Below are 115,343 nucleotides of genomic sequence, written 5' to 3'. Positions count from 1 at the left end.
CAGGTTGCAGCGGTGCAGTTAATAATTGCAGCCGTGAGCCTTGCTGTTCATCTTGTAACAGCTGTTTTTCTGCTGCGCGATCAGGAAATCCTAATGAGATCCGAAACAAAAACCGATCTAATTGTGACTCAGGTAAGGCACTGGTGCCGGCATGAAATATTGGATTTTGCGTGGCAATAACAAAAAAGGGTGTAGGTAGCGGCCGAGTTTCGCCATCAATAGATACCTGACGCTCTTCCATGGCTTCTAACAAGGCACTTTGTGTTTTCGGGCTGGCGCGGTTAATTTCGTCGGCAAGTAAGACTTGGCTAAAAATTGGTCCCGGTTGAAAATAGAATTGGGCGGAGCGTGTATCGTAGATATTCATACCTAACAAATCGCCTGGTAGCAAATCATTAGTAAATTGTACACGCTTATAGGTTAAGCCCACTGCGTTCGCTAAGGCATGTGCCAGCGTTGTTTTACCCATGCCGGGTAAATCTTCGAGTAACAGGTGTCCCTCTGCTAACAGCGAACACAAGGCTAAGCGGATTTGTAACGGTTTACCTAATATAACGTGGTTTAAATCATGCTCAACGCGGTGCAGTTCCTTTAACAAATAACCCCCTATTACAACGCATAAATCTTAGGTTTGTGGTTCTTGCAGCCAACGTACCAATTCGGTGCGGTTACGACTATGGGTTTTCTTAAAAATGGCCGATACATGCACTTTTACTGTGTTCGCGCTAATTTGTAATTGCTCTGCAATTTCTTTATTTCTGGCACCTTCGGCAATTAGCATACTGATTTTCCGCTCTTGCTCGGTAAGTAACGAGGGCAATTTTATTTGACGATTTGATTGCTCTCGTAATTGAAATAATGCATCTAAGGCGTCAGACATAACGTTACGGCTGTAGTACAATTGGCCTGACATCATGGTTTGCAACGCGCGTTTCACCATCTCTGGCTGCTCATCGTTATAGATTACGCCGCGAAGGCCAGCAAAGATCGCTCTGCTAGGATCAATAAGTTGCCTTTCCGCCCGAAAAACAAAAAGTGGAACCTGTCGGCTTACACTTAACAATTTGGCAGAAAACCCTTTTTTAGCAGAGGATTCACTACTAAACTGATAACCGGCTAACAACCCTTTTTGCTGTCGTATTTGCTCAAAGTTAGCCAACGAGCATTGCTCGACATCGATGCCAGCGGCTTGCGCATATCGACAGGTGCTCAGTTGTGTGGTCTCATCCGTTAGTAGGATGAGACGTGAAAACCTTTCCATAATCTTTACCTTTATCGCAATTAGCGTAACTATATAACGCGGAACCGCATTTTGAAAAGAAAAGTATGACGAAGAAACTACTATTTGTTTGTTTAGGCAACATTTGCCGTTCACCCACTGCACAAGCTGTTATGCAGCATAAAGCTGCTGCCTCAGGACTGGCGCTTGAAGTTGCCTCTGCAGGTACGGCCGCGAGTCACAAGGGGCAGGGACCGGATCCGCGTTCGATACGTGTAGCCAGTCCCTTTGGGTATAGCTTTAAAGGGTTTCATGCCAAACCGGTAAAAAGTACCGATTTTGCGTCTTTCGATATTATTTTGGCGATGGATCGGCAAAATTTGCATGATTTACAGCAACGCTGCCCAGCAGAGCATCAGCATAAGCTGTGCTTATTTATGTCACATCATCCTGCATTTGCACAATGGCCTGACGTACCGGATCCGTATTATGGGGGCAATAAAGGTTTTGATCTTGTTCTGCAGTTAATTGAAGAGGGCTGTGATCATCTTTTGGCGCATCTGAAACGTACAGCTGCCTGAGATATCTGACATTCATTATATGCAAATATGTGCAAAGCAAGGTTAAAAGGTAAACGCAACCAAACCTTAAGAGCATCAAATACTGAAAAAAATGCGGTATAAGCTGCAAGATGCTGATAAAACAAGCAGACTCGGTACCTATGCCGAAAAAGTCAGCCCTGAGGATTGAATTTACGTCCAGAAGGCTATAAGTTTAGCGAGTATTTAACTAATTAATGGGAATAACATCGTGACCACCTGGACGCCACAAAGCTGGCGCAAGCTGCCGATCCAACAGCAACCGCATTATCAGGATCAGCAATTATTAGCGCAAGTCGAACAACAACTACACAAATATCCGCCTTTAGTCTTTGCTCAAGAAACTCGGGATTTGTTTAGTCAACTTGGCCAAGTTGCCGAGGGTAAGGGCTTTTTGCTACAAGGTGGCGATTGTGCCGAAAGTTTTAATGACTTTAACGCTCCCAAAATCCGCGACACCTTTAAAGTACTAATGCAAATGGCGGTCGTGCTTACCTATGCTGGCGGTCTGCCTGTAGTCAAAGTGGCAAGAATGGCAGGGCAGTATGCAAAACCACGTTCCAGTGATTTAGAAACTCTTAATGGTGTTTCTTTACCCAGTTACCGTGGCGATATTGTCAATAGCTTTGAGTTTACCGAGCAAGCAAGACAGCCTGATCCCAATCGCTTAGTTACCGCTTATCATCACTCTGCGGCTACCATGAATCTCTTGCGCGCTTTTGCACAAGGTGGCTTAGCCGATTTACATCAGGTGAGTGCGTGGAACATGGGGTTTGTTGCCTCCAATCCGTTAAAAGAGCGCTATCAAAGTGTTGCGACCCGTATTCAAGAAGCTTTGCGTTTTATGGAAATTTGCGGCATTACCGCGCAAAATTCGCCTTCTATTCGCGAAACACAGCTTTATACTTCGCATGAAGCGTTATTGTTAAATTATGAAGAGGCATTGACTCGGCGTGATTCTCTAACCGGTAAGTGGTATGACTGCTCTGCGCATATGGTTTGGATTGGTGAGCGTACCCGTCAATTAGATCATGCCCACGTAGAGTTTTTCCGAGGCATTCACAATCCCATAGGCGTAAAAGTGGGGCCTGGGATGCAACCAGATGACTTAATCCGGTTAATTGATGCACTAAATCCAGAAAATACGCCAGGTCGTTTAACCCTGATCACTCGAATGGGTGCTGATAAGCTGGCAGATAAGCTCCCCGCATTGGTGCGTCGTGTGAAACAAGAAGGGCGCAAAGTGGTGTGGAGTTCTGATCCCATGCATGGCAATACAGTGAAAGCCAGTAATGATTACAAAACCCGCGATTTTGAAGCTATTCTGCGTGAAATTCGGCATTTCTTTGCTGTACATAAAGCAGAAGGTACGCATGCTGGCGGTATTCATCTTGAAATGACAGGTGAACATGTTACTGAATGTACCGGCGGTGCTTATGGGTTGAGTGAAAATGATCTGTCATCTCGTTACTTTACGCAGTGCGATCCACGTTTAAATGCGGATCAAGTGTTAGAGCTCGCATTTTTAATTGCCGATACGCTAAGTTTAGCGCGAAAGTAATATCCACACATGCGAGTGATACATCATCAAGGTTAAGCCTGATTGAAAATGTGGTGCCGGGTTTTTAGTTATAAAAGCCCGGCTTTTTCATAGTAATACGCCAAAATACACGTCATAAAGTAGCATGAGATCAGTATTTCTGCCGTTTTAACCCTGTGCGCGAGATAATCTTGGCCGAAATTTCTTCTATCGACAGCTGTGTGGAATTAATAAAGGGGATCTGCTCTCGTTGATATAAGCGTTCCACCTCTTTTAGCTCAAGTGCGCATTGCTGTATTGATGCATAGCGACTATTTGGTCTACGCTGCTGCCTAATTTGACTTAAGCGTTCGGCGGTAATGGTTAAGCCAAATAATTTCGGTTGATGTTTCTTTAACTCGCTCGGTAATTGCAAGGTGGTCATATCTTCTTCAACAAAGGGATAATTTGCCGCTTTAATCCCATATTGCAATGCTAAATACAGGCTAGTAGGGGTTTTTCCCGAGCGGCTGACCCCAACCAAAATAATGTCCGCTTGATTAAAGTTCTTCATATTCGCGCCATCATCATTGGCAAGCGCATAATTCACGGCATCAATCCGAAAGTCATAGGTTTTTTCATGCATACTGTGGGTGCGATGTGTTTTGGGTACCGGTGCCATTCCCAATTCGTGTTGAATAGGTTCAACAAAGGTATTTAGAAAATCGTAACACACCCCCTCGCTTTGGCTAATGATCACGCGTAAGGCTTCGTCTACAAAGGTGTGAAACACCAAAGGGCGTAAACCTGTTGTTTTATAACCATCATTTATACGCTGCTTAACCTGTAATGCCATCTCTGCAGTTTCAATAAAGGGTAAGGTAATGTGCTCAAACTGCGCCGGAAACAGCGTTAAAAGCGCATGGCCGAACACTTCTGCAGTAATCGCTGTACCGTCTGATATATAAAATGCTGTGCGCACAAAATCTCCGTATTTCGTAATAAATCTACATGAAAATTAGGGTTTTAAATCTATCACTGCTGAGTGTAAAATCAGGCAAGTTGTAACTCATGCTGTAAGCTTACATGCTCAGCAACAAAAATTGGAGAGAAAGGTGCAAGAATTTATCATTTGGTATCAAGACCTCGGTATGCACGATGTTGATCGCGTTGGCGGTAAAAATGCATCTTTAGGTGAAATGATTAGTAATTTAGCATCGGTTGGGGTGCAAGTGCCAGGTGGCTTTGCCACAACCGCCTATGCCTTTAACCAATTTTTAGAACAAAGCGGCGTGAATGAGCGCATTTATCGCTTACTTGATGGCTTAAATGTTGATGATATAACCGCGCTTGCCGCTGCAGGTAAACAAATTCGGCAATGGGTAATTGATACACCATTTCAACCAGCGCTAGAGCAAGCCATTAAACAGGCTTATCAACAGTTACATCCAAATAGTGCTGAAGATGTGTCCTTTGCGGTGCGTTCTTCGGCCACAGCAGAAGACATGCCTGATGCCTCATTTGCCGGGCAACAAGAAACCTTTTTAAACGTACGCGGCTTTGACGCGGTAATTATTGCGATCAAACATGTGTTTGCCTCGCTGTTTAATGATCGTGCCATTTCATATCGGGTACATCAAGGCTATGATCATCGAGGTGTTGCCTTATCAGCTGGCGTGCAGCGTATGGTGCGCTCCGATTTAGCCGCCTCAGGTGTGATGTTTAGTATTGATACCGAGTCAGGTTTTGATCAAGTGGTCTTTATTACCTCTTCCTATGGCTTGGGTGAAATGGTTGTTCAAGGTGCGGTTAATCCTGATGAGTTTTATGTGTATAAGCCTACGCTAAACGCTGGGCGTCCGGCGGTAGTGAAACGCACGTTAGGCAGCAAGTTGGTGCAAATGGTGTATGCCGCAGAGCAAACCCATGGCAAACAAGTCAAAATAGAAGATGTCCCTGTGACCAAATGCCGACAATTTTCGTTAACGGATGCGGAAATAGAGCAGCTGGCGCACCAAGCGATACTGATAGAACAACACTATGGCCGTCCGATGGACATTGAATGGGCCAAAGACGGTATTGATGGTAAATTGTATATCGTTCAAGCACGACCTGAAACGGTTAAAAGCCGTGAAGATAATGCTGCAATTGAACGTTACCAATTAGCCAGCCGCAGTGAGGTGTTGGTGGAAGGTCGAGCTATCGGTCAACGTATTGGCGCCGGTACCGCCAAAGTGTTAGCCGACATTTCGCAAATGGATCTGATTAAACCGGGCGATGTGTTAGTAACCGATATGACAGATCCCGATTGGGAGCCGATTATGAAGCGCGCGTCTGCGATTGTGACCAATCGTGGTGGCCGTACTTGTCATGCGGCGATTATTGCCAGAGAGTTGGGGATCCCCGCCGTAGTCGGCTGTGGTGATGCAACCAGTGTGATTCAGGATGGGGCAGCGGTTACAGTGTCTTGCGCCGAAGGTGATACGGGCTATGTTTATCAAGGCAAATTAGACTTCACCGTGATCACAACCCAAGTCGATCAGATGCCAGCACTTGATTTAAAGGTGATGATGAATGTTGGTAATCCGGAACGTGCGTTTGCCTTTTCACGCTTACCCCATGCGGGAGTGGGGCTAGCCCGACTAGAGTTTATTATTAATCGTATGATTGGCGTACACCCAAAAGCATTACTCAACTATGCTAGCCAAAGTAGTGATATTAAAGCCACCATTGATGAACTCACCGCAGGCTATGCTGATCCGGTAGAGTTTTATATTGCCAAATTAACAGAGGGTATTGCGACCTTGGCCTGTGCCTTTGCCCCTGAAAAGGTGATTGTGCGGATGTCTGACTTTAAATCTAACGAATACGCTAATTTAGTGGGTGGGCGTCAGTATGAGCCACACGAAGAAAACCCCATGATTGGTTTTAGAGGCGCATCACGTTACTTATCAACCGATTTTCGTGATTGCTTTGCCCTCGAAGTTGAAGCACTGAAGCGGGTGCGTAATGTCATGGGCTTTCATAATATTGAAGTGATGATCCCCTTTGTGCGAACCCTAGATGAAGCCGCTGGCGTTATCGATTTACTGGCGGCACATGGTTTAAAACGGGGCGATAATGGCCTGCGCGTGATTATGATGTGCGAACTGCCTTCAAATGCGTTATTGGCTGCAGAGTTTTTAGAATACTTTGATGGGTTTTCGATTGGTTCAAACGATTTGACGCAACTTACGTTGGGATTAGATCGTGACAGTGGTTTAATCGCCCACCTGTTTGATGAGCGTGATCCAGCGATTAAAAAATTGTTAGAGATGGCGATTAAAACCTGTAAAGCGCAAGGTAAATACATTGGTATTTGTGGGCAAGGTCCGTCGGACCATGAAGATTTTGCCGCATGGCTGATGGCGCAAGGAATAGAGAGCGTTTCGCTAAACCCCGATACGGTTGTTGATACGTGGCTGTATTTGGCGAAAAAGTTTGCTTAAATTGTGCGCAACACAGCTTAAAAAGACCTAACCGCGTCGTTCAAGCTGCACAAGAACATCGAAAATATGTTCTATCAGCGTGGTAGCGCAATACTTATTAAGCGCCAACTATCGCAATAAATCGGGCTAACCCTCTAATGGTTTAGCCCGATTTTTTTAATTGCCCTCTAAAGCTGCTTAATTATTAAACACGTTTTGTTGTTTTCTGCGTGGTTCAGCCTAAATTCTGCTTATAGTACAGAGATGTGGCATAGCTAAATGCCGCCGCTTATGGCAAATTACTCAAGGGAACATAATAGAGACTCGGTGTTATGTCACTGAGCAGAAGAACATTACATCCAGGGGATAGTCATGCAGGAGTTGGTCAATACAATTAACAATTATGTCTGGAGCGAAGCACTTATTTATTTGTGCTTAGGGGCAGGCCTATTTTATTCGATTTTAACGCGCTTTGCGCAGGTTCGGCATTTTAAGGAAATGTGCTCCTTATTGCTAAACAATAGTTCGTCAGATAAAGGTATCTCGTCTTTTCAAGCGTTAGCGGTATCGTTATCGGGTCGGGTTGGGGTAGGTAATATTGCTGGGGTTGCTGCAGCAATCGGCTTTGGTGGTCCAGGTGCCGTTTTCTGGATGTGGGTGGTGGCTTTTTTAGGTGCCAGCACCGCATTTGCAGAATCTACACTGGGTCAAGTGTATAAAGTTGAAGAAAATGGGCAGTATCGTGGTGGCCCAGCCTATTACTTTGAGCGCTGTTTAGGCTGGCGCTGGTTGGGTATTTTATTTGCAGTCTCGGCCATTATTGGCTGTGGTATTTTCTTGCCGGGCGTGCAAGCGAATGCCGTAGGTAATGCCGTCACCCAGATTTTTGGTGATGGTAATATGGTTGTAACCAGTTTTGGTGAAGTAGGTACACATAAACTGGCGGCGCTGGCGGTTATTTCGATTGTATTGGGCTTTATCATCTTTGGCGGTATTCGACGTATTGCTAATTTTACACAAGTTGTCGTGCCCTTTATGGCGTTGGGTTATGTGATTATGGCGCTGATCGTGGTCTTTCTTAACCTAGATAAAGTCCCAGGCGTATTTAGTTTAATTCTTTCTGATGCTTTTACAGCTCAGGCCGGGTTTGGTGCGGCTATCGGCTGGGGGGTAAAGCGGGGAATTTATTCTAACGAAGCAGGACAAGGTACAGGGCCACATGCCGCCGCCGCTGCAGAAGTAGATCACCCGGCGCAGCAAGGCTTAGTACAAGCGTTTTCAGTGTATGTTGATACGCTGTTTGTGTGTACCGCTACAGCTTTAATGATTTTAATTACTCAGCAGTATAATGTTGTGGGCGAGTTACCTGCTGGCCAATTTATTGTACAAAACGTAGCAGCAGATACCGCAATCAGTTCAGCGGCCTTTACCCAATTAGCGTTGAACAGTGTGTTTGGTAATTTTGGACAAATCTTTGTCGGTTTAGCGTTATTTTTCTTCGCGTTTACTACTATTTTGGCTTACTACTACATTACAGAAACCAACGTAACCTATCTAAATCGGGTATTTAAAAACCGCCTGCCTTTAGTGTTATTCAAAGTGATTTTAATGTCTATGGTGGCTTACGGTACGGTCAATGCCTCAGGCTATATTTGGGCTATTGGCGATATCGGTGTTGGCTTAATGGCATGGATTAACGTGTTGGGCATTTTGGTGATCTTCTTTATCCATAAACCTGCTATTTTATGTTTAAAGGATTACGAAGATCAGAAAAAAGCGGGCGGCCCCATTATTTTTGATCCAGTCAAACTGGGTATTAAAAATGCGACCTTTTGGGAAAAACGGTTAGCTAAACAACAAGCAGAAAGCAAGAAAACACCCTAGTTCGTGAGGGATTATTGTTGAGTTGCTCTAAGCCCTGACCTTTGTCGGGGCTTTTTTTAGGTTATGCTTATCGGATATTTTTGCAGCTTTCTAAGGAGGAGTCACCTATGTTTGAACTCTATATAGCTAATAAAAATTATTCATCTTGGTCATTACGCCCTTGGTTGCTGATGCAACACTTGTCGATCCCTTTCATCGAACAATTAGTGACCTTTGCGGATGACGATAGTTTTAGTCGATTTCGCTCTTTTTCGCCCAGTGGTAAGGTTCCCTGTTTGGTACAACACTCAGGACTGGACTCGGAATTAAAGAATACGGTGATCTGGGATTCGTTGGCCATCACCGAATATTTGTATGAGGATTACCCTGCCGTGTGGCCTGCGGATAAAGGTGCGCGCGCATGGGCACGTTGTGCTAGTGCAGAAATACACGCCAATTTTAATGCTTTGCGTACGGTATGTAGTATGAATTGTGGCCTTCGAATTCAACTGCATGCGCAATCGCCGGCCTTGGTACGCGATTTGGCTAGGCTAGATGAATTATTAAATGAGGGATTAACTAAGTTCGGAGGCCCTTTTTTATCAGGGCCCACTTTTACCGCGGTTGATGCTTTTTACGCGCCCGTAGCCTTTCGGTTGCAAAGCTATGGCATTGCGCTTTCAGCAGCGGCTATGCAGTATATCAACTTATTGCTTCGTTTACCGGGCATGCAAACCTGGTATCAACAGGCATTAGCCGAGCCTTGGATCGATCAAGCCCATGATGAGGAAATCGGCCAGTATGGTAACATTACCGCTGATTTACGTCATGGGCTTGCACAGCCAACTTAGTCAACGCCAATAAAACCACCTGTTTGATGCGCCCACAGTTGTGCATAAATACCGCCAGAGGCAATAAGTTCGGCATGCGTACCTTGCTCAACAATATTGCCTTGGTCTAAAACAATTAATCTGTCCATTTGCGCAATGGTTGATAAGCGGTGGGCAATCGCAATTACCGTCTTATTTTCCATTAGTGTGTTTAAGCTGGCTTGAATGGCTGCCTCAACCTCTGAATCGAGCGCGGAGGTTGCTTCATCTAAAATAAGTACAGGGGCATTTTTTAACAGTACGCGTGCAATGGCAATACGCTGCCGTTGACCACCCGATAATTTAACACCGCGTTCGCCAACTTGGGCATCTAGTCCTTTATTACCTTTAAGATCAGTAAGATCTTGAATAAACAAGGTGGCTTCTGCTTGTTCTGCTGCGGTTAACAGTTCTTGTTCCGTGGCATCAGGCTTACCATAACTGATATTATCCCGCACCGAGCGGTGCAACAATGAGGTATCCTGCGTCACCATCGCAATATGCTTACGCAAACTTTCTTGAGTAACCTGGCTGATATCTTGACCATCTATTAAAATTCGGCCTGATTCCACATCATAAAAGCGCAATAACAGATTAACCAACGTCGATTTACCTGCGCCTGAACGACCAACCAGGCCAATTTTTTCACCTGGTTTAATGTCGAGTGATAGCGCGGCGAGCACCGGTGCTTTTTCACTCTCGTTAACCGCCTTACCATAGTTAAAACTGACGGCGTCAAATCGGATAGCGCCCTGTGTTATTTGTAACGCGCTCGCCGCTGGTTTGTCTTGGACCTTTGCCGGCTGTGACAAAGTGGCAATACCATCGGCTACTGTACCGATATTTTCAAACAGGCTACTAACTTCCCACATGATCCATTGTGCCATGCCATTTAAGCGCAGGGCTAAGCTTACCGCGATAGCAATAGCACCGACAGTAATGGCACTTCCCGCCCACAAATACAGCGAGAGAGCTGCAACACTAAATACTAATAAATAGTTTAAGGTTTGTACCGACACACTTAGGCCGGTGGCTAAACGCATTTGCTGATAAACCGGTTTTAAAAACACTTCCATACTGTCGCGGGCATACGCCTCTTCGCGTTGCGTGTATGAAAACAATTTTATCGTATTAATATTGGTATAGCTGTCAACGATACGGCCCGTCATTTCAGAACGTGCATCAGCTTGTGCTGTGGAAACGCGTTTTAAGCGGGGGACAAAATACAATTGTAAGGCGATATAAAAGACTAACCAGATCAGCATTGGGATAATCAGACGCAAATCGGCATCAGCAACAAAATAGAGCATGGCGGAAAAATACACCAACACATACACTAGCACATCTAAGAGCTTCATCACCGTTTCACGTACCGCTAACGATGTTTGCATTACTTTGGTGGCGATGCGGCCGGCAAAATCGTTTTGATAAAAACTCACACTCTGCCGCAGTAAATAACGATGCGCTTGCCAACGTATAGACATGGGGTAATTCCCCAATAGGGTTTGATGTACCAGCGCAGAATGGAAGAGGGTGAGTAATGGTAACAGTACCACCGTGACTAAACCCATCCATATTAAGGTAGAGCGTTCCTCACTAAAAAAACTATCGGGGTTTTTGGTCACCAGCCAATCGACCAATTGGCCCATAAAGCTAAACAGGGACACCTCTAAGATGGCTAATATAGCTGAACTCATTGACATAACAACCAGTGGCCAGCCCATCCCTTTAGTATAATGGCGGCAAAACGCAATCAAGCCAGTGGGGGGCTGTGTTGGCTCGTGTTCTGGAAAAGGGCGGGTTAAACGTTCAAAAAAACCAAGCATTTGAGGTATCCATCTAGTTAAAACAAGCGAGTACAGCGTGTGCAAACTGCAGTAAGCGTTATTGTATCTGATTATTAAGGCGATTGCTGACCATAAAAAAGCACAGTAGATACGGTTAGCAAACGCAGTTGGTTGGGCGAGTTGTCCAAAAGCTTGTATAATGGCGCTATATAAAGTGCGAACTTGGACATCTTTTTACATCGACGCCACGTAAACACATCACAAACTTGAGTTTTACCGGCGTTGCCCCAATTGATTTGGCGCTGTTGTCTTCCTAATCGAGATTATTCATGAGTATTAAATTAGTTACCTCAACGATTTTACCCACGCCTTTTGCTGAATTTCGTTTACATGGGTTTGAAGCGAAAAACGGTAAAGAGCATGTCGCGTTAACACTGGGAGACATAACCACTGACGAGCCTGTTCTGGCCCGTGTGCATTCAGAGTGTTTAACGGGGGATGCCTTATTTAGCCTGCGCTGTGATTGCGGTCCACAATTAGAAGCCGCAATGAAGAAAATCGCTGAGGTGGGACGTGGCGTGATTTTATACTTGCGCCAAGAAGGGCGTGGTATAGGTCTTATTAACAAGATCCGTGCCTATGCTGAGCAAGATAAAGGCTTAGACACGGTGGAAGCCAACGAGATTTTAGGATTTTTGCCAGACCAGCGTGAGTATGATATTGCAGCAGCGATGTTTAACCAGCTTGGGGTAAAACAAGTACGTTTATTAACCAATAATCCACGCAAGCTTAACGCACTGCAAGAGGCGGGGGTTAATGTGGTGGAACGTGTACAACACCGTGTCAAAACCACTGCCCATAGCCATCGCTATCTCGCGACAAAAGCGGCAAAAATGGGACATATGGAGTAATATTACACACTGCTGTCAACAAGAATACCGTGTTAGGCAGCGAAAATTATTAATCTGCTTAGGCAGTATAGACGGCTAACTTTTAGTGATATCCGCTTAATTCCCACTAAAAGTTAGTGTTATACTGCTGGCACTCTACTTATGTGTGGCCTGGAAGTATGATACCAACGCTTAATCCGGAGCTGGCATTAGATGCCAGCGTTATTGCCTTCACCAAAGCCTTAGTCAATGCCGGTTTTACGGGTGATATTGAAACCCAGTATGCCAGTCGTTTAGCGGTCGCCACGGATAACAGTATTTATCAGGCATTACCGCAAGCCGTTTTGCTTCCTCGTAGCACCGATGATCTGGTGATTATGACCTCGTTAGCGCAAACCTCCAGTTTTAATCATCTCAAATTTAGCCCACGCGGTGGAGGAACGGGGACCAATGGTCAAGCGTTAACTGAGCATATTGTGGTCGATTTATCGCGACATATGCGGCAGATTTTAGAGCTTAACGTGCAAGAGCGGTGGGTAAGAGTGCAAGCAGGCGTGATCAAAGATCAGCTTAATGCGTTTTTAAAGCCCTATGGATTTTTCTTCGCACCTGATTTATCAACATCTAATCGGGCGACCATCGGTGGCATGATTAACACTGATGCCTCAGGCCAAGGCTCTTTAGTGTATGGAAAAACCAGTGATCATGTTTTAGCACTTAAAACAGTATTGATTGATGGTAATGTGTTAAATACACACAAAATGTCTACTTTTGAAGCTGAACACCGCGCTGAACTGCCTAACAGCATTGGTCGAATTTATCAGCAAGTGCTTAAAACCTGTCGTGACAATCGTGCGGACATCTTAGAGAAGTTTCCTCGCCTAAACCGTTTCCTTACCGGCTACGATTTAGAACATGTGTTTAATGATGATCTTACTGAATTTGATTTGTCGCGTGTGATCACCGGCTCCGAAGGTTCTTTGGGCTTTGTGGCTGAAGCCAAATTGACTATTACGCCTATCGCTAAGTACAAATGTCTGGTCAATATTCAATACGACAGCTTTGAAAGCGCTTTACGCAATTCACCTTTTTTAGTTGAGGCACAAGCGACGTCGGTAGAGACCATGGATAGTAAGGTTCTCAACTTAGCTCGTACCGATATTATTTGGCATCAGGTAAAAGACTTTATCGCAGATATTCCAGGTAAGACCATGTTGGGTCTAAATATTGTGGAATATAACACCGAAGATGAAGCTGATATTACCGATAAATTAGCCCGATTAACAGCCCGTTTAGATGCGGCTATTACCGCAGAAGAGGCAGGCATTATAGGGTATCAGATAACTTTTGATCCTGCTGCGATCAGCGCTATTTACGCCATGCGTAAAAAATCGGTTGGGTTATTGGGTAACACGCCCGGCCGCCAAAAGCCGTTGGCGTTTGCCGAAGACACTGCCGTACCACCTGAAAATTTAGCCGATTTTATTCTAGAATTTCGGGCGCTGTTAGATAAGCATGGTTTGCATTATGGCATGTTTGGTCACGTCGATGCCGGGGTGCTACACGTTAGGCCAGCATTAGATTTATGCGATCCTGAGCAAGAAAAATTGTTGCGAACCCTCTCAGATGAAGTGGTGGCACTTACCGCAAAATACGGCGGATTAATGTGGGGCGAACATGGTAAAGGCTATCGTAGCGAGTATGGCCCTGCATTTTTTGGTGAATCGCTGTTTACCGAGCTTCGAAAAATTAAAGCCGCGTTTGATCCACGTAATCGAGTCAATCCAGGGAAAATATGCACGCCGCTAGCCAGTGCCGATCGCTTAGTCAGTGTTGATGATCAAAAGCGGGCTTGGTTTGATAGGCAAATTCCCGTAGCCGTGAAAGACAGTTTTGACAGTAGCTTAAATTGTAATGGCAATGGTTTATGTTTTAATTACGAAGAAAGCTCTCCCATGTGCCCCTCAAGTAAGATCACTAAAGATCGGCGTCATAGTCCTAAGGGGCGGGCAGGTTTAATGCGCGAGTGGCTACGGCTTATGCAACTACAAGGTGTGGATGTATTAGCCAGCGAGCAGCAATTAAATGAAAAAGATCAGGGGATCACCGCACTTTGGCAGAAATTACAGAACAGCTGGTCAAAACGTCAGGGAGAGCCTGATTTCTCGCATGAAGTAAAAGAGGCGATGGACGGCTGTTTAGCTTGTAAGGCCTGTGCTGGGCAGTGTCCAGTAAAAGTCGATGTTCCCACGTTTCGTGCGCGATTTTTACAACTCTATCACAGTCGTTATCTGCGTCCGGCTAAAGACTACGTGGTAGCAAATATTGAGCGAACAGCGCCCTTATTAGCCAAAATGCCCAATATGGTGAATTTTTTTCTCAAACGCTCTCTCATTCAAAAAGGCTTAGCGCAAGGTGTTGGCTATGTCGATACCCCTCTATTGTCTGTTCCCACTTTGGCAGAACGAATTCAAGAGCGCTATCGTTTTGATTTAGCTCAATTAACGGCGCTTAGTTCCAGTGAGCGGGCAAACACAGTATTGTTGGTACAGGATCCCTTTACCAGCTTCTATGAAGCCGATTTAGTGGCAGATGCACTCGCACTACTACAAAAATTGGGCTTTAATCCCATTTTATTACCTTTTTTACCCAATGGTAAACCGCAGCATGTGAAAGGATTTTTGCGTGAATTTGCGCAAACGGCCAAAACCGCCGCCGAGTTTTTCAACCAATTACATGCGTTAAATTTACCGTTAATAGGGTTAGATGCGTCACTGGTATTAGTGTATCGGGATGAGTACAACAAAGCCCTTGGCTCACAGCGGGGCGATTTTCATGTGCAGCTTTTCCACGAGTGGTTGCAAGGAAAACCATTACCTACAGTTGCAAACAGCACAGAGTTTGCGTTATTGGCCCATTGTACCGAAAAAACTGCATTGCCGGCGACAGAGAAAGCTTGGCAACAGATTTTTGAGCAGATGGGGCTAGTGTTAAAACCAGTGAGTGTGGGTTGTTGTGGTATGGCGGGAACCTATGGCCATGAAAAGCAGCAATTGGAGAACAGTAAGGCTTTGTTTGAATTAAGTTGGCGTAAACCTGTAGAACACTATGGCAATGCGCGTTTACTGGTTACGGGTTTCTCTTGTCGCAGTCAGGTTAAACGTTTAGTGGGAGATAAACCGCGGCATCCACTACAAGCGTTACTTGCTTTACTCTAGTTTTTAAGAAATTTGCACGTTTAAAAAGCATAGTATTGCTGTAGTAAACAGGCATAAAAATACCCAGCAGAGGCTGGGTATTTTTTTGATGCATACTATGAACGCAACGCTTTCATAGTATGGCGTAGTTAGAAGCGGTAAATGCCTTTAACATAATAGTAGCCGCCATTGATCCCCATGGGTGAGGTTTCAAAATATTTGGCGCCAAGTATGCTGCTAAAGTCTGCAGGTAAACGTTCTGGTTTCGCATCAAACAGGTTTTGCGCGCCCGCAGCAACGGTAAAGCTATCATTTAAGTGATAAGCGACTTCCACATCAAAGGTCACTTTAGCTGAGCCTTGGCCGACTAAACCTGGATCATCTGCATGTACCCCTTGGAAACTGCCATAATAGTTAGTGCGGATAAACATATCCACATCTTGCCATTGTTGATTCCAGCCTAGCGTAGCACGATGATCGGGTAAATCGTTCTCAAGCCGAGATACTTTAAAGGGGCCGGTTACCGCAGTAAATTTTTCTACTTCGGTATCTGTCCAGTTATACGCTAAACTGAACGTGCTACGGCCATCCAGTAAACTGGTGCTGTAGTTTGCCACTAAATCTAGACCGCGAGTAGAGGTATCAAAGTCATTGGTTAAGAACGTAACCTGCGATAACGATTCAACACCTCGAACACCTGCAGCGCGTAACGCATCACGATCGGCTTGGCTTACAGCAAACTCTGCAGACTGACCAATACGATCTTCTACTTCAATTTGGAATAAATCCGCGGTGAAGAAGAAATTGCCGCCACTGTATACTAAGCCTAAAGCAAAGCTCTTTGACTCTTCTGGCGTTAATTCTTTACCGCCTTTCAGTAATGACACTGGGCTAGTGGGTGGCAATAGAGCAATATCAACTAGCTCGCCGCCAATTAACGCTGTGCGTACGTTACGAACGTTAGTTTGACCAACGGTTGGCGCACGGAAGCCTGTACTGTGTGAGGCACGGATAGCCCAATCATCGGTTAAACGATACTGGCCGGTAACTTTGTAGTTAGTGGTATTACCAAAGGTGTCATAATCTTCAAAGCGCAGCGCCGCAGCCATTAACAACTTATCGGTAAACTCTGCTTCTACATCAACATAGGCAGCATAGTTACGACGGGTGTTTAACCCGGCATCATCTGGCTGAAAGCCCGGGAAACCATTTGAGCCGTTGGTTAATTGGCTCACGTAGGGGCCAATTTCCCAAGATGCCACTTCGCCGGCAACAATTTCAAAACTCTCTTCGGTCCATTGTAATCCGCCTGCCACAGCAACATCATTAGCTAGACCAGCATCAACATATTTAACAAAATCGGCACCAAAATTCTTTTCTAATTGAATGTACTTACCTGCTTCAAAATCAGTAGGGGTTTCAGGCCCTAATGAGGCATTTACCGTGTTAATAATTTTGAAGGTGGATTCGTTGCGGCCAACAGAGCCTGAGAAATCATAAAACACGCCTTGGAATAAACCCGACTTAAATTCGCCTTTCGTCCCAGCGGTTAACGAGGTATCTGTAATATTACCGCCAAAGTTTGGGGTAAAACCACCCGGGAACATAGAGAAGAAAGTAAAGCAATTATCAGGCAGGGCGCCTACCGCTGCAGTAATTTCATTATGGTTTAATTTACGGGTACCATCAAATAACGATACATTGGAACAATTTCCTAGTCCGGCAGTATCTACCACTTCTAACGTTGCGCCACCGTCATTAGAAAATACACCACCCCGCGTGTGCGGATTACGATAGTAAAAACCGCCTGTTACATCACGCTCAGAGTAGTTACCAAAAATATAGGCTTCGCGATCATTGCCTAAATCTAGGCCAGCATTGCCGAAAAGTGTAATGTCATCTTTGATTTTCGGTGAACCCCATACTTGCGCAATGGGCGCAACAAAGGGGTTACCTGCATCAATTAATGCCTGTGCATCACCACGTTGGACACTGCGGCTGGTGGCATCAGCATTTTTATATTGCATGCTCAGGTTAACAAAGCCATTGTCGGTTAACGGCATACCTACGTTTGCAGCAATTTCGGTAGAGGTGCCATCGCCAGCATAAAATTCACCTTGTTTAACTTCAATGCTGCCACCATCGGCGGCATCTTTTAAAACAAAGTTAATTACCCCGGCAATAGCGTCAGAGCCGTATTGTGCTGCGGCGCCGTCTCGTAATACTTCAACTTGTTTTAGTGCAATACCTGGGATCACCGAAATATCTGGACCTTGAGCACCATCATTCAAGCCACCGCCTAAAAAGGTGATTACAGATGCACGGTGACGGCGTTTGCCATTTAGTAGAATTAACGTACTGTCAGAGGATAAGCCACGTAAGTTAACCGGACGGATCATGGTGGCGGCATCGCTGATCGGTGTGGTTTGCACATTCAATGACGGCACAGTGGTAGTCAGCATATTCAACATATCGCTGCTGCCACTCTTCATTAATTCATCTCCGCCGATAATATCTACCGGTACTGGCGAGTCGGCGATGGAACGCGGAGCAGAGCGGGTACCTACCACAGCAATTTTTTCAACTTTTGCCTCAGCAGCAGCGTCTTCTTGTGCCATAACCGAGGAGGAATACACGCCGAAGGCTAAACTAGAGGCTAGTGCATATTTAACTGCCCGGCTGACCGGGGTATAGTAGTTCGCTTTTTTCATGGTTTTTCCTGGATAAATTGTTTACATTTTTGTTTTTGACTTTGTTAAGTCTTTTAGTCAACGTGCGGACGTATCGCTATAGTTTTTGACGTCTACTTAACCATATTTTATTCCAAGCCTGCTGTCTATCCTATTTTTAGGGCATTTTAACGCGGATGATGCTTTTTTGAGCAAAACTTAAACGATAAAGGGGACAACCTTTGCCTTCTTCAATACATTCACACGCCATTCAAGACTCCTTGGCGATTTATCCGATTAATCCCACTGATTTTGCTGCTGTTGTGACATTGGCTAATCACGTTCATGGCAACGGCTATTTAACCGAAACTGCTTTAGCAGACATGTTACAACAAGGGATTAAACAGCAATTAGCGGCGTGCTTTTTGGCTAAAATTGCGCAACGTGTCGTGGGGTATCGTATCAGTTTTGCCGCAGGGCAATGGCAACCAGATGAATGGTGCTCACCTTTAGCCTGGCCTGTACGAGTGGAAGACATGGCGTATTTTAAATCGGTGGCCGTACACCCTGTTGTGCAGGGGCAAGGGATAGGTCAAGCCTTGTTACAACATTCAATTCAAGTGTTGCAACAGCAAGGAGCAAAGGCTGGATTGGCGCATTTATGGTGTGAATCGCCCCATAACAGTGCAGTGCGTTATTTCAGTAAGGCCGGAGGGCAATTGATCAATCGACATGAAAATCGCTGGCAGCATTTATCTGCGCAAGGGTATCATTGCCCACGTTGTGGCAAAGTATGTTGTTGTAGCGCTGCAGAAATGGTGTTGCAATTTACGCAATAAATAAGAGAGACAGGGAATACATGAATTTTTGGCCTGAGTTTTTAGTTATCGCGACAGCCCATTTGTTAGCCGTGGCAAGTCCTGGTCCTGATTTTGCGATAGTGCTACGTTATGCTGTGCGTTTTGGTAGAAAAACCGCTATTTACGCCAGTCTTGGGATTGGCTGCGCGATACTATTACATGTTACTTACTCGCTGGTGGGGATTGGAGTGCTGATTAAAACCACTCCGTGGTTATTTCAATTATTAACCTTGCTGGCCGCATTATATTTAATTTATCTTGGGCAGGGGGCGATACGCGCCAAAGCCCCAGCATTAAGCGCGACGGCCGAATTAACCGCAGCACATAGCGAACTTCCGCGTAAACGTTCTGCTTTTATTGCCGGTTTTATTACAAATGGTTTAAATCCAAAAGCCACCTTATTTTTTCTCTCGCTGTTTGCGGTAGTGATATCGGCGCAAACGCCTCTGCTTTATAAAGCGTTTTACGGCGTTTACATGGCTGTGGCCACTGCCGCATGGTTTACGTTATTGTCTTGTTTGTTAACCCAAAGCAAAGTAAGGCAATTTCTGCTGGCAAAAGGGTTTTGGTTTGATCGCTTAATGGGCATATTGCTGTTATTGCTAGCCGGACATTTGTTGTTTAGTAGCTTCTAAAGGATAATGCAAAACAGGATGTTTACTGGTTTTCGCATTGAGTTACTGGTGCCAATCGTTATAATGCGCACCAGTTACATGTGCTGACATAGGTTTATCGGTCAGCCTGTTTCATTCAGGCCATACGTAAGTAAACTTACCAAGGCGTTATAAGAACATTTTGCACTGGATTTACGATCCAGCCGCGCAAGAGGATAAAGTATGTTTGTTGTTGCCGCATTATATAAATTTGTTGACCTACCAGATTATGAATCACTTCGTGAGCCCTTGTATAACCAGATGGTGATGCATAAAGTAAAAGGCACCCTATTACTGGCTGCAGAAGGTATCAATGGCACCATTTCAGGTTCTCGCGCTGGCATCGATGCGGTAAAAGCTTTTTTAGAAGCTGATCAACGTTTTGTTGGTATGAGCTATAAAGAGTCCTTTGCCGATGAACAAGCGTTTTATCGAACCAAAGTAAAACTTAAGAATGAAATTGTGACAATGGGCGTACCGGGCATTGATCCAAAACACATTGTGGGTACCTATGTTAAAGGTGAAGCATGGAATCAGTTAATTAGCGATCCTGACACCCTGTTAATTGATACCCGAAACGATTATGAAGTGGCCATTGGGACCTTTGAAGGGGCAATTAACCCCAATACCACTAATTTTCGTGAGTTTCCACAATGGGCTGCAGACAATCTGGATAAAACAAAGCATAAAAAAGTGGCGATGTTTTGTACCGGTGGGATCCGTTGTGAAAAATCTACTGCTTTTTTAAAAGCACAAGGTTTCGCCGAGGTATATCACTTAGATGGTGGTATTTTAAAATATTTAGAGGAAATGCCAGAAGAACACAGCAAATGGCAAGGTGAATGTTTTGTTTTTGATCAACGTGTTGCGGTTAAACATGGTTTAGCGCAAGGCAGTTATGATCAATGTTACGCTTGTCGCATGCCGCTATCTGTGAGCGATATGGCCTCTGAACATTATGTGAAAGGGTTAAGCTGCCCACATTGTTACGAAACTACCAGCGATGAACAAAAGGCCGCTTTTGCTGAGCGACAACGTCAAGTTGAGCTGGCGAAACAGCGTGGTGAAAAACACATACGTGACGGAAAATTTGAGTAGCCGTAGGATTTTCCCATTAAAACCAGCCTAAAGGCTGGTTTTTTTATGCCTGCGAAGGCTGTGATTATTCTATTTAATCGAATGATTCATCAGCATTATTGCGATTTTAGTTTTAGTTAGTTGCTATATGATGCAGTTCAGACGATGAAAGCGGCTAGCACAAACTAATCTTAACCGCATATGTGTGCATGCGTTTTTATCACGATATTGCCTTAATGAATTATTGGAGAATAGTATGAAAAAATTATTAGTCGCTGCTTCGCTAGCCGCCTTAATGACGTTACCCGCGAAAGCCGCTGAATATGTGATTGACACTGAAGGGGCACACGCCTTTATTCAATTTAAAATTAGTCATTTAGGCTATAGCTGGTTATACGGTCGCTTTAATACTTTTTCGGGGGATTTCAATTATGATGCCAGTAATCTTACGGCATCTAAAATCCAGCTGACTATTGATACCAACAGTGTTGATTCAAATCATACCGAACGCGATAATCATTTGCGTAGTGCGGATTTCTTAAATGTGAGTGTACATCCTACGGCCACGTTTGTTAGCACTAAAATTGTACCAAAAGCAGATGATGCCTTTGATTTACATGGTAATTTAACATTAAATGGCGTTACCAAAGAAGTAGTGATTGCCGCAGAAAAATTAGGTGAGGGTACTGATCCTTGGGGTGGATATCGTGCAGGTTTTGCCGGCACCACCACGTTAGCGCTGAAAGATTTCGCGATAAAAACGGATTTAGGTCCGGCATCTGCCACTGTACAGCTTGATCTTACTGTAGAAGGGATCCGCAAGTAAGTGTCTTACTGATAAAGATAACGACTCTTTATGTTTTTGTCTTTGCGCAGCTGTAGTCAGGCCCTTTGACTACAGCTGGGCTAGTTGATTAGCTAATTCACGCCGCGCATCAATAAAGTCTTGTTCGTCACTTAAATAATTGGCAATTTCAGCATAAAGGCCACGCGCTTTACTTAATTCTCCGTCTCGCACATAAAGTTGAGCTAAGCGTAATTTGGCGCGTGGTAAACGCGTTTGTTGGCTGCCTTCGTAATATTGTAAGTAATTTTCCAGCGCTAGGATCCCTTCTTTTTGGTAACGACCACTAAACACTGCTAACCGACCAATTTGAAACTGTGCACTCTGTTGTTGGCTGGGATCGTTTAATAACGGCAATACCTTCATATACGTTTGTTGCGCAGCTAAGTGCGACCGCTGCTGTAACAATAAAGCGGCCTTGCGCAGTAATAAATCTGTGTTGCTCGGCGTATATTGTAATTGTTGATCAAGCAGTTGCATGGCATCGTTGATCCGATCTTCATTTACCGCAATCGTTACTTGAGCAAGCACACCTTGAATGACATCTATACCACCAAGCTGTAATGCTTGCTGTAACGCCAGTTCTTTGCTCCCGCCGACATTAGCGGGCGCCGTTTGATAAAAACTGACTAGCGCGTGTTGAGCTTGAAAATTGGTCGGTGCAAGGGCAACGGCTTTTTGTAATAACGCCAACGCATCACTGGCGCGTTTACGGGCATTAAACACACTGCCGGTATTAGCGAGCACAAATTTATTCAGCGCTGCTTGCGTAATAATGGCACTGTGTTCGGGATGTTCACGCACAAGTTCATTAAGCAATGTGTTCGCTTCTTCTAAAAATTGCTGTTGGATCAAGGTACGAACTTGTAACAGCATGATGTCGGGATCTTGCCGAGCCGATGGGGTGGCTGCAATATCCGTTAGTAACTGCTGATAACGGGCTTGCTCAAATAATTGTTGCAGCTCAGCAGGCACAGTGGCCGTTGCAGGCAAGCTAATTAGCAGCGAAAATAGCACAGATTTCATCATTTTAAGGCAGTAGTTTTAGATAAATTGATAGGCTAATTTTGCGCGAAATAGTCAAAAATAGCTATGTTATTTAGGAATTTCTATACTGATAGTACTGAGCGGCACACTGCAACAAGGAAGAAATTCACCGCGACGCACAAAGGCGAGTGGCTCCTGTAAATAGCGCACCTCGCCAGAAAGAAGCTTGCAACGGCATGCACCGCAAAAGCCCTCTCGGCAGTGGAAATTAACAGGTTGTTGATGTTGCTCTAAAAATTCGAGCAGATTACGCTGGCCACTGCCGTAGGGAAGTGGCGCTTGCGCATTAATAATGACATCAGGCATTGACGTTACAGATCGAAATCGCCGAATTCATCACTATCAACTTCGTTATCAATTTGCCCCACAAGATAAGAGCTAATTTCAGACTCTTGCGGTGCAACTTGCACGTTATCAGAGACTAACCACGTGTTGATCCACGGAATAGGATTTTGCGTTGTGGCAAAGCGCGGCTTTAATCCTACGGCCTGCATGCGACTGTTAGTAATGTATTCAACATATTGACAGAGAATATCTTTGTTTAAACCAATCATGGAACCGTCTTTGAACAAGTACGCTGCCCAGTCTTTTTCTTGCTCCGCTGCCAACATAAAAATAGCATAGGCTTCGTCTTCACATTCACGTGCAATCTCAGCCATTTCTGGATCGTCATCGCCGCTGGCCATAATGTTTAGAATGTGTTGCGTACCGGTAAGGTGCAATGCTTCATCGCGGGCAATTAGGCGAATAATTTTGGCATTACCTTCCATCAATTCACGCTCAGCAAATGCAAAGCTGCAAGCAAAGCTAACATAAAAGCGGATCGCTTCTAATACGTTAACTGACATAACGCAAAGGTACAGACGCTTTTTTAACTCACGAAGCGTAATTGTTTCTGTTTTGCCATTGATGTTATGCACCCCTTCGCCACAACGCTGATACAAATTAATACCATCAATCAAGGCATCATAGTAACGGGTCACATCTTGCGCACGATCTAAAATTTTCTCGTTCAACATAATGTCGTCAAACACTTTATGCGGTTCCGCACTGATGTTGCGTACAATATGCGTGTAGCTTCTGCTATGAATTGTTTCACTGAACGCCCAGGTTTCAATCCACGTTTCCAGTTCAGGGATTGATACGATCGGTAGCAGTGCCATATTAGGCGAACGGCCCTGCACCGAGTCGAGTAGCGTCTGGTATTTTAAGTTACTTAAAAATATATGTTTTTCATGTTCAGGCAATTGTTGAAAATCAATCCGATCTTTACTGACATCAATTTCTTCAGGACGCCAGAAAAAACTCAATTGTTTTTCAATTAACTTTTCAAAAATGGGGTATTTCTGCTGATCATAGCGAGAAACATTCACAGCGTGACCGAAGAACATGGGCTCTTTAAGTTGATCATTAATGTTGCGATTAAAAGTAGTATACGCCATGGTGTTAAGTGTTCCTGAAAAACATGTTTTAAAGTAATGAGTTATATTTTACACGCACCGCCAGCACAACCATCATCCTCGGCAGCTGCAGCTTTGATATCATCCTGAATATCTGACGCGCCATCACGCGTGTTATGGTAATACATTGTTTTTACGCCTAACTTGTACGCATTTAATAAATCTTTGAGCAATACTTTCATTGGCACTTTACCGCCTTCAAATTTACCCGGATCGTAATTAGTATTCGCCGAGATAGTTTGGTCGATAAATTTTTGCATGATGGCAACTAGGGTTAAATAACCATCGTTCGACGGGATATCCCAAAGCAGCTCATACTGATCTTTCAAGCGTTCGTATTCTGGAACCACTTGCTTTAAGATCCCGTCTTTACTGGCTTTTACGCTTATATGGCCACGTGGCGGCTCAATACCGTTAGTCGCGTTAGAAATTTGCGACGAGGTTTCTGAAGGCATCAATGCCGATAAGGTCGAATTACGTAAACCATATTGCTGGATATCTTTACGTAATTGCTCCCAATTTAGATGCAAAGGTTCCTGACAAACTTTATCTAAATCTTTCTTATAGCTATCGATTGGCAAAATACCTTGTGAATAAGTCGTTTCGTTAAATTTAGGGCAGGGACCACGTTCTTGCGCTAACTTCACGGAGGCTTTTAACAGATAATATTGAATGGCTTCAAAGGTTCTGTGTGTTAAACCATTTGCTGAACCGTCTGAATATTTCACGCCATGCTTCGCAAGGTAATAAGCATAATTAATTACGCCTACACCCAAGGTACGCCGGGCAATAGAGGCGGAGTAGGCTGCTGGGATCGGATAATCCTGATAATCCAGCAAACTGTCTAATGAGCGAACGGCTAACTCGGCAAGCTCTTCTAATTCCTGTAAATCTGTTATGGCGCCTAAGTTAAACGCCGATAAGGTACAAAGCGCAATTTCGCCATCGGGATCGTTGACATGCGATAACGGTTTGGTGGGCAAAGCAATTTCTAAACAAAGATTGCTTTGTCGCACAGGTGCCAGCTCAGGATTAAAGGGGCTATGCGTATTGCAGTGATCTACGTTCTGTAAGTAGATACGCCCGGTGCTGGCCCGTTCCTGCATAAATAATGTGAATAACTCAATAGCTTTGATCCGTTTTTTACGGATTTTGCTATCGGCTTCATATTTTACATAGAGAGATTCAAACCGTTCCTGATTTTCAAAAAAGGCATCATACAATCCGGGCACATCAGAGGGGCTGAACAACGTAATGTAATCATCTTTAATTAAACGTTGATACATTAACCGGTTGAATTGCACCCCATAATCTAGATGCCGTACACGGTTTTCTTCAACGCCACGGTTATTTTTCAATACCAGTAAGGATTCAACTTCTAAGTGCCACAAAGGGTAAAACAGGGTAGCTGCGCCACCACGGACACCACCTTGCGAACAGCTTTTAACAGCAGTTTGAAAGTGTTTGTAAAAAGGAATACAGCCAGTATGGAAGGCTTCACCATTACGGATAGCACTGCCTAAGGCGCGGATACGCCCAGCATTAATCCCAATCCCTGCGCGTTGGCTGACATATTTAACAATGGCGCTAGAGGTCGCGTTAATAGAATCTAAGCTATCGCCACACTCAATCAGTACGCAGGAGCTAAATTGGCGAGTCGGCGTTCGAACGCCTGACATAATCGGCGTGGGTAACGAGATTTTAAATAGCGAAGTCGCATCATAGAAACGGCGAACATAGTCTAAGCGTTGACTCTTGGGATAATTAGCAAATAGGCAAGCCGCCACGAGCATGTAAAGGAACTGCGCACTTTCGTAGATCTCGCCGGTTACTCGGTTTTGTACCAAGTATTTACCTTCTAATTGTTTTACCGCAGCATAGCTAAAATTCAAATCACGGCTGTGATCGATAAAGCCATTTAACTGTTCAATCTCTTCTTGGGTGTAATCGGCTAAAATATGCGCATCATAGCGCTTAGCTTCAACCATTTTCACCACATGTTGATATAAATGTGGCGGCTCAAACTGACCATAGGCTTTTTTACGTAAATGAAACACGGCCAAACGTGCAGCCATATATTGATAATCAGGCGTTTCTTTTGCAATTAAATCGGCTGCCGCTTTAATAATGGTTTCGTGGATATCAGACGATTTAATACCATCATAAAATTGGATATGCGATTTGAGTTCGACCTGTGAAACCGAGACGTTCGTCAAGCCTTCGGCCGCCCAGGTTATGACCCGATGAATTTTATCTAAATCTAGAGGTTCGCGCCGACCATCGCGCTTAGTCACAAAAAGAGTTTGAGTCATCGCTGAAGTGTTCCATTTCTTTTAAAATTTTGATTAACCGTGTGTAGCGCACGGCGAGAAAATACACAGACGTTGCTGACGAATTACACAACATATAGGTGTATTTCAAAAGACGATCACAAGATAGTGTGTATTGAGTGATTTTGCAAGGGACGGAAATGAGCAATTTTACGCGAAGTTGTAATGGGTGAGTAGCCGCTAACCTGTGACATAGTGTGCCGAGTCTCGCCCAATTTAGGCAAGCATTTTTCGACAAAATTTGCGTAAAAAATTATTTGTTCTATAAACGAGCATTTTAAGTCCAATGGGTTATTTGGCCATCCTACGATGGCCAAAACGGGAGACTGTTAACGAGGTTTTCGCGCCACAACAAAATAATTGACGTCTAATCCCGGGCCAAGCTTAAAGCTGTTGTTCAACGGATTAAAATGCAGCCCAATAGCATCAACCAGTGATAAACCTGCTTGTTCAATATCGCGCATCAACACCGAAGGTTTTATAAATTTTGCGTAATCGTGTGTGCCTTTTGGAACCAAGCGTAGCAGATACTCAGCGCCTAAAATGGCAAACAAGTAGGCTTTTGGGGTTTTATTAATAGTCGAGAAAATTAAGGTTGCTCCTGGTGCAGCTAAATCGGCACAAGCTTGAATAACAGATGCCGGATCCGGCACATGTTCTAACATTTCCATACATGTGACAACATCAAAAGCATTGGAATGCTGCAGCGCAAACGCTTCTGCAGTTGCTTGCTGATAGGCTATAGAGAGGCCACTTTCTAGCGCATGTAATTGCGCAACATTTAAGCTTTCCGTAGCCATATCAATAGCGGTTACGTTTGCGCCAGCGCGTGCCATGCTCTCAGCTAATATGCCGCCGCCACAGCCAACATCGATCACGTTACGGCCGAACAGCCCGCCAAGTTGGTCACTTATATACCCGAGGCGGGTGGGATTAAGTAAATGCAAAGGCTTAAATTCGCCTTCAGGATCCCACCATCGGGCAGCAATCTCATTAAATTTGGCAATTTCAGCCTGATCTACATTACTGGGTGTTGTCATTATTTAAACCTTGTTGTTTTTCACTATTATAAAGCCTTGATCTGTTAAGGCAAAGGCGGCAATCTACGCAGCCAGCATAATCAGGCATGGCAAGGCGCTTTTTATGTGGTAGAATCCTGCGTTGTCTCGCGCTAAACAAAGGCAAGAAAAGCGAGTTATCTATCTGATTTAAGGGAAAATAACGTTTTATGACAGATCTGGCCAGAGAAATAGTCCCCATTAATATCGAAGAAGAATTAAAAAATTCTTACCTCGATTACGCGATGAGCGTCATTGTTGGCCGTGCCTTACCCGATGTTCGGGATGGTTTAAAGCCTGTGCACCGTCGTGTGTTGTTTGCCATGAAAGAACTGGGCAACGACTGGAACAAAGCTTATAAAAAATCGGCCCGTGTGGTCGGTGACGTTATCGGTAAATATCACCCACATGGTGATAGTGCGGTATACGATACAATAGTGCGGATGGCTCAGCCTTTTTCACTTCGCTATATGTTAGTAGACGGTCAAGGTAACTTTGGTTCAATTGATGGTGACTCAGCCGCAGCAATGCGTTATACCGAAGTTCGGATGGCTCGAATTGCGCATGAATTACTTGCCGATCTGGATAAAGAAACGGTTGATTTTGTCCCTAACTATGACGGTACAGAATTAATTCCAGCAGTCTTACCAACCAAAGTTCCTAACTTGTTAGTCAATGGTTCTTCGGGTATCGCTGTGGGTATGGCGACCAATATCCCACCTCATAATTTAAATGAGATTATTGATGGCTGCCTTGCGCTTATTGCCAATCCGGATATTGAATTGCATGAACTCATGCAATTTATTCCAGGGCCTGATTTTCCAACCGCAGCCATTATCAACGGTCGTAAAGGGATTGAAGAAGCCTATCGCACGGGCCGCGGCAAAGTGTACATTCGCGCTAAAACCTTTATTGAAACGGATGAAAAAACCGGTCGCGAAGCCATCATCGTTTATGAAATTCCGTATCAAGTAAACAAAGCGCGCTTAATTGAAAAGATTGCTGAATTAGTTAAAGAAAAGCGGATCGAAGGGATCTCTGCACTGCGTGACGAGTCTGACAAAGACGGTATGCGTATTGTGATTGAGCTTAAACGCGGTGAATCAACCGATGTGATGCTAAACCAACTTTATACCAATACGCAGATGCAAACGGTGTTTGGTATTAATATGGTGGCCTTGGCAAACAACCAGCCTAAATTGTTAAGCCTCAAAGAGATGTTAGAATATTTTATTCTACATCGCCGCGAAGTGGTAACACGTCGTACCGTTTATGATTTACGCAAAGCACGTGATCGTGCGCACATCTTAGAAGGCTTAGCGATCGCGCTGGCTAACATTGATGAAATTATTGATTTGATCAAAAACTCAGCCAGCCCTGCGGAAGCAAAAGCCGGATTAGTTGCACGTGGCTGGCAGTTAGGTGATGTGTCTGCCATGTTAGAACGTGCGGGGGAAAACGCCGCGCGTCCTGAATGGTTAGAAGCCCATTTTGGGATCCGTGAAGGCTTATATTTCTTAACCGAGCAACAAGCCCAAGCTATTCTTGATTTACGTTTGCATAAATTAACGGGCTTAGAACACGACAAGATCCTTGCTGAATACAAAGAATTGTTGCAGCTAATTGCTGAGTTACTGCACATTTTGGCCAGTCCAGAACGCTTAATGGAAGTTATTTGCGAAGAATTAGCGGCCGTTAAAGCCCAATATGGTGACGCCCGTCGTACTGAAATCCAGGATAATATGCTGGATATCAACATGGAAGATTTGATCACTGAAGAAGACGTCGTTGTAACCTTATCTCACTTAGGTTATGCCAAATATCAGCCTATTACTGATTATGAAGCGCAACGTCGTGGTGGTCGTGGTAAAGCCGCTACCACGGTAAAAGATGAAGACTTTGTAGACAAGCTGTTGGTTGCAAGCACGCATGACACGATTTTATGTTTCTCAAATCGTGGGCGTATGTACTGGATGAAGGTATATCAATTGCCCTTAGCCAGTCGCACAGCACGTGGTAAACCCATCGTCAACCTTTTACCTTTGGAAGAGGGCGAACGCATCAATGCTATTCTGCCGGTACGTGAGTACGAAGAAGGGAAATATGTGTTTATGGCAACGGCCAATGGCACGGTGAAGAAAACGGCCCTAACTGAATATTCGCGGCCACGGGCTAACGGTATTATTGCTGTTAATTTGAATGAAGGCGATCGGTTAATTGATGTCGGCATTACCGATGGCACCAATGAGATCATGCTGTTCTCTGATGACGGTAAAGTGGTTCGTTTTACCGAAGATCAGGTTCGTGGTATGGGCCGGACAGCTACAGGTGTACGCGGCATTAAGCTAAGAGAAGGCGGTAGTGTTGTTTCACTGATTATTCCTAACGGTGAAGGGGCTATTTTAACTGTTACCGAAAACGGTTATGGTAAACGTACCTCGCTTACTGAGTACCCCGCAAAGAGCCGCGCAACGCAAGGTGTGGTGTCTATTAAAGTATCAGAGCGTAATGGTCTGGTAGTCGGCGCGGTACAAGTCGCTGAAAGTGATGAAATCATGATGATTTCTAACAAAGGAACTTTGGTGCGTACGCGCGTCAAAGAGGTGTCTGAAGTAGGGCGTAACACACAAGGTGTTATTCTGATCCGGACACAAGAAGGTGAAAAAGTGGTTGGCGTTGAACGGATTGATGAAATTCAAGACGAGGAAGCCCTAGCAGCTTTAGCACAAGGTACGCCTCGTACACCGGATGTACAGGACAGCCAATTAGCACAAGATGTCGATGGTGAAGAAGAGTAACCCCTAAAAACGAGCGCTTTGGCGCTCGTTTTGTTTTTAAACAACAATAAAATAACACGAAAAACAAAACCAAGGCCAGTTAGCACCCCTAGAGATATAACAGCAATACTGTAACGCAGTTATCTAACTAAAAAGTGAGAGTAAAAAATGACCACCTATAATTTTTGTGCTGGCCCGGCCATGTTGCCGGTCGCGGTAATGCAACAGGCTCAGCAAGAATTTATTAACTGGCATGGCCAAGGCTGTTCGGTGATGGAAATAAGTCATCGTAGTAAACCTTTTATGACATTAGCCACCGAAGCCGAACAAGATTTACGTGATTTATTGGCAATTCCCGCAAATTATAAAGTGCTCTTTATGCACGGTGGTGGCCGCGGCCAATTTTCTGCCGTGCCCCTTAATTTATTGCAGCCAGGTAAAACCGCTGATTATATAACTTCGGGCGCCTGGTCTTTAGCTGCCGTGGAAGAAGCACAAAAATTTGGTCAGGTGCGTGCCCAAGATATTCGCCTCAAAACCACAGATCAATTACGTGGTTTAGTTAACGTAGCTGATTGGCAGTTACGTGATGATGCTGCCTATGTGCATTGCTGTCCAAATGAGACAGTCGATGGCATAGAGTTCACGGATTTACCTGTAACAGCAGCCCCCATCGTGGCTGATTTATCTTCAACCATTTTATCTAGGCCGATCGATGTGAGTCGCTACGGGGTGATCTATGCCGGCGCACAAAAAAATATTGGCCCGTCAGGCTTAACGCTGGCCATTGTGCGTGAAGATTTATTACCGGCTAAAAACGCTGCCATTCCAGCCGTGCTGGATTATCGGTTAGCAGCAGAGAATGACAGTATGTTTAATACGCCACCCACCTATGCGTGGTATCTGGCTGGATTGGTCTTTAAATGGTTAAAGCAGCAAGGTGGTGTCGCGGCGATGGCAACACGTAATCAAGCGAAGGCCGATACCTTGTATAATTATATCGATAAGAGTGATTTTTATCGAAACGATGTCGATCCACAGTATCGTTCGTGGATGAATGTACCGTTCTTTTTAGCCGATGAAACGTTAAATGATACCTTCGTGAACCAAGCTGAGCAGCATGGCTTGTTGGCACTAAAAGGACATCGGATAGTTGGCGGCATGCGCGCCAGTATCTATAACGCCATGCCGCTTGAAGGTGTTCAAACACTGGTGAGCTTTATGCGCGAATTTGAACGGGTGCACGGATGAAAACATTAACATTAGCCCCCATAAACCACATCGCAGGCGAAGTCCATTTACCCGGCTCGAAGAGTATTTCTAATCGTGTGTTATTGCTAGCTGCACTTGCAGAAGGTACTACGCATATTACCAATTTACTGGATAGCGATGATGTTAAGCATATGCTTAATGCCTTGAGTGCGCTGGGTATTCGCTATGATTTATCAACGTGTCGAACGAAATGTACTGTGCATGGTTTGGGCGGGCTATTTCAGCACACTGAAGAAATTACCTTATTTCTGGGTAATGCGGGTACGGCGATGCGACCGTTAACGGCGGCACTTGCTGCTTCGGATGTGTCGGTAACCCTTACCGGTGAGCCTCGGATGTATGAACGCCCAATTGGCCATTTGGTGGATGCACTTCGGCAATGGCAAGCAGATATCCAGTACCTGGAAAATAAGAGTTTTCCCCCTTTGCGGATTAACGGTAAAGCGCTAGCTGGGGGGCGTATTACTATTGATGGTAGTATCTCCAGTCAATTTTTAACCGCCGTATTAATGATTGCACCTTTGCTGACCAGTGACAGTGAAATTGTGATTGAGGGTGAGCTAGTCTCTAAGCCTTATATTGATATCACTCTGGCGTTAATGTCACGTTTTGGTGTAACGGTTGAAAATCAGCAGTATCAACGGTTTTTGGTTACGGGTAACCAGCGTTATTGCTCGCCTGGACAATGGTTAGTCGAAGGTGATGCCTCGTCAGCGTCTTACTTTTTAGCGGCCGCCGCTATTAAAGGCGGCACCATTAAAGTTACAGGCATTGGTAAACATGCCGTGCAAGGTGATATTCACTTTGCTGATGCTTTGGCTGCTATGGGCGCCCACGTAGAATGGGCTGATGATTATATTGCGGTTACGCGTAACACATTGCGTGGGATCGATCGTGATTATAACGCTATTCCAGATGCAGCGATGACCATAGCCACCACCGCGTTATTTGCTGAAGGCCCCACAGTGATCCGCAATATCTATAATTGGCGCGTTAAGGAAACAGATCGCTTAGCCGCCATGGCGACAGAGCTTAGAAAAGTAGGTGCAGAGGTAGAGGAAGGTCACGATTATATTAAAGTGACGCCCCCCAAAGCGCTGACGCATGCCAGTATCGCGACATATAATGATCATCGAATGGCGATGTGCTTTTCTTTAGTTGCGCTAAGTGATACAGCCGTGACCATTGAAGATCCAGATTGTACTGCAAAAACCTTTCCAAGTTATTTTGATGTTTTCAAAGGGTTAAGTTCATAATCTCCATTTGCTAAGCACACCCTTTGGTTTGTCTTTCAAAACGCGTAACCTTTTCTGTTACGCGTTTTTTTTATGTTGCTAAACGTAGCAACGGTAATTACTTTGCGTATAAGCACAGCAATTGTCATAAAAAGCTGTATAATAAGCGCCATTTTGAAATGTAGACTTATTAGCTTTTACACAGGGGGTAGGATGCCACAATATGCACCAGTCATAACCATCGATGGTCCAGGTGGTTCAGGGAAAGGCACTATCAGCCGTTTACTGGCACAACAACTTGGCTGGCAATTACTTGATAGTGGCGCCATCTATCGTGTGTTAGCCTTAGCGGCGATGCATCATCAGATTGCACCGGCAGACGAAGCCGCATTACAGCCATTAGCCGCGCATTTGGACGTACAATTTGCCAGTGATAGCCAGGGGAATACCTTAGTTACACTTGAAGGCGAAAATGTTAGTCAAACCATTCGTAGTCAAGAAGTGGCTGATATGGCATCAAAAATTGCCTCATTACCCACCGTGCGTGAGGCGCTATTACGCCGACAACGCGCCTTTGCACAAACCCCGGGATTAATTGCAGATGGCCGAGATATGGGTACAGTGGTTTTCCCACACGCAGATGTGAAAATATTCTTAACAGCAGATGCCCAAGAGCGCGCTCAAAGACGCTATTTAGAGTTGAAAGAAAAGGGTTTTGATGTTAATATCGACGACCTTTTGAGCGAGATCCAGACACGTGACGAGCGCGACATGAATCGTGCTACAGCGCCCTTGAAACCGGCGGCTGACGCCTACATGCTGGACTCCACCAATAAACCTATTGAACAAGTGCTGCAAGAGGTGCTGCAATTGGTTAACAGCAAGTTGTCGTTAACTAATTGATGAACCAGGCCAAGGCCGCATTTTGGACAGCCAGTGACAAGGATATTGCTGGTAAATTTAGCAACCCCATAACACATGATGTGAAATGGAGCACTTAACTGAAAAAGTGACTATGACTGAAAATTTTGCACTAATGTTTGAGGAAAGCCTCAAAGTAATCGAAACACGCCCAGGTGCCATTGTTAAAGGTACCGTTGTAGCTATTCTGAAAGACGTTGTAATGGTTGACGCCGGTCTTAAATCAGAAGCGGCTATTCCTGTTGAGCAGTTCAAATCGTTGAACGGCGAGATAGAAGTTAGCGTGGGTGACATCATCGACGTAGCGTTAGATGCTATCGAAGATGGTTTCGGTGAGACCTTATTATCTCGTGAAAAAGCTAAGCGCCATGAAGCCTGGGTACGCCTGGAAAAAGCTTGCGAAGATAAAGTAACCGTTATCGGTGTGATCACTGGTAAAGTTAAAGGTGGCTTCACAGTTGAAGTTGATGGCATTCGTGCTTTCCTGCCTGGTTCATTAGTTGACGTACGTCCTGTACGTGACACTCTGCACTTAGAAAACAAAGAACTTGAGTTCAAAGTTATCAAGCTGGATCAGAAGCGTAACAACGTGGTTGTTTCACGTCGTGCCGTGATTGAATCAGAAAGCAGCCAAGAGCGTGATCAGCTGTTAGAAAACTTAGAAGAAGGCATGGAAGTTAAAGGTATCGTTAAGAACCTGACTGACTACGGTGCATTCGTAGATTTAGGTGGTGTAGACGGTTTACTGCACATCACAGATATGGCTTGGAAACGCGTTAAGCACCCAAGCGAAATCGTTAACGTTGGCGACGAAATTCCAGTAAAAGTACTGAAATTCGACCGCGAGAAGCAACGCGTTTCTTTAGGCCTGAAGCAAATGGGCGAAGATCCGTGGGCAGCTATCGCCTCACGTTACCCAGAAGGTGCGAAAATCACTGGTCGCGTAACTAACCTGACTGATTACGGCTGCTTCGTAGAAATTGAAGAAGGCGTAGAAGGCTTAGTACACGTTTCTGAAATGGACTGGACCAACAAAAACATCCACCCATCTAAAGTTGTTAACTTAGGTGACTCTGTGGAAGTTATGGTTCTGGAAATCGACGAAGAACGTCGTCGTATTTCATTAGGCCTGAAACAGTGTAAAGCTAACCCATGGGAAGAGTTCGCTAAGGGCTTCAACAAGGGTGATCGCGTAAGCGGTAAGATCAAGTCAATCACTGACTTCGGTATCTTCATCGGTTTAGATGGCGGCATCGATGGTCTGGTTCACTTATCTGACATCAGCTGGAACGCCACTGGCGAGGAAGCGGTTCGTGAATTCAAGAAAGGCGACGAAGTACACGCTGTTGTGTTACAAGTTGACCCAGAGCGCGAGCGTATTTCTTTAGGTATCAAACAACTGGATGAAGATCCGTTCAATGGTTACCTTGCTGACAACAAAAAAGGTGCTATCGTTAAAGGTGAAGTAACTGCCGTTGACGCTAAAGGCGCTACTGTAATGTTAGAAGGCGCAGTTGAAGGTTACGTTCGCGTATCTGATATCTCTCGTGAGCGTATCGAAGATGCAACAACTGTACTGAAAGTTGGCGAAGAAGTTGAAGCACGTTTGATGGGTGTGGATCGTAAGAACCGCGTAATCAGCCTGTCAATCAAAGCCAAGTTCGAAGCTGAAGAAAAAGAAGCTATGGATACTATTAACAGCAAACAGCCAGAAGCTGATTTTGGTGTTAATGCCATGGCAGAAGCATTTAAAGCTGCTCAGAAGCAGGATTAATTGCTAATGAAGCAAGGAGCATTTGCTCCTTGCTTTCTCCTACTGCTAGTTTGCCGGAGGGTCTATGACCAAATCTGAATTGATTGAAAAGTTAGCGACAGATTTCCCCCATATTCAGGTCAAGGATGTTGAAGCATCTGTAAAAGAAATTCTTGAACAGATGGCACAATCATTAGCATCTAGTGAACGCATTGAAATCCGTGGTTTTGGTAGTTTTTCTTTGCACTATCGTGCACCGCGTGTGGGTCGTAACCCAAAAACGGGTGACAAAGTTGAGCTAGAAGGTAAACACGTACCTCATTTTAAACCAGGTAAAGAATTACGCGATCGCGTTAAAGACAATAGCTAATGTTTTTGATACTACAGGATCAGACGGAGCTGAGTGTTGCGTAAAATTCTCTTTTTTATGTTTAGCATAATCGTTTTGGTTATAGGTTTTTTACTCGGCTCAACCAATCAGCAGTTAACTGAACTCAATCTATTGGTTGTTAAGCTCTCTTTACGCGTTGTTGATGTTGCCGTTATTTTTTTGATTATAGGGCTTTTACTCGGTTTGATATTGAGTTCGCTTTTTATTTTGCAACGTAAAACGAAACGCTGGCTGACTAAAACTACCGAATCGTCCTAACCGCTATGCCTGAATTGCTATTTCTTTTGCTACCTGTCGCTGCCGCTTATGGTTGGTTTATGGGGCGAAATAGCCTTAAGCATAAAGAGCTCAAGGGTAGGGCAAACGTTACCCGCAATCTGTCTTCAGGCCTAAACTTTTTACTTACTGATCAAGAAGATAAGGCGATAGAGCAATTATTAGAATTGCTTGATATTGAAGCCGCAACGATCGATACCTATCTCGCGCTGGCTAATTTATTTCGACGCAAAGGCGATTGGGATAAAGCCATTCGTATTCATGAAAAATTACATCATCTGAAACTGCCGAAGTTACAAGCCCAGCAAATTCAATTTGAATTGGCTAAAGATTATTATTCTGCGGGCTTATACGATCGTGCTGAGCATTTATTACAACAGATCGTAAGTTCAGAACCATTACGTGAAGCTGTGCTTAAACAGCTGTTCAGTATCTTTATGGCCACACATGAATTAAACAAAGCTGTAGCCTTAGCTAGCGAAGTGGAAAAAACGAATTCCAAATCGTTGCGAATCGCGTTAGCCAATATGCATACGCAAACCTTGCAGCATGAATTACTACAACAACAACTTACAGAGGCAGTGGTTCTGCAGCACCAAGATGCCCTGGCCGCACTTGCAACGCAATACCCACAGGCCGTAAGACCGCGTTTTGAATTAGCCAAATTTACCTTACAACAACATGATGTTGTGACAGCCAAAGAGGCACTATTAGGTATTATCAAGCAAAAACCGCAATGGAGTGCGGATCTGCTGCCATTGCTCATTCAATGTCATATGGAAGCGGATGAGTGGTATCAATTATTAAGCGGTTTAGCGGATAAACAACATAACGTAAGCGCTATATTGTTATTAACCGAGTGGTTGGCAGAGCATCGTTCAGCTCAAGTCGCTGAACAGTATTTGCTAAATACTGTTCGACAGCATCCTAATATACGTTTATTTCAAAAGTTACTGCAATTACGCCAGCAAGAATCGCCACAAGCCGCTGACGTTTTGTCGTCGGTAGAAGAATTGGTGAATGCCTACTTAGCCAGTAAAGTATTATACAGTTGCCGCAGTTGCGGTTTTAAAACCCGTCAACCTTATTGGTTGTGTCCGTCTTGCCAGCAATGGGAAACGGTAGAGCCAATCAGTGGCGTTGACGGCCGTTAGATTTTTTCTGCAAGGATCGAACATGTCTTGTCATACCCCTATTGTCGTAGCGTTAGATTATGAAAACCAAGCTGAAGCCTTAAATTTTATTAGCCAACTTGATCCAAGCCTTTGCCGATTAAAAGTAGGCAAAGAAATGTTTACGCATTTTGGACCTCAGTTCGTCCAAGCATTACAAAAACGGCAATTCGATGTATTTTTAGACCTAAAGTTTCATGATATTCCCAATACCGTTGCTAAAGCGGTAAAAGCGGCCGCTGATTTAGGTGTTTGGATGGTCAATGTACATGCGAGTGGCGGCAGTAGGATGATGGTTGCAGCAAAAGAAGCCTTAATGCCTTTTGGTGACTCAAAACCACATTTAATTGCAGTTACCGTATTAACCAGTATGGAGCAAAGCGATTTACAAGAAATTGGGATTGAAATATCACCCGCTGAGCACGTAATGCGTTTAGCCAGTTTAACCGCTGCGGCAGGTTTAGACGGTGTTGTTTGTTCCGCACAAGAAGCCGAATTGTTAAAAGCACGCTTTGGTCAAGCGTTACGCTTGGTGACACCGGGTATTAGGCTGGAAAACAGTGTCGCTGATGATCAACGCCGAGTCATGACGCCACGAGCAGCAAAATTAGCCGGGGTAGATTACATGGTTATTGGTCGCCCAATTACGAAAGCGGCTGATCCTCTGGCTACACTACAAACCATAGTACAGCAGTTAGTTTAGTCAAACGCTTTGGTGGAATAGGGGAGTTAGCCTGTTTTTTGGGCTAACCTGTTAAGACCATAATGTACTATTTTTATGGTCAAACAGATACTGACCTTCCAAAAACACCGAGCTAAACGCATCGCTAAATAGTATCAAGCGATGCAAAACTGACAGAATATAACACGATCGAAAACGGTCCTGGCTGTTTGTCAGCCAGCATGATACTCAATTGGTTAACATCCGTTAGTTTCAGTTTTGGCAGATTTGACACCCGTCGTCCGCGGAATTGCCCATAAAAAGCCGATAGCGGTACATAATAATGATCACGTTCAGTAACGGTATCAAAGGTGGCTACATAGGCTACGCCGTTAGGAATATAGGGTGTTTTTAAACGAATTTGATAAGATCTACCATCGCCCAAAGCATCAATATATAAACTGCTTAAGGTTGTAACCGCTAATGGACTCGCCAGCGTAAATTCGGCAGAAGCAAAACCGCCATTATTTTCTAAAGAAAGGTTTCCCGAAAAAACGAGACCTTGACGATCTTCAGTAAAATCCACTTGGCCTGCTGAACGGCCGCCCATAACAGTATCATGAATTAATCTAAACTGTCTGAAATGCTCAGGATTGTTAAACGCCAACGCAGTGGTTGTTGGTAATTTTTTTAGCATAGTCATATCCGCTAATAATGAAACGGGAAAAAGCAGTATGAGTCCTAAAACTATACTATTAGGCTGCATTATTGACATGGTATAACTCCAGCGGCCGCGATTTAGACGTTTTACAACATACGGAAACACCACCTGAATAGATCCATCATAGAGAGACCATACAATTAATAACGACGTAAAACATTAGGCGGTATTTAATTTATCGCTTAACCATGGATAAAACGCTGCTTAACACTGCTATCTGATAATCCAGTTGGTTATGTATTTCGTTAATGCTTATAGACAAGCGTATTGTGGTAATAATAATGCAGCAAAACAAAGAATGCGCGTTGTGCGAACGTGTATGTAATCTAACATTTCATCATCTGATCCCACGAAAATTGCATCGAAGAGGTTTTTTCAAAACTCACTATACAAAAATGCAGTTACAAAACGGTGTTATGTTATGCACACTGTGCCATAAAACGGTTCATCGCTTTTATGATGAAATGACGTTAGGAAAAAAACTGAATACCTTGACCAGCCTTAAAGCCGATGAAAAGATTCAAACCCATATCCAATGGGCAAAAAAGCAAAAAACATGATAAACAACTAGCAAACTCAGTACAAAATCGATATTACTATGATGCAGTGCAGTGCAGTGCTGAATGAAAATATTTAGGCGTTTACGAAGGTTTAAATACAGATTGTTTTGATAGCTCATAATGCATATTATGTTAAATTTAATTATTATAAGCAATTGATTTTAATTGGTTTTTCATGATGATTTTCAATTAATTCTGGAATTCCAGCTTAATTGAAAAACTCCCGAATTTTCGTAAGCCTATCTTTACGAAATCAGCTTTATTCTAAATAGTATTTTGTCTAGGAAATTTGATTTATTAATAGGTGTGTTTTTTTGAGAAAAATTCTGTATTCCAGATACGTTCCAAAATTTTATGCAATAGATTTTATTGCTTTGTATTCAAATGATTTTTTATAAATACCAGATATGCATTCTAGTGTTTTGCTGGTAATCTAATATGCCTTGTAGACATATATCAGTAGCTGGCATCAATTTAAACACTCATTCATCTTGAAATGCATTTCGTGAAATCTCACTTATTTTGCGAAGTATATTGATATCCACAGTACCTAAACGAATTGGACTTTGAACCACAAATTCAGCTCGACGAAAGTCTTCGTCATTGCACATGATCTGAATATAACGTTGTAATAACTCAACTGGTGTTGTAGAACGCTTAAGTTGTTTTTTTAAAGCTTCACAAAATTTTGTTATCCGCTCTTCATCGTCATCATCTTCATGCAATTCGCAGTAAATAGCCTGCCCGAGTTGAACAAGCGTCCAGCCCAGCTGTTTTTGCATCGTACTAATTTGCGATTGCAGTTGTTTTACTTGTTCAATGTCCCTTTTTGTCCCTTCAGGCATTTTATTATCACTCCTGTTCACGGCAATAATGCTTTGAACATTTAAATTTAACGTTATCAATGCGTTGATACGCAAAGGAGATATTTATGTCTAAACCTATGACAAAAGCAGCCGCAGCTCGCATTCAATCTGCCACCGCAATAAAAAATGACGGCTTGGTGCCAAAAGGTTCATTCGCCGCAAAAGCTACTAGTGTAGCTGCTAAAAATGCGGCTTCCCGCCCTGCACCACCAAATGGCCCAAGCAAAACCGGAAATCCATCTGGCGGCGGTCGGGTAATAATCCACCGGCAAAGGGCAAATAAATTTAAATATGGCCGGTAAGATCCGGCCTTTTATTTACAGGAATTCAGATTTTTGGCAAACGATTCTAAAAATTTCATAGATTTAATATTAAGATGTTTCTGATTTACTTCAGGTATCGTTTTATCAAGCGCACAAGAGCATTTTTTAATTAACTGAGCTTGTGTTGTCCGATTTATAGACGATCGTTGAGATGTAGAGCAAAAACTAATAATTTCATAAATAGCAGCAGATGGATAACGTTGAGATTCAAAATACTCGCGGTCAATTTTCTGCCCACCCCATGCACCAACAAGTAAAATAGCACCAGATGCAATGAATGATGTTTTGTACTTTCGGTAGGAAAAGCCAGCGAAGCTCTTATAACACTTGTGACAGTGGATATTTTCTGCAAATTCAACTTTGTTCGTGGTATCGCAATGTGGGCAATCTATGTTCATTACTGTTACAATCCTTTTAACTTATAGGTAACTGCAATGTTTCCAAACACTATTGCAGGTTGCCTGCTTTTACTTTAATTCCGTTTATCTCTTACATAAACATCCAATAAGCGGGCACTACCAGACTTTCGCTTATCGATATCAAATAGCTCGGTAGCTTCGTACAACTTGGTGAAAGTAGGATAACCATATGTCCGAGCATCAAAATCTGGATACTGCCGTTTAATCAAGGCTCCGCAGGCTCCCATATTTGCCCAACCATCTTCGTCAGCATTATCTCTGACAGAGTTACGCAAGATATTAATCAACCTGGTATCACAGCAAAGATCGCGTTTTGATCGTTTACCATCTGTTGGCTTGGTTTGAGGCTTAGAGGTAGTTGCTTCTGGCACTTCATCCATTTCAGGCGCTCTTAACACTTCGGTGTGGATAAAATCATCACAGGCATTACGAAAAGCTAATGGGGTTTTATTTTCACCTACACCAAATACATAAATTTGCGACTCTTTAAGTCGGGAGGCTAATTTGGTGAAATCGCTATCGCTTGATACCAGAGCAAAGGCATCAAATTTGTTGGAATAAAGCAAATCCATGGCATCGATAATCATGGCGGCATCAGAGGAGTTTTGCCCTGGGTGTATGAAAACTGCTGAACAGGATTTATCGCTAATTCATTAAGCGTATCTTTCCAATTTTTAAGGTGGGTACTACTCCAATCGCCATAGGCTTTTTTTACGATAATATGCCCATGCTTAGCCAGTTCCGATAACACAGCAGCCAAAACAGAATATTGAGCATTTTCGGCATCAATTAGAACAGCAATTTTTTCTCGGTATGTAAATCTTTCACTTCAACTCCCTGTGAACAAAAATGTCTTCTTAACCTTACGAATGCATATATAACAACAACATTGTAAAACAGCATTAGTTATGCAAAAGCGGTCTTGTTGACTAAATGGTAGTTCACTATAATACGTGAATCTCATCTACCATGCGTAGAAGGAGTTACGGCCCCGTCCCTTTTGGGGGGCGCGGCCAGCCTTAAAACTGGTTATTTTTATACCTTTCCCAACGATTAGTGTATTTCTTCCTTTGATGCTCTCTCTCAACCAAGAATGCCGTCCAAGGTAGTATGTACGTTTCACGTTGTTCTAACACAACTAAATAACCCTCGGCTTCGCACCAAATGTGGATCCTGTTGCCGCTACCTTTTTTGCTCGGCTCTGCCCATATTTTCAGCTCGGCGGCGGTATCGTTTTCAATAATAGGCTTTGGCCACCTGATGCGCTCACAGCGGCGAAGGTCTGCTGTACGATCGGACTCTACGTCACCCTCTGTGATCATGTGCCAAAAGGTGGCCGACTTGCCATCATATTCTGGGTGGCGTTTAAGCCCCAAACGACGACCTCTAAACACCGGTTTGCTATCAACAAAATCAGCCTCAAAAGCTGAATACACTGCGGCGAAGTAGCTGCCCCAATTACCGCGATAATCTTCGAGTAATAACAATGGCGGTAGCCAGCTTATTGCCATCGACTTGCTCCATTGCTTTGCCAGATCATCAAGTTAAATTTATCTTCACGCAGCATGGTGTTAAGCGTTAATTTATAGCCACTGCGTTCTCTTATCCGTTCAATTAAGACGAGCTTGGCAGCATTACCACTAAGATTTCGATGCAAGTAAGACAGCGCACCTATCAATAAGTCGGCCAGTTGCAGCTGTTCAACTTCGTGCGAATGCACCCGCTGTACTCGCTGGATCATTTTACGGGAGAAGTCATAAGCATTTTTGCACAGCACATCATGCAGTTTGCTTACTTTTTCATGGCCTAGTGTATCTTTAATATCAATGTAAACCCGATACTGGCTGCAAGGCTCAAACACCACTTTTAGCAGCGTAAAGTACATTTTATAGTACCAGTCATCATGGCTCTGGCCAAAATCGCTATGGTTTAGCAAGGTTTTGTCTGGCACCACTACGGCACGAAAATGCAGATCGTCATCGTCAAAAAAGTAATCGACCAAATCCATATAAAACGCCTGTTGGCCGCTACTGACTTTTGTCCATTTCACTTCAAAGTCAGCCGCTAACCCATGGCGCTGCTTAATTTCGCGCAAGCGCTTGGCAATTTCGGCGCGCTTATCATCCGGGCACCACACTGCCCCCAGCACCATAGCTTTTTGGCCATCATTTTCCAGATGGCACGATTCATCGCAGTAGAGGTTATACACCGTACTCATGCCACCACCTGCTCAACCAAAGATTCAGCTAAAACAGCTTGAATTTTCTCAAAAGAATTTATTTTCTCAGCTAAAGAATCGCAGATTTGAAGGAGCTCCCTATTAATTAGGGTAATCCTTGATAATGTTCCCGTTGGCGGCAAAGGAATCATCAATTCTGAAATTTTACTAGCCGGTATTTGTTGAATGACTGCACCTGATTTGGAAACGAAAATTTGGTTCTTAAATAGCTCTGAGTCGAAGTAAATCTCTATATAGCGTTCTAAAATTCTGTTCACCAACCTGATTATTAACATTTGCGCATTTATAAAGCCTGTTGAAAAAAACTCACTTGATAAAAATTGGGCGGTTTTCCCGACTGAGCCTCTTAGCAACATTACAAAATCACCATCAGAAAGTTTGCCATTACTTAATTCAGCAAATTTTTCTTCTGTTATGTACCTTAGCTCGTCGCTGTAGGCTAATTTTGCATCTTTAATATCGTATGCACCAAAGAAAGGAATACCATTACTAACAAGATCACTGGAATTTGGATACCTACTACTACGATCACCATTTTCGAAAGATGCGATATCAGCCAACCTACACCACACCCACCCCTCAGGCAGTTCAAAAGGTTTCTCGTCATCACTAATCGGCGGTAGTGGTTTTTGTTTTTTTATTTTACCGGCTTTAACCAAGGCGTCTTTTTCTGCGGCGATGCGTTTTAGCAGTTCGCTGGCGGGTTCGTCGTTGGGATCTTGTTTTACCAGCTTGCCCATTACCGCCAGTTGCAGGATGGTTTGCTTGAGTGCGTCGATGCTGTATTCGGTGGTAAAGAGTGCATCAAAATATGCCGCCAGGCGTTGCCAGTTGCTGGCTAGCTCATCGGCGTTTTGGCTTTGGGTTAAGGTGGCCAGTAAGGCATCAACCAATTGGTTATGGGCGTCAAGTTGGTGGTAGCTTTGCTGTTCCAGTTGATCGCAAAGGGCCATTAGTTCGTCGACTTTTTCTACGATTTTTTGTTGAGCCTCGTGACAAGGTAACGGCAGTAATAACTCTTCCCACTTGCTTCTATTAATAATTGGAGTTGCCGAACCTGACGCCTGATTGATCAGTGCATTCATAAAACTTAATGAGCGCACTGCATAGAGTATGAAATTCGGATTAGTAATTAATGGTCTTAGACTGTTAATTTGCTGATTAAAACAAACTCTAGATTTCAATAAAGTGCTTTTACCGATAGAGCCGCCTATGCAGACAGTCAAAATATCATTTGGAAGACCTTCAGTACTATGAGAAACAGCACCTTCACTCAAAAATTTCTCAGCTTCATTCAATACACCATCTGCTGATATTTGACCAGGCCCAATAAAAGGGATGTCTCCAATGAATAAGTCAGGTCGCGAAGTACTCGGTGTTTTTCCTGTCGCACCTAAACCAAGTTGGCCAAGCCTAGACCATTCCCATCCAATTGGTAATTCATAAGGCTTCTCTTCATCCGTAATCGGCGGCAACGGCTTTTGCTTTTTAAGTTTACCCGTTTTTACCAATGCCTCTTTCTCAGCAGCAATTCGCTTTAACAGCTCGCTGGCCGGCTCATCATTTGGATCTTGTGGCACTAACTTGCCACGCACGGCCAGTTCTAAAATCAGCTCGCGCAGTTTTTTAATACCGGTTAGGTCAATCTTATTATTGCTGCCCCGCCCGCTGGTACTTTTGGTGGTTTGCGCTTGTGTCCAGAGGTCTAAATGCTCGGTAATCAGCTGTTCTACTTGTACGGTCATGCGCTTAACCTCTGCCGCTAGTTGGCGCTAGGGCTTCGGCCAGTATGCTTTTTAGCTGGTCGCGTAGCTGCTGTATTTCCTGCTGCTGTTTGGCGTAGCTGGCTAATAGCTGTTCTGGGTCGTGGCTGATTTGCTCGCCAATATGTGGGTTTTTGCAATCGAGGTTGTAGTTACGCGATTTAATGTCGCTTGCTGACACCTTCCAGGCAAACTCGTTTTCCTCCCGCGCAGCAAAGCCATCGGCTTCGTTGCCCCACCAGGCTTCTTCAACGGCGAATTCTTCAATACGCATCGGGCGGGTTTTGCTGTAATTTTTAACACCCTCTGGGTACTGGTGCTCGTAAAACCAAATGTCTTTGGTTGGCGTGCCTTTGGTAAAAAACAGCAGGTTAGTTTTAATGCCGGTATAGGGGTTAAATACGCCATTGGGCAAGCGCACTATGGTGTGCAGGTTACACTCTTCCAGTAGCTTTTCTTTTAAGCGTGACTTCATGCCTTCGCCAAATAAAAAGCCATCGGGTAGCACGACTGCAGCACGACCACCGTCTTTTAGCAGGTGGATTATCAGCGTCATAAATAAGTCGGCGGTTTCGCGGGTACGCAGCGCCTGTGGGAAGTTGGTTTCGATACCGTCTTCTTCCATGCCCCCAAATGGCGGGTTGGTAATAATGCAGTCGACCCGCTCTTTTGGCCCCCAGCTAATCAGTGGCCTGGCCAGAGTATTGTCGTGGCGGATATTAAACGGCACTTCAATGCCGTGCAAAATCATATTGGTGGTGGCCAGCAAATGCGGCAGTGGCTTTTTCTCGACACCAAAGATGCTGTTTTGCAGTACTTGCTCGTCGCTTGGCGTTTTGACGTAATGCTTGCGTTTATGTTCAATACTGCAAGTTAGAAAACCACCGGTGCCACAGGCGGGGTCAAGCACCTTTTCATCCAGTTTGGGGTTTACCCTGCGCACCATAAATTCTGTCACTGGGCGCGGGGTATAAAACTCACCGGCATTACCGGCGTTTTGCAAATCACGCAGAATTTGCTCGTACATATCGCCAAACAGGTGGCGCTCTTGCGCTTTGTTAAAGTCGATACCGTCCTGAATTTTGTTAATCATCTGCCGCAGCAGCTGACCCGATTTCATATAGTTATAGGCGTCTTCAAACACGCTTTTAATCACAAAAGCGCGCTGGTCATCGCCTTTTGGTTCCAGGTTTTGCAGTGTCGGGAAGAGCTCGTTGTCAATAAACTGTTTTAGCTCATCGCCGGTCATGCCCTCGGCATCGGCCGCCCAGTTGCGCCAACGCAGATGCTGTGGAATGGGCGAGGTGTAATCGCCAAACATTTCCCATTCCTGCTCTTTATCGTCATAGATTTTTAAGAACAGCATCCAGACTAACTGGCCGATCCGCTGGGCATCGCCGTCGACGCCCACGTCTTTACGCATAATGTCTTGGATGGATTTAATGGTACTGCTAATTGACATGGTGTTCCTTTTCTAACAAATTCGTCTAAAGGTCACGAACCGGTTTACACACGCCAACACGCCGTAAATACGTCCATGTAGGCTCGATTCGGCCGTCCAGGCCTGCAACGGTTGGCTTAGCGTAAGCCGGTTCTCACTTCAGTATTCTTAATTATCAAGCAATGCTTTTATCGTCGTACAGCGCTTGTTCTAATTCGTGTAAGGCTTGCTCGTAACCGGCTTTGCCACCAAAGGCATTAATAAGCTCTAAGCCCGTGCCAATCTGGTCAAACGGCGGCAGCCGCAAAATTTTCATATCTTCAATATGTTCAATACCGGTATCGGCGTATTTTTCCAGCAGGTTTTCCAATACCTGTAAGGCCGCGCCCTGGTACTTGGTAAAGTAGTTGCGCTTTTTCACATTATTGGCGCGCTCGCGTCTGGTTAGCGGCGGTGCATCGTAAACGATATGGGCAATTAAATCGAAGGCATCTAGCTCATTACCGCGCTTTTGCTTAACTTCTGCGCGTAAATCGTCCCATTGCACGCCCTGCTCTTTTAACTGCTCGATTATCTCGGCTTTACGCTCGGCGCTGCTCCAGTGGCGGAAGAAATCTTTTAAGGTTGCAAACTGCTTTTGCACACAGTGTTTGGTGTAATCGGTCAGTGATTCAGTAATGAGTTTGCCGTCTGGCCCTAAAAACTGTACCCGACTGCCAATCATGGTGACGGGTTGGCCTGCAACATAGAATTTTTTACGTGGCTCACCTGGCCCAACTGGCTCATAAGGTTCGCCTTCGCCCTCACCTTCAGGAATACCGTCTTCACCATAAGGCGCAGCGGGCTCTTCAATGGTGCCAGGTGCTTCAGGCGGAACCGGCTCTTCACCTGGTTTGGGGCTATAAATCATTACTGGGTCGCCATCAAAAGCTGGATCGGCAAACAGCTCAGTGGCTTTTTTAAAATCGAGAATGGTAAACCAGAGTTTGTCGTAATCTTCGTTAATGCGGGTGCCGCGACCAATAATTTGCTTAAACTCGGTCATCGACTGAATGCGCTGATCCAGCACCACTAACTTACAGGTTTGTGCATCTACACCGGTGGTCATCAGCTTACTGGTGGTGGCAATCACCGGATAACGACTCTCTGGGTTAATAAAATTATCCAGCTCGGCCTTACCTTCGTTGTCATCGCCGGTAATACGCATAATGTATTTGGTGCTTTCGCGTACTCGCTCTGGGTTGAGATTCACCAGCGCCTGGCGCATACGCTCAGCATGGTCGATATCGTCACAGAAGATAATGGTTTTTTGATATTCGCCGGTTTTTTGCAGGTATTCGGTAACCTTTTGCGCCACCAGCTGGGTGCGCTCGTCAAAGACGATATTGCGATCCATATCTTTTTGGTTATAGATACGGTCTTCAATCTCCAGGCCGTATTTGTCTTTCTGGCCTTTTTTTGGCCGCCAACCCTGTAAATCGATATCAAAGTCGATACGCACCACTTTATAAGGCGCTAAGAAACCGTCATCAATGCCTTGCTTGAGCGAATAGGTAAAAATCGGCTCGCCAAAGTAATGGATATTGCTGACATCTTTGGTTTCTTTGGGGGTGGCAGTCAGGCCAATATGAGTGGCCGATTTAAAATAATCCAGAATATCGCGCCAGGCCGAGTCTTCCCGCGCGCTGCCACGGTGGCACTCGTCAATCACGATTAAATCGAAAAAGTCCGGTGAGAATTCACGGTAGATATTTTTTTCTTCATCCGTACCGGTTACCGCCTGATACAGGGATAAATAAATCTCATACGACTTATTAATCGTGCGGTTGGTGATTTTGGTCATCGCCTGACCAAAGGGCTTAAAGTCGTTGTTTTTGGTTTGGTCGACCAGAATATTGCGATCGGCTAAAAACAAAATGCGCTTTTTCTGCCGTGATTTCCAAAGCCGCCAGATTATTTGAAAAGCGGTATAGGTTTTACCTGTGCCGGTTGCCATCACCAGTAATATTCTGTCTTGCCCACGCGCTACCGCTTCCACGGTGCGGTTAATGGCGGTCATTTGGTAATAACGGGGGCTACGGCCACTGCCGTCATCATAATAAGGCGTATCTACCAGCTGTACGGCACTGTCCTGAAAGCCATGGTGCTGGCAATACCATTGCCACAGCTGCGCCGGTGACGGAAATTCAGAAAGGGATAATTCGTGTTCGGTTTTACCGCTTAAACCAGTTTTGTCGTGAAATAAAAAGCCATCGCCATTGCTGGAGAATACAAACAGCACATCCAGCGCTTCACTGTAGGCCAAGGCCTGCTGCATACCCGCACCAATACTGTGCTTATTGTCTTTGGCTTCGACAACTGCAAGCGGCAGGTTTTTCTTGTGATACAACACATAGTCGGCACGGCGTTTTTCGCCACGGGTATGCATGCGGCCACGTACAATCACGCGGCCAGCGGTAAAGGTAAGTTCTTCGCGAATTTGGCTTTGTAAATCCCAACCGGCTTGCTGAATTGCTGGGGTGATAAATTTAGAGCAGATATCCCGCTCGCTTAGTGCGCGTTTATCCCCACTAAAGGCATTATTTCCGCTGAAGTCTTTTGTATTCATGCGCTCACGTATCCCTATGATGACAAAATGATTGTATAGGAATTAGTGACGAGGTCAATATGGGTCAACTATTGCTTGAGATATGGGTGGCTTGAACAGTTAGGTAAAGCCTTTGTAACTTTAAATGATTAGCCCATTGGGTAATGAATATCCTCGTATTCATCGACTAATTTGCTTAAAGCCTGTAATTCATCATCTTCTGGTGTGCCAGGCTCGGCTTCTAATAACAATTCAATGGCACTTAGCACTTCTTCAAGTTCTTGATCATTTGCTATTGGTGGTCTGCTCATGTTGTTCATCCTCTATAGGGTGCGGGATTATTCGCGAGAGATTTTTGGCCGCCGCAATTTGATCATCGGTCAGCGTTTGATCGTTGTGTTTGGTCACAGTGAGTGCCTGAGAATCAGGTGATGCCTCGAAAACCATAATATCACCGATTTTAACCCCTAATGCCTGGCACAGGGCATCTGGCAGTTCTACCTCATTATGACGACCAATTTTTACCCGATAACTCATGCGCCCTCCCGAATTTGTCTCGGCAGAGTTGAGCATAGTCCAAATCTGAATTGGTGTGAAATGCATCGCCTAAAAACCATAGTAACACCCTACCTTTGTGGTTCGAGTCGATTAAATTGACTAAACTGACTGAAGAGAACTGAAATACAGGTGATATGAAAGTGAAACAAATAATCTACATCGATTTAGACGATACACTATGCGATTACCAAAGTAGTTACAATGCGGCTAGGAGCTTGATGCCTGATATTCTCTATCCTCAGAGTCATGAGGGATTTTTTCTGAATCTACCACCCTATGAGTATGCGATCGAGACTGCTAGTTGGTTGTTTGAGCAACCTGAGTTTTTGGTGTTGCTGCTAACCGCGCCGTCAGTACATAACCCGCTCTGCTATACCGAAAAACGGCTCTGGGTTGAGCGCCATTTTGGATTTGAACATTGCCACCGGTTGATTATCAGCGCTCACAAAGGCCTTTCTAGGGGTGACTATTTGATTGACGATAAAACTGCAGGATTTGGTCAGGAGGATTTCCAGGGGCAGCTGATTCACTATGGCAGTGCTGAATTTCCTAACTGGGCCAGTGTTAAACGCCATTTCGTAGCGTTATTACGAAGTAGAGCTACTGGAAGCTGACACTACTCAAGTTCATCCAGCACACTCCCATACCAGTTCAGCAACTGCTGATAGCTATCAAACGATTTCTTTAGTGTATAGCACGTTATATTGTCGATGCTAACAACTGAAATTCTAAGTTTGTGATCTCGTTTTTCAATTCTCGGAAGGTTTAAGAGAGTTCGACCAACTTATTTCCATCTCCAGAGCTGTTGCCTAAATTGTGCCTCATTAACCTCTAGCGTTTCCATACTAAAAAATCCGCTTTAAATTTAACGTTACGTAAATATAGAAAAATTTAACCAGTTTTTCAAATGATAATCCAAATAACACTTACACTACCACTTTTACTTTTTTGACCTTATACTGTATAAATATACATATATCGAGGTGTGATATGACAGTTGAAATACTCGGTCAAGTATCGCTTTACAATTCTATTTTGCTGCCATTTTTTAGCAATAAGGTGTCAGCTGGGTTCCCCTCACCTGCTCAAGATCACGTTGAGAAAACACTAGACCTGAACGAGCTTTGTGTTAAGAATCCAGCTGCGGCATTTTTCGTTAAGGTAAGTGGTGATTCGATGAGGGACGCTGGTATTTATGACAAGGATATCTTGATCGTGGATCGCTCATTAACCGCGAAACATGGTGATTTTGTTGTGGCATCTATAAATCGTGAATTCACAATAAAAGAGCTTTGCTTACGTCCCAGCATACAACTGATACCTCATAATCCAACATTTGAAACTATCGTTATCAAAGATACTGATGAGTTTGAGCTGTTTGGCGTAGTAACGAACATCGTACGCAATATCATAAGGACATGACGTCTAAATGCTTTGCACTTGTCGACTGTAACAACTTTTATGCTAGCTGCGAGAAGCTGTTCAGGCCGGACATTAAAGATGCCGCTGTTGTTGTGCTGTCGAATAATGACGGTTGTGTTGTCGCGCGATCAAAGGAAGCAAAAGCACTCGGTATTAAAATGGGTGTGCCTGCTTTTCAGATACGTGAACTCATAGAAAACGGTAAGTTACTGGCTTTCTCCTCTAACTACGCACTGTATGCTGATTTATCAGCACGCGTGATGACAACACTAGAGCAACTCGCTCCAGCTGTTGAAGTTTACTCTATTGATGAAGCTTTCCTTGATCTGACTGGTGTCAGTAATTGTGTTGAGCTAACTCAATTTGGCCAGCAAGTGCGCAGCACGATCCAACAATGGATTGGTATTACCGTATGTGTTGGTATTGCACCAACTAAAACACTCGCTAAGTTAGCAAATCATGCTGCTAAGAAATGGACAAAGGCAGACGGTGTTGTTGATCTGACAAGTACAGAACGACAACGCAAGCTAATGAGCTTGCTGCCTGTAAGTGAAGTATGGGGAATTGGTGGCAAATTAACGACAAAGTTGAATAAACTCGGGATCAATACTGTTCTCGATTTGGCTGATGCTGAACCTGCTTTTATGCGCCAACAATTTTCAGTTGTGGTATCTCGTATCGTGCAGGAGCTCAATGGCGAGTCGTGTCTTGAGCTGGAACAAGTAGCACCAACCAAAAAAGAGATTGTGAGTTCTCGCTCATTCGGTGAAAGGATCACCTGCAAACAGCAAATGCAGGAGGCAATAAGTGAGTATGTTAGTCGTGCTTGCCAAAAATTGCGTAAGGAGCAACAAGTCGCCAAGCAATTGAGTGTTTTTCTTCGAACCAGCCCATTCAGCGATAAAGAACGTGATCCATATTATTCAAACAGTATCAGTACCTCGCTTGTAACACCAAGTGCTGACACTCGTGATTTCATTAGTCTTGCAGTAAAGCTACTCGATAAGATCTGGCGAGACGGTTATCGCTACGCAAAAGCAGGAGTGATGCTGTCAGATTTTTATGATGAAGGTGTATATCAAGGTTGCCTCTTTGAACCTGAACCACAAAGTTATCAAAGCAAAGCGCTTATGACAGTCATAGATAAACTTAACGGCAGCGGTAAAGGCAAGATCTGGTTTGCCAGCCAGGGTATAAAACAAGACTGGTCAATGAAACGCGGTATGTTATCACCGCAGTACACGACCAGTTGGGTGGATTTACCAAAAGCTAAATAGCTGCTTTGAGCGAATTGCAGACGAACAAAATGTTGGTGATGGTCAGTAATTATGTCCGCTTTGCAATTTAAAGCCGTTATTCACCCTCGTTGGTAGCCTCCGCCTGATAGTTTGAAAACTTAATAATTTGATTAGAGGTGAACAGTAAATTTTTGTGACGATTCACTCGATACGGGGGCGTCATATGTGTCAGGAATCTTTACATTAATTATTATTATAAACACTACGTTTTCAATAAAGATATGATTAATTAAAATAATTCTTTCGGGCAAGATTTTTGCAGTGAGTGTGATGGTTGTAAGGCATACATCATTTCATTATGTATAAGGCAAATTAAATTATGTTAAAGAAGATTTTAGTAGCGTCATGTTTGCTCGTTACTTCCATGGCATCTCAAGCGACGATTATTTCTCACTTCGGTTATGAGCGTGATAGCGCGTCAAACATCGTGACCGGTGGCGGCTTGGAATGGTTAAAGTGGGATGTGACTAAGGGCATGAGTATTAATTTGGCGCTCGCAGCACATTCTGCCGATGGTTGGACGTTGGCGACTAATAGTAATATGACCGATTTGTATAATGTCTTTAAATTTGGAAAGTCAGATTGGAATAACAATTTAGCGACATGGCAGGATAGTACAATAGGAAGGTCGGGAGTTGAATATAGTGTACATAGCATGTTTAAATCGTTGTTTGGGTATACCTATACAGTTCAAGAGGCGTGTGAAGAGGGTTGGGCCGAGCACTGTCAAATAAATGAGTTCCTTTGGTATAGCCACGCTACTTATGTGGGAAGTTTCGGAGGGTATGGTGTTGGTGGACTGTCGGATCAGTGGATTGATTCAACGGATGGTATTGCAGTTCCCGGTATGACATCGCGCGCTTACTTAAATCACAGTGGTTTGGGGTATGGAGTTGATACGGTTAATTCAGGAGTGGGCGTTGCATTGGTGCGTTTAGCCCCGATAACCCCGACACCAGTATCTCTCCCCACATCAGTAAGCCTGCTAGCACTTGGGCTGGTCGTGTTAGGCTACCGCCGTCGTCAAGCGTTACGCCCTTAGGCCCAGCGGTTGTAAAGCGAAAACAACGCGTAAAATATCGAACACACGCACCAACACCCGAGGTTAAAGCCTCGGGTGTTGGTTTTTTACGTGCTTGCTCATATGACTGTTGCCATTATTGGGTTATATTTTATAGCGTTTTTAACGCTAGTCTTCCTTAGTGTTTTCCATGTCAGCCCTCCTAAAACGAACCTTTGTTAGCCAAAAATTTTCTGATACTAACTTTAATGACTCTGATACTGATTAAACACTAAAGCCGAAGCTAGCCCTCTACCAACTTTACCATCACTCTAATATATCTAATCCAGAGGTACCATAAGGTCTTTTTACATTGTAGTGGTCAACTAATTTTGGCCACATTGTTATAGCTAAGCCAATATCTGCGCTCGCTTTCGTTTGGTGCCAAACCACCATTATAGTGATGTGGCCTTAGCTGGCTGTAATAACCCAGCATATATTCCAGTATCTCTCGCTCTGCCTGAGCAAAAGAACCATAACCTACTGTAGGTACCCATTCTGTTTTTAAGCTTCTGAAGAAGCGCTCCATTGGGCTGTTGTCCCAGCAGTTACCGCGCCGACTCATACTCTGCGTTATTTGGCAGCGCCATAGTAATTGCCTGAACTTCCGGCTGGTGTAATGGCTTCCTTGATCAGAATGAAACATGACGCCCTCTTGCTTGCCACGCGACTCAAACGCATGGCTTAGTGCTTTGCATGTCAACTCACTATCCGGTGAAAACGACATAGCCCATCCCACAGGCTTGCGAGCAAAGAGATCCATTACCACAGCCAGATAAGCCCAACGACTGCCAGTCCAAATGTATGCCACATCGCCACACCACATTTGATTCGGCTTCACTACAGCAAACTGGCGCGCTAACACGTTAGGGATCTCCACATGCTCAGCACCACCTTTTTTGTACGCATGTCGCGGTTGCTGGCAACTCTCAACATCCAATAACCGCATGTACTTTGCCGCCAGATAACGGCTAAGCTTCACGCCTTGAGCCGTAGCCATCTGTGCAATACTGCGCGCCCCAGCAGAGCCGCGGCTGGCGTTAAACAGCTCTTTTACCTTACTGAGCTTCTGTACATGCTCAGGCTTAATATCCTTCGGCCTTTGCTTCCAGTATTTAAAACTGCTGCGATGGACTCCAAAGACCTGACACAGCCGTGTCACGGTGTAGCTCTGCTTGAGTTTCCCAATTATCTTGAATTGTTCAGGGAGTCCGACATCAAGAGAGCTGTAGCCTTTTTTAAAATATCCTTTTCTATTTCTAAGTCCCGGATCCGCTTCTCTAACTCACGGATCTTCAACTGCTCTGGCGTCATAGGCGTGGCTTTAGGTCTAACACCAGCTCGCTCTTCCCGCAGCTGACGAACCCATTTATCCATGGTTGATTTGCCAACATTCATGGCCTGTGCAGCTTTAGTAATCGAGTAGCCCTAGTCAACAACTAACTGAGCACACTCAAGACGAAATTCAGGGCTGAATGTGGGTCTTGTCTTTTTATTCATCTTGTCACCTAATGTCATACGAGGTGTATCATAACACCTCTAATCAGGTGGCCAAATTCAGTGTGCCACTACATTTACCTAACTTTTGCATTGAGGGGTATGCAGATTTTGTGCGTACCTGTAAAGGCTTTCGCAAAGCAAGCTCATTGACTTCATATTTAAACAGGAGCGTACGTTTATAATTTTGTGTCATCAGGCTGTTCGATGAAAAGTAAACCGTCTTTCAGGTCTAGACCTAGAGACACTAATTATTATTAGGAGCTGGTTTTAACAAAAAATTAATTAATACTTTTTATTTTTACTCTTTCGAATCGAGAATTTTCCACAATGTGTATTGGTCAGGTAGGCCTGTGACCCTAAGGTTATTACTTGACTGGTATTTTTTAAGTGCTTCTATTATTTTTTTATTGTTCGCTTCACCATCAAGATATTTTAGCTGTCGTAATCGTAACTCAACATCATGATATATTTTTGTTCTTACTTTTACCTCAAACTTACCGTGTTTAAGAGTGATCAGGGCACTTTCTTTCGTCAGCGCGTTTAGAGATAATTGACCAACTACTCCATCGACCACAGTAGCAAAGTTTGCTTTTGGTTGTTTTTTACAAGCAGTATAGACAATAGTCGCGATTGTCTCGGTTGTCTGCCAAGGAGTCAAATCGTAAATACGGTCTGAATGCTTATTGGACGCTGAAATAAAACCTTCAATCCAACCTCCAAAATGAAAATAAGCGCTCTCTTTATTCTCTTTAGCTTGCACGAACCTAATGCAATCAAGCCCACCAATACCTTCTATGGCAAAATTTCCTGCGCTATCTGCTGGATTTGCGACTTGCGATACAAGTAGACCAATAACCACTAATGAGAGGTGCTTATACTTAATCATAGGCACCTTTCCTTAAAATTTTGGTAATTAAAAGCAACAATAATGGTAGCAATATTAAATAATGTGCTGGAGGCTCGGATACTGATGTTGCTGACCTTATTTTTAGCATGTTACCAAAGCCCATAGACACGAGTTCACTATAGTCAATCCAGTTATCGTTGTTGTTGTTATCGCGCAAAAGAATATTGTAAGTATAATCACCTGATTCAGCATATTGCGGGATCACGAACTCTAAGTCTAATATTCCGCCAAGTTGGTCACCAGTAACTAAATAAGGACTCCAGCCGTCAATAAAATTTGTGTAAGCACTGTTTACATATGTGCCTGAAGGATCAAAAACACTCATAGACATTAACTGTAACCCGCTTAGGTCTTCGGTAAACTCAAGGCTAAAGTCCACCGTTTGGTTGCCAGAACTGACATTTACGGTATTCGGGGAAATCGTGAACCCAAGGAGTTTGGGAGAGGTTAAATCTTGGTTGTCAGATATAACAGATAACTGGTTACCAAAGCCCATAGACACGAGTTCACTATAGTCAATCCAGTTATCGTTGTTGTTGTTATCGCGCAAAAGAATACTGTAAGTATAATCACCTGATTCAGCGTATTGTGGTATGGCGAACTCTAAGTCTAATATCCCGCCAAGTTGGTCACCAGTAACTAAATAGGGACTCCCACCTTCAATAAAATTTGTGTAAGTACTGTTTACATATGTGCCTGAGGGATCAAAAACACTCATAGACATTAACTGTAGGCCGCTAAGGTCTTCGGTAAACTCAAGGCTTACGTCCACCATTTGGTTGCCAGAACTGACATTTACGGTATTAGGGGAAATCGTTAACCCAAGGAGTTTGGGTGCCGTAATGTCTATAGGACTTGCGTTGACTGCGGGTTGAATGCAAAGTGAAAAAAAAACGATAAATGAGCGTAACATATTCATCCTTAAGCACTCATATTTTATACAAGCATACAATAACACACCATATGAAATTTAAAAAACAATTTACACCCCCCCGCTCTGGCATATTGGACTCTTCTGGTCTTAAGAGTGACTGGAAATCACTCGATCCTCTAAAACAAAAATATTCACCGAAAGTCTACTATCTGGAAAGCAGACAAGTGGCTCGTGCATGCTTTACTAGTTTGAATTGAAATTACAACAGTCGGCAATTGGCACAAAGATAAGATTAGAAATGTGATTCTCTCATTTCAAGTGAATGTTTAATGAATAACCAACGAGTGGTAACATCCCGGTGAAAATGAGCGGTGCTTTAATTGGAATTAACTAATGAAAATATATTTTGCCAAAAAATATGAACATTTTCTAATTAATTTAAATTCTGCTTTCCGATAATTCTAAATATTTATCATTTTACTAATCACTGATTACAAATATTAAACCGAAAAAGCCATTTCACAATTAGAAAAATCAGTAGATCAAAAAATATTCAAAACCATAAAATTTTGGCGTATCTTTAAAATACAGCAACAATCAAAGAATCCAATTATGTCACTTAATCCCTTTGGGAGTGAACTCCATAGCATTAAATTCGATTCTAAAAAATATCTAACCGTTGTTTGTAATTTTACAAATAATCTAATGGTTATTTGTATTTCTGATTTTCTTATTTGTTTTTTTCTTCAAAACGCTTACTTATAAAGGGATACAATTCTAACGTTAGATTGCGTTTATCAATTTTTCAGTTAATTTGGAGTTTCCGCATTAATTGGGAAAAGGAATATCGCATCCCCCGCTCTTACGAAAAATAGTACTACCAACTTGCTAAGGCTTCGCTTTTAAAAATTCGCCACACAAAACCTACACCGACGCTATAAGATAGATCTTTCTCGAACAATGGACTATCAGTGTTAGCCGCACCCTTATGCAGCCTAATTGAGCCGCCAGCAAAAGCTCTTATGTTTTCGTGCAACGAGAATGAAATACCGGTAGCAAATTCAGCGCCTAAAAAGCCACCGGCTGCATCAAACGTATCCCTATTGCTTGAGGCAAACTCGGTATCAACTTGATAGAAATAATCTTGCAGTTTTTCTGTTGTAAACACCAGACTAACAGAACTAGAAAAGGCTGAATCTTTAAAAAACACGCCGCGTTGCTGATACGACAGCTTTGGCTGGAAAACATAGCCTTGATGTTTAACGTTAGAAAAATCAGTAGAGAAAACAGCCCTAGCTTGTAAATGAAGATTTAAACGACCAATACCATCATTAAATTCAAAAGTGCGTAATCCATAAATTACCTGCGGCCCAACTTCAAATAGATAATCTAATTCAGGCATGCCTTCTCTAGCTGTATTGTTATCACTATCGGCTGAAAATGCCCCAGCAACAGAAATATCAATTTCAAAATCAGTATTATCAATGATCACCGCGCGAGCATTGCCATCGCCAAAACGGAAAACGTCACCTCGATAAATGAAATAAGGTAAAGCAAGGCCAACAATATTGCGCTCTGACGACGCGGGGTAATTGGGCACGTTAATAAGTCCCCCACCAACACCAAGCTCCCACAAAGGCTGTGCTTCGTTGAGTGATTCAAATCCCGTAAAATTTCGGTCAATAGAAACGGGTTCAGCCGCAAAAACCGGCGTAGTAACGCTGACCAAGATCGCAGTTATAAGCACATTTAATGTCTTCATTTTATAAGCCGTACCTTGTTAGTGCCCTAAATAAACAATCTTTCTCTCAAGGGTGTTATCTGCATTCATTTTGATAGTTAACGTTGAAATACGTTGTGCAGAAGGCTTTATGGCGGTACTTTGCATAATCGAAGGCCTACAATAACCTTGCACCATTCGGTACCGAACGTTCCACTGACGCCAATACAACCGCGCCGTCAGTTTGATAAAATCCCGTAATTAAACACTCTGACATTATCGGACCAATTTGTTTTGGCCCAAAATTTACTACGCCTAAAACTTGCTTACCGATTAGTTGCTCTGCGGAATATAGGGCGGTAATTTGTGCGCTGGACTTTTTGATACCAATGTCAGTGCCAAAATCTATCTGTAATAGATAGGCCGGTTTGCGCGCTTGTGGAAACGCGTCAACCTGAACAATGGTGCCAACACGAATATCAACTTTTTGAAAATCATCCCATTCGATATAGTCCATCACACGCTCCAAAACTTATTACCCGAACACTATAATTGCGTTTGTTTTAATTATGCTAGTGTTGAACACTAAACGTTAGTATAAATCGTTAATACAAAACAGTACTTAACGATATTGCTGGCAAACAAGAGATATAATAATGCCTTATAAGCAGTAATATCGTAAGTTATTATTAATAAGAGGTATAAATGGACGTTGATTTACCCTATTCGCAAGCCTGTGAAAATAATAAAGCCCCTATCCTCGCTGTGATAACAAAGGCCTTTGCCACACGCCATAAAATAGTCGAAATTGGTAGCGGTACTGGGCAACATGCGGTTTATTTTGCTGAACAGTTAACGCATTTGACCTGGCAAGCTAGCGATCAAGCAGCGTATTTGCCTGAACTAAACCAGCGTATAACCCTTGCAAATAGGCCAAATTTGCCCGCGGCGATCTGTTTAGACGTTAACCAATCGGCTTGGCCTGCCACACACTACGATGGTTTGTTTACTGCAAATACCTTGCACATAATGAACTGGGAACAAGTCCAACGCTTTTTTGTCCATGTAAATACCATATTAACCCCATCTGCAACCCTATGTATTTATGGTCCTTTTAATTACCAAGGACAGTTTACCAGTATCAGTAATCAGACGTTTGATACACATTTAAAAGCCCGAGATCCCTTGATGGGTATTCGTGACAGTGAGCAGATCATCGCCTTGGCGCTTCAGCAAGGCTTTAACCTGCTTGACGACATCACAATGCCTGCGAACAATCGCTTGTTATGGTTTACACGCCAATAACAGGTTGTAAGGTATGGCCTAGTGAATTAATCTAGTTTATACGGCAATGCCGCTATAGCCGCAGCCATATATTCATCAAGCTGCGCTTTTTCTTGGATAAAATAACGCGCAATGGCCGGAGATAACGCCGTTTTTGCAAACGCATAAGCTCCGTAACGTACAACGGGTTCAAAACCGCGTTTTAATTTATGCTCGCCTTGTGCGCCGGCATCAAAATAGTGCAATTTATGTTCGATACAATAATTAATACCTTGGTAATAACATAACTCAAAATGCAGTAATTCGTTTTCTGACAGCGCTCCCCAATAACGACCATACAAGGTGTCATGACTCACAAAACACAATGAGGCAGCTAACATCTGCTCAGGGTTATTTGGTTCAAAGGCAGCAAATACAATGATTTTGTCAGCTAATTCTGCGGCAATAAGTGCAAAACTCGCTGCGGTAATATAGCCTCGATGACCAGAGCGCTTTAAGTATGTAGCTTGATAACATTGAATTAGCTGTTGCCAGATCTGTGGCGTGAGCATCGCGCCTGTTAGCGTTTTTATGTTTAAATGCGCACAACTTTCCCGTTCTTTCTTAATTTGTTTACGTTTGCGCGACGTCAAGCCTGCTAAGAAATCTGTAAAATCGCCATACTGTCTATTTGACCATAAAAACTGTATATCATGCCGTGACCAGAACCCTTGTGACCTAAGGCGCTCGTGTAACACGTGATCATGATAAAGCCATTGCACACTGTGCAATTTGGGTGTTGCGGTATCTGTTAATTGCTGCTGTAAAAAATGGCAAATGCCTGGGAGTATGGTTTCGACTAATTCGGGCTCTAAGACAGTTGCGAGTATTCCTAGACGCGGGCCCGTAACCGGTGTAAATGGGATGGCTGCAATCCATTTGGGATAATAAGGCCATTGAAACTGTTCATAAGCTTGGTTAATTTGCCAATCAAATAAATATTCGCCATAAGAATGCGTTTTGATATACCCCGGCACCGCGGCCACTAATTGTGTATCGTGCCAAACGGTTAGATGATGGCTTTGCCACCCCGTTTGGCCATCAACACTGCCGCCCTGCTCTAATGCCATTAAAAACGCATGGCGCGTAAACGGAAAATCTGCCGCGAACAGCTTATCCCAGTCGCTAGCTGTAACGTGCTGCAAACTGGCGATAAACTTTAGCGTTAAAGCCATATTAATACGCCTGTTAGCTGTTATCTTGTTTTTCTAAAAAGTCTTTAAACTCATTGGTGTACAAGCGTAGCAATACCATCGTCAGGGCAAAAATAATGGGCCCATAAATTAGCCCAATAAGCCCAAATAATTGAAGACCGCCTAATAACGATAGGAAAATCAGTAAGGTACTCATTTGTGAACTACCTTGCATTAAAATAGGCCGCAAAATATTGTCAATTGAGCCAACCACTACAACGCCCCATATGGCTAAAAATAGTGCCCAACCCCACTCTCCGGTGAGCAATAAGTACAAACTGGCGGGTAACCAAATTAGCGCCGTACCGACAGCAGGAATAAAGGAAGCAAATGCCATCATGGTGCCCCAAAATAACCCTGGGAAACCGGCAATAGCCATGGCGATACCGCCCGCAATACCTTGCGCAATGGCCGTTAAGAACGATCCCATTACAGCAGAACGAGCTACCTGTCTGGCTTCGTCTAACAAGGCATCTTCTTGTGAACGTGACAGTGGCACCACCCAATATAAGGTGCTAACAATTTTGTCGTGATCACGTAGTAAGAAAAATAGGATAAACAACATCAAAATAAAGCCAAAAATAAACCCCGTAATATCTCCCACCACTTTGGTACTAAGATCTAATAACTCTTTACCAAATCCGGCGGCAAATTCGGTCATCTTCTCAATAATCGATTGGGTAGTAAAACTTTCGCCAGGTAAGTAATCAACTAGTTTAGCTTGCACCGTTTGCACATAGGGATGTTGCAGTACTTGCTCAGCCCCGCCTTCATTTAGCCATGTGTAGCTTTGCTTAGTAAAGGCAATACCTTGCTGCACAATGGCAGCAAACACAAACACTGCCGGCACCAGAATAACAATAACCAATAACACGCAAGAAAGTGACGCTGCCAGATTGGGTTTACCCGGCAATTTGGTTTCTATCCATTGATGAACAGGGAAACACAGCAGCGATAACACGAAAGCCAACACAATCGCCCCGACATAGGGGGCAATAAGCATGTAGCTGGCATATAACGCTAATAACAATGCGCCTATCAATAAATAATGGCGCGGATCAACTTTAAATTTATCAGGCATGATCTATGTTTCATTTTTACCAACGAAGTATGTCGCTATCATAGGATAAAATATATTTTTACGTAACCAGAAAATTGTTTATACTGCATTTTCCTTAGCAAAACGGAGTGTTGTAAACAACCTGTATGAGTCTTTTAATCGCCTTTGTGGTGTTATCTATTTCGGTATCGTTTATTTGTTCGATATTGGAAGCTGCCCTACTGTCTATTACCCCAAGCTACATTGCCCAGCAAAAACTCACCCGCCCCAAGCTTTATGAAAAGCTTAAAGTACTCAAAGAGAAGATTGATCAGCCCCTTGCGGCCATTCTTACCCTTAATACGGTTGCTCATACCGTAGGTGCAACAGGCGTGGGCGCGCAAGTTACCGTCGTGTTTGGTGACGGTTATCTTGGTATTGCTTCGGCGGTAATGACCTTGCTTATTTTGATTTTGTCGGAAATCTTACCCAAGACCATTGGTGCACGTTATTGGCCTAAATTAGTGCCGATATTGCCTTCCACGCTAAATAGTATGATTTTTATCCTAAAACCTTTTATTTGGATGTCAGATCAAATTATGAAGCTGTTTGGTGGTGGTCATCATGAGCATGATTTACGTCAAGAGATAAAAGCCTTAACGATTTTAGGTCGTGAATTAAACAAGTTAGATGAAGACGAACAACGGGTTATTGCCAATATACTGGATTTACACGATGTTAAAGTACGTGACATTATGACGCCGCGTACCGTGTGTGAAACAGCCAAACCAGACGAGCCTTTGTCTGATCTGATGGACCGTGTGAAAAAGGATCAATTTTCTCGTTACCCAGTATTAGATAGCGAAGAGTCGCCTCTTGGTTTAGTGTTTCGTTACGATATGCTTGATATCGAAGACAACCTAAGCGTGGCCGACATTATGAAGCCGGTTAAAGTTATCTCCGATAAAATTAGCGTTGAGCAATTAATGTCGCAACTTATGCGCGAACGTCAGCATCTTTGCTTAGTGTACGACGAGTACGGTAGTTGGTTAGGATTAGTAACCATGGAAGATGTGATTGAAGCGATTATTGGTCAGCCGATCATGGACGAAACGGATGATATTCCCAATATGCGCCGTTTTGCTAAACGTCGTTGGGAACACAAACAAAAACAAATGAATGATGATAATTAATCAGTAGATTCAGCCTGTTAAGTGGTGTACTTAAATAACCCACTTTGCTGTTTGGATGCATGATGCTTTAGTAAACGAGTACTTTATTAAAATAGCCCCATTTGTTGGGGCTTTTTTATTGGGTGCCGCTATTTGCGCTGATTGCATTCGAATTACGCTACAATTTCGTGGCACTGGGCTGGAAATTGAGACTAAGCTTGCACAAGCCGATAAAAACTAAGATGTTTCCAATGCGAGCTCAGGCTCAATACTCACCGTTACCACGCGCTCACCAAGCATTTCAGCAACGGTAAAACGTCGACCAGCATAGCTAAACATGGCCTGTTCAGCGGTTGCGTCAGCTAATTTGGTGCGACATAAATGCTCTAGGGTGATATCTTCCCGTCCCTGATTTAATTCACTGCCATAGCCATAACACCAATCGATGTCACTGAGTTTCGTTGCACCTTTCATCCTGAGTTCGCCCACGGGGCGCGCAGATTGAAATCCCTTCTCTGCAAACGCTTGCTCAACAAATAATTTATAATCATTTTTAAGCACAATAAACAGGTGATCGCCAGGCTGTAAAATGGTTGAACCGCGAGGTGGAATTACCTTTTCACCACGGGTGATCATGGCAACCACAACACCCTCTGGCAACGCCATGCGAGATAAGCGACGAAATGCTGCACGTGAATGCGTTGATAAGGTATATTCCACAATCTCAGCATCAACATCACCCAAGGAGGTAATTTCTAACGTGGCAGGCGGTTGCGCTGGCGGCTGTTCAATTAACTTTAAGCGTTTGGCAACCCAGGCTAACGTAGAACCTTGTAAGGTTGCTGAAATCAGTACCACAAAGAATACCACCGTAAAAAGCAACTCGGCATTGGGCAAACCAAACATCAGCGGAAAAATAGCTAGTATAATGGGCACAGAGCCACGCAAACCTATCCACGACACTAATGTCATTTCTCTCATAGTAAAACCAAACAGTTTTAAAACGGGCAGCACGGCTAAAGGGCGAGCAACAAACACTATAACTGTGGCAATCAGAACGCCTTGCCACCAGACATCCATCAGCGCGCTGGGCGTAACTAATAAACCTAAAACCACGAACATGGTAATTTGACTGAGCCATGCTAAGCCATCGTGGAATAAAAACGTGGTACGCTGAAAAGCAAATTGCGTATTACCAATAAGCACACCACAAATAAAGATGGCTAAAAAGCCACTGCCGCCAGTGTTAGCAGCTAAACCAAACGCCAGTAATCCTGCGGCGGTCACTAACACTGGATATAAGCCACTGGCTTGTAAATGAATACGATTAATCACTTTTAATACCGCAAATCCCACTGCTATTCCCACAATGGCGCCTACACCCATTTGCAGCACAAACATTTGCAGCAAGCCCCAACCAGGTTGCATATCGTTTACTAAAATCTCCAATAAACCCACCGTGAGAAATATAGCCATAGGATCGTTCGACGCACTCTCAATCTCTAAGGTCGACTTTAAACGAGGATTTAAATGAATACCGGCGTTTCGCAGTAATGAAAATACCGCAGCAGCATCGGTAGAACCCACAATAGCGCCCAACAGCAATCCCGTGAGCAAACTAATATCGAGAATGTAGCTAGCAGCAGCGCCGGTGATCAGTGCAGTAATTAATACGCCAAAGGTAGCCAACATAGAGGCTGGCTTCCACACTTGCTTTATAGACTTAAGCGGCGTTTGTAAGCCACCATCAAATAAAATTAACGCGAGCGCCAGTGTCCCTAACGCATGCGCAGCGTGAGGATTGTCAAAACCAATACGCCCTATCCCATCTTCACCCGCTAACATACCAACTAACAAAAATAGCACCAGCATAGGTAAACCCAAGCGCGCTGATATTTTGCTTGAAAAAATACCCAATAAAATTAAAACGGCAGCAAGTAAAATTAATTTATCAACGACAAACATAAAGACTCAATTAAATAAGTGATATTGATAATAGAGGGAATCGTCTTACGTTGTGCGGGTCCCTTATCTTCAGAAAAGCCTATTAAAAGTTAAACAACATAAAACCCAATCCAACACTATTTTGCCGATGGTTATAATCTAACAAGGTTTCTCCATAGCCTGAAAATAATTGCAAATGTAAACGTAAACCATCGGGTTGCTCTTTGCTTAACGGATAAGTCCAATCTAAACGCCATGAACCTTTACTAAAATCATCCCAGCGCATTTTTCGGGTAAATACGGCGGTTGAGCGACCAGGTAACCAACTAATTTGTAACTCAGTGGTACCGATAAAAGACGTTAGATCGGGATTGTCATCATCTTTCAACGTTTCTGGGATCCGTTTATTGACTTTAAGGGCCACACCCACTTGCTCACGCTCAAACGCAGCGGCCGCATACACGCGATTCCAGCTTCGTGATAATGGTTCGCTTTGTCCATTTGATTGATGTGCAAACCCTAATTGCAACATTTGCATGCTCCAACCAAAAGGTAGATCACTAAAATACTCTCGCGTTGGGATCACATAGATCACTTCAGGTTGATAATCTGTACTACGAAAAGGCGCTGAATCCTGTGAATTCCAAAGTTGCCACATCGAGGTTTGGGTATATGCGAACCAGATATCGGCATTCGGTAATATAAAATCTTCCACTATTTTGGCGCGTAACGATACCTGCAACTTGGCTTCAATATTTTTATAATTTTCTTGCAGCTCGGCGCCCTCTCTTGTGGGGCTTTGCGGTTGACGGTTTATTGAATCGCTATAACTCACCGGCAATAAAAAATTAGGCTGATAGGTTCTTACGCGAAACGTGCCACGCTTATCTTGATCATCCAGCTCCCACAAACTTTGTAAAATTGTGGCAACTGGGATTGGGGCAGGAAGCAGCGTGCCATCCGTTTCTACAATAACAGCGGGAACTGGCGTTTCTACTTCGCGTTCTTTTAGCAATCTCGCTTTTTGCTGTGCTTTAACAATTTCATCATAGCAAGCTAAACGCTCAGTGTCTGCTAACGCTAAACAACGCTCTATGGTGATATCTGGTGTGCTTGCAACAGCAGTAGTACACAAAAATAAGCTGCAAAAAAAAGTTTTTTTCATGACCTATTCCATTAATAAATAATTACTAATAATAATAGACTAACATGACATTTCACTGAATCAGCAGGTAATCTCACACTGCGGTTGGCAAATGATTGAAATGTCGCACCATGTTTAAAAATTTTCAGGCAGTTTTGCGATTATCACCTATGGTTAATGTTATGCATTAACTACCTTTAGTCGATGGAGAAACACATGCTGTTTAGTTTGAGAACATCTGAAGCAGATCAAGCACTAGAGCAAGCCATCATCGCCGTTATAACGATTAACGAGCAAAACAATGTAACCTTTTTTAACGCGGCAGCAGAACGACTTTGGGGATACCAAGCCGCTGAGGTTGTTGGGAAAAATGTCGCGATGTTGATCCCCTCACATTTACGGCAAAACCACGATAGTTATGTAAACTCTCACCGCACCACTGGCCAAGATAAAATTGTTGGCAGCTCGCGTGAAGTACAGTTACAACACAAAGACGGACATAAAGTCTGGGTGCAGTTATCACTGTCACAAATAAAGGTTAAGGGTAAAAAGCATTACACCGCTTTTGTGCGTGATGTCACCAAAGAGCGTGAAGCACGTGAAACCATGTTTCAAACGCTAGAACAAGCGTTAGATGCGGTAGTGTGTATAGATGAAAACAACAATGTAACACTTTACAACGCCGCGGCAGTTAAATTGTGGGGCTATCAACGTGAGGAGGTTTTAGGTAAAAACGTAAAAATGCTTGTTCCTAAAGTCATTCAAAGTCAGCATGATAACTACGTTAATGCCAACAGAACCACCGGCAAAGACAAAATTGTCGGTACCAGTCGCGAAATCAAAATTGAACGTAAAGATGGTCAAATTCTTTGGGGTCAGCTGTCGCTGTCTAAAGTAAAATTAGAAAGCAAAACTGTTTATACCGCCTTTGTGAAAGATGTGACTGAGGAAGTCAATCGTAGACAAGAAAGGGAAATGCTGTCTTTAGTTGCGAACGAAACCGACAATGCGGTAATCATTACCGGCCCTGAAGGTCTTATTCAATATGTTAACAATGGATTTGAACGTCTTACTGGGTATCGTTTTGATGAAGTTACCGGTAAAAAACCAGGCAGTTTCTTACAAGGGCACGAAACTGATACTGCAACGGTAGAACGGATCCGCAAACACGTTCGTGAGAAATCGCCTTTTTATGATGAAATATTAAACTACTCAAAAACCGGTGAGCCCTATTGGGTATCGTTATCCATTAACCCCGTATTTGATGAAAACCGCCAAGTTAAAAACTTTATTTCAGTCCAAGCCAATATTACTGCAGTAAAACAAATGGCTTTGGATTTTACGCGCAAACTGAATGCAATTAGTGAAGCGTTGGTATTAATGGAGGTAAAAACAGACGGAAAATTATTAAACGCCAACACGTTATTACAGCAGAAACTGGGCTCTCAATTACAACCGCAACAATTTGCCGATATTGTATTTAGTTCACTAAGCGCAGATGAAAAACAACAGCTTGAAAAAACGGGCTTTGTTTCAATGCGTATCGACGTAAGTCAACCTGGACTTGATCTTAGTATCGACTCGCGTCTTTGTTCATTAAAAAACTTTAAAGGTCAAATTACGCAATACGTGTTTTTTGGTATCGATGTTACCGATCGCAAGCTGGCAGTTAGCCAAACCCAAGCCTCCATGCAAGGCGTTCTAAAAGTGAGTGAAACTATTAGCGGTATCATTAGTACCATCAATGGTATCTCGGAACAAACCAATCTGTTGGCGTTAAACGCCGCCATTGAAGCGGCTCGCGCAGGTGAAGTTGGTCGTGGTTTTGCCGTAGTAGCCGATGAAGTAAGGAACTTAGCGGCAAACTCAAGGTCTGCAAGTAATGAAATCGATAAACTTGTTAAAGAAACCGTGAGTAAAATTAATGAGCTAGCATTGCTACTCAACAATATTGACCGATAAACCTTTGCCTTTTCCATAACGTGGCTAAAAAGCCACGTTTAGCTTTGGCATAAGCATGACAACATCATGCACTGACAATGAGACGTATAATGAGCAGTTACACCCCTCCTAAAATCTGGCAATGGCAACAACAAAACGGTGGAACCTTTGCTAATATTAATCGGCCGATAGCCGGTGCGACACATGAGATGGTCTTACCTAAAGGGCAACATGCCTTGCAGTTATACTCATTGGCAACCCCCAATGGTGTAAAAGTAACGATTTTACTTGAAGAGTTAATTGCTGCGGGTCACCATGCAGCCGAGTACGATGCTTGGCTGATTAATATTAGAGAAGGCACACAATTTAGCAGTGGTTTTGTGGACGTGAACCCTAATTCAAAGATCCCCGCATTACTGGATCACAGTACATCACCACCAACGCGCGTATTTGAGTCTGCCGCTATTTTGCTATATTTGGCTGAAAAGTTTCAGGCATTTATGCCACGCGACAGTGCAACACGTACAGAAATGTTTAATTGGTTATTCTGGCAAATGGGCAGTGCGCCCTTTTTAGGCGGCGGTTTTGGGCATTTTTATGCTTATGCTCCCGTAAAAATTGAATATGCGATAGATCGCTATGCCATGGAAACCAAGCGGCAGCTTGATGTGTTAAACCAGTTATTAGCTACGCGAACCTATATTGCAGGTGAGGAATATACTATTGCAGATATGGCCATTTGGCCTTGGTATGGTGGCGTGGTATTAGGCCGGTTATATGATGCGGCCGAGTTTTTAAGTGTGCACGAGTATCCCCATGTACAGCGCTGGGCCAGGTTAATTGATAATAGGCCTGCTGTTAAGCGTGGTTATGTGGTAAACCGTACTTTTGGACCGGAGCCTCACTTAGCAAACCGCCATAGTAGTGATGATTTTATTCCACTGGGACTCTGAGCATTTCTGCAAAGTCGCTTTGCACTGGGATGCCAAGTAACAACACACTATGCATAAACACTGCGTATCGGCTAGGTTCATCGATACGCGTGTTATGTCTAGCCTGCAACAACGTAAAGCTAATTAACCTTAGCCCTGCGTTGTCAACGTAAGTTGTTTGACCTGTTGTTTAAGTTCATGCTGTAACCCTTCTGGTAGGGTTAACTGTCGAGCTAATTCATTTAAATAGCTGCGTTCCATAAAGCTTTCTTCGTCTATCACTAGCACACTGGCTAAAAACATTTCGGCTGCCATCTCCTGAGATTTGGCATGTTTAGCCACCTCTGCAGGATCAAGTGGCTTTTGTAGCTCTGCATCAACAAAACGGATCAACACCGCATCGGCGGTTAATTTTGCCACTTCGGCATCAATGATTTCCCGTTCACGATCATCAATATGACCATCTGCCTTAGCCGCTGCGATAACCGCAATCAGAATCGCCTTACAATGATGATCCACTTGCTGCTCATTCATATTACCGAGTGTTTGTGGTAGTGATGGCGTTGACGGTTGCCCCGCTGCCTGTTGGTTTTGTTGCCAATCGCCATAGGCTTTGTAGGCTAAGGCGCCTAATGCAGCTAAACCACCATAAGTCAGTACTTTGCCACCAATACTGCGGCCTTTTTTACTGCCCAGCAGATAGCCTAGTGCCCCACCAGCCACCGCTGCGCCGCCTTTGCCCTTTAACAGGCTGCCTAACGTTTGCGTAATATCCTGCTGCGAATGTGATGTGCTTTTACCGCTACCCGTTAATTCAGCACCCGATTTCAACAATTTTTCTAAAAAAAGCTTATTTATCATGTTAAGTTCTCTATGCAAATGTTTATTCAGAATGCGTTATTAGAGTAGCCCACGCACAATAAATTCAGAAAATTGCTAAGGACAGTTCGCCGCAAGCCGATACCCCTGTTGTTCAGCTGCCGCAACTGAGGGAAATACAACTCGGTTTGTTGCCGCCATACTTTGATAATTAGGACAATCTGGCCGATGATAAATGCGTGAGTTACGGTTACCATGAATGGGGCCCGCAGACGTTGCAGCATATAATGCCGGCGTAGCGGATTTTAAGCCCTCGCCACGTGTCACAAACCCCAGTCGCCATTGTTGTTCACCGGTAACAAAGGGATTTGTTCGTCCGGTCAGCGTCGCCGTGCGTTGATGGCGCTCTAGCTCTAATGGTGAAACAGGGTCCTGTTGATGCCAGGCTAAATACAGCTGTTGATCTTGTCGGCTTAAACGCAGGTTGTAGCGATCCGCCATGTAAAAAGCAACACGTGCAATATCACCACGAATACTCGCTTTAGGTTGTACCTTTCGATTTTTAGTATCAATCTTAATGTCACATTGGCCAAACTGTGCGGGGGTATTTTCAGTCACCATCCCAAACGGGAAATCGGCACGCAGACCGTTAATTTGACCAACAGCATAGGTTAGGTTAAATAAATCGCCCTCTATTTTATTAAATAAGGGATCGGTTGCCTGACAATTTTTACGCCCGCCTTGTTGCCAACAACTTAGCTGTTTTCCCACCCAGGATATTGGAATAATATGTTCCACTTCTGAACGCGCAGCACGTGCTAATGTTGCTTCGCTGGGTAAACCACGCGGTGAATACACTTCAAAACCACAGGACGCATGATCTACTCTTCCACCACTGCGCCCTACCCAATTGATCGCACAATCACAATAAAAAGTGCGTTCTTGCCCAGCATAAATCTGTTTTAAACTTACTTTGGCTTGATCAAAATTTGCCGGTTCCGCCTGGCTAGCGGTAACATACAACGCCAGAATACATCCAATAATGTTTTTTAACATAACAACGACGACTACCGCGCTGGCCGTATGCGCTGATGACGACAAGTTTAAAGCCGGCCTGCTTTAAACGACTATCCTGTTGCTAGCCGTTATTTTAACAAAGATTAATGTTTTAGGTGGGCAATTTATTGTTTGCCGTCATTAAAGCAGGTATAACTAGTCATATAACGTCATAGGGAAATACCGTAGTAATGCTGATACTGGTTCTTCGGCTCACATTCGTCGCTTTTATGTTGTTTTCGGTCGCACTGCAAGCAAGCCACTATACGTTTAGCTCACCCAGCGATCCCCTGTCCGCAAGGCAATCATCGGTTTATCATATTGCACAAGACAGTGCTGGATTTATTTGGTTTGCCTCTGATACCGATGGTTTACTTCGCTATGATGGATTAACCAGTATCAATTGGTTAGAACCAGACGTACGCCGAGGTAGTCGAAAAAATACCAATAACTTTTTACTCACGGCTAAGGGCGATCTGTGGGTTGCCAGCTGGCGAGAGGGATTACTTTATTATCCGCACAATCAAGATATGCCTTTTGTCTTTCCAATTAAACCCAATGATCCCCATGCTTTATCGACACCGCGTATCCAAACACTATTTCAAGACAGTCAGCAGCGGATATGGGTAGGCACCATTGCCGGTTTGTATGTTATTTATCCTGAAAATCCCTTAGTACTGCACCGTTATGCATTCGATGAACCAACACATCCCTTATTTGAACAACGAATTTGGGGCATTGCTGAATCGCCAACAGGATTGTGGTTTGCAACCTCAAATGGCCTTTTTTTGCTCGATCCACAACATAATCAATACCAGCAGTTCTTTTTGCCTGATACCGAACATGCCATAAGCGAACGTGCGCAAGAAGTGAGAACGGTTGAATTTATTGATCACACTGTTTGGGCTGGGGCGGCAAATGGCGTGTTTGTGTTTGAAACGGCGTGCATGTGTTTTGTAAGAATTGCGGCGCCAGATAACCTACCTCAGCCCCGTGTAAATGCCCTGCATCGTGGAACAAACCACGCTTTGTGGGTTGGTGCTTTTGATGGTTTATATCAACTTAATAGCCAAACGCGGCAATGGACACTGTTTAGTTTAGGCTACAACACTCTACCTGATGTGGATATTCGAAGTATTTACCTTGATAGCGCAGATCAGCTCTGGTTGGGTAGTCGTGAACAAGGCTTTTTTATTGGTACCCCACAATATAAGGGATTTATCCCGTTAGTTCACACCATGCCGGCGACGGTTGCCTCCCTTGGCGAGCGTTTGATTAGCGCGATATACCATGATAAACAAGGGCGAATGTGGCTAGCAGCACAAAACAATTTACTTTACCGTGATGCTAATACAGAAGATTGGCATGCTATTGAGCTACGCAAACAATTTGGGATCCGTAAGGTGTTTCGGATCACGGCGGATCCAACAGGACAATTATGGCTCGCGACGGATCGCGGTTTGTATCAGCTGCAACAAAACACACTTGTCGCGGTTAATACGCCATTTGATTTGGCTAATATGCACGTTGGCGGTGTAACAGAGCTCTATATTTCTGATGCAGGCCATTTTTATTTAGGGGTGTGGCAGCAAGGATTATTGGTTTGGCAGCCCGAATTACAGCACGCGCAGTTGGAGCTGGCGCAATTAAAAGAAACCAATGGCGATCAAATTTATCAATTGGGTAAAAGTACCGATGGTAGTACTTTCGCGGTTACACGCTATTCGGGCGTATTCAGTCAACCACAGCCTAACGCCCCTTGGCAAAGGCTTCAGATAAACAATCAAAATGCAGTAGATGGCTATACTTGTGTATTACCAGAAGGTGACCAAATACTGTGGTTGTGTTCTGAGTTTGGTTTGTGGCGTTACGATAGAGCAACTCAGCGAGTTAGCCAATACGCTATTGAGCAAGGATTACCCAGTTTGTTTATTAGCGGCGCTTTTTTTGACCATTCGCAGCAACTTTGGATCATGACCAATAACGGCATAGCCCGTTTCGATCAATCGCTACAACGTTTTGTCAGTTATGGTAAGCATGATGGTCTGCCGAATTTAACGACTCAACAAAAGTCTTATTCAGTGGGGCCTGCAGGTGAGGTATTGTTTGGGACAGCCGCCGGCGCGGTTTTAATAGCTATTCATCCTGAATATGAAAATTTTCAAGCACCACGCCTCGTGATCGCCAAAGTGGTGATTGATGGCACTGATCAGACTAAAACCTATCAAGCTTACCCTGAAACAATCGAACTGCCTTATGGCTATCGTGAGCTGGTGATAGGGTATGCCTTAGTGGATTATCGCGACCCAGCCCTAAACACCACGCGCAGCCGCTTACTCGGTTTTTCTGATCGTTGGAGCCCTTATGATAAAAGCCATGAAGCGCGCTACAGCAATTTAGCACCTGGTCGCTATGTGCTCGAAATAGAGGGACAAAACAGCCGAGGGGTGGGAACAGAACGCCCACTACGAATTAATATCGTCGTTAACGCACCTTGGTGGTATGCATCATGGTTGTGGTTTATGATTATTTTGCTAGGACTTATGCTGGTACTGGTATTTATGCGAGTGCAGCAAAACCGGCTAAAAAATCGGAATAAACGTTTACAAAAATTGGTTCAAGAGCGAACCAGTGAGCTAGAAGCGTTAACCGTCAAGCTGAAAGATCGTGCAGATCACGATGTCTTAACGGGGTTATATAATCGGGGTGGCTTTGTCGAACAGTTTGAGCAAAGTCTAACGCATGCGCGTATGCGACACTATCCCATGAGTATGGTATTGATAGATATAGACCATTTTAAGCAGATTAATGATCAGTATGGACATAATATCGGTGATAGCGTGTTACAACACTTCTCTTCACTGATCGCAAGCCAAGCGAAAAAAACCGATATTATCGGACGCTGGGGCGGTGAAGAATTTATTATGGCTCTACCGCATGCCGATGCTCAGGCGGCTAAAGCCTTTTGTGACACGTTATTAAACACGTTAAAAGCGTCACCTTTTACTCAGGCTGAACACCACATTGCTTATAGTGCAACCTTTGGTGTAGTTTGTTTACCCACAACTACCTGGCTAGTTGATACCTGGGTAAAACTGGCTGATGACGCACTTTATCGAGGAAAACATCAAGGCCGGGCTCAAGTAGTGCTTGCTGACACTCAGGCTTAATATTGCAAAATCTATTTGGGTTTGACAACCGAAAAACGATTTCGCTATCCTACTTTGGCTGTCGCTTTAGCTGCTTTGCATACTTAAGCAGCAATCAGGCAACAAATGGGGGTTTTCACTGGCTTTAGCCGCGCAGTTTCATTACTGTAGCGGCTTTTAGCAAACGCCGGAGCCTTCATGAATACCGAACACCTATTTTCTGAACTGCAGATCGCAGTACAGCGCCTTCTTGAGAAAAATCAGCAATTAACGACGCAACTGGCGACATTACAAGAGCAACACGAACTGCTGCAATTAGAGATGCTGGAAAAGGATGAGCAACAAGCACAATTAACCCAAAACCTGCAAACCTTATTAACCAGCCTAAGTGACACCGCTGCTCGCTAATGCACCGCGATGAACCTTATATTCTGACCATTCTTGGACGCGATTATCGTTTTAAAAATCCGTCTGATAAGGTTAAGCAGCTTACTGTTATGGCGAGTCAACTTGATGAACGCCTTGCCCTGCAGGCAGCGGAATTGCCCTTAGCCACGCGCGATCAGCTATTGGTGCTAACGGCCATTAATCTGTTAACGGAACTAGCTGAACAGCAACAGCTACAGGATAAGCAATTCCAATCACTTTTGGCACTGATACAAACAGCGGAATAACGCCGCTGTTTGTATGTTTGGGCGTTTTGGCTATTTTACCTTAGCCGCTCACCCGTCGATAATGCCGATACTCTGGTTTCCAGAAATTATTTTCAATCCGCTGTTGCAGCATATTGTCATCAATCTCTAGGGCTAAACCTTGCTGCATAGCCACTTTGGCCACTGCAAACGCAATTTTTTTGCTTAACGCGGCCAGTTCTGTAAAGGGAGGTAATAATCCACCCTGCCCGGTATTGGCTAAGGGTGAATTTGCTGCCAATGTCTCACTGGCAGCACGCAACATATCATCACTGATCAGCCGCGCTTTCACCGCAATTACCCCAAGACCAATACCTGGAAAAATGTAACTGTTGTTACACTGGGTAATCGCATGCACTTTGCCATTAAAAGATACCGGTTTAAATGGGCTACCTGTGGCAACAATTACCTCACCATCAGTCCATTCAATAACTTGTTCTGGTGTTGCTTCAACCTGACGTGATGGATTACTCAATGGAAAGATAATCGGTAATTCGCAGCCTTTTTTCATAGCGCGAATAATTTGCTCAGTAAACAGCCCTGCTTGGCCAGACACACCGATTAATACCGTAGGCTCGGCACAATGCATAACATCTAATAAACTTGGGAATTCGCCGCTATAACTCCAACCAGACAATGCCTGTTGTGTTTGCACGAGAGCTTGTTGGAAATCACGTAGCTCAGCCATACCTTCAGCTAACAAGCCAAACCGATCAACCATATAAATTTGACCACGGGCTTGTTGTTCACTCGCACCCTCGGCTACCATTTGGCTAATAATTTGCTCAGCGATACCACAGCCGGCAGAGCCTGCCCCAACAAACACCACTTTTTGATCTTTTAATTGTGCCCCCTTAGAACGGCAGGCGGCTAACAAGGTACCCACTGTTACTGCAGCTGTACCTTGAATATCATCGTTAAAACAACACACCTGATCACGATAGCGCTGTAGGATAGGCATCGCATTAGGCTGCGCAAAGTCTTCAAATTGGATAATCGCTTCAGGCCAACGGCGTTTTACTGCCTGAATAAATAAATCAATAAATGCATTGTACTCATCAGCATTAACACGTTTTTGACGCAAGCCCATGTACATAGGATCATTGAGCAATTTCTCGTTGTTGGTTCCAACATCCAGCATGACCGGTAAGGTGTAGGCTGGGCTGATACCACCACAGGCGGTGTATAGCGATAGCTTACCGATCGAGATCCCCATCCCACCAATACCCTGATCGCCTAACCCGAGTACACGCTCACCATCAGTGACCACAATCACTTTAACTTTAGCCTTGGTAGCATTTCGAAGCACATCGTCTAAATTATGTCGATCTTCATAGCTGATAAAAAGACCACGTGCGCTGCGATAAATGTCAGAAAATTGCTCGCATGCATCGCCAACGGTGGGCGTGTAAATAATGGGCAACATTTCTTCTAAATGCTGTTGCACCAAACGATAAAATAAGGTCTCGTTATTATCTTGAATCACCCGCAAGTAAATATGCTTATTAATGGCATCATCAAAACTACGATACTGTTGATAACAGCGACTGACTTGTTCCTCAATGGTTTCATAACGCGGTGGCAATAAGCCCGTTAAGTTAAACGCTGCCCGCTCTTCGCGGGTAAAAGCACTACCTTTATTGAGTAAGGGGGTTTCAAGTAAGGCTGAACCGGCATACCCGGTGTACAAAGGTCGCTTCGTTGAAAAGTTTGCAGACATGTTCTAATCCGAAAAAAATGACAGCTGCCACCTTACGTGGCAGTCAGATGATATTAATAAATGGTGCTGATCCTGGGGTTTAATACAGATAATACAAACAGCCCTTCAGTGTTACAAAAATCAATGGCTTTGATGAGATCGCTTTGTTCAAGTTGCAGTAACTCAAGCAAGGCAGGGTCCGCCACTGACTTCATACTATAAAGCTCTGGGTGCTGATTAGCTAGCGCTAATCGCACTGCAAGATGTACGACCAGTTCTTCTAAGGCCCGGGCGTGATACTGTAAATTGTGTTGTAAAGCAATGGGTTCAACAATTAAATCAGGAAGTTGCCACAAATAAAGTAATTCTGCACCACAGGCTGCATAGCTAAAGCCTAAAAGCGTTTGCTGCAACTGCCATGGCATGATTTCAGGAGTGTATGCTTGTGCATTAGCCGCAATGTCTGGATTTTGCTGGGCAACAACCAACTCGCCAATATTATGAAGCAAACCTGATACATACACCCTATCTGCCGATTTTAAGCCCAATTGCGTAGCCAGATATTTAGCAATTAAAGCTGCATTTACGCTTTGCTCCCAAAACCGATCTAAATCAATAGACTCCGTGTTTAATTGACTGCAGGCTGAACTAATACCGATACTTAAAATAAGATTATAGACTTGTGTTTTACCTAAGACTAACAGGGCCTTACTTACATTTTCAACTTGATAGGGTAAGCGATAAACGGCACTGTTCGCCAACTTTAGTAATTTTGAGGTGAGCACGGGATCAAGCAAAATGACTTCGGCAATATCGTCCAGATCTGCCGTTTCTGACTCCATTAATTCACGCACCCGGAAGTAGCTATCGGGTAAAGAAAACAGCTCTATTACATTCTGCGCATACTGTAACGCATTCATTTGGGCTTCTCCGGGATTATCTAAACGTCAACTCAGCGTTGCCAACAGCATACCTGTTGCTGGTAGCCGCAATATTACAAGGTTTTCATGCAGAATCTTAGCAGTTTTTATGATCGCCCGTGTGAAAAAGCACAAATAAAAAAAGGAGCCAAGGGCTCCTTTAGGAAACAAATACATTTATGCAACTAAGCTACGTAACATCCACGCTGTTTTTTCATGTACCGTCATACGCTGCGTCAGTAAATCTAGCGTGACTTCGTCTGAAGCACCATCAGCAATAGGCACAATAGAGCGTGCTGTTTTCGCAATAGCTTCCTGGCCTTTTACTAAATCTTTAATCATCTCTTCCGCTGAAGGCACGCTGTCAGCTTCTTTTAAGCTGGTTAGTTTGGCGTACTCTTTATAAGAACCGGGGGCGAACTCGCCTAAAGCACGGATCCGCTCAGCAATATCATCAACCGCTACCGCAAGCTCGGTATACTGGGTCTCAAATAATGTATGTAAGGTTTGAAACATCGGCCCGGTGACATTCCAGTGATAATTGTGCGTTTTTAAATATAAGGTGTAGGTATCCGCCAGCAACACAGATAAACCATGCGCTATCGCTTTACGTTGCTCTTCATCAATACCGATATTAATTTTCATAACATTCCCCGTTGGTGATAAATCATGCCTAAACAATAACACATTACTACAATCACAAAACACGCACCTCTAGCAATGCTAGGATGAACACCTAAAATACGTGATAGTGTTATTACCTGGATGATTTAAGGTTTAAAAAGCTATTATTACTATATGGGGGCAAAATGGTAAAAATCAATGGCCATCGCAACATACTGTCCGCGATGACCATCAATAATTAGATAAGCGTCGTCTTAGCGCTGTGCTTGAAGTGCGGCGAGCTGTTGTGCTAGATACTCTTCATAACTACCAACAAAGTTACGGACATCGTGATCGGTAATCTCAATGATGCGACTGGCCAACGACGAAACAAATTCACGATCGTGACTAACAAATAACAAGGTGCCTTTGTAATGCTCCAACGCTAAATTTAATGATTCGATTGATTCCATGTCTAAGTGGTTAGTCGGTTCATCCATCACCAAAATATTGGGACGCTGCAGCATTAACTTACCAAAAAGCATCCGACCCTGTTCACCACCTGACAGCACTTTTACCGATTTTTTAATATCATCTTGTGAAAACAGTAAACGTCCTAAAATACCTCGAATGGCTTGTTCATCATCAGACGGTTGCTTCCACTGGCTCATCCAATCAAACAAACTGATATCTTCAGCAAATTCGTGCGCGTGATCTTGCGCATAATAACCAATGGTAACGTTTTCTGACCATTTTATTAAACCGCTTTCAGGGGCGAGATCTCCCACTAAACACTTTAATAACGTCGATTTACCAATACCGTTGGCACCTAAAATGGCCACTTTCTCGCCAACTTCGATAGTCATTTTTAGGTTTTTTAATAAATGTAACTCACCAAAGCGTTTGTTTAAGCCTTCTACCTCTAACGCTAAGCGATAAAGCTGTTTTTGTTGTTCAAAACGAATAAAGGGGTTAACGCGGCTAGAGGCTTTTACTTCCTCTAACTGAATTTTTTCAATTTGTTTTGCACGGCTGGTCGCTTGACGCGCTTTAGACGCATTCGCAGAGAAACGGCTCACGAAAGTCTGTAACTCAGCAATTTGCGCTTTTTTCTTAGCGTTATCAGACAGGAGACGCTCGCGTGCTTGTGTTGCAGCCGTCATATACTCATCATAATTGCCAGGATATACGCGCAATTCACCAAAATCTAAATCGGCCATGTGCGTACAAACACTGTTTAAAAAGTGCCGATCGTGCGAAATAATCACCATGGTAGAATTACGTTCAGCCAACACGTTTTCTAACCAACGAATGGTATTAATATCCAAGTTGTTGGTCGGTTCGTCTAACAACATAATTTCTGGATCAGCAAACAGGACTTGTGCCAATAACACCCGTAATTTAAACCCTGGTGCAACAGCCGACATTAAGCCGTAATGAAGTTCAATTGGGATCCCGACGCCTAACAGTAATTCGCTGGCGCGTGACTCGGCCGAATAACCATCCATTTCACCAAAGGCGACTTCTAAATCGGCTACCTTCATGCCCTCTTCTTCGGTCATCTCAGCAGAAGCATAAATACGATCACGCTCTGATTTAACGTCCCACAATTCAGCATGGCCCATGATCACCGTATCAATGACACTAAATTGTTCAAAAGCAAACTGATCTTGGTGTAACTTCGCCACGCGATGATTTGGTTCAACAAACACATTACCGGCACTGGGTTCAAGTTCGCGACTCAGAATTTTCATAAACGTCGACTTGCCACAGCCATTGGCGCCAATTAAACCATAGCGATTACCCTCGCCAAATTTAACTGAAATATTTTCGAATAACGGCTTAGCGCCGAATTGCATGGTAATGTTATTGGTTGAAATCACAAATTGATCCGTTACTGGGTTAAAACAGCGAAAAAAGGAGCGCTATCATACGCGGTTTATGGCAAAAACTCAAAGCACCCTAGGCAGTTTAGCTGATAAAGCAAAACCGGCCTGAGCCGGTTTAAACACGTAAACAACCACCTTGATAATAGCGTGGCGGCAAAGTGTGTATCGTTTGACTTACAGAGCAGCCGCTACCGCTTTTGCGGTTAACTCTGTCACTTTGTGCCAATCTTTACTCGCAATGGCATTATCAGGGACGATCCATGAGCCCCCAACACAACTTACATTGGGTAACGCCAAATATTCACGGTAATTTTGTTCGTTAATGCCACCTGTTGGGCAAAACCGAATATCCGCAAAAGGCCCATAAATTGACTTCAAGGTCTTTGTCCCGCCTGCAGCCTCAGCTGGGAAAAATTTAAAATGGGTATAGCCTAAGCCCATCCCTTCCATAAGCTCAGAGATACTGGCAATACCTGGAATTAGGGGAATTGCTGCCTCTTTACCCGCTTGCAGTAATTCACGCGTCATCCCTGGGCTAATGGCAAACTTAGCTCCGGCAGCAATAACGGCTTGTAATTGTTCGGCATTGGTCACTGTTCCGGCGCCCACTACGGCTTCAGGCACCTGCTCTGCGATCAACTTAATTGCTTCTAACGCTGCAGGTGTGCGCAAAGTGACTTCTAATACTTTGATACCCCCTGCTAATAATGCCCGTGCCAATGGCACGGCATCATCAAGATCCTTAATTACGATAACGGGCACCACAGGTCCCATTGCGAACAACACTGACGGTTGTAATTGCCAATTCGTAAATGCCATAACTTAACCCGCCAATGTTTGTTTAAGATAAACGGCTGCACCCAGTAATCCTGGTTGTTCTGCAGTCACGATAAAAATAGGGATTTGCCGATTAAAGTCGGCAAAACGGCCTTTGGCATCAAAACGCTCCCGAAAGGCACTATTCCCAAGTAACGGTAATAATTTGGGCACGATCCCGCCAGCCACATAAACGCCGCCAAAGGTGCTAAGTGTTAATGCTAAATCGCCGGCAATACTGCCCAAGCTGGCATAGAACTGTTTCACTGTAGCGACGGCAAGTGCAGAAGTATCACTTAAGGCATGCTGACCAATTTCGCCGGCCGTTAAAGCCGGAGCTTCGATTTGTTGATAAGCGGCTAAGGCCTGATAGATGGCTTCTAACCCTGGACCAGAAAGTAAGCGTTCAGGAGAAACATGGCCGTATTGTGCAGCTAAATGTTGCTGAATAAACCATTCTTGAGTATTTTGCGGCGCCCAATCGACATGACCGCCCTCACCTGGTAAGGGCACAAATTTGTCCGCGACAGGGATCAGATGCGCCACCCCCAAACCGGTACCGGCACCTAATACCGCCATCGGTTTGCCCACTTGCGCAGGCTGACCACCAATTTGGATCTTTTGATCGCTGGCCAAGGCCGGTAAACACATGGCCACGGCCGTAAAATCATTCATTACTAACAATGTTTGCAAGCCGAGGTCTTGCTGCATACGCTTGATAGAAAATTGCCAATGAAAGTTTGTCATCCTAACATCGTCGCCATTAACCGGGCAGGCAATGGCGATGGCAACATCTTTAATGGCAGTAAGGTCTTGTTCTTGCTGATAATGACTTAAAGCATCCGCTAAACTGGCAAAGTTTGCACAGGGGTAAACCGCCACTTGATCAAGCGCTAAGGTATCAAGCGCGACACGGCTAAAACGGGCATTCGTGCCGCCAATATCCGCCACGATAGCAAATTGACGTAACTCAGCCATGCAAATGCTCCTCGGTAATGAAGAGACTGCACGCGCCCTGCTCTGCACCTGTTAATTGTTGACGCAGTGCGCCAAACATTTCACGGCCCATGCCATAAAAATTACCGCTCATATCAGAGGTCGCTAACGGCCGCGCCGCCAATTCTGCAGCATCCACTAATATCTCTAGCTTACCGGTTTCACCATCCACCAAAATCATATCGCCGGTTTGAATTTTCGCAATATTGCCACCATCAACCGCTTCAGGTGTTAAATGAATCGCGGCCGGCACTTTGCCTGAGGCGCCCGACATACGACCATCTGTCACTAAGGCCACTTTATAGCCTTTATCTTGTAACACGCCCAACGGTGGCGTGAGTTTGTGTAACTCCGGCATGCCGCACGCTTTTGGACCTTGGAATCGCACCACAACCACACAATCTTTATTCAAATCACCGGCTTTGAAGGCGGCATCTAATTCATGCTGGCTATGAAATACCACTGCAGGCGCTTTTACGACCTCAGTGCCGCTTCGTAAAGACGATGTTTTCATGACAGCGCGGCCAATATTTCCGGCCATCAAAATTAAACCACCGTGCGCTTTAAATGGCTTATCGGCAGAGGTTAACACGTCAAGATCGGACGAAACGTCAGGTCCATCGATCCACGCCAATTTGCCATCTTGAATCACTGGCGTTTGGGTGTAACGGCGTAGGCCTGGACCAGCAATCGTTTGCACATCTTCGTGCAATAGGCCTTGATCTAACAGCGTGCGGATCAGGTAAGCCATACCACCAGCTTGCTGGAAGTGGTTAATATCTGCTTGACCATTTGGATAAATGCGTGTGATCAATGGTGTCGCATCAGACAATTCCGCAAAATCATCCCAATTGACAATAAAACCAGCTGAGCGCGCTACGGCAATTAAATGCATGGTATGGTTGGTTGAACCGCCTGTGGCAAGTAATCCCACGATGCCATTCACTACGGCTTTAGCGTCAACTAACTTACCGATAGGAAGATAATCATTACCCAGCTCAGTTAAACGCGTTACTTGGCGTGCCGCCGCTTTGGTTAATTCATCACGTAATTCGGTACCTGGATTAACAAAAGAAGACCCCGGTAAATGCAGTCCCATCATTTCCACCACGAGCTGGTTTGAATTCGCCGTGCCATAAAAGGTACAGGTGCCCGCGGAGTGATACGATTTAGATTCCGCCTCTAACAATTCTTCTTTACCCACTTTGCCTTCAGCGAATAACTGACGAACACGGGCTTTTTCTTTATTTGGGATCCCAGATGGCATGGGGCCAGCAGGAACAAACACAAAGGGTAAATGGCCAAAGCTCAGTGCTGCCATTAATAAACCTGGGACAATTTTGTCACAAATCCCCAGCATCAGGCCGCCATCAAACATATTATGAGATAACCCCACGGCCGCTGACATGGCAATAACATCCCGGCTAAGTAAGCTTAACTCCATACCTGGCTGACCTTGGGTTACGCCATCACACATAGCAGGTACACCCCCGGCAAATTGTGCAACGCTACCCACGTCTGCAACAGCCTGCTTAATCACATCGGGATAAAATTGATAAGGTTGATGCGCAGATAACATGTCGTTATAAGACGAAATAATACCAATATTCGCCTTGGTTAAGCTGCGTAAATCGGCTTTTTCGGCTGCACTGCAGGCTGCAAAACCATGCGCTAAATTACCACAACTTAACACGCCACGATGTGGGCCTTTTTTACGGGCTTGCTCAAGCCGTGATAAATAAATAGCGCGGCTTTTTTCACTGCGAGCAATAATACGATCGGTAACCTGCTGAACCACTGGATTCATAACTAACCTCTATTTCGGTGAATACATCACATCAACTGACACTGAAGGATGATGCAAGAAAGCCCTTATCGGCATTTGCATAGGATCGGTGTCAGCAAGAGCCTGTTGTAAAACCGGGAACTTGTTCTCACCTACCAAGTGTAAAAAAATATGTCTGCTGTCGAGTAAGCGTACTTTACTTAAACTGATCCGTTGAAAGGGAGCAGACGTTGGCTCTGCCGCCAAGACTGCCGGCGCTGTGTCAGCTAACCCTTCTGCTAATTGTTTACTGCAAGGGAATAAAGACGCCGTATGGCCATCTTCACCCATGCCTAAAATCACGGCATCAAACGTTGGCAAAGACGCTACGCGCGGCAGAATAGCGGGCACTGCAGCAAAAGCGTTTTCAGCCTCAGCATATAAACTAATAAAGGTTGCGTGCGCCGCATGCTGTTGTAACAACGTTGCTTTTACCAAACGTTCATTGCTTTGCTCTGAGTCTGTAGGAAGATAACGATCATCGGCCAGCAAAATAGTCACGTTTTCCCATGCCAAAGGCGTTGCTGCCAACGCTTGAAATAAGGCTTGAGGTGTTCTGCCTCCGGATACGACTAAATAGGCCGCGCCACGCGTTGAGATCGCATTGCTAAGGATCGCAACGAGCTTTGCTGCAAAGTCATTATTTAAAGCCGCACTGTCGGTAAATTGATGTAATTGCATAAATTACTCGTCCCAATTTCTGTCATCGCGCGCCATCATAGAGATAGCGGATACGGGGCCCCAACTGCCCGCTTGGTAAGATTTTGGCGGCTCGTTACTATTACGCCATGCGTTAATAATGCCATCAACCCATTGCCATGCTTGCTCAACTTCATCACGGCGCACAAACAAATATTGATTACCTAACATCGCTTCTAGCAACAAACGCTCGTAGGCATCGGCAATGCGCTGCGATTTGAACGTTTCATCAAAACTTAAATCGAGTTTGCTTTGCTGTAAACGCATACTCTCACCCAAGCCAGGGATTTTATTCATGACTTGAATTTCAACACCTTCATCGGGCTGTAAACGGATGATCAGTTTATTGGCGGGTAATTCGCGATAAGTTTCGTGAAAAATATTGTGTGGTTGGGGTTTAAAGCAAATCACCACCTCACTGTGTTTTTTCGGCATGCGCTTGCCTGTTCGCAGGTAAAACGGTACACCCGCCCAACGCCAGTTATCAATATCCACTTTAATGGCAACAAAGGTTTCGGTTTTACTGTTCGGGCGTGCGCCCTCTTCTTCTAAGTAACCTGGTACCGCCTGACCTGTCGCAAAGCCCGCAGCGTATTGTCCACGCACGGTTTTTTCTTGCACATTGGTATGATCAATCCGGCGCAGTGCTTTGAGTACTTTCAGCTTTTCGTCACGAATACTGTCGGCATCTAAGCGCGCGGGTGGCTCCATGGCAATTAAGGATAAAACCTGCAGTAAATGGTTTTGAACCATATCACGCATTTGACCGGCATCATCGTAATAACTCCAACGCCCTTCCACACCCACTTCTTCTGCAACCGTTATTTGCACATGATCAATGGCGTTGTGATCCCAGTTAGAGGCAAAAATGGCATTGGCAAAACGTAATGCCAACAGATTTAACACGGTCTCCTTACCTAAATAGTGATCAATACGATAAATTTGGCATTCTTTGAAGTACTCAGCCACCTTATCGTTGATCACACGAGACGACGCCAAATCATGACCAATCGGCTTTTCTAACACCACACGAGACGGTTCCGCGGCTAAACCAGCTTCTGCTAAACCACGACATAAATCGCCAAATAAAGACGGTGGCGTAGCAAAATAACTTACCGGGATGCGCTTCTCAATATCAACAACGGCTACCAGTTTTTGGTAATCCGACGTTTTGGTTAAATCGATAGCGACATAATGCAGTTTGGCAGACAAGATTGCCCACACTTGCTCATCTAAAGGTTCTTTCTTTAAAAAACGCACTAAATTGGTTTTCACCAATTCCACATAAGCCGCTTTGTCCATCTCGTCACGGGCAACACCGATAATGCGCGAGTCGCTGGCCAACAGGCCGGCTTTTTCTAACTGATATAATGCTGGCAGCAATTTACGACGTGCTAAATCGCCTTTGGTGCCGAATAAAATAAGATCACATGCTTGGTTTTGCGTTGTGGTTGTCATAACTCAGCCTTGAATAAGATGTAATTTTACAACACTTGCCCCATACTAACGGACTGAAAGTGCCTTGTAAACGCTATATTATGTAATTTTATTACAAAACAGTTTTAAATTTTGACTCTCTGTATATTATAGTGCAGCCTTGATCGCATTCCTCTGGATTTGTGGTAAATTTAGACCTGTTTTGTTTTTTTGTTTGAAATAACACAGATGAACAAACAGCAAATCCGGCAAAAAACAACATAGCAAGATGGCCTCGCATGTACGGGGACAGACAAGCGCAGGTATCCGCGAATGAATGTACTGGAAAAAATTGTTAGTAGTGTCAATAACTTCAGCAAGTCTGAGCGTAAAGTAGCAGACGTTATCTTAGCTAATCCACAAATGACCATTCATAGTAGTATTGCAGCGTTAGCTAAAATGGCCGATGTAAGTGAACCTACCGTAAACCGCTTTTGTCGTCGTTTAGACACCAAAGGCTTTCCGGATTTCAAATTACATTTGGCGCAAAGCTTGGCTAATGGTACGCCTTACGTGAATCGTCATGTCGAAGAAGAAGATGGCCCGGAAGCCTACACTGCCAAGATATTTGAATCAACTATGGCGGCATTAGATACCGCTCGTCAGCGCGTCGATATTAACGCGATTAACCGTGCAGTAGATGTGCTGACTCAAGCGAAAAAAATATCCTTCTTTGGCTTAGGCGCCTCAGCATCGGTTGCCCATGATGCCCAAAATAAATTCTTCCGCTTTAATGTGCCCGTTGTCTGTTTTGACGATATTGTAATGCAGCGTATGTCGGCTATTAATAGTAGCGATGGTGATGTGGTAGTTTGTATCAGCCACACTGGCCGCACCAAAAATCTCTGCGACATCGCAGCCATTGCTCGTGAGAACGACGCCACAGTTATTGGTATTACGGCTTACGACAGCCCACTTGCTCGCGAATGCACTCTGGTGCTGTCGCTAGATGTACCAGAAGATACCGATATGTATATGCCAATGGCGTCGCGCGTTGCGCAATTAGTGCTTATCGATATTTTGGCCACGGGTTTTACGTTACGTCGTGGCAGTAAATTCAGAGAGAATCTGAAAAAAGTCAAAGACAGCCTGCGTGGTTCACGCTTCGACAAGAAAGATCTTAATAACTAAATCAGAAAAATCTAGCGCAATCTGTAATTTTAATTCAGATTTGCGCTATATTCTGTAATAAAATTACATTAGACTAGGTTGTGTCAAGCATGACGCTATCTAATTGCGCTTAACAGCAGGAGTTATCGATGCCTAGAAGAACTAAAATCGTCGCCACCCTCGGCCCCGCCACTAATACCCAAGCTACTATTGAAAAACTGATTCAGGCAGGTGCCAGTGTTTTTCGGTTAAATTTCTCTCATGGTGCTGCTGAAGATCACAAAGAACGCGCGCAAATGGTGCGCGCCGCTGCCGCAAAATTAGGCTGTCATGTTGCTATATTGGGCGACTTGCAAGGCCCCAAAATTCGGGTTTCAACCTTTAAAGATGGCGCTATCATTTTAGAAGAAGGCCAACAATTTGTATTAGATGCTGCCCTGCCCAAAGGCGCCGGTAACATAACCCAAGTGGGTATTGATTATAAAGAACTGCCACAAGATGTAGTGCCTGGTGATTTACTGTTATTAGATGATGGCCGTATTCAATTGCAAGTTGATGCCGTAAATGGCGAGCGCGTGATTACTACGGTAACGGTGGGCGGCAAACTCAGCAATAACAAAGGTATCAATCGACAAGGGGGTGGCTTAACGGCGCCTGCTCTTACCGATAAAGATAAGCGCGATATTATTACCGCAGCTGAGATTGATGTAGATTATCTTGCTGTGTCTTTCCCTCGTTGTGGCGATGATTTACGTTTAGCCCGTGAACTAGCCGTAGCGGCAGGTTCTGAAGCACGTATTATGGCGAAAGTGGAACGCGCCGAAGCGGTTGCTGATGATGAAACGTTAGATGACATCATTCGCGCATCAGATGCTGTGATGGTGGCACGTGGTGATTTAGGTGTTGAAATTGGCGATGCTGAATTAGTCGGTCAACAAAAACGCATTATTGCACGCTCACGCCAGTTAAATCGCATCGTCATCACCGCAACGCAAATGATGGAAAGCATGATTGAAAGCCCCATGCCAACACGGGCGGAAGTGATGGATGTGGCCAATGCCGTATTAGACGGTACCGATGGCGTAATGCTTTCAGCAGAAACGGCCGCAGGTAAATACCCCATTGAAACCGTTAAAGCTATGGTTCGGGTTTGTAATGGTGCAGAAAAACACCCTTCTATCCAAAGTTCGAAACATCGGATGAATTTAAGCTTCACTGAAATCAGTGAAACCATTGCCTTATCTGCCATGTATGCCGCTAATCATTTGGAAGGGATCAAAGCGATTATCACCCTGACAGAGTCAGGCTACACGGCCAAATTGATGTCACGTATTACCTCGTCGCAACCTATTTTTGCTTTATCGCGTCATGTAAAAACGTTAAACAAAATGGCGATGTATCGTGGGGTTTATCCAGCTTTCTTTGACAGTACCGAAGTGGACGTTGCCGAATTAGCCGATCGTGCTATTGATGTGATTCGCGACAAAGCGGGATTAAAAGCCGGCGATTTAGTGATCATGACCCATGGCGATGTTATGCTACAAGTTGGCGCGTCTAATACCTGTAAAATTGTAACGGTAAAATAATGATATCTAGCGGTTTAATACGCTAGGCGAAGTACAAAACACACCTAATAAAAAAGCCCTTTTTTGGGGCTTTTTTTATGCCTATTAAGCCATCAAGCGCGTTGAGCTAAAGAGGTTACAACACATCTCGTTGCAGTTTTCGTACGCGGCGAGCTGCTCGGTATTCTGCAAATTGTGGGGCTAATGCGGTTAAGGCTGAGCCAGCAACAACCGAGAAAGCGCCAAGCCAAGACCAAAGATTGAGTTGCTGTGGGACAAATTGCGGCCAAATCCATGCCACAATATTGGCACTTAAAATGGTAATAAGTGGCGTGATCGCTAAAACGGCACTTACTTTTGAGGCCTCCCAATGATGTAATGCCTCTGCAAAAGCCCCATACGCCACCACCGTATTTAAGCAGCAAAACAGCAGTAAAGACCATTGTAACCACGATAAACTGGCTATCGGCTGAAAATCTGACACGGGGATAAAGGCAATGGTACCGGCAACATAAATAAGGTACATAATTTGTTTTGAGGTGTAATGTACCAATAATTGCTTTTGCGCTAAGGCATACGCTGCCCACGTAACGGCGGCAACAATAACCAATAATACCCCCAAGGTTTCACTGCTCGCGTCTAACATAAGGGTAACTAAGCGCTCGTTAAAAAACAGCAATAGTCCCACGACAAGCAATACTGCCCCAACCCGCTGCCAAAACAACAAACGTTCTTTGAAAATAATAACACCGCCCAGCATCATCAAATACGGCGCTAGCTGAATTAATGTTTGTGCCGTTTCTGCCGTAAGATTGTTTAACCCTGACAAATAAAAAATGTAATTTAATAACAAGCCGACAATAGCAATGATCATCAATCCCGCTATTTTCGGCTGTTTTAAACCTTTTAAGGCCGGTAATTTACCGCGCAATCCCAACCAGACACCTACAAGTATTGCAGCAACTAAAAAGCGAATAGCAGTAATGGTATTTGCTGTGAGCACTTCCAGCAAAATTTTTAGCGCGATGGGCAAAATACCCCACAATATCGCCGTGGTTAAAGCCAACAGGAGGCCTACAAATGCTTTACCGGTGATTTGATGCATGCAATGACTTTTCCTAAACCATACAACTGACAAAATGTCAGAGGCTTATTGTCGCTTAAAAGCAGACTAACTGTCGCGGCTTTTCTTTAAAATTGCGTTAAATCAAAGTTTTTCGGCGTTTTATCACTATACTTGATTATCCCTACAGCGCAGGCAAGCGAAACGATAGATGAAGCAATAGGTTAGGCAGCACGCCCTTGCCAGCTACAGCGAATGCACAAAGCACTTACATATTAAAGGAACACACTATCATGTCTATGGTTAAACGTATTGGTGTTCTCACCTCAGGTGGTGATGCACCTGGTATGAACGCCGCTATTCGCGCTATCGTGCTGACCGCGGCGCATCACCAGATTGACGTTGTTGGCTTTAAACATGGGTTTATTGGATTACTGCAACAAGACTATCAGCCCCTAATGACACACCATGTTGATAATATTATTCAACGTGGTGGCACAATATTAAAAAGTGCGCGCTGTCCGGGGTTACACACTGTTGAGGGACCAAGGCATGCCGCCGCCACCCTACATGAACTTAATATTGATGCCCTCATTGTGGTTGGCGGCGATGGCAGCTTCAGAGGCGCCTTAGCGATTGCCGAACATTACCAAGGGCAAATAATCGGAGTTCCAGGGACCATCGACAATGACGTAGATGGCAGCGATATGACCATTGGCTATGCTACGGCGTTAGATACCGCCCTAGATGCTATTGATAAAATTCGTGATACTGCAGATGCCTTTGAACGTATCTTTCTTGTTGAGCTTATGGGGAGACACAGTGGCTATTTAGCCTTAGCGGCCGGGATCGCTGGTGGCGCTGAACAAATTATTTGTCCAGAATTTGGGCCTTTAGACCCGCATAATTTACAACACATCATCACCCCTATTCAGCATGCTCAGTTATTAAGAGGCAAAGCCAGCTACATTATTGTCGTAGCAGAAAACAGTTATCCTGGTGGTAGCAGCGCACTGGCCGAGGCACTAACTAACGCCGTTGGTGTTGAATGTCGGGCCTGTATTCTCGGGCATATTCAACGCGGAGGCAGCCCAGTAGGTGCTGATCGTATTTTGGCGACAAAATTGGGCGCTTTTGCTGTAGAACTGGTGATTAATGGTGAACATTTACAGATGGCTGGAGAAGTTAGTGGCACATTACAAGGGTATCCCCTTGCCAAAACGGGGGATCGTAGTAAGGCTATTGATCCTTACTTAGTGCGCTGGCAACAGCAAATTGGCCGCAACTAGCGCACTAGGGGGAACAGGTTTCTAACCAACAAAGGCCAACAGGCCTTAGCATTCTAATGGCTAAAGACTTGTTTAACCCGATCTTTATAACTCCGGCTGACTTTAACGGATTGGCCATTGGTTAAGACTAATTGGTGTTCGCCGTTACTTAGCATTTGTAACTTTGCAATGGTGTGCACGTTGACAATGGCTGAACGATGCACTCGAACAAATAAACGTGGATCAAGTTCGCTTTCTAATTCTTTCATGGTGCGCCGTAAAATGTGCGTTTGACCGTCTCGGGTATGAATGCACATATAATCCCCTGCCGCATCCACCCAATCAATTTCGGCCACGGGCACTCGGGTAATTTCCCCACTGTCTTTGATGCTAATGGCATCCGGAAAACGACTGCCAACAACAGGCTCTGCTTTATCAAGACGCTCTAAGATCATATCAGGCTGATCACCGGTTAAGCGAGCCACCGCAGCAGTAAGTTGATCTTTATGTTTTTGATTGTCCGAAGCACCATGGTACGTAATGACTTTTTCAACTGCCGCTTTTAACCGCTCCGGCTCAACGGGTTTTAACACGTAATCTAACGCATTTACCTCAAACGCATTAAACGCGTATTGATCATAGGCGGTAACAAAAACCACATAAGGCATTTTTATGCTTTGTTGCTGTAAATGCTTTAGCACCGCAAAGCCATCCATACCCGGCATTTCAACATCGAGAAAAACCAAATCAGGGGCAAGTTCTGTAATAGCATTTATAGCATCAGGGCCGTTACTACATTCTGCAACAACGGTTAACTCGCTAAAGGCGGCTAGCCGGACCAACATCCCTTTTCGCGCTAAAGGTTCATCGTCTACCACTATGACATTAAGCATGCTCGGATTCCGTTTTTTCTAATTGTAAGGGGATTCTTATATTCACCTTTACGCCCCGTGGTTCATTATGGGTTAGTACTAAGGCAAAATCATTATCGTATAACGCCGCCAAACGCTCACGCGTATTGACTAAACCCACACCACTATCACTATTGTCTGGGATTTTCACCGCCCCATCAATCAACGACATTCCCGGCCCATTATCGGCCACCTCTAATAACAAATCGTGACCAAATATTTTGGCTTTAATGGCAATCTCACCACCATTAACCTGACTGGCCACGGCATATTTAATAGCGTTTTCAATCAGCGGTTGCAATATTAAACTGGGTACCAGCGCTTTTTCGGTGCCAGGCTCAAGATCAATGGTAATGGTTAAACGTTCAGAAAAGCGCACTTTTTCAATTTCTAAATACAAACGTGCAGCATATATTTCTTGTTCAAGCATCACCTTGTTAATGGGATCTTTGTATAACGAATAACGTAAGAAATCACTCAACCGGCTTACCATTTTGTTCGCCGTGTCGTTGTCATTAATCAATACCAGCGTTGAAATAGCATTAAGCGTATTAAACAAAAAATGTGGGTTAAGTTGATAGCGCAACATTTTAAGTTGGGCTTCATGCGCTTTATTCATCGCCGTTAGCAGCTTTTGTTTTTCTAACTGTAAGGTTTGATAGTATTTGATCCCAAAATACAATCCACTCCAACTAAGCATGACATAAAATGCAGCAGGCGTGTCTTTAATGTAAAGCAGCCAATCGGACGGACGATAACCGTGGCGATAAATCTCCCAATAGTTAAAGTTGCGTATCACCGTCCACAGCATGGCAATAAACAATGCCACCCCAAGCACCACCAGGATCATTTTCCACGGATCCCAAAACCACACTTTTCGATACAAATAGCGTAAAGGAATGGTGAGTAACCAGCCAACATAGGCGTCTAAACTGATCACAATGAGAAACGCATCCCGCGTATCCAGCATTAATGAGCTTAAGTAATTTACAATAGCAAAACCAAGCCAACCTAGCGTATGCAGGATCCAAAACTGACGATTTCTGTCTTCAAAGAGTTTGTTCAAATTTCACGCCGGTTAACACACACGAATGGCACCATTATAGCCTTCAACGTGGCCAAAACCTTACCCGCCTGCCGTATTTAGCCAGACATTAATCGCAAGTAAGGAATTAAGCCATAACATTATCGAAGGATTGTGTAAGCAAGAACGCTGCTTAATAGCGAATATGTAATCGTTTCAGCACAAAGCCTAATAACCAGGCTGGACCAATTAGCAAAAAGGCTAAGTCTTGAAAAAATGACGGTTTTTTGCCTTCGATTTTATGGCCAACAAATTGTAGCACCCACATCACGATAAAGACTAACAGCGAAAGTTGCCAAATGTCGATCACGCTTTGTTGCTCTAGCATACGAATCAGCGTGACTACCGCGGCCGAAAAAATGGTCATGCCTAGCCCGAGGCTAAATGCCAATAAAAAATAAAACAATAAGGCTGGCATCAACAACAATAATGCCCAATTGATACCCTGCTCGGCTAAGCTGGCAATCGGCATAGGTATTTGCCACAGCAAACCAATCACCGTGGCATAAATGGTAGGTACCGCCAACCAATGGATCAGTTTATTGGTGGGATGTTGATGACTAACGGCGTATTCGTTAAACCATTGCTGGGCAGTTTTCATAAGGATATCGACCTCTTAGAATATAGGGTGATGGCATGCCGCTAAAAATAACAAGGTCGGGCCAGTTACACAAGCGTCGCATCTAACACGGGGGTAGGTTTACGCTGCTCATCTAAGGCAACAAAGGTAAAACTACCTGATATTGCCTTATGTTGATTATCGTCGTACATATTTTCAACAAAAATATCCACTTGTACTTTAATGCTCGTGCGGCCAACATGAGACACTCTGGCTACCAATTCTAAAATGGTACCGGCCTGAATAGACTCTTTAAAATCTACACGATCAGAACACACCGTTACCAGCGGCTTACGGCAAAAACGCGTTGCTGCAATAAAAGCGGCTTCATCCATCCAAGCTAAAGCTTCACCACCAAATAACGTATTGTGATGATTGGTTCTTCCTGGGAATACAGTTTTGGTTACACGGGTTACTGCATATTCAATGCGCTTACTAATTACTGCTTCGTTTGACATCTTTTTACCCTAATCACTAAATCAACCGTTATTATACGTTAACCGCAACCTTAGCGTAACGTTGATACGATTGATGGAGAGATTTTATGCCCTGCGTGCATTATCAATTGCAAGTCGCCGATCTCAGTACTCATACTTTGGCCATGACTTTAACTTTTACCCCGCAAAATCCGGTACACGAACTTAGCTTGCCCAGCTGGATCCCCGGCAGCTACATGATTCGTAATTTTGCGCGGCACATTCTGCACATTCGGGCTTATGATCACACAGGTGAGTTACCCCTGCAGCAACGTGATAAGCAGCGCTGGGAGCTTCGTTGTCGTGATAGCGTTGTCACGGTGGAGTACCATCTTTATGCCAATGATCTCTCGGTTAGAGCCGCTTATATTGATGATGAGGTCGCCATACTCAATCCTGCCTGTTTGTGTTTAGCCGTCTCTGCGTTAACCGAATGCCCACAACAGTTTTATTTCGCCAAACCACAGCAACGCGTAACCGAAAACTGGCGAGTCGGTACCGCGTTACCGCGCTTATCCGATAATGGAACGTCTGAAAACCCTCAACAGGGTGCTGTAGAGCGCGCTGAAATGCATACTGCAAAGGGCATTATAAAAAACCTTGCCCAATCCAACGTTGCCAGCCTGACTCAATTTGGCACGTTTGAGGCGAAAAACTATGCACATCTTATTGATAGCCCCATTGTGGCTGGGATTTTCTCGCTACAACACTTTACCCTGGATGATGTGCCGCACTACGTACTAGTAACAGGAAACACGATCTTTGATGAACAACGCTTAGTAAACGACGTTGCGACACTCTGCCAAGCACAGCGTGATGTATTTGGATCGTTACCAGATGATTTGCACCAATATTGGTTTTTACTGTGGGTAACAGAGCAAGGTTATGGTGGCCTTGAGCATGAATTTAGTACCTTGCTGCTATGTAATCGCAGTGACTTACCTATTGCGCACCAGCCAAAACAGGCCGACGCCTATCAAAATTTATTGGGATTATTTAGCCACGAATATTTTCATACCTGGTGGGTAAAACGGCTAAAACCCGCCTGTTTTATCCCTTATCAATTAGAAAAAGAGCAATACAGTCGTCAATTATGGATGTACGAAGGCTTTACCTCTTACTTTGACGATTTAGCCTTGGTGAAATCTGGCTTAATTGATGAAAAACAGTATCTTACGTCACTTGAAAAGCTTATCTCTCGCGTCACGCGTAACCCATCAGAGCGGGTGCAAAGCCTCAGCGACAGCAGTTTTACCGCGTGGACAAAGTTTTATCTACAAGATGAAAATGCCGTAAACAGTGTGGTCAGTTATTATGCGAAAGGCGCCTTAGTCGCTTTATTACTGGAAGCTGAGTTACGCGTGCACGGGCGCAGTTTAGCCGAATTGTGTCGTGAGCTGTATCAACACTACCGTTATGAGGGTACTACAGAATCGAGTATCTTTACCCTGCTACAACGTTGGCAATTACCGCATTTGGCTGATCAATTGAAACAATGGATAGATTGCGCCCAACCATTACCATTGGCAAATAGCTTGATCTATTTAGGCTTAGATTTACAGTGGCGAAGCCCAAACACCATGGATGATCTTTCGGGCCAATATGAGGGTGTCACGAGTGCTAATTTAGGATGCACGCTAACGTATAAACCGAATGGCGTATTTGTCCATCAAGTGTATCAGGGCTCGGCCGCGCAGCAGGCATCGCTGATGAGCGGCGATCAATTATTGGCAGTAGCAGGCGTTAAAATTACCGAACATAGCCTGCCACAGCTATTACGACGCTTGCCTCTGGGGTCAGAGCACTCGTTGGTGATATTTCGCAAAGATCGTTTACTTACTCTATCGTTACCGCTACGCCAAGCCGCAAAAATAGTCGCCATGTTAACCATCAGCGAGCCAGAGAAGCTCAACAATTGGTTAAAGGGCTAATCGCAGCCGTTGAACGGGAGTAAACTCAGGCAACAATAATTGTGGATCTAAACGTTCTTGTTGCCAGTTTATCCGCCAATCTAAATGGGGGCCCGTTACTCGCCCAGTGGCCCCAACATCAGCGATGTGTTGTCCTTGTGTCACACGTTCGCCCACACCAACCGTAAACCGATTTAAATGCATAAAGGTTGAGGTTACGCCAAAACCATGATCAATTATCATGGTAAGGCCAGAAAAATATAAATCTTCTGCCATTAGCACCTTACCTTCCCACGGCGCGACAACGGCCGTGCCTACTGGCGCAGCAATATCAATACCAAAGTGAGGATTACGGGGTTGCCCATTAAAAAAACGCTGGCTGCCATAAACCCCACTGATACGTCCTGGTGCTGGGCGTTTTGGTTCGGCAAAAATAGCCAGCTTATCACTGAGTACGGTTCGCACCTCTCGTACCCGTTTATTATCACGGGCAATGCGGGCAGTCACGTCTTTTGGTGGCTCAACGTATTTTTGTTCTACCCCAGTAATGCGCTGAATGGCATACTCCCGCGCGCTAAACTCGAGCGGAAACACCTGGGTTTTACCCGCATACTTTACCGTTAAGCGGTGTTTCAAGGCCGCATCTCGGCCAATACCAAATACAAAATGCCCCTCAGAACTTACTTTAACGGCAGTATCGTTAAACCATACTTCGGCGCCTGCTGGCGCCTGAGCACGAATTAAACTGCCCTGTGTTAACGTCCCTTCTAACAGAACATCATTCGCTGACAGGGCAAAACTACTGACGCATAGCAATAGCGCCTTTACCCACACCTTCATATGCAATTACCTTAATCTGTTTAAGAGGATCTGCTGCTTTTAATTGATCAGCAATATAATCGGCCAAGCATTCTACTGTTGTATCGCAGGGAACCAACTCACAATGTGTTGCAGGAAGGGTTAATTCAAACCATCCTTGCGCCGCTTGATAGCGAAAACTAAGATCGTCTGCCAAGGGCGTTAAATATTGCAATTGCGTCGCGGTAACCAAATCACTTTCGGTACCTAAATAGATATCTTGCCAACGCTCGCTCCAACTTTTATTTAACCGCGGCGCTACCATGCCATCAGCATAAATTTGAATGGTTGAGCGATGCCCGTGCGCAATGCGCTGGCAATTACCATCATGCTTTTTTAAGCCATGGCTGTAATGATAATAAAACCCACTTATAGCTTCAGGTCGCAGCGTTAAACGTAAAGCGGCCACATTATCAGGTAATAACGGTTTAATTTGCTGCTCTAAAAAGCGCGTGAGACTTTGTTCGTTCACATTGGTATCCGGAATAAAAGCAAATGCTTCTGCCGGACAGGCTAATTGCAGGGTGCCACGTTCACTGTCGTATCGAACCCGTTGTATAGAATCAGCTGTTGAGTGCGTTAAGCGGCTGCACTGCGCAGGGATAGCCAGCTTGTGATCAACCAACTGATCAATGGCGTGCTTGATCACTTTTTTTACTTTACCAAAATCAAACACCATGGCGGTATCGTCAAGCTCTCCCTCTAATTCAACATCGACAATAAAGCTCTCTCCCAACATACCGCGTTGATGATGCAAATACGAAAAGTCGATTACGGTAAGATCTCGAACAAATAAAATCATGACGCCTTCCTGAATTAAACGCTAAGCGAATGGCCTACTAGTATACCTTTCCAGCTGCCTGACGTCATCTCTCAGCGTTTATGTTCGTTCAACCAACTATTTAAAATACCTACTTGCCCCAGTTTATGCGCAGCGTACATCAAGCGAATCGCATTACTTAACAACGTACTGTCATTCCATTGGGTTTTTTGAACGATTTCGTCATAACATAACAAGGCCTCTGGGGTGAGGTAACCACGAAGCTCCTTCTTACCCGATCCTTTTTGCTTTTCTCTATAACGTCGCTGTTTCTCAGCATTCGTTAACGCCTTATTCTTTTCGCTACTCATCCCATCACCATTTATCCATGCAACTTAGGTACCTGCCCGGCCAGTTTAACCAGTTATCCACACGACGTCGGTATCGGTTTGACCCGTTTACGCGAAGTGTAGGGGAAACTTTTTTTAAAACTTAGACAAATCGGACTTGTTTAGCGTACAGCTGTTCGCTAAGCTGACGCAGCATTTTTATTGGATTAAACATACATGACTAAGAATAGCTTTACAAAAGAAGATTTAATTGCCTGTGCTAACGGCGAGCTTTTTGGGCCGGGTAACAGTCAACTTCCGTCTGACAACATGTTAATGATGGATCGTATCCTACATATCTCAGAAGAAGGCGGCTTATACGGCAAGGGCCAAATTATTGCGGAACTGGATATCAATCCAGATCTGTGGTTCTTTGCCTGTCACTTTAAAGGTGATCCGGTAATGCCTGGCTGTTTAGGTTTAGATGCAATGTGGCAATTAGTCGGCTTTTTCTTAGGTTGGGCGGGTGGTCCAGGTAAAGGCCGCGCATTGGGCGTAGGCGAAGTCAAATTCACCGGGCAAGTATTGCCTACCGCGAAAAAAGTAACCTACACAATCAATATGAAGCGTGTAATAAAACGTAGGTTGTTTATGGGTATTGGTGATGGTGTAGTGAGTGTTGACGGCCGTGATATTTATGCAGCGACCGATTTAAAAGTAGGTTTGTTTCAAGACACCTCAAGCTTCTAATACCGCTTAGACAGCGTTTAACATTGCACTCTCAAAGTATGCCAAGCAGAAATGGGGTGTTGAACTAGCAACAGCTGCAAACGTAACGCTGGTTAAAATCATAAAGCCCCGTATCAACGGGGCTTCTGCCATTTGGTGTACCGCTTGTGGTTTACGTTAAAACGCGCTTACAAAGTGACAATACACAAAGCCCGCGTTGATAAACGCACTAGGTACCTTTATTAAATAAACCGACGTTGCGGTCTTCCATGGCTGCCCTCCATCCTCCAAGCCACTCGGAGCGCGCATCTAAACTTTGATAGGGGCAAATTTCTTTTGATCGGCCAGTAACACCAGCACGATAACCTTGAGCATTAGCACGTTCCAGACGATCTCGTTTTTGTCTTTTCATACGGCAGTCTTCCTCAACATTGTGGTTTAAAAAGGCACCTAGCGCGCACACGCATCACTAAGTGACACTTTAATAGATAGCCAACAAGACGCAAAGGTTCAAACGCAATTCTGTAAATAAAGCACTTGACATACGCTAACAGCATGATTTGATGTCATTTTAATGACAAACCTTTTATTAGAGCAAAAAGTTCTTAAAAAGAATCAACTAGAACAAAAAACGCTAATTAAACCTTAAGTGATTCTCAACCAACAAAAAAGCTGCCTAAGCAGCTTTTCATATTAAGACTCAGCTATTATCTAGCACCTGAGCCATCTCGATAATACGTATCCGCTTAGAAGCGGCTACGAGACAGTGCTTTGCGGCGGCGTACAAAAGGTAAGGCACCTAATAACACTAACCATAAGCTAGAGAAGCTACCGCCTTTACGCTCGTATACATCAGCTTCACTGTTACAATTGGCAGGCTGACCATTAGCAATAGGACGCAGTTTAACCCCCGTTGCTTGTTCTTGCATTAACACCGTGCCATCTGCAGCCAATTGCGGTTGACCTGTAGGGCCTAAACGCGGACGATTAATGAGCGCTGTAGCTAAAATTTCACCATTATCGTTAATTGCCGTTGCTTCTACTAACGTTGGCGCATCACAGCCAACTAAATCATTCAAATCCTGAAAGGTATCCGTCGCATTATCATAAATAAATGCATGTAAACGCCGAGTGATGGTGCCGCCTACAATCACTTCCGCTCTGCCCACCACTTGGCCATTATTGTTTAAATCTAACGGCTCAGTAGTTGACGTATTAAAGAAACCATTAGGAAACTTCAACGTATTCGTATCTACATTGTAGGTAAACATCCGATTACGCACGACACTGTTTAAGTTTTTCAGCGCATAACCGACAACCAAATTATCATTATTGATATCGGTAGCCACACTGGCTAACCATTCATCTGGATTAATAATACTGGTGACATCTTGACCATTATAAATGGTCGCATGCGGCGCGCTGTAAACCCGATTAAACTCACTGCCAATGTTATCAAAGAAACGGATCGTACGGTTTACATCAGAATAAACGGAGTGTCCTACCGCAATACCGCTATCGTTAATGGCGGTGGCACGGCTGTAATATACCGGTACAGCATAATCTTCAGAGGCAGGCGCAACCTCACCAGTGCCCTTTTCACCTAAAAAGCCCATGGTGCGACTTAATTGCGCGGTTCCATCATTAGCCAATTGCCAAATCGCTGCGCGCTCAGCATAACCTTGTGGAACGGCATCTAGCGTTTCGAAGGATCTTATCTGACCTAACAACACATTTAAATTAATGGCACGCGCTGACATCTGGGCATTTAAACAAAACTGCACTGGCTGAGCATTACCATTACATAAGGTTTGCACTGTTTCAGTTAGGGCATTGGTTACGCCAGTAGAAGTAAACCCAGCGACTTGGCCATTATTATTAATACCCTGAGCCGCAGACATCCCCCCACCTAATCCTGTAAAGGCTGGCGGTAATAAAATACTGCGAGTACCATCAGCAACATAGCCCAGCATATAACCTGGTTCAGGCACCCATACCGTTTCGGGTTGCGGGATCACCGGGATCTCTGGCGGTGTTTCACCTTCAACGGGTACTAATGTTTCAGTAAACGTGGCTTTAACACTGGGCGCTGTAGCTAAGCCAGCAATTTGTCCCACATTATTCACGCCATACGCAAATTCGTTATTACCTTTTGTACCAGCAACATCACGAAACACCACTTGCTCAGTTACGCCGTTTTGCGGTTGGCGCAGTACCCGCAAGGTACCCACGGGTTGATTGCGTAAGCCGCCATTCGAGGCGAGATAATTGACTAAAATACCGGTAACTGTTGCATCGATATTGCCGTTTTTTGCATCCGCTAATTGCTCAGCTGTTAACAACGCAGTAATAGCTGCACTGTCAAAATTTATGGCAGACAGATCAATCTGAAAATCCAACGCAATGTTGCCATTGCTGACCACATCACCCTGTGGTGTTGCGGCTACGCCGCTGGTATTACTTACTTTATTGGTGGTATCTAATTCAACGATCTGATACACCGCGGCATTCGCCGTAAAAACTGTCAGCAACGGCAATACTGCTAGGCTGATCGGTGATAATTTCATGCATGGCCCCTAAAAATTTACGAAATTGCAGCTTCTAATTCTTCCCAGCGCTGATACGCCTGCGCCAGCTTCGACTCGGTTTCTTGTAATAGGTTCAACGTTTGCTGCGTTTGCTCGGCCGAGTTCTTGAAAAAGTCGGCATCATTTACTTGTAACTGTAACGCGGATAACTGCGCATCTAATTGCTCAATCAGTGCCGGTAATAGCTCCAGCTCGCGCTTTTCTTTGTATGATAACTTTTTACCGTTGCTAACTAAAGCCTCAACAGGCTTTTCAACAGTTTTACTACTGTCTGACTCTGCTTTGCTGTTAACTTTGCTACTTGCGGCGCTTTGCCGTTGTTGCCAAGAAACCACTTCGTCATAACCACCAGTAATTTCAACAATTTTGGCATTGCCAGCAAATAGCAAAGAACTGGTGACAGTATTATTCACAAATTCCCTATCGTGGCTAACGAGCAGAACCGTACCTTGATATTGCTGCAGAATATCTTCTAACAGCTCCAAGGTTTCCACATCTAAATCGTTGGTTGGCTCATCGAGGATCAGCAAGTTACTCGGTTTAGCAAATAATTTGGCTAGTAACAGGCGGTTTTTCTCACCACCGGATAAAGCACGAACCGGCGTACGAGCCCGCAGTGGCGGGAATAAAAAGTCCTGCAAATAACTCAGCACATGGCGGCTATTGCCATTTTGCATAATTTCTTGCTTACCATCGGCTACGTTATCTTGCACGGTGGCGTTTAAATCGAGCGCCATACGATGCTGATCAAAATAAGCGACTTCAATATTAGTGCCGCGCTTAATCTCACCACTGTCTTGCTGATAATCGCCCAATAACAACTTAATCAGCGTCGATTTACCGACACCGTTCGGGCCGACTAAGGCAATACGATCGCCACGCATCACCAGCAAATCGAGGTTTTGCAGAATAGGCACACCACCAAACGCATGGCTTAGATTTTTCGCTTCAAACACCAGCTTACCGGAGCGAGCGGCTTGTTCGATATTAAAATCGACCTTGCCTAATACTTCTACCCGCGCCGCGCGTTCTTGACGCAGGGCTTTCAGTGCCCGAACCCGCCCTTCGTTACGGGTACGGCGTGCTTTAATGCCCTGGCGGATCCACACTTCTTCATCGGCCAACTTTTTATCAAACAGGGCATTGTGCTGCTGCTCGTCTTCTAAGATCTTTTGTTTGCGATCCAGATATTCCTGATAATTACCAGGATGCGAGGTGAGCTGGCCGCGATCTAAATCGATAATGCGGGTGGCTAACGCACGGATAAAAGCCCTATCGTGCGAGATAAAAATAATGGCACCGTTAAAGCTTAATAAAAATTGCTCTAACCAATTAATGGCGGCCACATCTAAGTGGTTGGTAGGCTCATCCAGTAATAAAATATCGGGCTTGGCAATTAACGCACGGGCCAGTGCCGCTTTACGTAGCCAACCACCCGATAAGGTGGCTAAAGAGTTATTGCCATCCATCGCAAATTGCTCACAAAGCATTTGCACCCGAGACTCTAATCCCCAACCATCGCGGGCATCCAGTTCACTTTGTAAGCGCTCAAATAAGCGGTACTCAGCATCACCGGCGCCTTCTAGATTTTCTGATAAGGTATAAAATTGTTGCAGCTTATCGGCCAAATCACCGGCACCTTCGCGAATAAAATCAGCAATTTTCACATCCATTTTCGCCGGTGGATCTTGCTCTAAGCGGCTTAAAATAACGCCATTGGTCATCACAATTTGGCCATCGTCCAAATTTTGCTGACCGGTCAACAATTTTAAAAAGGTTGATTTACCGGCACCATTGCGGCCAACTAAACACACGCGCTCGCCCGTAAACAAGCTAAAATCCACATGATCTAATACCGGATGGGTACCAAAGGCTAAACTCGCCTGCTGAAAACGTAATAACTCCACTACTTTGTATCCTTTGAATGTGTTGCTTGCATTAGGTGCGTTGAGTGTTGTTGCAACCAATGCTGCAAGGCTGCAGCATCGAATGGCCAATATAATAATTGCTCTACCCCTTGGGCATCGGTGCAAGCTAGGACCGGAATATGCACCCGAAAACGCGCTAAGGCGTGTTCGTCATCGACAATATCCACAATCTGTAACTCGCCTGCCACACCGGCAGCCTTAACTAAGGCCTCGGCGTCTTCGCATAAATGGCAGCCCCACGTACTATAAAGGGTGTAACGACTCATGGCCGAGTTAACTCAAAACAGACATGGATATTTGGGTTACGCTTAAAATCTTCTGGCAAGGTGGCGGCCGAGATATCTTTAATCTGCCAGCCCGCTTCAATAAGCGCAGCGCTATCAATTTTAAAGCGGCGCTTATTGTTAGAGAAAATCACTTTGGCGCCTGGCGCCATTTTGCCCACCAGCATATTGAGCATATTCACGTGATCGCGCTGCACATCCCAGCTATCTTCCATCCGTTTCGAGTTAGAAAATGTCGGCGGATCCACAAAGATCAAATCAAATAAATTGCGGTTACGCGCCAGCCACTGCAAGCAATCGGCTTGTTCAAACTGGTATTGCTTACCGTTTAAGCCATTTAACATAAAGTTACGTTTGGCCCAATCCAGATAAGTATTCGACATATCAACCGTGGTCACGCTTTGCGCGCCACCTAACGCAGCATGCACCGAGGCAGTACCGGTATAGGCAAACAAGTTTAATACCCGCTTATCTTTGGCTTGCTGCTGAATTAAATGCCGGGTAATACGATGATCTAAAAACAGGCCAGTATCTAAGTAATCGCGCAGGTTTACCCAAAACTTAGCACCATACTCCGACACTTCTTTGTATTGGCCAGCTTTAGCCAGTGCCTGATACTGATTGGTGCCCTTTTGCTTTTCGCGCACCTTTAAAATCATCTTATCTGGGCTAATACCCAGTACCGTAGGCACTTGGTTAACCACATCAAATAAGCGTTTTTGCGACACTTGCTCATCAACGGTAGCCGGTGCGGCATACTCATGCACCACCACTTCGCCGTCGTACCAGTCGACTGCCACGTTATATTCTGGAATATCGGCATCGTATAAGCGATAGCAATTTAAGCCTTCACGCTTAGCCCATTTTTGTAATTGCTTTAGATTCTTCGCCAAGCGATTACCAAAGGAGCTACTTTCACTAAAAAACAGTGACGGCGCGTTATTGCTAACCTGCACCTGCTTTTCGGTTAAATCAAATAAGGTAAATTCACAATCGAGCGGGCCATTGCTAAATTTATAGGCTTTGCTTTTTGATAAACGCAGCGCGCGCAGTAAATCGCTATTCGAGGTAATAATAGCTAAGCGCCAGCCTTGATATAGCTGCTTTAACGACAGCGCAAACTTGCTATACAGCGGAATAAGTGAGGGTAAATCGCCCAAACGCTCGCCATATGGCGGATTGGTCACAATAATACCGTTCGCGTCGCACACTTTATGCTTTAACGCAGTGGCATCGCCGTAATCAAAGTTAATTAGGTTAGCAACACCGGCACGTGCTGCATTTTGCCGCGCTTTGCTTAAGCTACGCTCGTCAGTATCACTACCCCAAAATTGGATGGTATTACCCAGCGCTAACTGATCAGGGGCGATTTGCGCAGCTTTAGCTTCCGATACTAATTGTTGCCATACCGCAGCACGATGCCCTGGCGTGCGTTCAAAAGCAAAGCTCTCGCGCGCCAAACCCGGTGCCATATTTAAGCTTTGCTGTGCCGCTTCAATTAAGATGGTGCCGCTACCACAGAAGGGATCAAAGAGCGGTGTACCCGGCACCCAGCCAGAGCGCTTTAATAAAGCGGCGGCTAAATGCTCTTTTAAGGGCGCATCACCCTGCCCGCTGCGATAACCGCGCTGGTGCAAGGATGGACCAGAAAAGTCTAACAAGAAGTGGAAATGCAGTTTATCTAAGCGCACTTGAAAGCGTACATCAGGTGTTAAGCGATCGACATCGGGCCGTTGGCCGGTTTCTTCGCGAAACTGATCGACAATGGCATCTTTTAAGCGCATACCGCCAAACTGGGTATTATCGATTTTTGGGTGCTTACCCACACAATCAACGGCCAGCGTTTGACGCACCGACATTAACTGGCCCCAATCGATTTTACTGGCGATCTCGTAAATATCAGACTCGGCCGTCACCGGCTCCGATTGAATTAAGCGCATAATGCGCGTTGCCAACCGCGACCACAAACAAAGGGTATAAGCCGTTTTCACATCGGCCTTAAAACGTACCACACCCATCGACACTTTTAGCACTTCACCCTGATAAGAGCGGATCTCATCAGCTAATAGCTCTTCCACGCCCTTCGACGTTAAAGCCCAAAATTCCAGCATTGCAGCAAACCTTAAAAGAAAATTGCGCGTAGTATAGCAGAAATGGGCTTTTGCGTGCGGCAACTTTATTAGCCCCCGCAGCAGAATTCATACCTGAAATAAAAGTAGGAAAATGAGGTAAAAGTATTTCACATTGCGAATGCGTATTCAGCCATATAAACAGACTTTAACGCTGCAATTTCCCGCACAATGCTGTTTTAAACCGCATGCTGGCTACTTTATGTCCGAACGGTAATAAAATTACAAATTAACCCTTGCATGCCAACCTTAAAAACACTAAGATGCGCCCCGCAATGACGGACGCGGGATGGAGCAGCCTGGTAGCTCGTCGGGCTCATAACCCGAAGGTCGTCGGTTCAAATCCGGCTCCCGCAACCAACTTAGCACTTCTTACTAGAAGTAACTTAGTTAACGCATTGCAAAAAAAACAGATTATCTCTACTGCTCGGAGATAATTCATGGACGCGGGATGGAGCAGCCTGGTAGCTCGTCGGGCTCATAACCCGAAGGTCGTCGGTTCAAATCCGGCTCCCGCAACCAACTAAGCCGACTAATAAAGTCGGTTTTTTTGTATCTGAATTTCGGGCAACCCCGAAGGTTGTCGTTTCGCTCTTCACAAAGATCAGGGCTCCCACAACCCACATTTAAACCAGCATGAAGCTGGTTTTTTTGTATCTGAATTTCGGGCAAACCCGAAAGTCGTCAGTTCGCTCTTCACAAAGATCGGGGCTCCCACAACCAACATTTAAGCCAGCATTAAGCTGGTTTTTTTGTATCTGAATTTCGGGCATACCCGAAGATCGTCGGTTCGCTCTTCACAAAGTTCAGGGCTCCCGCAATCAACAATCAACCAGTATTAAGCTGGTTTTTTTGTATCTGTAATAATTGCTACCAAACTTTCTGTCACTGTTTTACATAGTGCGGCATAAATTGCCGTTACTTCGATCTAAAATAGTCATTAATAAAAGCTGTCAGCGAGATTAGTGTTATCACTATAGCTCTGGAGCGTTGCGGCAATGTCTTACTTCTGCCTCAAATATAGGAAGATGCTTTAACAACTTACCAACCAAGAAACAGCATTGATATAGTTTGCGAGCATAAGGTCTAAATCATTGAAAGACAGCAACTATCGCCGCATAATAACTAAATAAGGTCCAAGTTTAATTTGATGCTAATTTTAATAATATAAGGCTAGGTATGGAAACCCAAATGTCAAAACTTGAGCAGCTGCTTGAAGAATTTCGTCAACTTCCGCCGATAGATGTCGCTGAGCCCTCCATTTTCAGTATTGGCAGCAAAGGCTACTACGAAAATCCGACTACTGACATATTAGCATTTTTCTGTGACAGTAATGGCCAGCATATGCTCGGGGCTATCGTATTAAAAGCGCTGCTTTATTGCCTGCCAGAAGAATATCATAAGCTGGATCATGCCTTAGCCGGGCCACCAGAGCGAGAAGTAACAACCAAAACGGGTAAACGAATTGACTTGCTTGTGGAGGGTACCAACTGGGTTATGTTGATAGAAAATAAGATTTACCATCAACAAAATAACCCTTTTAGTGACTACGAAAACTTTGTTAAGGAAAAACAAAAAACTCGCTTTAACAGCAAAGCAGCGATTTTTGTAGTTCTCTCGCCAACAGGCGAAAAACCGCCCAGCGGATGGCATGGTATTAGCTATCCAGCGCTGATTTCAGCAATAAAAGTGCAGTTGGCAGAACAGTTTATTTCGCAACCTATCAATAAATGGTCCTTGCTACTTCGTGAATTTATTCTGCATCTGGAGAGTCTTATGTCGCAACCCTCTGTTAATAAGGCAACACTTAATTTTGTTATAAAAAATCTTACCGCAATTAAAGAGCTCCAGCAAACTAAGCAGCAAGCCATCGATGAATACCATCATCATTTACAAGCTAAATTACAAAACAAGTTAGAGCAAGATGTTGTAATTCGCTTACATAACTGGGATGGTTACCCCGCTTTACGATTTGCTTTGTCTAATTGGAAAGATACTGACTCGGATGTTGTGCTGTTTTTATCTGGCGAAGCTGATATAACGACTTTTAGTATTTACGTTCGCCTTCGTAACGGACTTGATGAGCGTAGAGCTGATTCGCTCATACTAAACGGTTTAAGTGCTAAACGCTGGCTGGAAGGAGGGAAAAAAATTCGTGGTTATAGTGTCAAAGAAGCAGGAATGACAGAAGAAGAGATAGTTCAGTTTATTTGTGCTCGCCTTTTAGAGTTAGATCAATTAGAACAAGACAATCACCTAACCACCGGATAACACCCCTCCTTGGTTTTCAAATTACCCATATTAATGCCATATATGACTATTATCTGGCAAGCATTTTAGCTATTACTTTTATACTATTTGCTGCAAGTAAAATCTCGTTATAGTTTGCAGTTTTTTAGTGAGCTGTTTCTTGCTGCAATTGGTTTAATTGATGATTTTATTATCTTTCTATTTCACTATTCAGCATTTAAGATAAGTTTATTAGCATATTTGCAAGGAACCAGCGATGCCATCAAATAAAAATAACGCCTCGATAAGCCGCCAGTGGGAAGTACTACAGATGATCCCTAAACATGGAAAAGGGATTAGTGTTAGCGAAATTCATGACAAGCTTGGTGCCAATGGTTTTGATGTAACCCGCCGCACAGTGGATAGAGATCTCATTGATTTGTCGATCCCCTTTCCTATTTACTGTAATAAAGAAGGCAATGCCCAGTATTGGCGCTGGATGGAAGATAAAACCAGTGATATTCCGGGCGTTAGCGTTGCTGATGCGATGATTTTGCAGCTGGTTGAAGGGACTTTAAAAACTATCCTGCCAGACACGATGCTACAAGGCTTAAAAGATCGCTTTGATTTGGCGAAACGCAAAATTAATGCCTTAGATGGCAGCAATAGCAAAGGCTTATTGGCCGATAAAATTGCCGTAATCTCACCCGCTTTACCCTTAACACCGCCCACAACGCCAGCTGAGCATTATGAAGCGGTGCAACAGGCGATGACCGAAGACAAACAGCTGGCGGTAGTGTATACGGCCATCCATGATCAGGTACAAAAGGAGTATCAGATTAACCCGCTTGGGTTAGTGCAACGCGGCCATATTACTTATCTGGTGGCGACTATTGGTGATTACATTGATGAGCGCTTGTTTGCACTGCATCGCTTTCAATCACTAACACTAACCGATACGCCGTTAAAAACGCTTGATGGATTTTCACTGGCGAAGTATGTGCAGTCCGGTGCCATGCAGTTTGGTAGCGGTAATGCCATTAAACTGGTGGCGAGAGTAAACCAACATTTGGCAAAAATTTTACATGAAGCGCCGTTGTCACAGGATATGCAGCTTTCACCTATAGAAGATGGCTGGTTTGAACTCAGCGCCACCATTATTGATGGCTGGCAAATTCAGTGGTGGATTTTATCTCACTCACTGGCCATTGAGGTGCTATCACCTCCCGAGCTTCGCCAAGATATTATTGCTAAAATTCAGGGTACTGCGGCGCTATATGCGGCGGGTTAGGCATCCGTGCCTGCTTTGTTGTAGAACCTCGAGGTATAGCGCGAGTTAGCGTTATACCGCTGGGGTGTTAAGTACAGGGTTATTGCAAAAAGCCAATGCCTTTGCTCTCTTGATCTTTAGCCTGCGATTTCAAAGCTACGTCGGTCAGTAACGATGTAACAAACGCATGTGCACTGGCAAAAGGCTGAAACCGTGCTTGTCGGCGTGTAGCATGAAAATCGCCAGGTGTTAATAAGGCGCTACTGGCGACACGTTGCAAACTCGACTCACAAACCGCTAAGCCTAATTGCTGGCAATGTGCCTGCAGTAATTGCCGCGCCTGTGCCGGCTTTAAGTAGCTAAAGCAGGCTTTCAGATCAAAGCGCCGCAGTGCCGCCTGATCCAAATTGTGCATCAGATTGGTGCTGGCAATAAAAAGCCCGTCGAATTGCTCAAGCTGTGTCAGCAACTCATTGACCATACTGATTTCCCAGCTATGCCGCGCCTTACTGCGATCTTGTAAGAAACTGTCGACTTCATCAATCAGCAAGATAGCCTGCTGCTTTGCGGCCTGGTTAAAGGCTGCGGCCACTGCCATTTCTGTTTCACCGATATAAGGGCTTAACAGATCCGAGGCGCGCTTAATAATTAACGGCTTAGCCAGTTGCTTTGCCAGATAGTGCGCAAAAGCAGTTTTACCGGTACCCGGTGGCCCGTACAAACACAACCGGCCACTACCCTGCAGTTTTAAGCCTTCGATAATCCGGCTTAAATTCGCTTCGGTATTAATAAGCGCCGGATCGTATACCTCACCTAATTCCTGCCCCTTACCAAACGGTAGGTTATGGCCCTGCGCTGACAAGGTTTGCTGCATAACACGTTGCAATATTTTTGCTTTATCATGTTTATCAGCATCGAGCTGAATGCTTTGCACTACTTTACTGGCACGGTCAATTACCGCTGGAGACAGCATGGGATGTGCCGCAAGCTGCATTGCTGTACTTTCAGCTAAGATCCCACCTGCCGCCTTAAATAAAAATTCGGCGCGTTGTGCTTGTGGTGGTATTGGCATTTCAATCACCAGATCAAAGCGGCGGATAAACGCAGGATCGATAATCTTATGATTGTTGGTTAACCATAAGGTCGGTACCGGGTTTTGCTCCAGCATCCGGTTTAACCAGCCTTTGCGCTGTTCAGAGTGGCGAGCAAAAGGGTTTTGGTTAAACACATCTTCTACTTCATCAAATAACAACACATTTTTGGTATTTGCTAGGCAGCGCTGTGCTAATCGATAAGCCCGCATTCTGGCATTTCCATCAATAGCGTCACCCTCATCGCACTCGCAGCTTACCTCATGTAAATTGACATTTAGCTGCTGTGCCAGCAAACGCGACAGTTCGGTTTTACCGGTACCTGGCTGGCCATAGAGCAGAATATTGACGCCAACTTTATCGGTTTCTGTACAGTGCTGCAGATAGGGTAACAAAATATCCAGATCGGGCTGAATATGGCTAAAATGCTCAAGTTTAAGAGTAGGTGCCGGAGCTTGCTTAATAATATCTTGAAAAAATGCCGTAGGTTCGGCATTTTCAGCCAGTAATAACTCACTAAACTTTTGACTAAAAAAGTCAAAGCAATCGTTAAACGTATTACCAAAGCTATGCACTTCCAGCTGTAAGATGCCGGTTGTCAGCAACGCGGATTTGTCATTTAGCGCTGATTTTATAGCTGTAAGGGGTAAGTTCAGCGTTTTAGCTACCATTTTGCACAGGCTGCTGTGCTGCTTAATACGAATCATCTCACAAAGGTTATTAACAATTTGTTCGGTTTTAATAAGCGTAACAAACATTAAAATATGTTGTTCAATCTCATTTAAACCCACTAACTGTGCCAATAACTGAGCGTTTGCCAATAAAGACAAGGGAATACCTTGCTCTGGCTGGCGTTCTAATTCTTTAATTTGCTGTTTTAGATAGCGCTGCATCTCGGCACGGTCAAAATCCATCGCGTCATCAGGGATCCCAACACTTTGCGCATCTTGGCGATCTAATGTACCGTCCTGATCATAGAACCTTACAAGTACACCTGATTCAAGTATTAACCGAAAATTCCACAGCATAAATATTGGTGGACAATCTGGGCTCCCCACCAAATCTAGTTCTGGCTGATGACGACGTGATTTACGCTTTGCTATCGGCATAGTGGCACTCCTCTGTAATGGAATACCAGTATGTCGGGTAAGTGCGACAAATTGCGTCGAGTAAAAAATGCGTCGTGATTTTTCTATAATCTTTAAGCTTGCCTCTAGTTTAGTGCCTATATCTGCAAATCGAATCAAGTCGTATGCTTGTCCTAAACCACATTTTAATTGGCACTAAAAGGCGTATCTCGACACATCTTGTCGCACTCACTGTTTACACTAGTAAGTTGATAAACATCACTCTATAGGAGTAGCGCCGATGACAGATCCAACTCAGCCTTTATCTAAACTTAAGGTGCTTAATGTTGAGCACTATCGCAACATTTACTTCTGTGGTGATATTCATGGCCGTTTTGACTTGCTTGAACAGGCGTTACATGCTCGTCAGTTTAGCGCAGACATCGATTTGCTGGTGTTGGTAGGTGATTTAATTGATCGTGGTGCCTATTGCCCGCAAGTGGTTGATTTTGTTTTAGAAGGACTTAGCAAAGGATATGCCGCCATGGTTACGGGTAACCATGATCACTATCCGCTTGGTGACTATGGTTACTGGATGCAGAACGATGGTGATTGGTTTGATCGTCTTAAAGCCTTTGACCGCAATGAGGCGAATACTGTACTTGAAAAACTGAAGCGCTTAGCAACTGAGCCATTGGCGCTAGAACTTATCACCTCAGACGCACGTATTGGTGTGGTACATGGTGATGTGCCAGATAACTGCTGGCAGCGTTTGCGCGATTTAGCAAATGATACTGAGTTGAGTAACCAAACTGAGAAAAATGCGGCTGGCGAGCCGCGATGGCATCGATGCTTACTCTCTGGCCGTGGGATCTTAAAAGCTAAACAATTAAATGACTTAGCAGGGTTACGCGTATCCAATATCGATTACGTGGTATCCGGCCATGTGGTGGTAAGAACCCCAGAGTTTATTAGCAACCGTGCTTATATTGATACCGGGGCATACTATACCCACCGGCTGACGGTAATAAGCTTACCTGAGCTGCTGGCCGGTTTTAATGCAGCTACCGCTAACATTTCTTAATAATTGGAATACGCTATGACGATTATTAAACATTTTAGCGATACCTCGCCTTTACCCTTAAACCAAGATTACAGCAGTTGCTTAACCGATAATTTGGTGGAGCACGTGCATATTCAGCAGCGCGAACTTAAACACTTAGACCTTTATCAGGTTAGTGCATTGCAAACATTAGCGTTGCATTGCCCTGAGCCTGCCGAGCGGCACGTGCGGGTTCAAGGAGCAAGTGCGTTAAAAAGCATGCAACTCAGTGGGCATAGCGAGAATCGTTGGGTGATCCATCTTGATTTACCGAATTTTCCACATGGCTTATCGATTGAAGCCCCATTAGCGCATTTAGATATGTGTTGGCTGCAGGATTACGAGCTGCTCACGCTTACCCCGCAAATTAAAGCGGCCTTGTTTCATGAAGTGGTCTTTTTTGATTTAAGCCAAATGACGGTAAGCGATTTTTCTGCCTTGCAGGAATTGCCAGAACACAGCCTTGTGGTGTGCTACGGAGGTTATCAACAGGCGATTATCCCTACCTTTGCCAATATTGATCATCTGTTGTTTACCGATATCGCCGGCATTGATTGTTTGACAATTAGTCAGGTAAAACACCTTGTTGTGCAACGAGCCATAGGCTTGCGCAGCATTGCAGTATTAGAGCCGGGTTTGGCGCGCCTGCAGCTACAACAGTGCCCGCAATTTAGTCAGCTCACTGCGCCTGCAGATTTCAGCGCTGATGAAGTGCAGTTTACCGATGCGGCACATGGCAGTGTTGCCTTAGCCGGGCGCTGGAACAGTGTTAAATTGCGCCGCAGTGCGCTGACTGAATTGGCTGCCGATCAGATTGACCAGCTACATGTCACCGACTGCCCTAACTTGCAGCGCTTACGTGTTGGCTCGCCGTTAATTTTTACCAACGGTATCTTTGCGCCGGAATTACTGGATCAATCCAGTTTTTCTATCAATGAAGGCATGATCCGCGACACCCTGCAAAAACTGACAGAACGCATGGATCAGGAATTAGTAGAGGCATTGCTGCAGCAGGCTCTGCGCCAATACAAGCCCTACAACGTTGGCCATGCTATTATGCTGTTACAGGCACTGGCTGAGCTTGGCTATGATATTGCTAGGTTATGGGAATTACGGGCAATTCTGCAACTGAAAAACCAGCGCCGACAGGTGAATTTTCGCCAGGATCCAACGAGTATTAAGGTGTCACATTGGCGCTGGAATATCAAAATTGATCGTATTTTTGAGAGCTATGAAGCCGATTTTCTACTTTGGCTAAAAGCAAAGCGTAACGGCTTGCCAGAAGCAGACGAGTTTATGCCCTTGATGGTACAGACGGCATTAACCAGTGAGCCGGTGGGCTTTTTTACCCTATGTACCATGCTAAGTAGTGAGGCTGACCATCTGCTGTTGGACGAGAAGTTGGATTTTTTGGGGGTAATGACGCAGAAAAAACTGGCACAAACTAATACCTGGTTAAATTTGAATGAAAACTTAGTACCTGGGTTAAAGCGGTTGTGTCATTATTTTAAACAGCTTTGCGCTACAGCAGAAGGTGATAACGCTGAGCAGCAACAGCTGCTTAAAGTACTGTTCCAGTTTTTACTGCAAAGCGTATCGCCTAAATTACTAAGCGGTATTCTGCCCGCTGCTATGAAAATATTTCCTGAATATGTTCGGCCACAACTTTTGGCTATGGCAAACGACAGTAAATTACCTTATATCGCGAGATTTGCAGACGTTTCCTATGACAGTGTAAAGGTATGGTATACCAAGGCCGCACTGGCGAAATCCGCTTAATCACCTAACCAAAACGCCAGCTATCGTCATGATGCTGGCGTTATGTGCTTAAGGTTTTATCAAGAGATGTTATTTCTTCATTTTATCCGGTTCATTGAAGATGCAGCACTTCGCCCCACTTTACCGGCGGCTGACCATCAGGGCTTAGCACCCAAATTACCGGATAAGCAGGTGCCTCTACTGGCGCATTGCCATAACCATCTGTAAAAAATATTAGCGCATTGGGTACGCCCACATGATCCGGATCGTCTGCGATATAATGAAATACCGGGGTAAAACTGGTGCCGCCTAGCCCCTTAGCTTGCCACTTTGTGAGCGCGGCCAGATCAGATTTGTCATAAAAGCTGATATCGGTAATGCTGGCATCGCAGCTTATCACCTGCAATTGTACCTGTTCAAAACCTTGTAAGATGGCAGTAAGCTCGGCTAAAAACTTTGGCAAGTCTTGTAAGGTGCTTCCGCTGGTATCAATGGCGAGAGTCAACCGCAGACACTGCCCTTGCCTGCCAGGTAAATATAAACCCTGAGCCAGATAGCGTCGGGCCGGTTTATGCCATTGATAACTGCCACTTATGGTGCGCTGAATAAAACGCTGTAATAAGGTAGGCCAATTCAGCTGTGGTTTCAGCGCATTTTTTATTACCTGTTGCACATCTGCCCCGAAGCTACCTGCAGTAACCCCAGTAACTTGTCCCGCTGAGGCGGTAAATTCGCGCCAACGTTCAACATCCATTTCAGTGGGGCTTTGTGGCCGGAAATCAGGGTCAATCTTAAATTCCACTAAATCTGGCATACTGAGATCAGGTTGATGTTGGTCAAACTGTGCTCCGCCAGCGGGTAATCGATTGCCAGGCTGATAGTAGGTTTCTGTCCACTCGTTTTCCGGTAATTTACCCAGCAAGGTATAAACTTGCTCGGCAGATTTACCACGATAACTCTCATCAAATAAAATATTATTAGGCAGATCATCACGTTTAAAAAAGTAGCTCAGGATGCCATTAATTTCATAATCACAGGCGAAATTCCACCGCTGTTGATCACGCTGTTGTTGGCGTAAAAAATGCCCCATAACGCAATGCCACACCTCATGTGCGATAACGAACCGCCGCTGTGACGCACTGCATTTACGCATAAACTCCAGGTTAAAAAAGATATGCTGGCTATCGGTGCAGGCGGTAGGCAGCCGATCATCCACCACCACAACCATTTTTAAGCGCATGGCCAACACCGCCACAAAAGGCTGGCTCAGCAACATATCTGAACGCAGCTGCGCTAACTCTTCTTGCATCTGCTGTTTATCCCGTAGTTCCAGCGCATTGGGATAGCGACATTGAATACTGAGCGGCGCTGTCATATCGGCGCATCCTCGGCCAGGTTAGCCCCTTTACCCAGATTAACCTGCTGCCCGTGTTTATCAGACCACTGGCTAAATTTGCTATGCCCCAGCAGTAAATCGGTTCGTCTTTGAACTTCACTCTCCTTTGGATGCTGTAAACAATCTACCAATGCCAACGTAGCGAAGTCGGCGCTCATGGCAACGCCAATATCCAGAAAACGCCCAATACGGGTGTCTAACATAGTATCTTGCCGCCAAAGCTGATGACTTAAAGCAGAGCAGAAAGCAAATAGCATATCTGGCCGCTCCGGGATCTGAATAGGCACTTTGCCGTTGAGCATTAAATCAATATCTGGCATCTCAGAGCGTGATTTCAAAAAGGCGATTAACTGATAAGCCGCACCCGG

General features: G+C 44.3%; 98 protein-coding genes, 2 tRNA genes and 2 pseudogenes (2 of these 102 running past the window's edge). 44 read left to right on the top strand and 58 right to left on the bottom strand.

What is annotated here, in order from left to right; translation table 11 throughout:
* On the bottom strand, window positions 1–598 hold the 5' portion of the coding sequence (locus tag IE070_RS06450; RefSeq protein ID WP_189481636.1) for an AAA family ATPase. The gene continues 311 nt to the left of window position 1, outside the view; the window shows 598 of its 909 coding nt (coding positions 1–598); the start codon lies at window positions 596–598; its stop codon lies off the left edge, out of view.
* A 27-nt stretch (window positions 599–625) separates the two neighbouring features.
* Window positions 626–1,261 carry a response regulator transcription factor gene (locus tag IE070_RS06445; protein WP_189481634.1) on the bottom strand — a complete coding sequence of 212 codons (636 nt, stop codon included), beginning with the start codon at window positions 1,259–1,261 and terminating at the stop codon, window positions 626–628.
* A 65-nt stretch (window positions 1,262–1,326) separates the two neighbouring features.
* On the opposite strand from IE070_RS06445, the gene IE070_RS06440 reads away from it, so the two are divergent.
* Together IE070_RS06440 and IE070_RS06435 are read left to right on the top strand one after the other, a co-directional pair.
* Window positions 1,327–1,800 carry a low molecular weight protein-tyrosine-phosphatase gene (locus IE070_RS06440; RefSeq protein WP_189481632.1) on the top strand — a complete coding sequence of 158 codons (474 nt, stop codon included), beginning with the start codon at window positions 1,327–1,329 and terminating at the stop codon, window positions 1,798–1,800.
* Window positions 1,801–2,029: 229 nt separating this feature from the next.
* Entirely contained in the window at window positions 2,030–3,379 is a 1,350-nt protein-coding gene (locus tag IE070_RS06435) for a class II 3-deoxy-7-phosphoheptulonate synthase (RefSeq protein ID WP_189481630.1), read from the top strand.
* A 130-nt stretch (window positions 3,380–3,509) separates the two neighbouring features.
* Here the strand turns inward: IE070_RS06435 and ppsR are convergent, their stop codons facing one another.
* Window positions 3,510–4,319 (bottom strand): posphoenolpyruvate synthetase regulatory kinase/phosphorylase PpsR, encoded by an 810-nt coding sequence (gene ppsR, locus IE070_RS06430; RefSeq protein ID WP_189481628.1) that lies wholly within the window; start codon window positions 4,317–4,319, stop codon window positions 3,510–3,512.
* A gap of 133 nt (window positions 4,320–4,452) precedes the next feature.
* Between ppsR and ppsA the strand changes: the two genes are divergently transcribed.
* From ppsA to IE070_RS06415, 3 genes are all read left to right on the top strand, one after another.
* Window positions 4,453–6,825, top strand: coding sequence for a phosphoenolpyruvate synthase (gene ppsA, locus IE070_RS06425; protein ID WP_189481626.1), 2,373 nt, complete (start codon window positions 4,453–4,455; stop codon window positions 6,823–6,825).
* A 351-nt stretch (window positions 6,826–7,176) separates the two neighbouring features.
* Window positions 7,177–8,688 carry an alanine/glycine:cation symporter family protein gene (locus IE070_RS06420; protein ID WP_189481624.1) on the top strand — a complete coding sequence of 504 codons (1,512 nt, stop codon included), beginning with the start codon at window positions 7,177–7,179 and terminating at the stop codon, window positions 8,686–8,688.
* A gap of 107 nt (window positions 8,689–8,795) precedes the next feature.
* Window positions 8,796–9,518, top strand: coding sequence for a glutathione S-transferase family protein (locus IE070_RS06415; RefSeq protein ID WP_189481622.1), 723 nt, complete (start codon window positions 8,796–8,798; stop codon window positions 9,516–9,518).
* Here the strand turns inward: IE070_RS06415 and IE070_RS06410 are convergent.
* Window positions 9,515–11,362 (bottom strand): ABC transporter ATP-binding protein, encoded by a 1,848-nt coding sequence (locus IE070_RS06410; protein ID WP_189481620.1) that lies wholly within the window; start codon window positions 11,360–11,362, stop codon window positions 9,515–9,517. The two genes, IE070_RS06415 and IE070_RS06410, sit on opposite strands and share 4 nt — an antisense overlap.
* Before the next feature lie 290 nt (window positions 11,363–11,652).
* Here IE070_RS06410 and ribA point away from each other — a divergent pair, with 290 nt between their 5' ends.
* Together ribA and ydiJ are read left to right on the top strand one after the other, a co-directional pair.
* Window positions 11,653–12,234, top strand: a complete 582-nt coding sequence (ribA, locus tag IE070_RS06405) for a GTP cyclohydrolase II (protein ID WP_189481618.1) — start codon at window positions 11,653–11,655, stop codon at window positions 12,232–12,234.
* A gap of 158 nt (window positions 12,235–12,392) precedes the next feature.
* A complete protein-coding gene (ydiJ, locus tag IE070_RS06400) occupies window positions 12,393–15,431 on the top strand; it encodes a D-2-hydroxyglutarate dehydrogenase YdiJ (RefSeq protein ID WP_189481616.1) in 3,039 nt (1,012 codons plus the stop codon).
* A gap of 128 nt (window positions 15,432–15,559) precedes the next feature.
* Here the strand turns inward: ydiJ and IE070_RS06395 are convergent, their stop codons facing one another.
* The gene (locus IE070_RS06395; protein ID WP_189481614.1) at window positions 15,560–18,121 is read right to left on the bottom strand and encodes a TonB-dependent receptor plug domain-containing protein; all 2,562 of its coding nucleotides are present in this window, start codon (window positions 18,119–18,121) and stop codon (window positions 15,560–15,562) included.
* A gap of 200 nt (window positions 18,122–18,321) precedes the next feature.
* On the opposite strand from IE070_RS06395, the gene IE070_RS06390 reads away from it, so the two are divergent.
* From IE070_RS06390 to IE070_RS06375, 4 genes are all read left to right on the top strand, one after another.
* Window positions 18,322–18,918 (top strand): GNAT family N-acetyltransferase, encoded by a 597-nt coding sequence (locus IE070_RS06390; protein WP_229796955.1) that lies wholly within the window; start codon window positions 18,322–18,324, stop codon window positions 18,916–18,918.
* 20 nt (window positions 18,919–18,938) lie between these two features.
* Window positions 18,939–19,574: a LysE family translocator gene (locus IE070_RS06385; protein WP_189481612.1), complete on the top strand. Its 636-nt coding sequence runs from the start codon at window positions 18,939–18,941 to the stop codon at window positions 19,572–19,574.
* Between the two features lie 201 nt (window positions 19,575–19,775).
* A complete protein-coding gene (gene trhO, locus IE070_RS06380) occupies window positions 19,776–20,690 on the top strand; it encodes an oxygen-dependent tRNA uridine(34) hydroxylase TrhO (RefSeq protein ID WP_189481610.1) in 915 nt (304 codons plus the stop codon).
* Between the two features lie 235 nt (window positions 20,691–20,925).
* On the top strand, window positions 20,926–21,495 hold the full coding sequence (locus IE070_RS06375) for a YceI family protein (protein WP_189481608.1): 570 nt from the start codon (window positions 20,926–20,928) through the stop codon (window positions 21,493–21,495).
* 69 nt (window positions 21,496–21,564) lie between these two features.
* Here IE070_RS06375 and IE070_RS06370 read toward each other — a convergent pair whose 3' ends face one another.
* The 5 genes from IE070_RS06370 to ubiG all read right to left on the bottom strand — a co-directional run bounded on the left by IE070_RS06370 (window position 21,565) and on the right by ubiG (window position 27,390).
* On the bottom strand, window positions 21,565–22,539 hold the full coding sequence (locus IE070_RS06370) for a tetratricopeptide repeat protein (protein ID WP_189481773.1): 975 nt from the start codon (window positions 22,537–22,539) through the stop codon (window positions 21,565–21,567).
* Window positions 22,540–22,608: 69 nt separating this feature from the next.
* Window positions 22,609–22,866, bottom strand: coding sequence for a class I ribonucleotide reductase maintenance protein YfaE (gene yfaE, locus IE070_RS06365; RefSeq protein WP_189481606.1), 258 nt, complete (start codon window positions 22,864–22,866; stop codon window positions 22,609–22,611).
* 5 nt (window positions 22,867–22,871) lie between these two features.
* Entirely contained in the window at window positions 22,872–24,002 is a 1,131-nt protein-coding gene (nrdB, locus tag IE070_RS06360) for a class Ia ribonucleoside-diphosphate reductase subunit beta (RefSeq protein ID WP_189481604.1), read from the bottom strand.
* Window positions 24,003–24,043: 41 nt separating this feature from the next.
* Entirely contained in the window at window positions 24,044–26,332 is a 2,289-nt protein-coding gene (gene nrdA / locus IE070_RS06355) for a class 1a ribonucleoside-diphosphate reductase subunit alpha (RefSeq protein WP_189481602.1), read from the bottom strand.
* 347 nt (window positions 26,333–26,679) lie between these two features.
* Window positions 26,680–27,390, bottom strand: coding sequence for a bifunctional 2-polyprenyl-6-hydroxyphenol methylase/3-demethylubiquinol 3-O-methyltransferase UbiG (ubiG, locus tag IE070_RS06350; protein WP_189481600.1), 711 nt, complete (start codon window positions 27,388–27,390; stop codon window positions 26,680–26,682).
* A gap of 188 nt (window positions 27,391–27,578) precedes the next feature.
* On the opposite strand from ubiG, the gene gyrA reads away from it, so the two are divergent.
* The 9 genes from gyrA (at window position 27,579) to pyrF (ending at window position 37,908) form a co-directional block, all read left to right on the top strand.
* On the top strand, window positions 27,579–30,206 hold the full coding sequence (gene gyrA, locus IE070_RS06345) for a DNA gyrase subunit A (RefSeq protein ID WP_189481598.1): 2,628 nt from the start codon (window positions 27,579–27,581) through the stop codon (window positions 30,204–30,206).
* Window positions 30,207–30,353: 147 nt separating this feature from the next.
* Window positions 30,354–31,436 carry a 3-phosphoserine/phosphohydroxythreonine transaminase gene (serC, locus tag IE070_RS06340; protein ID WP_189481596.1) on the top strand — a complete coding sequence of 361 codons (1,083 nt, stop codon included), beginning with the start codon at window positions 30,354–30,356 and terminating at the stop codon, window positions 31,434–31,436.
* Window positions 31,433–32,713 carry a 3-phosphoshikimate 1-carboxyvinyltransferase gene (gene aroA / locus IE070_RS06335; protein WP_189481594.1) on the top strand — a complete coding sequence of 427 codons (1,281 nt, stop codon included), beginning with the start codon at window positions 31,433–31,435 and terminating at the stop codon, window positions 32,711–32,713. The genes serC and aroA overlap by 4 nt, the downstream gene beginning before the upstream one ends.
* Before the next feature lie 192 nt (window positions 32,714–32,905).
* Window positions 32,906–33,595, top strand: coding sequence for a (d)CMP kinase (gene cmk / locus IE070_RS06330; RefSeq protein ID WP_189481592.1), 690 nt, complete (start codon window positions 32,906–32,908; stop codon window positions 33,593–33,595).
* Window positions 33,596–33,707: 112 nt separating this feature from the next.
* Window positions 33,708–35,387, top strand: coding sequence for a 30S ribosomal protein S1 (rpsA, locus tag IE070_RS06325; RefSeq protein WP_189481771.1), 1,680 nt, complete (start codon window positions 33,708–33,710; stop codon window positions 35,385–35,387).
* Window positions 35,388–35,451: 64 nt separating this feature from the next.
* Entirely contained in the window at window positions 35,452–35,736 is a 285-nt protein-coding gene (gene ihfB, locus IE070_RS06320; protein WP_189481591.1) for an integration host factor subunit beta, read from the top strand.
* A 33-nt stretch (window positions 35,737–35,769) separates the two neighbouring features.
* Entirely contained in the window at window positions 35,770–36,015 is a 246-nt protein-coding gene (locus IE070_RS06315) for a DUF1049 domain-containing protein (protein WP_229796954.1), read from the top strand.
* Between the two features lie 5 nt (window positions 36,016–36,020).
* A complete protein-coding gene (locus IE070_RS06310; protein WP_189481589.1) occupies window positions 36,021–37,187 on the top strand; it encodes a tetratricopeptide repeat protein in 1,167 nt (388 codons plus the stop codon).
* 22 nt (window positions 37,188–37,209) lie between these two features.
* Window positions 37,210–37,908, top strand: coding sequence for an orotidine-5'-phosphate decarboxylase (gene pyrF / locus IE070_RS06305; protein WP_189481587.1), 699 nt, complete (start codon window positions 37,210–37,212; stop codon window positions 37,906–37,908).
* Between the two features lie 124 nt (window positions 37,909–38,032).
* Here pyrF and IE070_RS06300 read toward each other — a convergent pair whose 3' ends face one another.
* The gene (locus IE070_RS06300) at window positions 38,033–38,563 is read right to left on the bottom strand and encodes a CIA30 family protein (RefSeq protein WP_189481585.1); all 531 of its coding nucleotides are present in this window, start codon (window positions 38,561–38,563) and stop codon (window positions 38,033–38,035) included.
* A 305-nt stretch (window positions 38,564–38,868) separates the two neighbouring features.
* Here IE070_RS06300 and IE070_RS06295 point away from each other — a divergent pair, with 305 nt between their 5' ends.
* On the top strand, window positions 38,869–39,147 hold the full coding sequence (locus IE070_RS06295) for an HNH endonuclease (RefSeq protein WP_189481583.1): 279 nt from the start codon (window positions 38,869–38,871) through the stop codon (window positions 39,145–39,147).
* Window positions 39,148–39,629: 482 nt separating this feature from the next.
* Here IE070_RS06295 and IE070_RS06290 read toward each other — a convergent pair whose 3' ends face one another.
* A complete protein-coding gene (locus IE070_RS06290; RefSeq protein WP_189481581.1) occupies window positions 39,630–39,992 on the bottom strand; it encodes a hypothetical protein in 363 nt (120 codons plus the stop codon).
* A gap of 86 nt (window positions 39,993–40,078) precedes the next feature.
* On the opposite strand from IE070_RS06290, the gene IE070_RS06285 reads away from it, so the two are divergent.
* Window positions 40,079–40,315, top strand: a complete 237-nt coding sequence (locus IE070_RS06285) for a hypothetical protein (RefSeq protein WP_189481785.1) — start codon at window positions 40,079–40,081, stop codon at window positions 40,313–40,315.
* 11 nt (window positions 40,316–40,326) lie between these two features.
* On the opposite strand, the gene IE070_RS06280 is transcribed toward IE070_RS06285, so the two are convergent.
* The 10 genes and pseudogenes from IE070_RS06280 to IE070_RS06240 form a co-directional block, all read right to left on the bottom strand.
* Entirely contained in the window at window positions 40,327–40,734 is a 408-nt protein-coding gene (locus IE070_RS06280) for a hypothetical protein (RefSeq protein WP_189481580.1), read from the bottom strand.
* Between the two features lie 74 nt (window positions 40,735–40,808).
* Window positions 40,809–41,135, bottom strand: coding sequence for an OST-HTH/LOTUS domain-containing protein (locus IE070_RS16605; protein ID WP_229796964.1), 327 nt, complete (start codon window positions 41,133–41,135; stop codon window positions 40,809–40,811).
* A gap of 84 nt (window positions 41,136–41,219) precedes the next feature.
* Window positions 41,220–41,506, bottom strand: a pseudogene (locus IE070_RS16600) (NYN domain-containing protein); the annotation flags it as partial.
* A 268-nt stretch (window positions 41,507–41,774) separates the two neighbouring features.
* Window positions 41,775–42,266: a hypothetical protein gene (locus tag IE070_RS06270; RefSeq protein ID WP_189481578.1), complete on the bottom strand. Its 492-nt coding sequence runs from the start codon at window positions 42,264–42,266 to the stop codon at window positions 41,775–41,777.
* Window positions 42,257–42,973, bottom strand: coding sequence for a DUF3800 domain-containing protein (locus tag IE070_RS06265; protein ID WP_189481576.1), 717 nt, complete (start codon window positions 42,971–42,973; stop codon window positions 42,257–42,259). The genes IE070_RS06270 and IE070_RS06265 overlap by 10 nt, the downstream gene beginning before the upstream one ends.
* Complete coding sequence (locus IE070_RS06260; RefSeq protein WP_189481574.1) at window positions 42,970–44,739, bottom strand: restriction endonuclease subunit S; 1,770 nt, start codon at window positions 44,737–44,739, stop codon at window positions 42,970–42,972. Before IE070_RS06260 ends, IE070_RS06265 begins: the two co-directional genes overlap by 4 nt.
* A gap of 4 nt (window positions 44,740–44,743) precedes the next feature.
* Window positions 44,744–46,219 carry a type I restriction-modification system subunit M gene (locus tag IE070_RS06255; protein ID WP_189481572.1) on the bottom strand — a complete coding sequence of 492 codons (1,476 nt, stop codon included), beginning with the start codon at window positions 46,217–46,219 and terminating at the stop codon, window positions 44,744–44,746.
* A gap of 154 nt (window positions 46,220–46,373) precedes the next feature.
* On the bottom strand, window positions 46,374–48,806 hold the full coding sequence (hsdR, locus tag IE070_RS06250) for an EcoAI/FtnUII family type I restriction enzme subunit R (protein WP_189481570.1): 2,433 nt from the start codon (window positions 48,804–48,806) through the stop codon (window positions 46,374–46,376).
* Between the two features lie 128 nt (window positions 48,807–48,934).
* The gene (locus tag IE070_RS06245) at window positions 48,935–49,096 is read right to left on the bottom strand and encodes a transcriptional regulator (RefSeq protein ID WP_189481568.1); all 162 of its coding nucleotides are present in this window, start codon (window positions 49,094–49,096) and stop codon (window positions 48,935–48,937) included.
* Window positions 49,071–49,322 carry a helix-turn-helix domain-containing protein gene (locus tag IE070_RS06240; RefSeq protein ID WP_189481566.1) on the bottom strand — a complete coding sequence of 84 codons (252 nt, stop codon included), beginning with the start codon at window positions 49,320–49,322 and terminating at the stop codon, window positions 49,071–49,073. Before IE070_RS06240 ends, IE070_RS06245 begins: the two co-directional genes overlap by 26 nt.
* Window positions 49,323–49,561: 239 nt before the next feature.
* On the opposite strand from IE070_RS06240, the gene IE070_RS06235 reads away from it, so the two are divergent.
* The 4 genes from IE070_RS06235 to IE070_RS06220 all read left to right on the top strand — a co-directional run bounded on the left by IE070_RS06235 (window position 49,562) and on the right by IE070_RS06220 (window position 53,105).
* A complete protein-coding gene (locus IE070_RS06235; RefSeq protein WP_229796953.1) occupies window positions 49,562–49,957 on the top strand; it encodes a 5' nucleotidase, NT5C type in 396 nt (131 codons plus the stop codon).
* Window positions 49,958–50,333: 376 nt separating this feature from the next.
* Window positions 50,334–50,765 (top strand): translesion error-prone DNA polymerase V autoproteolytic subunit, encoded by a 432-nt coding sequence (gene umuD, locus IE070_RS06230; RefSeq protein ID WP_189481562.1) that lies wholly within the window; start codon window positions 50,334–50,336, stop codon window positions 50,763–50,765.
* Window positions 50,762–52,042 (top strand): translesion error-prone DNA polymerase V subunit UmuC, encoded by a 1,281-nt coding sequence (gene umuC, locus IE070_RS06225; protein ID WP_189481560.1) that lies wholly within the window; start codon window positions 50,762–50,764, stop codon window positions 52,040–52,042. Before umuD ends, umuC begins: the two co-directional genes overlap by 4 nt.
* A 385-nt stretch (window positions 52,043–52,427) precedes the next feature.
* Complete coding sequence (locus tag IE070_RS06220; RefSeq protein WP_189481554.1) at window positions 52,428–53,105, top strand: hypothetical protein; 678 nt, start codon at window positions 52,428–52,430, stop codon at window positions 53,103–53,105.
* A 340-nt stretch (window positions 53,106–53,445) separates the two neighbouring features.
* Here the strand turns inward: IE070_RS06220 and IE070_RS06215 are convergent.
* From IE070_RS06215 to IE070_RS06195, 5 genes and pseudogenes are all read right to left on the bottom strand, one after another.
* Window positions 53,446–54,623 (bottom strand): annotated as a pseudogene (locus IE070_RS06215) (IS3 family transposase).
* 298 nt (window positions 54,624–54,921) lie between these two features.
* Window positions 54,922–55,509 (bottom strand): peptidoglycan-binding domain-containing protein, encoded by a 588-nt coding sequence (locus tag IE070_RS06210; protein WP_189481553.1) that lies wholly within the window; start codon window positions 55,507–55,509, stop codon window positions 54,922–54,924.
* Window positions 55,502–56,443, bottom strand: a complete 942-nt coding sequence (locus tag IE070_RS06205) for a hypothetical protein (protein ID WP_189481551.1) — start codon at window positions 56,441–56,443, stop codon at window positions 55,502–55,504. Before IE070_RS06205 ends, IE070_RS06210 begins: the two co-directional genes overlap by 8 nt.
* Window positions 56,444–57,281: 838 nt before the next feature.
* Complete coding sequence (locus IE070_RS06200) at window positions 57,282–58,166, bottom strand: MipA/OmpV family protein (protein ID WP_189481549.1); 885 nt, start codon at window positions 58,164–58,166, stop codon at window positions 57,282–57,284.
* Between the two features lie 136 nt (window positions 58,167–58,302).
* Entirely contained in the window at window positions 58,303–58,641 is a 339-nt protein-coding gene (locus tag IE070_RS06195) for a tRNA-binding protein (RefSeq protein ID WP_189481547.1), read from the bottom strand.
* 188 nt (window positions 58,642–58,829) lie between these two features.
* Here IE070_RS06195 and IE070_RS06190 point away from each other — a divergent pair, with 188 nt between their 5' ends.
* Window positions 58,830–59,429: a DUF938 domain-containing protein gene (locus IE070_RS06190; protein WP_189481545.1), complete on the top strand. Its 600-nt coding sequence runs from the start codon at window positions 58,830–58,832 to the stop codon at window positions 59,427–59,429.
* 26 nt (window positions 59,430–59,455) lie between these two features.
* Here IE070_RS06190 and IE070_RS06185 read toward each other — a convergent pair whose 3' ends face one another.
* Entirely contained in the window at window positions 59,456–60,622 is a 1,167-nt protein-coding gene (locus tag IE070_RS06185; RefSeq protein WP_189481544.1) for a GNAT family N-acetyltransferase, read from the bottom strand.
* A 13-nt stretch (window positions 60,623–60,635) separates the two neighbouring features.
* A complete protein-coding gene (locus IE070_RS06180; RefSeq protein WP_189481542.1) occupies window positions 60,636–61,721 on the bottom strand; it encodes an AI-2E family transporter in 1,086 nt (361 codons plus the stop codon).
* A 125-nt stretch (window positions 61,722–61,846) separates the two neighbouring features.
* Between IE070_RS06180 and IE070_RS06175 the strand changes: the two genes are divergently transcribed.
* Window positions 61,847–62,872, top strand: a complete 1,026-nt coding sequence (locus IE070_RS06175; RefSeq protein ID WP_189481540.1) for a CNNM domain-containing protein — start codon at window positions 61,847–61,849, stop codon at window positions 62,870–62,872.
* A 216-nt stretch (window positions 62,873–63,088) separates the two neighbouring features.
* On the opposite strand, the gene IE070_RS06170 is transcribed toward IE070_RS06175, so the two are convergent.
* The gene (locus IE070_RS06170) at window positions 63,089–64,816 is read right to left on the bottom strand and encodes a potassium/proton antiporter (protein ID WP_189481530.1); all 1,728 of its coding nucleotides are present in this window, start codon (window positions 64,814–64,816) and stop codon (window positions 63,089–63,091) included.
* A gap of 82 nt (window positions 64,817–64,898) precedes the next feature.
* The gene (locus IE070_RS06165; protein WP_189481528.1) at window positions 64,899–65,960 is read right to left on the bottom strand and encodes a phospholipase A; all 1,062 of its coding nucleotides are present in this window, start codon (window positions 65,958–65,960) and stop codon (window positions 64,899–64,901) included.
* Window positions 65,961–66,155: 195 nt separating this feature from the next.
* Between IE070_RS06165 and IE070_RS06160 the strand changes: the two genes are divergently transcribed.
* Window positions 66,156–67,901: a PAS domain S-box protein gene (locus IE070_RS06160; protein ID WP_189481526.1), complete on the top strand. Its 1,746-nt coding sequence runs from the start codon at window positions 66,156–66,158 to the stop codon at window positions 67,899–67,901.
* An 89-nt stretch (window positions 67,902–67,990) separates the two neighbouring features.
* On the top strand, window positions 67,991–68,833 hold the full coding sequence (gene yghU, locus IE070_RS06155) for a glutathione-dependent disulfide-bond oxidoreductase (protein ID WP_189481524.1): 843 nt from the start codon (window positions 67,991–67,993) through the stop codon (window positions 68,831–68,833).
* 129 nt (window positions 68,834–68,962) lie between these two features.
* On the opposite strand, the gene IE070_RS06150 is transcribed toward yghU, so the two are convergent.
* Both IE070_RS06150 and IE070_RS06145 read right to left on the bottom strand, forming a co-directional pair.
* On the bottom strand, window positions 68,963–69,673 hold the full coding sequence (locus IE070_RS06150) for a tellurite resistance TerB family protein (RefSeq protein ID WP_189481522.1): 711 nt from the start codon (window positions 69,671–69,673) through the stop codon (window positions 68,963–68,965).
* Window positions 69,674–69,748: 75 nt separating this feature from the next.
* Window positions 69,749–70,732 carry an endonuclease gene (locus IE070_RS06145; RefSeq protein WP_229796952.1) on the bottom strand — a complete coding sequence of 328 codons (984 nt, stop codon included), beginning with the start codon at window positions 70,730–70,732 and terminating at the stop codon, window positions 69,749–69,751.
* Window positions 70,733–70,878: 146 nt separating this feature from the next.
* Here IE070_RS06145 and IE070_RS06140 point away from each other — a divergent pair, with 146 nt between their 5' ends.
* The 3 genes from IE070_RS06140 to IE070_RS06130 all read left to right on the top strand — a co-directional run bounded on the left by IE070_RS06140 (window position 70,879) and on the right by IE070_RS06130 (window position 74,510).
* Window positions 70,879–73,857, top strand: coding sequence for a ligand-binding sensor domain-containing diguanylate cyclase (locus tag IE070_RS06140; RefSeq protein ID WP_189481521.1), 2,979 nt, complete (start codon window positions 70,879–70,881; stop codon window positions 73,855–73,857).
* Between the two features lie 177 nt (window positions 73,858–74,034).
* Window positions 74,035–74,244 (top strand): hypothetical protein, encoded by a 210-nt coding sequence (locus tag IE070_RS06135; RefSeq protein WP_189481513.1) that lies wholly within the window; start codon window positions 74,035–74,037, stop codon window positions 74,242–74,244.
* Window positions 74,244–74,510 carry a cell division protein ZapA gene (locus IE070_RS06130; RefSeq protein WP_189481511.1) on the top strand — a complete coding sequence of 89 codons (267 nt, stop codon included), beginning with the start codon at window positions 74,244–74,246 and terminating at the stop codon, window positions 74,508–74,510. The genes IE070_RS06135 and IE070_RS06130 overlap by 1 nt, the downstream gene beginning before the upstream one ends.
* Window positions 74,511–74,550: 40 nt before the next feature.
* Here IE070_RS06130 and IE070_RS06125 read toward each other — a convergent pair whose 3' ends face one another.
* From IE070_RS06125 to zwf, 9 genes are all read right to left on the bottom strand, one after another.
* Window positions 74,551–76,248: an NAD-dependent malic enzyme gene (locus tag IE070_RS06125; RefSeq protein ID WP_189481508.1), complete on the bottom strand. Its 1,698-nt coding sequence runs from the start codon at window positions 76,246–76,248 to the stop codon at window positions 74,551–74,553.
* A 53-nt stretch (window positions 76,249–76,301) separates the two neighbouring features.
* The gene (locus IE070_RS06120; protein ID WP_189481507.1) at window positions 76,302–77,147 is read right to left on the bottom strand and encodes an HDOD domain-containing protein; all 846 of its coding nucleotides are present in this window, start codon (window positions 77,145–77,147) and stop codon (window positions 76,302–76,304) included.
* A gap of 177 nt (window positions 77,148–77,324) precedes the next feature.
* Window positions 77,325–77,792, bottom strand: a complete 468-nt coding sequence (locus IE070_RS06115; protein WP_189481505.1) for a Dps family protein — start codon at window positions 77,790–77,792, stop codon at window positions 77,325–77,327.
* Between the two features lie 233 nt (window positions 77,793–78,025).
* Entirely contained in the window at window positions 78,026–79,633 is a 1,608-nt protein-coding gene (locus IE070_RS06110; protein ID WP_189481503.1) for an ABC-F family ATPase, read from the bottom strand.
* Between the two features lie 180 nt (window positions 79,634–79,813).
* Window positions 79,814–80,458, bottom strand: coding sequence for a bifunctional 4-hydroxy-2-oxoglutarate aldolase/2-dehydro-3-deoxy-phosphogluconate aldolase (locus IE070_RS06105; RefSeq protein WP_189481501.1), 645 nt, complete (start codon window positions 80,456–80,458; stop codon window positions 79,814–79,816).
* A gap of 3 nt (window positions 80,459–80,461) precedes the next feature.
* A complete protein-coding gene (locus tag IE070_RS06100) occupies window positions 80,462–81,433 on the bottom strand; it encodes a glucokinase (RefSeq protein WP_189481500.1) in 972 nt (323 codons plus the stop codon).
* Window positions 81,426–83,258, bottom strand: a complete 1,833-nt coding sequence (gene edd / locus IE070_RS06095; RefSeq protein ID WP_189481498.1) for a phosphogluconate dehydratase — start codon at window positions 83,256–83,258, stop codon at window positions 81,426–81,428. Before edd ends, IE070_RS06100 begins: the two co-directional genes overlap by 8 nt.
* Window positions 83,259–83,267: 9 nt before the next feature.
* Window positions 83,268–83,957, bottom strand: a complete 690-nt coding sequence (gene pgl, locus IE070_RS06090) for a 6-phosphogluconolactonase (RefSeq protein ID WP_189481496.1) — start codon at window positions 83,955–83,957, stop codon at window positions 83,268–83,270.
* 3 nt (window positions 83,958–83,960) lie between these two features.
* Complete coding sequence (zwf, locus tag IE070_RS06085) at window positions 83,961–85,433, bottom strand: glucose-6-phosphate dehydrogenase (protein ID WP_189481494.1); 1,473 nt, start codon at window positions 85,431–85,433, stop codon at window positions 83,961–83,963.
* A gap of 291 nt (window positions 85,434–85,724) precedes the next feature.
* Here zwf and IE070_RS06080 point away from each other — a divergent pair, with 291 nt between their 5' ends.
* Together IE070_RS06080 and pyk are read left to right on the top strand one after the other, a co-directional pair.
* Window positions 85,725–86,582 carry a MurR/RpiR family transcriptional regulator gene (locus tag IE070_RS06080; protein WP_189481492.1) on the top strand — a complete coding sequence of 286 codons (858 nt, stop codon included), beginning with the start codon at window positions 85,725–85,727 and terminating at the stop codon, window positions 86,580–86,582.
* 128 nt (window positions 86,583–86,710) lie between these two features.
* Window positions 86,711–88,147, top strand: a complete 1,437-nt coding sequence (gene pyk / locus IE070_RS06075; protein WP_189481490.1) for a pyruvate kinase — start codon at window positions 86,711–86,713, stop codon at window positions 88,145–88,147.
* Between the two features lie 115 nt (window positions 88,148–88,262).
* Here pyk and IE070_RS06070 read toward each other — a convergent pair whose 3' ends face one another.
* On the bottom strand, window positions 88,263–89,231 hold the full coding sequence (locus IE070_RS06070) for a DMT family transporter (protein WP_189481488.1): 969 nt from the start codon (window positions 89,229–89,231) through the stop codon (window positions 88,263–88,265).
* A gap of 251 nt (window positions 89,232–89,482) precedes the next feature.
* Here IE070_RS06070 and IE070_RS06065 point away from each other — a divergent pair, with 251 nt between their 5' ends.
* Window positions 89,483–90,478, top strand: a complete 996-nt coding sequence (locus tag IE070_RS06065; protein ID WP_189481485.1) for an ATP-dependent 6-phosphofructokinase — start codon at window positions 89,483–89,485, stop codon at window positions 90,476–90,478.
* Window positions 90,479–90,531: 53 nt separating this feature from the next.
* On the opposite strand, the gene IE070_RS06060 is transcribed toward IE070_RS06065, so the two are convergent.
* The 4 genes from IE070_RS06060 to IE070_RS06045 all read right to left on the bottom strand — a co-directional run bounded on the left by IE070_RS06060 (window position 90,532) and on the right by IE070_RS06045 (window position 93,529).
* On the bottom strand, window positions 90,532–91,350 hold the full coding sequence (locus IE070_RS06060) for a LytR/AlgR family response regulator transcription factor (RefSeq protein WP_189481483.1): 819 nt from the start codon (window positions 91,348–91,350) through the stop codon (window positions 90,532–90,534).
* Window positions 91,343–92,434, bottom strand: coding sequence for a sensor histidine kinase (locus IE070_RS06055; RefSeq protein WP_189481481.1), 1,092 nt, complete (start codon window positions 92,432–92,434; stop codon window positions 91,343–91,345). The genes IE070_RS06060 and IE070_RS06055 overlap by 8 nt, the downstream gene beginning before the upstream one ends.
* Window positions 92,435–92,585: 151 nt before the next feature.
* A complete protein-coding gene (locus IE070_RS06050) occupies window positions 92,586–93,053 on the bottom strand; it encodes an Mpo1 family 2-hydroxy fatty acid dioxygenase (protein ID WP_189481479.1) in 468 nt (155 codons plus the stop codon).
* Between the two features lie 65 nt (window positions 93,054–93,118).
* Window positions 93,119–93,529, bottom strand: a complete 411-nt coding sequence (locus IE070_RS06045; protein WP_189481477.1) for an acyl-CoA thioesterase — start codon at window positions 93,527–93,529, stop codon at window positions 93,119–93,121.
* A gap of 86 nt (window positions 93,530–93,615) precedes the next feature.
* On the opposite strand from IE070_RS06045, the gene IE070_RS06040 reads away from it, so the two are divergent.
* A complete protein-coding gene (locus IE070_RS06040) occupies window positions 93,616–95,478 on the top strand; it encodes a M61 family metallopeptidase (RefSeq protein ID WP_189481475.1) in 1,863 nt (620 codons plus the stop codon).
* Here the strand turns inward: IE070_RS06040 and IE070_RS06035 are convergent.
* The 3 genes from IE070_RS06035 to IE070_RS06025 all read right to left on the bottom strand — a co-directional run bounded on the left by IE070_RS06035 (window position 95,467) and on the right by IE070_RS06025 (window position 97,446).
* On the bottom strand, window positions 95,467–96,297 hold the full coding sequence (locus IE070_RS06035; protein WP_189481473.1) for a M23 family metallopeptidase: 831 nt from the start codon (window positions 96,295–96,297) through the stop codon (window positions 95,467–95,469). The genes IE070_RS06040 and IE070_RS06035 overlap by 12 nt on opposite strands.
* Entirely contained in the window at window positions 96,257–97,117 is an 861-nt protein-coding gene (locus tag IE070_RS06030) for a 6-pyruvoyl trahydropterin synthase family protein (RefSeq protein WP_189481471.1), read from the bottom strand. Before IE070_RS06030 ends, IE070_RS06035 begins: the two co-directional genes overlap by 41 nt.
* A 71-nt stretch (window positions 97,118–97,188) precedes the next feature.
* Window positions 97,189–97,446 carry a hypothetical protein gene (locus IE070_RS06025; protein ID WP_189481470.1) on the bottom strand — a complete coding sequence of 86 codons (258 nt, stop codon included), beginning with the start codon at window positions 97,444–97,446 and terminating at the stop codon, window positions 97,189–97,191.
* Window positions 97,447–97,641: 195 nt separating this feature from the next.
* Between IE070_RS06025 and fabA the strand changes: the two genes are divergently transcribed.
* The gene (gene fabA, locus IE070_RS06020; protein ID WP_189481468.1) at window positions 97,642–98,154 is read left to right on the top strand and encodes a 3-hydroxyacyl-[acyl-carrier-protein] dehydratase FabA; all 513 of its coding nucleotides are present in this window, start codon (window positions 97,642–97,644) and stop codon (window positions 98,152–98,154) included.
* 208 nt (window positions 98,155–98,362) lie between these two features.
* On the opposite strand, the gene rmf is transcribed toward fabA, so the two are convergent.
* The 5 genes from rmf to rlmKL all read right to left on the bottom strand — a co-directional run bounded on the left by rmf (window position 98,363) and on the right by rlmKL (window position 105,044).
* Window positions 98,363–98,545 carry a ribosome modulation factor gene (gene rmf / locus IE070_RS06015; protein WP_189481466.1) on the bottom strand — a complete coding sequence of 61 codons (183 nt, stop codon included), beginning with the start codon at window positions 98,543–98,545 and terminating at the stop codon, window positions 98,363–98,365.
* 334 nt (window positions 98,546–98,879) lie between these two features.
* Window positions 98,880–100,700: a DUF3466 family protein gene (locus IE070_RS06010; RefSeq protein WP_189481464.1), complete on the bottom strand. Its 1,821-nt coding sequence runs from the start codon at window positions 100,698–100,700 to the stop codon at window positions 98,880–98,882.
* 17 nt (window positions 100,701–100,717) lie between these two features.
* Entirely contained in the window at window positions 100,718–102,628 is a 1,911-nt protein-coding gene (gene uup, locus IE070_RS06005; RefSeq protein ID WP_189481462.1) for an ATP-binding cassette ATPase Uup, read from the bottom strand.
* Window positions 102,628–102,915: a glutaredoxin family protein gene (locus IE070_RS06000; RefSeq protein ID WP_189481460.1), complete on the bottom strand. Its 288-nt coding sequence runs from the start codon at window positions 102,913–102,915 to the stop codon at window positions 102,628–102,630. Before IE070_RS06000 ends, uup begins: the two co-directional genes overlap by 1 nt.
* Window positions 102,912–105,044 (bottom strand): bifunctional 23S rRNA (guanine(2069)-N(7))-methyltransferase RlmK/23S rRNA (guanine(2445)-N(2))-methyltransferase RlmL, encoded by a 2,133-nt coding sequence (gene rlmKL / locus IE070_RS05995; RefSeq protein WP_189481458.1) that lies wholly within the window; start codon window positions 105,042–105,044, stop codon window positions 102,912–102,914. Before rlmKL ends, IE070_RS06000 begins: the two co-directional genes overlap by 4 nt.
* 301 nt (window positions 105,045–105,345) lie before the next feature.
* Between rlmKL and IE070_RS05990 the strand changes: the two genes are divergently transcribed.
* The 4 genes from IE070_RS05990 (at window position 105,346) to IE070_RS05975 (ending at window position 108,582) form a co-directional block, all read left to right on the top strand.
* Window positions 105,346–105,422 (top strand) — tRNA-Met (locus IE070_RS05990).
* Window positions 105,423–105,507: 85 nt separating this feature from the next.
* Window positions 105,508–105,584 (top strand) — tRNA-Met (locus IE070_RS05985).
* A 669-nt stretch (window positions 105,585–106,253) separates the two neighbouring features.
* Window positions 106,254–107,333, top strand: a complete 1,080-nt coding sequence (locus IE070_RS05980; RefSeq protein ID WP_229796951.1) for a PDDEXK-like family protein — start codon at window positions 106,254–106,256, stop codon at window positions 107,331–107,333.
* A gap of 235 nt (window positions 107,334–107,568) precedes the next feature.
* A complete protein-coding gene (locus tag IE070_RS05975; RefSeq protein ID WP_189481454.1) occupies window positions 107,569–108,582 on the top strand; it encodes a helix-turn-helix transcriptional regulator in 1,014 nt (337 codons plus the stop codon).
* Between the two features lie 79 nt (window positions 108,583–108,661).
* On the opposite strand, the gene IE070_RS05970 is transcribed toward IE070_RS05975, so the two are convergent.
* Window positions 108,662–110,761: an AAA family ATPase gene (locus IE070_RS05970; protein WP_189481452.1), complete on the bottom strand. Its 2,100-nt coding sequence runs from the start codon at window positions 110,759–110,761 to the stop codon at window positions 108,662–108,664.
* A gap of 259 nt (window positions 110,762–111,020) precedes the next feature.
* Between IE070_RS05970 and IE070_RS05965 the strand changes: the two genes are divergently transcribed.
* Both IE070_RS05965 and IE070_RS05960 read left to right on the top strand, forming a co-directional pair.
* On the top strand, window positions 111,021–111,803 hold the full coding sequence (locus IE070_RS05965; protein ID WP_189481450.1) for a metallophosphoesterase: 783 nt from the start codon (window positions 111,021–111,023) through the stop codon (window positions 111,801–111,803).
* Between the two features lie 15 nt (window positions 111,804–111,818).
* Complete coding sequence (locus IE070_RS05960) at window positions 111,819–113,600, top strand: hypothetical protein (RefSeq protein WP_189481448.1); 1,782 nt, start codon at window positions 111,819–111,821, stop codon at window positions 113,598–113,600.
* 91 nt (window positions 113,601–113,691) lie between these two features.
* Here IE070_RS05960 and IE070_RS05955 read toward each other — a convergent pair whose 3' ends face one another.
* Together IE070_RS05955 and IE070_RS05950 are read right to left on the bottom strand one after the other, a co-directional pair.
* On the bottom strand, window positions 113,692–114,954 hold the full coding sequence (locus IE070_RS05955) for a vWA domain-containing protein (RefSeq protein WP_189481447.1): 1,263 nt from the start codon (window positions 114,952–114,954) through the stop codon (window positions 113,692–113,694).
* Window positions 114,951–115,343: the 3' portion of an ATP-binding protein gene (locus IE070_RS05950; protein ID WP_189481445.1), read on the bottom strand. 735 nt of this gene lie beyond the right edge of the window; 393 of the gene's 1,128 nt are visible here — the last part of the coding sequence; its start codon lies off the right edge, out of view; it ends in the stop codon at window positions 114,951–114,953. Before IE070_RS05950 ends, IE070_RS05955 begins: the two co-directional genes overlap by 4 nt.

Origin of the sequence: Alishewanella tabrizica, from assembly GCF_014652375.1 — a bacterium.
In the GTDB taxonomy this organism is placed as follows: domain Bacteria; phylum Pseudomonadota; class Gammaproteobacteria; order Enterobacterales; family Alteromonadaceae; genus Alishewanella; species Alishewanella tabrizica.
The sequence above is the reverse complement of the archived record's forward strand: the minus strand, read 5'-3'. Positions and strand labels throughout refer to the sequence as shown.

What these genes read in the sequence shown, in the direction of transcription:
- ubiG (WP_189481600.1), bottom strand. Translation starts at nt 27,390, where the DNA reads ATGACAACACCCAGTAATGTAGATCAGGCTGAAATTGCCAAATTTAAT.
- IE070_RS06100 (WP_189481500.1), bottom strand. Translation starts at nt 81,433, where the DNA reads ATGGCTGAGTTACGTCAATTTGCTATCGTGGCGGATATTGGCGGCACG.
- trhO (WP_189481610.1), top strand. Translation starts at nt 19,776, where the DNA reads ATGTTTGTTGTTGCCGCATTATATAAATTTGTTGACCTACCAGATTAT.
- IE070_RS06060 (WP_189481483.1), bottom strand. Translation starts at nt 91,350, where the DNA reads ATGCTTAATGTCATAGTGGTAGACGATGAACCTTTAGCGCGAAAAGGG.
- IE070_RS06025 (WP_189481470.1), bottom strand. Translation starts at nt 97,446, where the DNA reads ATGAGTAGCGAAAAGAATAAGGCGTTAACGAATGCTGAGAAACAGCGA.
- nrdB (WP_189481604.1), bottom strand. Translation starts at nt 24,002, where the DNA reads ATGGCGTATACTACTTTTAATCGCAACATTAATGATCAACTTAAAGAG.
- IE070_RS06370 (WP_189481773.1), bottom strand. Translation starts at nt 22,539, where the DNA reads ATGAAATCTGTGCTATTTTCGCTGCTAATTAGCTTGCCTGCAACGGCC.
- edd (WP_189481498.1), bottom strand. Translation starts at nt 83,258, where the DNA reads ATGAATCCAGTGGTTCAGCAGGTTACCGATCGTATTATTGCTCGCAGT.
- umuD (WP_189481562.1), top strand. Translation starts at nt 50,334, where the DNA reads ATGACAGTTGAAATACTCGGTCAAGTATCGCTTTACAATTCTATTTTG.
- IE070_RS06160 (WP_189481526.1), top strand. Translation starts at nt 66,156, where the DNA reads ATGCTGTTTAGTTTGAGAACATCTGAAGCAGATCAAGCACTAGAGCAA.
- IE070_RS05975 (WP_189481454.1), top strand. Translation starts at nt 107,569, where the DNA reads ATGCCATCAAATAAAAATAACGCCTCGATAAGCCGCCAGTGGGAAGTA.
- IE070_RS06140 (WP_189481521.1), top strand. Translation starts at nt 70,879, where the DNA reads ATGCTGATACTGGTTCTTCGGCTCACATTCGTCGCTTTTATGTTGTTT.
- IE070_RS06030 (WP_189481471.1), bottom strand. Translation starts at nt 97,117, where the DNA reads ATGATTTTATTTGTTCGAGATCTTACCGTAATCGACTTTTCGTATTTG.
- IE070_RS06065 (WP_189481485.1), top strand. Translation starts at nt 89,483, where the DNA reads ATGTCTATGGTTAAACGTATTGGTGTTCTCACCTCAGGTGGTGATGCA.
- IE070_RS06220 (WP_189481554.1), top strand. Translation starts at nt 52,428, where the DNA reads ATGGCATCTCAAGCGACGATTATTTCTCACTTCGGTTATGAGCGTGAT.
- IE070_RS06050 (WP_189481479.1), bottom strand. Translation starts at nt 93,053, where the DNA reads ATGAAAACTGCCCAGCAATGGTTTAACGAATACGCCGTTAGTCATCAA.
- zwf (WP_189481494.1), bottom strand. Translation starts at nt 85,433, where the DNA reads ATGACAACCACAACGCAAAACCAAGCATGTGATCTTATTTTATTCGGC.
- IE070_RS06115 (WP_189481505.1), bottom strand. Translation starts at nt 77,792, where the DNA reads ATGAAAATTAATATCGGTATTGATGAAGAGCAACGTAAAGCGATAGCG.
- pyk (WP_189481490.1), top strand. Translation starts at nt 86,711, where the DNA reads ATGCCTAGAAGAACTAAAATCGTCGCCACCCTCGGCCCCGCCACTAAT.
- IE070_RS06310 (WP_189481589.1), top strand. Translation starts at nt 36,021, where the DNA reads ATGCCTGAATTGCTATTTCTTTTGCTACCTGTCGCTGCCGCTTATGGT.
- ribA (WP_189481618.1), top strand. Translation starts at nt 11,653, where the DNA reads ATGAGTATTAAATTAGTTACCTCAACGATTTTACCCACGCCTTTTGCT.
- IE070_RS06385 (WP_189481612.1), top strand. Translation starts at nt 18,939, where the DNA reads ATGAATTTTTGGCCTGAGTTTTTAGTTATCGCGACAGCCCATTTGTTA.
- nrdA (WP_189481602.1), bottom strand. Translation starts at nt 26,332, where the DNA reads ATGACTCAAACTCTTTTTGTGACTAAGCGCGATGGTCGGCGCGAACCT.
- IE070_RS06105 (WP_189481501.1), bottom strand. Translation starts at nt 80,458, where the DNA reads ATGGCATTTACGAATTGGCAATTACAACCGTCAGTGTTGTTCGCAATG.
- IE070_RS05965 (WP_189481450.1), top strand. Translation starts at nt 111,021, where the DNA reads ATGACAGATCCAACTCAGCCTTTATCTAAACTTAAGGTGCTTAATGTT.
- IE070_RS05970 (WP_189481452.1), bottom strand. Translation starts at nt 110,761, where the DNA reads ATGCCGATAGCAAAGCGTAAATCACGTCGTCATCAGCCAGAACTAGAT.
- IE070_RS06395 (WP_189481614.1), bottom strand. Translation starts at nt 18,121, where the DNA reads ATGAAAAAAGCGAACTACTATACCCCGGTCAGCCGGGCAGTTAAATAT.
- IE070_RS06445 (WP_189481634.1), bottom strand. Translation starts at nt 1,261, where the DNA reads ATGGAAAGGTTTTCACGTCTCATCCTACTAACGGATGAGACCACACAA.
- IE070_RS06420 (WP_189481624.1), top strand. Translation starts at nt 7,177, where the DNA reads ATGCAGGAGTTGGTCAATACAATTAACAATTATGTCTGGAGCGAAGCA.
- IE070_RS06295 (WP_189481583.1), top strand. Translation starts at nt 38,869, where the DNA reads ATGCAGCAAAACAAAGAATGCGCGTTGTGCGAACGTGTATGTAATCTA.
- ihfB (WP_189481591.1), top strand. Translation starts at nt 35,452, where the DNA reads ATGACCAAATCTGAATTGATTGAAAAGTTAGCGACAGATTTCCCCCAT.
- IE070_RS06210 (WP_189481553.1), bottom strand. Translation starts at nt 55,509, where the DNA reads ATGATTAAGTATAAGCACCTCTCATTAGTGGTTATTGGTCTACTTGTA.
- IE070_RS06240 (WP_189481566.1), bottom strand. Translation starts at nt 49,322, where the DNA reads ATGAGTTATCGGGTAAAAATTGGTCGTCATAATGAGGTAGAACTGCCA.
- IE070_RS06190 (WP_189481545.1), top strand. Translation starts at nt 58,830, where the DNA reads ATGGACGTTGATTTACCCTATTCGCAAGCCTGTGAAAATAATAAAGCC.
- IE070_RS06290 (WP_189481581.1), bottom strand. Translation starts at nt 39,992, where the DNA reads ATGCCTGAAGGGACAAAAAGGGACATTGAACAAGTAAAACAACTGCAA.
- IE070_RS06135 (WP_189481513.1), top strand. Translation starts at nt 74,035, where the DNA reads ATGAATACCGAACACCTATTTTCTGAACTGCAGATCGCAGTACAGCGC.
- IE070_RS05980 (WP_229796951.1), top strand. Translation starts at nt 106,254, where the DNA reads ATGTCAAAACTTGAGCAGCTGCTTGAAGAATTTCGTCAACTTCCGCCG.
- IE070_RS06125 (WP_189481508.1), bottom strand. Translation starts at nt 76,248, where the DNA reads ATGTCTGCAAACTTTTCAACGAAGCGACCTTTGTACACCGGGTATGCC.
- IE070_RS06170 (WP_189481530.1), bottom strand. Translation starts at nt 64,816, where the DNA reads ATGTTTGTCGTTGATAAATTAATTTTACTTGCTGCCGTTTTAATTTTA.
- IE070_RS06040 (WP_189481475.1), top strand. Translation starts at nt 93,616, where the DNA reads ATGCCCTGCGTGCATTATCAATTGCAAGTCGCCGATCTCAGTACTCAT.
- IE070_RS06300 (WP_189481585.1), bottom strand. Translation starts at nt 38,563, where the DNA reads ATGCTAAAAAAATTACCAACAACCACTGCGTTGGCGTTTAACAATCCT.
- cmk (WP_189481592.1), top strand. Translation starts at nt 32,906, where the DNA reads ATGCCACAATATGCACCAGTCATAACCATCGATGGTCCAGGTGGTTCA.
- rlmKL (WP_189481458.1), bottom strand. Translation starts at nt 105,044, where the DNA reads ATGCTGGAATTTTGGGCTTTAACGTCGAAGGGCGTGGAAGAGCTATTA.
- hsdR (WP_189481570.1), bottom strand. Translation starts at nt 48,806, where the DNA reads ATGAATACAAAAGACTTCAGCGGAAATAATGCCTTTAGTGGGGATAAA.
- IE070_RS06175 (WP_189481540.1), top strand. Translation starts at nt 61,847, where the DNA reads ATGAGTCTTTTAATCGCCTTTGTGGTGTTATCTATTTCGGTATCGTTT.
- IE070_RS06080 (WP_189481492.1), top strand. Translation starts at nt 85,725, where the DNA reads ATGAATGTACTGGAAAAAATTGTTAGTAGTGTCAATAACTTCAGCAAG.
- IE070_RS06000 (WP_189481460.1), bottom strand. Translation starts at nt 102,915, where the DNA reads ATGAGTCGTTACACCCTTTATAGTACGTGGGGCTGCCATTTATGCGAA.
- IE070_RS16605 (WP_229796964.1), bottom strand. Translation starts at nt 41,135, where the DNA reads ATGGATGAAGTGCCAGAAGCAACTACCTCTAAGCCTCAAACCAAGCCA.
- rpsA (WP_189481771.1), top strand. Translation starts at nt 33,708, where the DNA reads ATGACTGAAAATTTTGCACTAATGTTTGAGGAAAGCCTCAAAGTAATC.
- umuC (WP_189481560.1), top strand. Translation starts at nt 50,762, where the DNA reads ATGACGTCTAAATGCTTTGCACTTGTCGACTGTAACAACTTTTATGCT.
- IE070_RS06010 (WP_189481464.1), bottom strand. Translation starts at nt 100,700, where the DNA reads ATGAAATTATCACCGATCAGCCTAGCAGTATTGCCGTTGCTGACAGTT.
- IE070_RS06150 (WP_189481522.1), bottom strand. Translation starts at nt 69,673, where the DNA reads ATGATAAATAAGCTTTTTTTAGAAAAATTGTTGAAATCGGGTGCTGAA.
- IE070_RS06285 (WP_189481785.1), top strand. Translation starts at nt 40,079, where the DNA reads ATGTCTAAACCTATGACAAAAGCAGCCGCAGCTCGCATTCAATCTGCC.
- IE070_RS06440 (WP_189481632.1), top strand. Translation starts at nt 1,327, where the DNA reads ATGACGAAGAAACTACTATTTGTTTGTTTAGGCAACATTTGCCGTTCA.
- fabA (WP_189481468.1), top strand. Translation starts at nt 97,642, where the DNA reads ATGACTAAGAATAGCTTTACAAAAGAAGATTTAATTGCCTGTGCTAAC.
- IE070_RS06265 (WP_189481576.1), bottom strand. Translation starts at nt 42,973, where the DNA reads ATGAGTACGGTGTATAACCTCTACTGCGATGAATCGTGCCATCTGGAA.
- yfaE (WP_189481606.1), bottom strand. Translation starts at nt 22,866, where the DNA reads ATGCCTGATGTCATTATTAATGCGCAAGCGCCACTTCCCTACGGCAGT.
- IE070_RS06280 (WP_189481580.1), bottom strand. Translation starts at nt 40,734, where the DNA reads ATGAACATAGATTGCCCACATTGCGATACCACGAACAAAGTTGAATTT.
- IE070_RS06045 (WP_189481477.1), bottom strand. Translation starts at nt 93,529, where the DNA reads ATGTCAAACGAAGCAGTAATTAGTAAGCGCATTGAATATGCAGTAACC.
- serC (WP_189481596.1), top strand. Translation starts at nt 30,354, where the DNA reads ATGACCACCTATAATTTTTGTGCTGGCCCGGCCATGTTGCCGGTCGCG.
- IE070_RS06070 (WP_189481488.1), bottom strand. Translation starts at nt 89,231, where the DNA reads ATGCATCAAATCACCGGTAAAGCATTTGTAGGCCTCCTGTTGGCTTTA.
- IE070_RS06120 (WP_189481507.1), bottom strand. Translation starts at nt 77,147, where the DNA reads ATGAATGCGTTACAGTATGCGCAGAATGTAATAGAGCTGTTTTCTTTA.
- IE070_RS06415 (WP_189481622.1), top strand. Translation starts at nt 8,796, where the DNA reads ATGTTTGAACTCTATATAGCTAATAAAAATTATTCATCTTGGTCATTA.
- IE070_RS06205 (WP_189481551.1), bottom strand. Translation starts at nt 56,443, where the DNA reads ATGTTACGCTCATTTATCGTTTTTTTTTCACTTTGCATTCAACCCGCA.
- IE070_RS06375 (WP_189481608.1), top strand. Translation starts at nt 20,926, where the DNA reads ATGAAAAAATTATTAGTCGCTGCTTCGCTAGCCGCCTTAATGACGTTA.
- aroA (WP_189481594.1), top strand. Translation starts at nt 31,433, where the DNA reads ATGAAAACATTAACATTAGCCCCCATAAACCACATCGCAGGCGAAGTC.
- IE070_RS06245 (WP_189481568.1), bottom strand. Translation starts at nt 49,096, where the DNA reads ATGAGCAGACCACCAATAGCAAATGATCAAGAACTTGAAGAAGTGCTA.
- IE070_RS06410 (WP_189481620.1), bottom strand. Translation starts at nt 11,362, where the DNA reads ATGCTTGGTTTTTTTGAACGTTTAACCCGCCCTTTTCCAGAACACGAG.
- IE070_RS06185 (WP_189481544.1), bottom strand. Translation starts at nt 60,622, where the DNA reads ATGGCTTTAACGCTAAAGTTTATCGCCAGTTTGCAGCACGTTACAGCT.
- pgl (WP_189481496.1), bottom strand. Translation starts at nt 83,957, where the DNA reads ATGCAATTACATCAATTTACCGACAGTGCGGCTTTAAATAATGACTTT.
- gyrA (WP_189481598.1), top strand. Translation starts at nt 27,579, where the DNA reads ATGACAGATCTGGCCAGAGAAATAGTCCCCATTAATATCGAAGAAGAA.
- IE070_RS06260 (WP_189481574.1), bottom strand. Translation starts at nt 44,739, where the DNA reads ATGACCGTACAAGTAGAACAGCTGATTACCGAGCATTTAGACCTCTGG.
- IE070_RS06255 (WP_189481572.1), bottom strand. Translation starts at nt 46,219, where the DNA reads ATGTCAATTAGCAGTACCATTAAATCCATCCAAGACATTATGCGTAAA.
- IE070_RS06180 (WP_189481542.1), bottom strand. Translation starts at nt 61,721, where the DNA reads ATGCCTGATAAATTTAAAGTTGATCCGCGCCATTATTTATTGATAGGC.
- IE070_RS06035 (WP_189481473.1), bottom strand. Translation starts at nt 96,297, where the DNA reads ATGAAGGTGTGGGTAAAGGCGCTATTGCTATGCGTCAGTAGTTTTGCC.
- pyrF (WP_189481587.1), top strand. Translation starts at nt 37,210, where the DNA reads ATGTCTTGTCATACCCCTATTGTCGTAGCGTTAGATTATGAAAACCAA.
- IE070_RS06165 (WP_189481528.1), bottom strand. Translation starts at nt 65,960, where the DNA reads ATGAAAAAAACTTTTTTTTGCAGCTTATTTTTGTGTACTACTGCTGTT.
- ydiJ (WP_189481616.1), top strand. Translation starts at nt 12,393, where the DNA reads ATGATACCAACGCTTAATCCGGAGCTGGCATTAGATGCCAGCGTTATT.
- IE070_RS05955 (WP_189481447.1), bottom strand. Translation starts at nt 114,954, where the DNA reads ATGACAGCGCCGCTCAGTATTCAATGTCGCTATCCCAATGCGCTGGAA.
- rmf (WP_189481466.1), bottom strand. Translation starts at nt 98,545, where the DNA reads ATGAAAAGACAAAAACGAGATCGTCTGGAACGTGCTAATGCTCAAGGT.
- IE070_RS06200 (WP_189481549.1), bottom strand. Translation starts at nt 58,166, where the DNA reads ATGAAGACATTAAATGTGCTTATAACTGCGATCTTGGTCAGCGTTACT.
- IE070_RS06270 (WP_189481578.1), bottom strand. Translation starts at nt 42,266, where the DNA reads ATGGCAATAAGCTGGCTACCGCCATTGTTATTACTCGAAGATTATCGC.
- IE070_RS06130 (WP_189481511.1), top strand. Translation starts at nt 74,244, where the DNA reads ATGCACCGCGATGAACCTTATATTCTGACCATTCTTGGACGCGATTAT.
- yghU (WP_189481524.1), top strand. Translation starts at nt 67,991, where the DNA reads ATGAGCAGTTACACCCCTCCTAAAATCTGGCAATGGCAACAACAAAAC.
- IE070_RS06235 (WP_229796953.1), top strand. Translation starts at nt 49,562, where the DNA reads ATGCCTGATATTCTCTATCCTCAGAGTCATGAGGGATTTTTTCTGAAT.
- IE070_RS06195 (WP_189481547.1), bottom strand. Translation starts at nt 58,641, where the DNA reads ATGGACTATATCGAATGGGATGATTTTCAAAAAGTTGATATTCGTGTT.
- IE070_RS05960 (WP_189481448.1), top strand. Translation starts at nt 111,819, where the DNA reads ATGACGATTATTAAACATTTTAGCGATACCTCGCCTTTACCCTTAAAC.